The sequence below is a fragment of the Streptomyces sp. NPDC086989 genome (assembly GCF_044745505.1).
Taxonomy (GTDB): domain Bacteria; phylum Actinomycetota; class Actinomycetes; order Streptomycetales; family Streptomycetaceae; genus Streptomyces.
Genome location: NZ_JBIVAL010000015.1, coordinates 115,344 through 225,284, shown reverse-complemented (window position 1 = coordinate 225,284; position 109,941 = coordinate 115,344). Strand labels below are relative to the sequence as shown.

Sequence of the window (109,941 nt, the reverse complement as noted above, 5' to 3'; positions counted from 1 at the left end):
GCTCGGTGCCGGGGCGGAGGTTGTTGAAGAACGCTTCCCATTCGTCCGGGTCGGGCGTCGGGTCTGGTGTGCGGGGATGGGCCTGGTGGGCGGTGTCCATGGCGGCGGCGAAGGCGGGGTCGCGTTTACGGCGCTGGTAGACCACAGCGGTGGTGATCCCAACCTCGGCCGCGGCGGCGGTGACCGACAGGCCGGCTTCCAAGTGGTCAAGGAAAGTACGTCGGCGCTCAGGGGTGAAGCGGGGCGCCCGGGCAGGTGCGGGCGCCCGGGCTGCCCGGCCCCGAGCTCCTTAGACCTCCTAACGAAATAGACCTGAGGCTTGGCCGGAGCGAGTACAGCTCAGCGGGCTGTGGCAGTTCCCTCCGCACCACGACGAGCGGGCCCGATGTCAGTACCGTGTGGCAGTGTCGGCCCCGTGATCATCATCAGTCGGATCCATCAGGTGGCTCCCAATGTCGGCTAGCGATCAGACTGCTGAGGTGACTACGGAATCCAGCGGTGTCCCGGGCCCGAGAGAAGGTGACGAGGGGCAGGCACAGGTTCGGCTGCCTAGGGATTACATACTGTGGCCCGTCGGGATTCTGGGCTCGCTCGTGGGCAATGCGCTCTTCTACTTCGCTCTCGGCTGGGCGGCCAGTGCGTACGGCGGGAGTGTCGCGGGGCTGGTCCTAACCGCAATCACGCTGCCGCGTGTTCTGCTCCTCCTCGTCGGGGGTGCGGTCAGCGACCGTGTCAGCGCGCGCCGCGTGCTGATCACCGGCGACGCGGCGATGCTGGTGTTCTCGATGCACGAGGCAACTGGGCCTTGGGTACCAGTCGACGGGGCATGGATCCCGAGGCCGGTAGATAGAACGCGTCGACGACACCGACCGCGACGCCCGTAGCGATGAGCAACAAGGGCGGAGCCCAGGGAGTGGGCGACGGCCGCGAGAACGACGGCCCTCCTGCGCGACGGACGGTGCTACGAGCTCACACCACCGACAGCCCTCGCGGCTTGACAGACGGCATTAGGAATCCCTACGGAGCGATCATTCGCAATTCCTAACTGGCAGCCGAGTCGTCGTGGGGCATCGGGTGGCCAATCGGTGGTTGCCACAAGCGGCAGAACATTGAAAGCCACACCCGACGCCCCTGGGTGGGAGAACCATACGAAGGGCTCCCCCAGTCCCGCAGACAACGTAGGGAACATTGACGGCCGCCCGCGCCCTCGAGCGGGTCGAGGCTGTCACTGGAGCACGGAGGCCGCATCGTCGCTCTGGGCCTGATAGACGGACACGATGGAGGCGACGGTGTCGACTTCGAGTGTCCCGGTGATCCTCAGCCAGACCAGTTCGGGGAGGTCGTCGGAGCGGTCCAGCCGGCCGATGGCCTCGGCAGGCCAAGGCGACGGCAACGCCGGCAGGTGAATGAGGGAGATCCCGTCGATGAAGACGGGGGCCAGCCCGGGTTCCCACGGGAGGACCGAGTGGAGATTGGACAGCGAGATCACCACGTCCGGCTTGTGCGGCCCCTCGCGCAGCCACACGTCCAGCACGTTGTCCTTGCGGTTCTCGTTGGACTCGACCAACGAGATGCGGTCGATGAAGTAGTTGGTGCAGGACTGCAGCGTCAGCGCCGCGTTGGTGCACCGGTTCTTGAAGACATCGCTTGCCCTGTATTCGTCGGCCACAGCATGAGGCTACGGGGGGGCGGAACAACCCAGGCAAGAGTTTTTCAGGAACCCCGCGGGCGATGACGACCAAGCTTCGATGAGACAAACGCCGGTCAGTCGAACTTCGATGAGCTCAACGACACCACTCACTCCCTGAAGAACAACACCACACCCTGCGGCGCGTAAGGAGGCGCGGGAGACCAGACACGCCGCGCTCGGGTGCTGCCGGCAAGCTACGGGCGTCGGCGGCACTCTCCGGGGCGCCGCGCGCCCGCGGGAGCAGATCGGTCCGGGCCCGGGAGTCAGTTCTCCCGGGAGTGCTTGCCGGGCTCGATGATCTCGTCGAGGACGGCCCGGATGCTGTTGTAGATCCGCGATGCCGTGGCATCTGCAATCTGTTGGTCGTCGGATCCACCGGCCGTGCTGGCGGCATGCAGCCGTTCGTCCTCCGCAGCAGCCCAGTCCCGCGCTGCACGGATTCGCCTCAGCAGCTCATCTGCGTCGATCTCAGCCATGTGCGGGACTCTACCGAGCCTTCGCCGTCCCGAACAGGGTGCGTCCAACGACTTCGGGCCGCCAGGTGCGGACGGGGAAGCACGCCCGCCACGGGCGGGTCACCTGCGCGGCATGGCCGCTGAAGCGGCCCGATGACTGCCAGGAGCGGCGCCAGCCCCACCCAGACCGCGGTCCCCGCCGGGAGCTGACCGCCCGCACGCCCCGGAGGGTGCACGCCTCCGGCGCCGGAGGGCGAGGCCAGGGAACCGTTCCCCCCTCCCGCCGAGCCGGCGCCCACAGACAGGGGCCGTAACCCATGTGAAGAGTCGTTTCCCCGGTGAACTGCCGTGTGCAGTCGGGTGAACCCACCACCCGCGGGCTTCTGCCTGCCGCCCCCGAGCCGCTACACCGGCCCCGTGATGATCATGCTGATGCGAGCCGCGACCGCGGCCGCCGCAACCCTCGCCCTCACCCTGCCCGCCCCCGCCCTCGCCCACGCCGCCGACACCCCGGCCCGCCAGGTGCCCCAGACCCTGCCCCTGGGCCTGGCGGTCGACGCCCTCCCCCTCGCGGCCGAGGACCGCACCGGCTACCAGCGCACCAGCTTCAAGCACTGGAACGCCGGCGACATCCCCCCGACAGCTGCAACACCCGCAACGAAGCCTCCTCGCCGGGGCCATCGAAGCGCCCACCGTCGGAGCCCGCTGCGCCCTCACGGGCGGCACGTGGTGGTCCTACTACGACGACACCACCGTCACCGGCGCCTCCGGCCTCGACCACATGGTCCCCCGCGCCGAAGCCTGGGACAGCGGAGCCTCCGCCTGGACCCCGGCCCGCCGCGAGGCCTACGCCAACGACCAAGGCCAAGCCAGCAGCCTCATCGCCGTCACCGCCCGCTCGAACCGCTCCAATGCCGACCATGACCCCTCCCACCTGGCTCCCCCCGGCACCCGACGCCCTGTGCCGCTGCAGCGCCGAATGGACCGCCACCAACTCCGTTGGCAACTGACAGTCGACGAAGCGGAGAACGACGCGCTGCAGGCCATCGCGGACAAGTGCGGCGACACGGTGGTGACGTACACCCCGGCACCGTAGGCCGAGGGCGGCGGAGCTGTTTCAGAAGACGGCCCCGCACGGCGTATCGCCCACGGCTCACCGGGAGCGGGTCAGGACCGACTCCCCCACCAGGTGCGCCCAGGGGGTGACGTTCGCCCCGGGCGCGCGACTGGTGTGGACGTCCAGCGGCCTCCGACTCCGCCCGCGCCTGGCCCGGAGGAGTCGAAGGCCGCTTCGGATCCTGATCATGACCCACGACCACGCCGAGGACGCCGCACTGTGCGACGCCGCCTTGCGCACCCTGCAGGTCTCGGCACGATCGGACTGATCGGCTCGGCTGCCAAATGGGCGCGGTTCCGGCAACGCCGGTCCAGCGAGGGCGGCCACGACGCCGCCGCCATCGCTCGGATCAAGATCCCATCGCGATCACGGAGATCACTGGCAAGGAACCCGCCACGACCGCGGTGAGCGTCGCGGCCGACCTGCTCCGGACCTTCGAACAGGAAGAACGTGCTGAGTGAACGTCACCGCGCGACTGGGCGTACCGTGGGGGATCGGCTTCGAACAAAGGAACGCGAGTGCGGTACAAGGTGACGGTGGATGTCGCGGCAGCGCCGGAGCGGGTGTGGGAGGTGCTGGCCGACATCGAGGGCTGGCCTCGCTGGACGGTGTCGAAGACGAGCGTACGGCTGTTGTCCGGCGGCCCGGTGGCGGTCGGGAGCGAGGCGGAGGTCCGGCAGCTCAAGCTGGCGACCGAGGTGTGGCAGGTCACCGAGATGGAGGCCGGGCGCAGCTTCGAGTGGCGCTCCCAGAACCCGGTGTTCACCACGATCAGTACGCACCGGATCGAGCCGCTCGGCGCGGGCCGGTCCCGCGTCGTGCTCGGCCTGCAGCAGAAGGGTTTCATGGCGCCGCTGCTCGCGCTGGCGTACGGCAAGCTGACTCGCCGGTACGTCGACATGGAGGCGGCCGGGCTGAAGCGGTACTGCGAGGCGATGGGCGGCTGAGCGCACGGGGCCGGAGCCCCGCACCGCCCGGCTCAGGCGCGCCACTTGCGGAAGACGCACCGTACTGCGGTGCCGCGCCTGGGCATGCCGCGGCACCGGGGCACGGTCCGGAGGCGGCCCGGCCGCCTCGCCCCGTTGGCCGCTATCCGGGTGACGAGGCCGAAAGGCAGGCCGCGAACCCGCCCCGCTGCCGTGCTGGCCGATAAGGCGTACTCGTCCCGAGCGATCCGCGAGCACCTGCGCAAACGCCCGATCCGAGCCGTCATCCCGCAGCCGGCCGACCAGATCGCCAACCGCAGGCGACCCGGCAGCAAGGGCGGTCGGCCACCAGCCTTCGACAAGACCGCCTACAAGCAGCGGAACACCGTCGAACGCTGCATCAACAAGCTCAAGCAGTGGCGCGGCCTGGCCACCCGCTACGACAAGACCGCCACCGCCTACCAGGCGGCCCTTCACCTCGCGGCCATCCACATCTGGGCCGCGAGGTGATCGCTAAGAAACGGCCTAGGTGTGCGTCTGCCTCAGCTTGGTTACATCCGGGCCTGGGTCTTCTGCTTGAGGCGTTCGTAGGGTGTCTGGCCGTCGAGAGCGCCGTGTGGGCGGTGGTAGTTGTAGTAGTCCTCCCATTCTCGGAGCTTTTCGTTCAGGACGCCGGTGTCGTCCATGACGACACCGGCGAGCATGCGGTAGAACTCTTCCGCGTCGATGCGGTGTGAGCGTTCGACCTTGCCGTTGAGGTGCGGGGACGCCGGCTTGATGTAGGTGTGGGCGATGCGCTTGTCGAGTACATGCCAGTGGAAGGCGGACTGGAACTCCGCGCCGTTGTCCGTCTGGATGACTTCGACGCGGAACGGCAGCCGCTCGAGCACATAGTCGAGGAACTGGACGGCGGTCGGTGCGGCGCGCTGGAGCGAGCGTGTGTTGTCCCAGGACGTTGGTGACACGCGTGCCGGGTTCTCGAAATGGGTGAGGGCCTTCTGGCTCGGTGTGGATTGCGACATCTCCACCTGGCCGAGGAGGCCCTCGTGCCCCACCGTAAAGCCCCGCTGGCCGAGACCGGACAACTTCGCCTGGCCCGGTGCGTCGTGGACGACGGATGCCGATCCGAAGTGCGGCGGAGCGTTTCCAGGTCAGCCACACCATTGCCGCCCGCTACAGCCAACTCGGCTTCGCCGGAGTGAGTGACCGCACCGGTCGGTCCAACCGCCAACCCCTGCGTACGGCGACCGCGGTGTTCACCGCTGCCCCCCTCAGCTGTGCACCGTCCACGATCATTGGAGCGGCGACGTTGAGGGTGCAAGGTGAGGGGGCTCGGATGGTCTCGTCAGGCCTCTGCCGCATACCAGTCGGGAGGCAGGCTCAGCCCAGCGGGGAGCGGGCCCTCGTAAGTCGGAATCAGGCCCGTTGGCGGAGTGCCGCTCACCGTCGACAGGTCTACTGTGGCGCCGTCGAACCTCGCTCCGGAAAAGCTGATCGTGGCGCCGTCGAACCTGGAGCTGTGGAAGTCGACCGTGCCACCGGAGAATTTCGCGCTGTAGAAGTTGACGGCGCCGCCAGAGAACTTCGCGTCACGGAAGTTGACCGTGCCGCCGGATACTTCTGCGTCACTGAAGTCGACCGTGCTGCCTGAGAACTGCGAGTGGAAGTTGATCGTGCCACCGTTGATCTTGGAGCTGTGGAAGTTGACTGTGCCACCGGAGAACACCGCACCGAAGAAGTTGACCCTGCCGGCGGAGACGTTCGCACCGCGGAAGCTGACCACGCCGCTGGAGAGCGCCGCACCGCGGAAGTCGACCATGCTGCCGGAGATCTTGGCGTTGCGAAAGGTGATCTTGCCGCCGGAGATCTTGGCGCCACAGAAGTCGACCCGAGTACCGGAGAACACCGCGCCGTAGAAGTTGATCAGACCGTCGGAGATCTTGGCGTCACGGAAAGTGACCTTGCCGCCGGAGAACTCTGCGCCGCGGAAATTGACGGCGCCGCCGGAGAACACCGCGCCGAAGAAGTTGACGGTGCCGCCGGAGAACACCGCATGCGAGAAATCTCCCCCGTCGAAGGTGACGGTGGTGAAGTCGAACTGGTGGCCCTGCCACGAGTGAGGATCCTCAGGTGAGAGACGCAGGTGGTCCCGGATGAGGCGGATCACGGTGTGCCGGACTTCCCGCTGGGCCAGGTAGGCGTGCCGGGCATCTTCGTCGCCCACCGGCAGATCGGCCTCGGCGGTGTAGTGCAGACGCAGGTAGGCACACAGCACGTCGATGCACGTCTGGCGCAGGTCGCGGGTGGGAGCGTCGTCGGCGAGGCCGGCCAGGGCATACACCCCTCCGAGGCGCACAGCCTCGGAGCCGTCGCCGAGCTGGGAGACGGTGGCGGTGAAGCGCTCGGTATGCAGGCGAGTGGCCTCACGGAGGGCGCCGTCCTCATCGACGCGCTGACGCCGGTAGGCAACGACCAAGGCCACCAGGGCGCCTGCGCCGGCGACTACTCCGAAGGCCAGCTTCGCCAGGTCGAACAGCGTCCTGGAGCCGATGTGGTGCTCGGGCGTCAGCCCTTGGACACCGAGCAAGACCCACCCGGCGGTGAACACCGCGGCGGCTGAGGCAATCGCCGCGGCGAAGGCCAGGACCAGAACCCGGCGGACTGGCCACAGGCGCAGGCCACGCCGTTCAGGCTGGCGCCGGGGCAATGGTGATCTCACCCCTCCACAAGAACAGAACCGGGCTGCCTCCGATGGCGGCAACGCGCCGTCTGTCGCCGCAGGGTCCCGGAATGCCGCAATCTACTCCGTGTGAATGGGCGTCCCGGTGGGCCGTCGGCGCCGACGAACCAGCGCGCGCGGAGCAAGGACTCAGGCCCTCGAACCGGGCCCGTTGGCCGGAGGAACCCCTCACCACTCTCCACTGTGTTCCTGATGGCGTGAATGGGCTGCATCGTTGATCTCGTCACCGGCCACGCGGACGCTGCATCGGATCGTCGGCCCGCTCATGGTGACGAGGACGTGGCTCCCAGGCCCGTCATCCTGTCGGAGGCCGGGTGGCGGACCCTGGCCCTCCTTTTCGCATCACGTCGGACCAGCGGGCGGCGTCGGGGTGCGGGGCAATGGCGACAGGTCAGCCGTTCGCGGAGAGGCAGAGAGTGGCACTGACGGCCGGTCGACGGGCCGTCATGGAACCGGACCCGGTGCCGGCCTAGTTCGTTCTGCCGAGCGAGGTCGTCGCGGGAATCCGGGCCGCGCGGTCGAGCGGCTGGACGCATCGCTCCGACGGCTCGCCGTTCGAGCTGCGACTTTTCGGCGCCGGCTGGCCGGCACGGAGCGCCGGAGGGTCCAGGAAATGGTTTGCAGACCCGGTGGCTGTGTGTCACGGTTCGGCCTGGACCGGCAGTTGATCTTCGACGGCGGGTCGATGTCGACATGTCGGCGGCCTCTTGGGGATCCACCGGAGAGGTGACGAAACGATGGGAATCGGTGCCGTGGGAAACAGTTACGAGGATGAGTGTCGCCGGGCGTTGGCCGAGGAGCAGGCGAAGAGCCTTGCCGAGACCAACGACTGGGAACATGTGGACAGGGAGCGGGTCCATCAGGACTGGGACGTCCTGTACCGGGAGATCACGGTTTTTCTGGACGGCGGCTCCCTGCCCGGAGACCAGCAGATCCAGGAGCTCGTCCGCAGGCACTTCGACATCGTCAGCCGCTTCTACACCCCCTCCAGGGAGGCATACGTCGGCATGTCACTCTTCTACGCCGAGGACGAGGCCATGAGGGCGTTCCACGATTCCTACCACCCGGGGATGGTGGAGTTCCTGGGCGCCGCGATCAAGGTGTTCGCCGAGCAGGGGAGCGGGTTCGCCCCCAGCGCAAGGGCCGAGGCTTCGGCGTAGTCGGGCGACACGGTCCAGGACATGCTTGGGCGGGTGCGCCCGGACGGGGATCCGGGCGCACCCGCCGAGGGGTGGGGCGGGGTTCCGGCCCAGGGGCTGCGACAGCCCCTGATTTGTCCCTTGACCTGTGCGCGGGGTCGCAAAGTCGTGGAGCGGATGCTCTTTCGGCCGGCAGGTCGTCCGGGTCCGCGGGGGTGGTTTCGGTGCCCCGGCCGGGCAGACGGCCTTGGCGCGGAAGTGTCGAAAATCGCGGCGGACACGTGCCGGGCCAGCCTGTCTGCGGAGACGGCCTCTCCCATGGGCTATGCCGGTTGGCTGCCAGCGGCCGGGCCGGTCGCAACCGCGTGCCCATCACCCGCCCTGCGCCGGCCCCCGCCCTGGGGGCGTATCACCTCTGTCGGCGGCACCACTCGCCGGAACAACACCCACAACTCATCCGGCACGCCAGCCGGTGCTTGCTGCCCGGCGGTTTGAGCGCCGTGGCAGGGCCCTTGATTTCGGCCGGCCGCCCGAGCACGACCTGCGCGACATCATGGATGCGATCTTGTACGTGGACCGCACCGGCGTGCAGTGGCGCTACCTTCCACATGACTTCCCGCACGGGAACATGGTCTACGGGTACTTCGTCAAATGGGCGGACGAGGGTGTGTTCGCCCAGCTCAACGGTCTGTTCAGGCAGTTGCTTCGGGAGAAGGAGGGGGGCGGCACGGCGAGCCGTCGGCCTGTGTGATCGACGCGCAGAGCGTCAAGACCTCCACGAGTGTTCCCGCCGCCGGCCAGGGCATCGATGCCGGGAAGAAGATCGTGGGCAGGAAGCGGAGCATCGTCACCGACACGCTCGGACTCCTTCTCGCCGTTCTGGTCACCGCGGCCAGCGTGCAGGATTCCATCGCCGGTACCCGGCTCCTGGACCAGGTCGCCGCCGAGCACCCCGGCATCCGCAAGGTGGGGGTCGACGGCGGCTACCGCCAGCACCTCGTCGAGCACGCCGCGAGCCTGGGCATCGACATGGAAATCTCCGCCCGCAAGTCCGGGACCAGGGGCTTCACCCCGATCCCGAAGCGGTGGGCGGTCGAGCGGACCTACGGCTGGCTCATGCTCCACCGGCGCCTGGACCGCGACTACGAAACCCTGCCCATCCGCTCCGAAGCCCTGGTCAACCTCGCCATGACCGACCTCATGGCCCGCCGCCTCACCGGCGAGAGCACCATCTCCTGGCGCGACCCGAAGAAGACCGCCAAACACCCCATTCCGGGATGAAACATCGGACGAAAGCGACCTCTTACGACCTTGGGAGCGATATCAGCTCCCGGATCTGCCTGGCGGCCTGCGGCTCTCCACGATCACGACGCCGCTGAGGAGGAGTGACGCCGGTCAGGCGGATCCCGGTCGCCGCAGTCTTGACCGGCGCGTCTTGGTCAGGAAGTGGACCTCAGCGGCGGTGCCTGCCATGTCATCCCGGGCGGCTGGAGTAGCGGTGAGGGCTCGGGGCCGGGGTCATCGGTTTCGACGACTCCGGCGGCCGTGTGGTCGAAGTCGGCGGGCCAGCGGGTGTGCTCACTGGCCAGGGCACCGGTCAGGCGTGCTTCGACAAGGTTGGCGGTGCTGAGGTCGGTGCCGCGCAAGTCGGCCATCCGGAGGTCGGCGCGGTGGAAGACCGCGCCGTGGGCGTTGGCCTTACGCAGATTTGTCTCCCGCAGGTCGGTCTCGGTGAAGTCGGCGTCACGCAAGTCGGTTTCGACTAACTTTGCGCCCCGTAGGTCGGCCAGAATGCAGCGAGCCCGGCGGAGAGTCGCAGTCGTGAGGTCGGCGTGCCGCAGGTTGACCGAGACCAGAGACGCCTGGGTCAGATTGGCGTGGTACAAGCCCGCCGCCTCCATGCAGGTGCGGTCGAAGTTGACCTCGGGGAACCACAGTCCGTCGCAGTCGGCCCGGCGCAAGTCGGTGATGCTGAGATTGACCCAGGACTGCTCCCGGTGCTGGCACAACACGCCGAGCGCGGTCAACGCCACCTGGGCATCGGCGGCGCGGGTCTCCAGGGGTGCGATGTCGTTGATGGGCACGTCTGCCGCCGGTGAGTCCGGCCCGGCGGGTGGCCAGGGCAGGTGCGTACGCAGATACGCGGCCTGGATGGAGATGATGGCCTCCCGGTCGCGAGCGGACTGCTCAGCGATCCGCCACAGCGCATGCAACCCGCCGATGCGCACATCCGGCTTGTCGCTGCCGAGCTGATCGACGGCCCGGCTGAAGCGGTCGGTGACGTAACCCTCCTGGGTGGCGCGCAAACCGTCCTGACTCACCCGCAATTGCCGCCAGGTGGCGTACGCGCCGAAGAGCACGACCAGGCCGCCGACCACCTGCACAAGCGTCGTACGGACATCGTTCACCGCCTTCAGCCGATCCTGCACGGCGACGCTCGCCCCCGCGAGATCGTGGTCGACCACCACCCCCGGCAGTACGACGACCACCGTGCCCAGAATGACCAACCCCGCCCCGGCCAGCAGACCTGCGGCTACACGACGCCTGACCAGCCCGTCGTGCCATGGCCAGCGCCCGCGGTCTGGTTCCCCCATCTCCATGGGCATGGGAGCCTAGACGCCGCCCAGAAGACGCTCAAGAGTGCCGTGTCACTGGCCCGAAACATGAGAACGGCCCTACGGGTTGAGTGAGTTATGAGGCATACCTGGGCCCGCGCGACTCCTGTTCCCAGCCTGCTCTGTCCGGCATCTCGCGCGCCACTTCGGCGAGTTGTTCGAAGACTCGCGCCTCGGCGGCAGGCCGCGCGGGAGTCGGCGCTGCACGAGTGGCGTGGCGGAGACCGGAGGCGGGCGGCCGGCGCCGGGCCCAAGCAGTGCCCGGTCTTCGTCGACCGGCGCCGATCACGCTGGCCCACGTGCGGCTCGGGATCCCCCACGCCGCGCTGGCTGAACTGTACGGAGTGGACCGCTCCACCGTATCCGGAGCGATCCGCGAGGTCCGGCCGCTGCTGGCGACCCGCGGTTTCGCAGTCCCCGACCGGCCGGGGGTGCGGTTGCGGACACGGGAGGACCTGTTCGCCTACGCCGATGCGGAGCGCGTCGACCTGCGCATCGACGGCACCGAAGTGCAGGTCCGCCGCCCCCGCGCCCACCGGCCCCGCCGCAAGGCGTTCGTCTCCGGCAACCCCTGCCGAGCCTGCCGCAAACGACCGGTGAATGCGGTGGTGAACTCTTTCCGGTCCAGCCTCAAGAACCGGTGAGTTTCCGGCGCTCAGGGCTGTGACCTGCAAGGGGAGGTTTCGCCGCGGCGGTGGCGCGTCACCGGTGATTTCACCGCTCGAAGCGTTGCCGTCCTACCGGGACCTCCTCCACATCGAACGGGCAGCCGGCAACACCGCCGCCATCCGCAAGACCATCACGCGCCTACAACAGATGGCCCGCACCTTGTCCTCCTTGCCGAACAGCCCCAACTGCGACCGCAGCTCTCGCGAGCCCACCCAGGTCCTCGGTGGCTCTTCCCTGGCATGGTCCCGGGCAAGCCGATCTCGACGCACGGCATGACCCAGGAACTCAACCGGCACGGCATCCTGGTTCGCACCGCGCGCAACGGGGCGCTGGCCCGCCCTCGCTGCTGATCTCCCCAGCCCGATCCTCGCCGACGTGACCGGGATGCACCGCCACACCGCGCTCCGCTGGGTCGCCTATGCCAAACGCGACTGGGCCGAACACCTCGCCACCCGCGCCGAGGACATCACCAGCGGAAGATCGCAGCAATCATGAGATCGGCTTCGTGAGGATCCGGGGCGGAGGCGTTGGCGCCGGATCGGCGCTGGAGAATATGAACTGAATGAGCAGGTCAACGGGGGGCCAGGAGGCCGTCTACCAACGCTCGGAGCCCGTCCAGGTAGGTGTCCTCGGCGGTCAGCGGTGACCAGTGGTCCGCGACCTGTGCCAAGCGAGGTAGCTCGCCAGGGTCGAGATCGGCGAAGACCCGCTCCCGGTAGGTGGGACGGTCGTCGTCTGTGCGCCTGCGGGCCGCTGTCATCCGGACCACGATCTCTCCGGCGGTGTAGTACCAGATCGCGCGGTATCCGTGTACGGCCCGCTCGGGGGGCAGGCCGCATGCGACCAGGCCGTCGACGATCTGCTCGACGAACCAGAGAGCGGCTGTGGCCATCAGGTCGTCGGCGGTCAGCACCTCCACGATCCACGGACAGGCCGCGAGCGCCTCGTGGATCGTGGCAGCGGCGACGACGATCCGCTCGCGAGGCTGGGCGGGCAGTTCGGGTCGGTGCAGTGTCCGCGCGGCGTAGTCGTCCAGCAACAGGACGAGCAGTTCCTCCTTGTTGCGGACGTGGTGGTACAGCGCCATCGGCGTACTACCGATCTCCGTGGCCAGCCGCCGCATCGTCAGCCGGTCCACACCTTCCGCGTCCACGATCCGACGGGCCGTTCTGACGACCTCCTCACGGGAGATGCGGGGAGGTCGGCCGATGGTTTTGCGCGGTGCGGACGGTTGCGGCATGCCCTCATCATCCCTCAGGTGTCGACAACGTCGATCCCCTGACGCTACTTTCTATACATGTATAAAAACTTGCGAAGGCGGCCCGGAGTGGTGCTGGCAGCCGTGGCCGTCGCCCAGTTCGCCGTCGCCCTGGACTTATCCGTGGTCAACGTCGCCCTGCCCGCAATCCGCACCGCGCTGGGGTTCGCACCGCTCGACCTGTCGTGGGTCGTGCACGTCTACGCGCTTACACTCGGCGGATTCCTGCTGCTGGGAGGCCGCGCATGCGACCTCTACGGCCGACGACGGCTGTTCGTGCTCGGCTTGGCCGTCTTCGGGGTGTGCTCACTGGCGGGCGGGCTCGCCCAGGCCCCCTGGCAACTGATCGCCGCCCGCGCCGGCCAGGGCCTGGGAGCGGCCGCGGCCACCCCGGCCACGCTGGCGATGCTCACCACGACCTTCCCCGAGGGCCCGCAGCGCGTGCGCGCGCTCGGGGTGTGGAGCGGGGTGAACGCCGCAGGCGGAGCACTGGGCGTGCTCGCGGGTGGACTGCTGACCGAGTACGCAGGCTGACGCTGGGTGATGCTGATCAATCTGCCCATCGTCGCAGTGGCTCTCGCGCTGGTCCACGCAGGCATGCCCGCCGAAGCACGCCCCGCCCGACGCGAGAGGTTGGACGTGCTCGGTGCCGTCCTGGCCACCGGCGGAGTCGGGCTGCTGGTGACCGCTGTCGTGCGCACCGACGCCCAAGGATGGAACTCCCCGGCCACATGGACGATGCTCGTCGCCGCGGCCATGCTCCTGGCCACTTTCTTCGTCACCGAATCCCGGTCTTCCGCACCGCTGTTGCGCCTCGGCCTGCTGCGCAGCCGCTGGGTCGCCGGCGCCAACGTGCTGGTCTTCTTCTCCACAGCCGGGCAGTTCGCGGCGTTCTACTTCGTGTCCCTGTACATGCAACAGGTTCTGGGCATGGGGGCCGCAGCAACCGGTGCCGCGTTCCTGCCCTTCTCCGTAAGTCTGGTCGCGGGCACCCTCGTCGCGACCCGCGTCACCGCGGCACGCACCCCCCGTGCGGCCCTGGTGCCCGGCGCCCTGCTGGCCGCGGCGGGCCTGGCCTGGTTCGCCTTCATCAGCCCCGACGGCGGCTTCCTCACGGACGTGCTCGGCCCCTGCATCATCATTGGCATCGGCGTCGGACTGGTCATCGCCCCGATCGTCGCCGCCGCAACCACAGGCGTCGCCCCCCACGAGGCCGGCATGGCCTCCGGCCTGATGAACAGCTCCCGCCAACTCGGCGGCTCCATCGGCCTGGCCGCCCTGGCCACCATCGCCGCACACCGCACCGGCACGGCAACCGACCCCACCGCGATCAACGACGGCTACGCCCTAGGCCTTGCCATCGCCGCCACCCTTTTCGTTCTCGCGGCGGTCGTGGCGATCGGCGTGCTGCCCCGCCGCCAGGCCGAAATGCCCCGCAACCCACCACCACCGCAGAGAATCGACTGGAAGGAACGCCGTCATGACGACAACACCCCTCTCGCCCATCGACCTGTTCGCCTCAGCACTGCACATCCACCCCCACGGCGATGTCCGAGCCGCCCAACGGCAGATGGCGAACAGCAACTCCGGCGCCTGGCAGCTCGCGATGTTCCACGTGGAGACCGACGCCGACGTTCACGCCGACCACTGGGAGATGCACCCGCAGGCCGACGAGGCGGTGTGCTGCCTGACCGGCGGTGTCCGCCTCTACTTCCGTCCCGCCAGGCCCGACGACACCGAGGACATGGTGCAGTTGCAGCCCGGCACGGCTGTGATCGTCCCCCCTGGCCGCTGGCACCGCCTGGAGCTCGACGCCCCCAGCGACCTGATGTCGATCACCCTCCGCCACGGCACCCGCCTCGAAAAACGTACCGACACTCGCTGACAGCAGGTGGCCCGGTCAACCCTGCCGCCGGGCCACCCTGCGGCAACTGTTCCGGGGAAGGCCGTCGCCGCAGGATGCCTCCTCGTTGATTCGCCCTGGGATCCGTCCGACCCGGGTAGAGCCCAGGACCCTGGGCGTCACATCCTCAGTGTCACCCTTCGAGGCGAGCGATCTCAGGGAATAGTGCACAGTCGGAATAACATTCTCCCGCCAGTAGTCCTGAACCTGCGCGCCGGGTGCTGCCCCGAACCCGCCGCCGACGGTATCCCAGCCCGTCACCTGATCCGCTCGCGCCACTTCAAGAACGTCACTGACCCCGACGGTCACCACCTGTCTGCTGGCGAGGTCCGCCACCACTCCGGCCACCACAGCGGGGCGTTGAAGTCCGGCGGTCTGAATATTGGCCCGCCGCCCCGGTGGCCTGGTCGCACTCGCCATCCAGTACAGCCACACACGCACCGTCCTGGACGCCCGCGCCTCCAGCCGCTATGGCGCCCGCAGCCGCGGCGGCATCCACACCGTCCTCGACGTCGAAACCGCTCTGGCCGCCGCCGACACCGCCGCCCGCCTCCGAGACCGGCTCGCCGCCGGCGAACCCCTCTCAGGACCGGCCGCCCGCCGCGCCTTCACCGCCGCCGCCCAAGCCCCCACGCTTCGAGAGCCGCATTGTCCCGCGCACCTTCCTACACAAGGCCCGCGCTTGCCTCGCCCGCGACGGCATCGTGCTCTACGACAACCCCGAGGCCCTGTTGATCTGCGCCTTCAGACACGACGTGGCCATGTGCGAACCCGACCCCGGCGCCACCACACCCCGCCAGTACGACTGCCGCCCCGCCTGCGCGAACCGTCCGGACTGCTGACAGCCACGCCCTCCTGCTCCGCGAACGCGCCGGCGAACTCGAACAGCTCGCGGACCGCCTGCCCCCAACTCCTCGCCCGCCGCCTGCGGACCAACGCCGCCCGCCTAAGCGCCACTGCTGACACCCTGTACGCTCTCGCGCCCAACCCGCTGGTGCTGGCAGCGGTCGCAGCCGCGGAGTCGTTGGGGGCTCCGGTATATGCGGTGGCCATGACCACCCACCAGCTGGCCATCACCCCTGATGAGCTGCGGGGCCGGGCGACGAGCGCAGTCTCCACGCTCACCACGGGAGCCTTGTCGATCGGCACGCTTGCAGGCGGCGCGCTGATCAACACGCTGGGTGCCAAGCCGCTTGTCTGGCTCTGCGGAGTATGGCTGCTCATCCTGGCCCTCCTCACCACGGTCAACTGGGCTGTGCGGCAGGCGCCGCCAGCGGGTGCGCTTTCCCAGCAGTAGGCCAGCAGCACGGCCGAGACTGCCCACACGCCCGGCTGGTACCCGGGCTGCCCCCGGCGCCGGGGCGCCGGCCAGGGCGGGGTGGGCCGGAGGCCGCGGGGTCCGGCGGCCGCTTCGGTCGGACAGGTTCTGGCCGTGGCTGGCAGTCTTCATCCGCTCGGCTCACCTTGCGCCGCCCCCCGCCTGGTAGTCACCGGTGGTCCGCATGCGCTCTCGGCCGCGGTGGGCCGCATCGACAATGGCCTTGATGACCAGGCCGAAGACGATCAGGTCCATAAGCATCTGCGCCGTGACTGCCAGCTGGGCTGTCCCCGACTTGGCCGTGATGTCGCCGAACCCGACGGTGGTGAACACGGTCACAGCGAAGTAGAGCCCGGCGGTGTGTGACAGGTGCCTGCCGAAGCTGCCAGGAGACTGCGCGGCCATGGCGACGTAGCCGGCCGCGACCAGCAACAGGAAGAACGGAATGCTGACGGCCAGCGCCTCGACGGCCCGCAGCGCCGGGTACCGGGAGCGGAGGATGGAACGCACCTGGAGGGCAACCAAGACGATGAACCCCACGAGACCTGAGAGCAGGATGGCGACGGCAGTACCCTCCGAGGAGTGGTCCAGGGGCCCGACGTAGTACAAGGTCACCAGCGTGGCGACCGAAACCAGTACACGCAATGCGGTCCACACGAGCCGGGCGAACAGACGACGCCGTGCTCCCTGGTGGCCTTGGAGAACCCCGCCGGCGCCGCTAGTCACGATGCCCGCCCCCGCCCGAGGGATGCGGCTCGCAAGCACACGTCGAGGTCGTGCCGCATCATGGCGCTTGCCACGCTCAAGATGATCACCGGCCCGACCCCACAGGCGGACGGCGACAGGGACGACATCTGGCGAACGGGCCCAAACTCGTGGTCGGAGCCATAACCCTTCCAGAGGAGACAGCGTGGGAGACCAGCACCGCGTCGGTCCGGCGCACGCCGCTCGCGACGATTCGTGGGAGCACTCTGGCCGACCGAATCGTGCGACCAGCAGAACCGCATCGTGAACCAGCAGAAGCCGATGGACAAGCAGGCAGGACCGAGTCGACCCCGATGCCACGGCCGCTGACACCCGGGCGAGCTGAACATTCCCACGCGCCAGTCCGCCGTGGGCCGGACGACAGGGAGCAGCGCGACGTCCTCCGCGGCGACGGCAGCGAACCGGTGTCTGGCCGGGGAGAGCGTGGGGCCGCCGGCGGCAGTGGGCGCGGCGGGCAGCAGCAGCGATGACGCGAGCGCCAGGCAGGCGGCAGGGAGCACAGTGCGCGGTAAGCGGAGCCTCTTGGTGATCACGGCCCGAGTCCAGGAAATCCGCAGGTCGGTTGCAACAGGGGCGATCGGCCCTACGGCCCGACGGTCACCGGGCGTCCTACGGCTTCGGCGACGCGGGCGGCGCGGGCGACGCGGACGGCTCCGGGAGCGCATTGGGCTGGGCCTCTTTCGGGAGGGACCAGACGTGCTTCGGTGTCACGATCTTAGTGATCCTGTTGGCGATGAGGGAACTCAGGTTGCCGAACTTGCCGTCGACGTCGGAGTTCACGACGATCACCAGGGTGGCGCGGTCCTGCGGGAGGCGGACGGCGATGGTCTCGTAGCCGGGTAGCTCGCCGTTGTGGCCGACCCAGCCGGCGAAGTCGGCGATGCCGAGCCCGTAGCCGAGCCCGGGGTGCCCGGTGGGCAGCATGCGCAGCCGCTGGGCCTGGGTGGCGGGTTTCAGCAGTCGGTCGCCGTCCGGCAGCCGCCCGCTGACCACGGTCGGAACCCAGGTGTGCAGGTCCTCGATGGTGGAGATCATCGCACCGGCCGACCAGCCCCAGGACGGGTTCCAGCCGGAGGCGTCGACGGTCGCGCCGTCGGGGGTGAAGTTCGTGTAGCCGTGCACGTACGGGCCGGTGATCTCGGCGCCGGTCGGCAGCGAGGTCGCGCCCATGCCGACCGGTGCGAAGACGTGCTGCTGCAGGTAGGTGTGCAGGGGCTGTCCGCTGATCTTCTCGACGAGCAGGCCGAGCAGGACTGTGTTGGTGTTGGAATACTCCCAGCGTGCCCCCGGCGGGAACTTCGCCGGGTGCCGGAAGGCTATGTCCAGCAGCTGCCGCGGGGTCCAGGCCCGGTACGGGTCGGCCTTGAAGACGGCCAGCCAGCGCGGGTCCTCGGTGTAGTTGTAGAGGCCGCTGCGCATATCGGCGAGCTGCCGGACGGTGATGTGGTCGCCGCCGGGGACCCCGTCGAGGTACGTCGAGATCGGCGCATCGAGCCGTACCTTCCCGTCGTCGACGAGCTGGAGGACGCCGGTGACGGTGAATGTCTTGGTGACGCTGCCGATGCGGGTGTGCATGTCGGTCTTGATGGGGGTGCCGGTGGTCTTGTCGGAGGTGCCGAAGGCGCGTACGTAGTCGTCGTCGCCGTCGATCCACAGGCCGACGCCCACACCGGGGATGCCGGCCTCGCGCATGGCCGCGGTGATCTCGTGGTCGAGCTTCTCGGCGATCACGTCATCGATGCCGACCCGGCCCGGCGGGGCGGCGGCGGGGGCCTGGCCCGCGCACAACGCGGCCAGCAGGAGGGAGGCGGCGGCCACGATGGTGGGCGTTCGGTACCGGCCCATGCAGGATCACCTCTGATGCACGTCTTCGGCGGTCTCCCAATCCCCGAGCCGACCTTCCCATCGTAGAAAGCCGGATCCGGCACGGCGACCGGGGCCGCTGGGGCGGCCGGGCCGCGTCAGGCGCGGGGGGACGCAGAAGCAGCGCCGCGACCGACTCGACCCGGGCCAGCTCGCCGCCCTCGTCGCGGTGCCCTGCAGGCCTGCCGGCCAGGACAGCGTCACCCGTAGGCCGCCCGCCCCCGAACGGAACCGCTCGGCCGGTATGCCGGTATGCCGGTATGCCGGTATGCCGGTTGTACAAGGTATCCGCAGGGCGGGGGCCCAACGTCGGAGCGTCAGGCTTTCGGGGAAGGCCTCCGTCTGGAGGCGGCTGATCTCTTTGCCGAAGGTGTGCCCAATGCCGCGGTCGCGAAGCGATTACGGGTCAGCGAACGGTCGGTGCACCGCTAGCGCAAGGCCTGGCGCGACGGCAGCCGAAGAGCCTCCGTTCAAAAGGGGCCATGTGCCGACCGAGATCCGCCCCGGCAGTCCAGTTGGGGGTGGCTGGAAGGTGGGCGTCACGTATTGGTATTGAGGAAGCCATGGCCACAGTGCCCCACCAGCATGCCCGGGAGACGAGGGCGGTGACGCCTCCCCACACCAGAAGTCGGGGGCTCACCGGGTCGGCGGCGACTTCGAGGCGGCGGCCCAGGAGTCCGGCCTGGAGGCCGTTGACCGTCAGGATGGCCGCGAGTCCGAGCTTGATGGGTGTCAGGGATGACGTCACGTCGGGGTGGAGTCAGCCCGCTGACGACGAGACCGCCGAGGCCGGCCCAGATGGGCACGTTCAGACGAGACGTCGCCCCGAGGGCCTCGGTGATCGTGCACCGTCCGGTCGCCCAGAGCAGCCCGTAGTAGTCGGCGGACAGTACGGCCCCGAAGCCCAGCACGAGGGCGGCGAGGTGCGCAAAGAGCGCGGCCGTGCGCATCGTCGCACCAACAGCAGGTGAGGAGGCCTTCGCCGGCGGCTGCCTCCGCGTAGGTGTTGACGATTGACTCGATGTCTGCCGCCGCACCGTCGGTCACACGCCCGGATCCCGCCCCACCGCGTGACGCGAGTCCAGGACTCCTGTTCGTCGCGTGGACACCCCGAACAGCGGCGTCAGTTGGAGCGGGAGCCGGACAGGGAGTTGGGTCAACTCTCGACCAGCCGTGGACGAGAAGCCTCGCCCGTGGATTTCGCGTCGGTGTCGTCGGCAGTGTCGATGCCGACCTGGCCTCGGGGAAGCAGCCGGTCCAGCCACGTGGGCAGCCACCAGTTGGCCCGGCCGAGGAGTGTCATGGTCGCCGGTACCAGCACCATACGTACGACCGTGGCGTCGATGAAGATCGCGGTGGCCAGGCCGAGCCCGAACATTTTGGCGGAGGGGTCCTCGGCGACGGCGAAGGACAGGAAGACCGCCACCATGATGAGGGCGGCCGACGTGATGATCCGGGCGGTGCCGGAGATGCCCTCCACGATCGCCGTGCTGTTGTCGCCGGTGCGCACGTACTCCTCACGGACGCGTGCGAGGAGGAACACCTCGTAGTCCATCGAGAGGCCGAACAGGATGGCGAAGAGGAACATCGGGATGAACGACACGACCGGAACCGTCGCTTCCAGTCCGATGAGCGCGCCTCCCCAGCCCCACTGGAAGACCGCGACCATGATGCCGTAGGCCGCGCCGATGCTCAGCAGGTTCAGCAGCACCGCCTTGAGCGGTACGACGACCGAGCGGAAGACCGGCGTCAGGAGAAGGAACGAGAGCGCCAGCACGGCGGCGATGAACACCGGCAAGCGCTGGCTGGTGCGTTGGCCCACGTCGGACAGGCTCGCGGCGGCGCCGCCGACGTGGGCCCTGGCCGGGCCCTCCCCGATCGCCGTGGGCAGCACCTCGGTGCGCAGCCGGGCGATGGTGTCGGCCGTGGCCTTGTCCTGAGGGCTGGTGGTCGGGAACACCACGAGGGTCGCGATGCCGGTGGCCCGGTCGATGTGTGTCGGCGCGACGGATGCGATGCCCGGATCCGCCGCGACCGCGGTGACGAGACGGTCCACCACTCCCCGATCGCCGGAGGGGTCCGCGGCGATGACGAGGGGACCGTTGGTGCCCGGGCCTAACCCCTCGGCGACGAGGTCGTAGGCGCGGCGTTCAGTACGGCTCTGCGGCAGTGAGCCGTCGTCGGGCAGACCGACGCGCAGGCCGAGCACGGGCAGCGCCGCCGTCAGCAGCAGCCCCGCCGCGCCGACCGCGTACAGCACCGGGTGCCGGCTGACATGGCCGATCCAGCGCCCCCACCCAGCGGCGGAGGCGGCGCCCGCCGTCGTGTTCCGCCGTCGGTCGATTCGGCCCGACCGCCTGACCCGAAGAGCCCGGACGATCCGGCCGGCCTGGCCCAGCCGCGGGCCGGCCGCGCCGAGGAAGGCCGGCAGTAGCGTCACCGACGCGAGCACCATGGTCAGGACGACGATCGAGACTGCCAGGCCGCCCACCGTCATGAACGGCACGTTCGCGACCGCCATGCCGAGCATCGATACGACGACGGTGCCGCCGGCGAAGACCACGGGCCGCCCAGCCGTGGCCACCGCCCGTCCGGCCGCCTCGTGTGGATCGAGCCCGCGCGCGAGGTGCTCCCGGTGTCTGGCGAGCACGAACAGCGCGTAGTCGATGCCCACTCCGAGCCCGACCATGCTGCCCAGGACCGGTGCGAAGGTGGGGACGTCCGTCACCCCCGCCAGTACCGTCATCGTGGCGACGCCGACGGTCAGCCCGAAGACCGCCATGCCGATCGGGAGCGCGGCGGCGACGAGCGAACCGAACGCCAGGAACAGAATCGCGGCGGCGGCAAGGATCCCGATCAACTCGCTTGCGCCGCCGTCGGGGTCGGAGAAGGCGTAGAAGAGGCTCCCGCCCATCTCGATCCGCAGGGGCAGCTCGGCGCGCAGCCGGTCGCCGAGATCGACGAGGGCGTCGAGGTCCTCGGCCGACAGTCGGCTCTGGTCGGGGTACTGCACCCGGACTACTGCGATCCGTCCGTCGGCCGAGACGAGTCCGCCGCGCACGGCGGTGTCCCGGCCTGCGTCGAGTGCCCGCGCCGGGTCGCTCGTGCCGAGCACGCGCGGCAGCCGCTTCACCTCGGTCTGCAGCCGCGTGAGAGCGATGCGCGCACTGTCGCTGTCGCTGTCGCTGTCGAAGAAGGTCGCACCGCCGTCGCGGGGGGTGACGACGACCTGGGCGGTCATCCCCTCCTGACCCGTGCCGGCCCGCTCGATCAGTTCCGCGGCCCGTTGGGAGTCCAGTCCCGGGGCGGTCATCGAGTCCGCGGTCCGCCCGCCGAAGGCGAGGGCGGCGAGGACGGCAAGCATGGCGGCGAGCAGCCATGCCGCGATCACCCGCCAGGGATGGCGGGCGGCACTTGTGCCCAGGCGCAACAGGGCTTTCGAGAGCATCGGGTCCTCCAACCACCTCGGCGGCCGTCCTTGTACGGCCGCCAATGCCGAGGCTCGTCGCCACGGCGCTCTGCGGCATCGGCTCGCGGGCCGCGGATCCGTCGGCCTCAAGTCGGAGTGACGCCCCGTCCTTTCGGCCGATGCGCGGCACTGCCCGGCCCCTAGGCTGGGAACCGTGCTGCGAGACGACCTGCGAACCCTGTGGACCGAGCCCCGGCCGCCCGACACACCCGCCCGGGTGCGGAGGGACTGGGTGCTGCTCGCCGCGGGCCTGGGCGCCGTGGTGGCGGAGGCCACCTTGCGCGAGGACGTCGTGTGGCGGCCGGTGGCGGTTCTGTTCGCCGCATGGCTGTGCCTGCTGCCCCTGTGGCGCCGGACCCGCCCGCTGGCGATGGTCACGCTGGGGTTCGGCTCGGTGATCCTGCTCCAGATGGCTTCGCTCGTCGCCGCGCCGCGCGAGTCCGTCGGCCTGCACACCGACGCCGTCGTGCTCGTGCTGGTGTACGCGCTGCCCCGGTGGGGATCGGGACGGGAGATCGTACTGGGCAGCGCGGTGATCCTCGCGGCCTTCGCGTTGTGTGCCGTCACGGACGAGACCCCGGCCGTCGAACAGTCCGCGGGCCTTGTCTTCCTGCTGCTGCCCGGCTTGATCGGGGCTGTCGTGCGGTTCCGGGTGGCCGCTCGCGAGCGGGAGTGGGAGCAGGTACGCTCCCGCGAGCGTGAGCAGCTCGCCCGGGAACTTCACGACACGGTGGCCCACCACGTCTCGGCCATAGTGATCCGCGCCCAGGCGGGCCGGGTGCTCGCGGGCACCGAGCCGTCCGCCGCCGTCGAGGCGCTGGAGGAGGTCGAGGAGGAAGGGGCGCGCACGCTCGAGGAAATGCGAGCCATGGTCGCCGCGCTGCGCGACCGCGGGGTCGGCGCCGAGCTGGCGCCACCTGCCGGCGTGGCGGACCTGGAGCGCCTGGTGCGCGCGCCGGGTGGCCGTCTCAGGATCGACCTGGGGCTCGACGGCGAGCTGGACGCGCTGGCCCCGGCCGTGGACGCGGCCGTCTACCGCATCGTGCAGGAGTCGGTGACCAACGCGATGCGCCATGCGGTCAGTGCGACCGAGGTCGTCGTCCGGGTGACCGCGGAACGGCGTACGGTACGGGTGAGTGTGCGCGACAACGGTCAACGCACCGGTCGAGGTCGCGACGGATACGGACTTGCCGGACTGCGCGAGCGCGCGGCTCTGCTCGGCGGCACACTACGAGCCGGCCCAGGCGCCGACGAGGGCTGGCATGTCGAAGCCGAGCTGCCGAGAGCGAGGAGGGAGAGCGATGGCCATTCGCGTCCTCATCGCTGACGACCAGACCATCATCCGCACCGGGCTGCGCATCATGCTGAACGCCCAGCCCGGCATCGAGGTGGTCGGCGAGGCCGCCGACGGGCGGCAGGCGGTACGCCTAGCCCGCGAACTGCGCCCCGACGTCTGCCTGTTCGACATCCGTATGCCCGTACTCGACGGGCTCGGGGCCACCCGGCTGATCGCCGGCCCGGGCGTCGCCGACCCGCTGGCCGTGGTCGTCATCACCACGTTCGACCTCGACGAGTACGTCTACGGCGCACTGCGTGCCGGCGCCCGAGGATTCCTCCTCAAGGACACGGGACCGGACCTTCTGGCGCAGGCCGTACGGTCGGCGTCCGACGGTGAGGCGCTCATCGCGCCCAGCGTCACCGTCCGGCTGCTCCAGGCTTTCTCGGACCTGCCCGCCGGCAGGCCCGCGGCCCAGCCGCTCTCCCCCGTCACCGCCCGCGAGGAGCAGGTGCTCCTCGCCGTCGCTCGCGGTCTGACCAACACCGAGATCGCCGATGCGCTGCACATCAGCCTCAGCACGGTGAAGACACATCTGGCCAGCCTGATGGCGAAACTCGGCGCCCGCAATCGGGTCGAGATCGCGATGTGGGCCTACGAGACGCGCCGTATCCTCCCCGGAACCTGAGCCGGGGCGCCGGGCGCCGGGCCATGAGCCCCCGCCCGGACTACGCAGCGCGGCGGTCACGCGGCCGTCACCGGCCTCCGCTGCACCGAGATCGCGGGTCCAGCCGACCGGACTAACGGAATTGCGGCCGGCTCGCGGAACGACGAGGACCTTGCCCCGGATCCAGCCGGCCTGGCTGAGGCGGTGAACATCGACGAGTCGGCCCGTGGGCGTGCTGAGCCGATGCCGAGGGTGAGCACGCGGGCGTCACGAGTTCCACGAGCGCCCGCAGGTCCGCGACGTCGTTGCGGGCGACCATGTGCGTCGCGGCTCACCCCGGCGTCGCGGGGCGGCTCGACCGGGGTGGCGATCGACACGATCCGCCCGGCCGCACTAGGGGCACCAGGGCCCCGGCGTGCTTTCCGCTCGACCGCTCGGGGTCCCCCGTCAGCGCCTGGCCGCCGTCCACACTGCCGGTGGGCTCCTCCCCGCGGGCTGCTGCTGCGCCCACTCGGATGCGCTCATCGGTGCGCACTTCGAGCTCGTAGCGTGGTCCTCGCCGCCCCGCCGACCCGCGTAGTGGCGCGTGCCGCCGTGCTGCTCCGCCATGAGGTGCCCCAGGGAGTACGGAATCCCCAGCAGCCGCGCGGTGAGCATGGCCGGGTGGGTGACTGACCTCAAGGGCGAGGAACCACAGGCCGCTCGGTCCGCCGCGACGCCGTACGTAGGTGCGCAGGTTTGTCTCGGGGAAAGTCTCCCAGGGCATCGGCACTCCCAGGATCTGGGTGCGCGACCCTCTTCCTCGCCGACACCACCGGCGACGGCAACCCGGACATCGTCGGCTTCGGCGACGAGGGGGTCTGGGTGTCACACAGCCTCGGCGACGGCCGGTTCGAACAGGCACAGCTGGTATGCCGCGGGTTCGGGTACAACGACGACGCGGGCGCCTGGCGGGCCGACCGCCACCCCCGCTTCCTCGCCGACATCACCGGCGACGGGCGACTCGACATCGGGGGCTTCGGAGGCCACGGCGTCTACGTAGCCCGGAACCTCTACCGCCTCTTCAGGACCCGGTATCCCCACCGAGCCTCCACCGTCGCCTCACAGCGATATCAGATCGGCCCGTGCTCATGCAGGTTCCGCGGTGCGATGGTGGCAGGGTAACCGTCTTGGCCACTGCGGCGGCCTTAGATGATGGGACGGTATCCCTGGTCGTCTTCGCTCTGTCGGCACTAACGCACCGCCCGTTGGTGCTGCGTCGACCTCGCCCTGGTCAAGGACCCCGGGCCAGGAGCTTGCGGGACAGCTCGCCAACAGCAGGTGAGCCGGTTCCAGTTCGAGGCCGCTTCGAACGGGCGCCGGCCTGACGAGTTGGGCGAGCAGCGGGGGACGTCCGCCCCGTCGCCTACGGGATGAAAGCGGATGTGACGCTGCCGTCCCGGCTTCTGCCGGAACCGCTCGGAGCGGGCCTCAGCTGCGCGCAGGCCCGGGAAACCGCCCGCGCCGTCCTGGCCGGCCTTGATCTGCTTGCCGCGGGCGTGGACGGACGCGCTGACCGTGGTGACCGAGATGTTCTCCAACGCCAGCCGCCCGCCGGCGGCGCCACCGCCTTCCAGATCACCGCCCGGGCCGGCATCGTCACCGTCGAGGTCCGCGCCCGCTCCACCGCCCCGCCCCGGATCAAGCCCTGGGCCCCGGATGAACCCCGCGGCTTCGGCTGACAGCTGGTCAATCAGCTCGCCACCACCGCCGTCCGCATCCACCACGATGGCAGAACCGTTACGGCAACGCCCATCACCACCCAGACCGGCCGCCCCTGATCTCACCGGCGCTCAGCCGGTCTCCCACGGAACGCCACCTACCAGCCCCGCTCCGCGCGCCCGCGCCCACTGCTGCGCAGCGGGACCGACCGGTCCCGCGGCCGGGGCGGAGGGTCATCGGGTGTGGCGGTGCCGCCCGTGCTTCTGGTGTTCACTGGTCGTCAGCAGCACGAGGGCCAGTCCGAGAGGCAGCAGGAAAAGCAGTAACAGAGTCATGCAACGCGTGTGCCCACTCGGGAGCGGTCGACACGGGGTGAATCGGGTGCCTGATGGCATTCCCCGGGGCCCGGGACCACCATCCGTAGGCTCCTGAGACGCATGATCCTCGACAATGTGATGATCCTCGGTTTGCGGTCCGCTCTCCTCGCGTGCGAGTCCCCCTCGGCCTCCCCCTCCCGACGGGAGCGACGGGAGCCCGTCGTCCTGCGCAGCGCGCCGGACGCGGGGCCGGACGTGCGCCGCGTACGGCCTCGGGCCTCGCCGCCGCCCTCGCGCGGCTCGAACAGGGCGAGCGCCCCGGTCAGCTTCGAGCAGGCGGTGCAGCTGGGCTGGCAGCGGCCCCGCCAAAGCCAGCAGGCGCGTTTTGCGCAGGCGGATCAGGGTGTTCAGGAACGACACCGCCGACCACGAGATCGGGCTGCACACCTTCACCCACACCGATCTCGCCACTGCCACGCCCCGGCGCACCCGCCTGGAACCCGCCGCCAGCCGCGCCGTCCTCGTCGGGGCCACCGGCAGCACCACCACGCTCCTGCGCCCGCCCTACTCCTCCACACCGGACGCCGTCTCCAACCGGGACTGGCGTAGTCCTGCTGCACGACGGCAGCGGCGGCCGATCCCGCACCGTCGCGGCCCTGGGCGACTCATCGACACGCAGCCCGGGGCCGAGAGCGGCTGACAGCGGAACGAAGACGCATCTGGAGTGACTTTCTACTGGTGGGAATACTGACAGGGCGATCTGTGCCCCCTCAGCCCCAGCCCAGCCACCGCTCACGCCTATGAGGGTCAGCGAAACGATCCCTCATACACCCGAACGGACTCCCTCTCCCATCGAGGCGGCGGCGCCCGCGCGTGCGTGCTGCCACATCGCCAAGCGCAGCCTGTGTATGGCTGCTTCCGGGTGATCGCACCCGGAAGCCCGCGTGGCGCAGGTGCCGCCACGTGACCGTACGGGTCATGCTTCCGGTCCTGCATGCCGTCTGGCCATACGAAAATCACGTAGGGGAGCCCCGTGTCGACTGAAGAGAACAAGAGGTTGGTTCGCCGCTTCTACGCGGAGATCGACAAGGGCAACGTAGAGGCCATGGACGAACTCGTGGCCGAGGATTACCAGGACCACTCACCGCCTCCGTTTCCCGGGCTCGGATCCGGCCGCGAGGGGCTCAAGCAGGCGTTTCGTCTCTTCTGGGAGGCCACTCCGGGGAGCCATGAGATCGAAGACCAGATCGCGGAAGGCGACAAGGTCGTGACCCGGCTGACGGCCCGTGGGGTCCATGAGGGGGACCTTCCCGGTATTCCCGCCACAGGGAACCAGCTCACGATGACGGCGACGGTAATTCACCGTATCGAAAACGGCAGGCTGGCGGAGAAGTGGTCGGACAAGGATGTTCTCGGCTTTCTCCAGCAGCTCGGCGTCATTCCGGCGCACGGCGGTATGCCGGAATAGAACGGGGCGCCACCACGGAATTGCAGCCTCGGCACGCCACCCCGGGCAGGGGGGTGCCCAGGGACTGCGGGCCGATCCGTCCGGGACACGGGACATCGGCGTGGATGCGGGCCCGCACCACCGACTTTCCGGTTTCGCCGCGTACGCACTCGACATCCTCGCGTCGCAGGGATCGAGGTCATGGTCGCCCGCGAGCGCGCCGGCTCCGCGTGTCCCCCGCATCCGGGGCGCCCTCCCTGTCAAGGCACCCCGGACCCGCTCACAGCCCGTCGGTCCCCGCGTGCGAGCCGTGGGGCGCCATACCAGCGCTCCTCTCCCCACGGTCAGCCCGATCGACAACACTCCTCGCCCCGGCCGCGAGCCCGCGACTGGGCCGCCACCTCCTGGATGCCGACGAGGGCTTTGCTCGCGTGCTCTGTTCAACGGGGCGTGGGTGAACTCCACGTCGGTGCCCCAGCAGCCAGCCGCAGCATCCAGTAGCAGGTCCCGCTCCATCTCGTCGACCGCGAGGCCCTAGCGGAGTTTCGCCATTCGGCGCCTTACCGGTGCGGCGCGTGCGGCGTCGGGGGAAGCCGCTCCGACGGGTCTGGTGCGCCTTCGACGGGTTCTGCCGGCCCCCACCCGGCAGGCGGCGGCCAGGCTGCTGGCCGCCCGGGCCCGGGAGTCCGCCTTCGACCGGTTCGAACGTGCCGTCACCGCCATCGGCGGCGTCGGCTGGCCTTGGTCGTTCGCGCGTACGCCTCACGCCGCTGTGCGGTCCACGAACTGGCGCCCGAATCCCACGGATCGGCGAGCGGCACCATGTGGTCGATATCTCCGAGGCTGTGGAGTATCCGGAGATCGGGCCAACCCCCAGGACGCCGCGAACCGTACGCCGGTCCACGGGTGTCCGGGGCCCGCGACGGCCAAGTACTCGACGACCTGCCGGGAGGCATCCGCACGCAGCGGTACCGTGCGGCACCGACGTCAGAGTGTTGCGCGCCGAGGTCGAGCGCCCTGGCCACGGTCTCCAGCTGCTCCTCCAGGGAGGAGCTGGTCAGGTCGAAGTGCAGCCGGTTTTGTCCGGCCTTCTACGCCGGGGAGGGACGGAAGCTGAGGCGGTGGCCGGCGTCATTCCCGGACAGCAGGGCGACGCCGCGTCGGCGAACCTCGCCGTCTGGGCCGCGGGATGTGTATCCCCCTTGGAGGGGGCGGAGCACGCCGATCCAGCCTGATCCGTGAGAGAGGGCCGCGGAGTAGGCCGGGGGCTCACGAGCGGCGTTCAGCGGCACAGGGTGCGCAGGATGGTGAGGCAGTCCGCGGCCCGGCGCTGCGCGTCGGTGTCGGTGCTGGCCCAGGCGATCCGGGCATCCGGCCGGATGAGAACGGCGGTGACGTCCCGCCAGATGGCATGGGATGCCTCGGCGTTGACGGATACCGTCCGCTGCTCCAGGCCATCCGCGGGGCACGGTGTCCGCGTCCTGCCGAGGTCCAGCAGTAGTGGTCGGCCGTGGTGCATCAACGCGTGGACGGTGGGTACGCCGGCCGTGTCCAGGGAGAGGCCGGCCAGTCGGGTGCCGTTCAGCGGGTGCCCGCCGGGTGTGGTGCCGAAGGGGAGCGGGTCGTCGAATCCGGCGATCCGGCGGGCCCACTGACGGTTGGTCCGCGGTTCGGTGAGCGCGGCGGACCAGACCTCGCGCAGCGCGATCTGCTCCGGGCTCGCCGCCGAGAACAGGGCGAGCTGCGCGCGGGTGTTGTCGATGACGGCGCGGGCGGCCGGCCGGCGCTCCGTGTCATAGCTGTCGAGTAGTCCGTCGGGCGCCCGGCCCTGGAGGGTGGCGGCCAGCTTCCAGCCCAGATTGGTGGCGTCCTGGATGCCGAGGTTCATGCCCTGTCCACCGGCCGGGAAGAACATGTGCGCCGCGTCCCCGGCCACCAGCACCCGTCCGGCCCGGTACCGCGCGGCCTGGCGGGTGGCGTTGCCGTAGCGCGAGAGCCATCGGGGGTTGCGGATGCCCAGGTCCCGTCCCAGCAGCGCGCGGGTCTGCTCGCGCACCTCCTCCAGGGTCAGCGGATCCCCGGTGCCGTGGTGCATGGTGGCCGTGGAGAGGCCCGCCAGTCGGTGGACGCCGTCGCCGATCGGGGCCGCCAGGAGCGAACCGACCGGCCCTGTGGCGGCGAGCGGCGCGGTGGGCGGATCGTCGAGCTCGACGTCGGCGAGCCACCCGGTCAGGGTGGTGTCCTGACCGGGGAAGTCGATGCCGGCCGCTTGGCGCACCGCGCTGCGGGTGCCGTCGCAGCCCACCACCCAGCGGGCCCGCACGGTCCGGTGGGTGCCGCCGGCCCGGATCACCGCCTCGACGGCGTCCGGTCCCTGGGCGAGCGAGACGACCTCCTCCCCGCGCAGCACCCGGGCGCCCACGGCGACCGCGTGCTCCTCCAAGAGCTGTTCGGTGACGGACTGGCCGAGTGCCAGCATGAAGGGGTGCACCGCCCCGACTGCGGAGAAGTCCAGCCGGGTGGTCGCTGCGCCGAAGTGGCCTGTCGGCACTGGGGTGCCGCGTTCTATGAACCGTTCCGCGAGGCCGCGGGTGGCAAAGGTGTCCAGCGTGCCGGCTTGCATGCCGACCGCGCGCGACCGTCCGTCCGGTGCCGCCCGGCGTTCCACGACGGTCACCTCCACCCCGTACAGGCGCAACTCCGCGGCGAGCCAGAGCCCCACCGGGCCGGCCCCGGCGACGAGCACGTCGAGCACGACAACCACTTCCTCTCACTTTTCGGATGATGCGCCATGACGGTGGCGCGCCGATGCGCTGGGACCGGGGCGGCCTCGGGGCACCAGGTGGGCGATGTGGCTCAGCGGGCGCTGCCGAGGTTTCGGTCGGCGTCGGCGCCCTTGAGCATGAGGGTGGTCTCCTCGATGCGGCGGAAGCGTCCGTCGGGGGCGAACTCGCCGAAGAGGTAGACCTCCATGCGGACGGTGGAGCCGTCGGTCTTGATGATCTCCATCGTGTGGCGGTCGGCGTAGCGGTCGCCGGAGAAGAGCTCGTCGTGCACCTCGACCGAGCCGTCGGCGACGACCGTGCGCAGGTGGGCGATGTGGGCGAGGAACTCGGTGCGATTCGCCCAGCTTCCGTCGGTGCGCTGGCGGTAGTCGGGGGCGAAGTGCCGGTCGGCGGCCTCGTCGAGGTCCAGCCCGGGGGTGAGGAGCAGGTCGGTGAGGGCGGTGCGGGCGTCGGTGCGGTTCATGGGGATTCCTTCGGTTGGGTGCGGGGTGGCCCGCCGTGCATCGGTTGGAGATGCGTGCCTGAAGCACGCTTATTACCGTACAGGAAAAGCGTGCGCTGCGCACGCTAATCTGGAGGTGTGAGCAACTCGACGGGACATGGCATCGCCTATGCGCTGGGCCTGCTCCTGCAGCGGAGCACTCGCGCCCGCCTCTGGACCCAGCTGACCGAGGGGCTGAGGGGGGCAGTCGACGGCCTCACTTACCCGACCTTCTGCGGCCTGGCCGGACCGGGGCGCGCAGCGCCGCCGACCTGGGCCGTGAGATCGGACTGGACCGCACCACCGCGACTCGCCGCGCCGACCGGGCGACCACACGCCCCGGCGGGCGCAGCGCCCGAAGCAGATGAAGTGAAGACCCACCGCTGGGACTTCGCCTCCGCCCACGCCGAGACCTTCGGCGTCCAGCGGATAGGCCGGGTCCGTGGGGTCTCGCGGTCGGGCTTCTACCGGTGGATCGCCGGCGCCAATGCCCGCGCCGAGCGGCAGGCCGCCGGGGACGCCCTGGTCACGGAGATCCGCGAGGCCCACACCGAGCACAAGGGTGCCTACGGGGCCGCCGTATCCACGCCGAGCTGCGCGGTTTCGGGCACACGGTCAACCGCAAGCGCGTCGAGCGACTGATGGGCAAGCATCGGCTCGAGGGTCGGCTGCTCACGCAGCCCGTTGATCCCCGCGTGCGGGCCGTGGGGCGCTGCACCAGCGCTCGTCTCCCCGCGGTCGCCACTACACCCCTCGGCCCGGTCGCGAGCTTGGCGCGCAGACCCGCCGCGGGCTCGCGACCGGGGCCCCCACCTCCTAAATGATCACCCTGCCGTCGGCTGGCGACTCGGCCCGACGGCGACCCGGACTCCACTCGACACTGATCGAATGGCTGTCCTGATCCAAGTGGAAGCGGTGCTTGTGAGCACGCACGCCGCAGCCTTCTACTCGCGCTGCTTGCGAGCCTCATCCGGAAAGCGCCCTTCGGTGAGGGTGCGGTCCTGTGGAGGGCCGGGTTGCGGGGCGGGGTGGTGACCGGGGCCGCCGGTCAGGTCTGCCAAGGGCGTGGGTGAAAGGTCGGCGGGGTCCTCACCGGCCTCGAGGAGGGTGTCTGCCGTCCCCACGATCAAGGGATCCGGGCGGCCGACCGCCGCCTCATCCTTGCTGGCGTAGTCGATACGCCACAGCAGGCTGCGCATCGCCTCGAGACGGGCCCGCCTTTTGTCGTTGCTCTTCACCACGGTCCAGGGAGCCTGGACCGTGTCGGTGGCACGGAACATCTCCACTTTGGCCGCGGTGTAGGCATCCCACCGGTCCAGCGAGGCCAGGTCCGTGGGCGAGAGCTTCCACTGCCGCACCGGGTCGACCTGGCGAATCGCGAAGCGGGTGCGCTGCTCGGCGCGGGAGACGGAGAACCAGAACTTGACCAGCAAGATGCCGTCCTCGACGAGCATGGCCTCAAAGGTCGGACACTGGGCGAGGAACTGCTCGTACTGCGCGTCGGTGCAGAAGCCCATGACTTTCTCCACGCCGGCCCGGTTGTACCAGGAGCGGTCGAAGAAGACGATCTCCCCGGGGCCGGGGAGGTGAGCGATGTAGCGCTGGAAGTACCACTGCCCGGCCTCCCGCTCGCTCGGCTTGTCCAGGGCCACGATACGGGCTCCGCGGGGGTTGAGGCGTTCGGTGAAACGCTGGATGGTGCCGCCCTTGCCGGCCGCGTCCCGACCCTCGCAGATCACCACCACCCGCGCTCCGGTGCCCTTGACCCAGCGCTGCAACTTCAACAGCTCGATCTGCAGGATCCGCTTCGCCCGCTCGTACTCGGCCCTGCCGAGCTTGCGGTCGTAGGGATAGTTCTCCCGCCAGGTGCGAATCGGCTTGCCGGACCCGTCCAGCAGCACGGGCTGCTCCGGCCGACTTGCATCCACACTCAAGCCCGCGAGCAGCCCTTCCTCGGGCTCCGGCCCGTGCCGGCCCTTCACACTCACGCCCAGCGCATACCCCGCCCCCCGAGGCACTACCGTCACAGTGAGATTTCGACTCGACGCCAGGCAGAATGTTGGGGCGTCCCACGGGATTCGGCGTCCGTGTTTGCACGCGGTCGGCGAAGGGGCGGCGGCAGAGCCACGACGCCTCCCCCGCAGGCACCGTCCCAGCGACCGCACCACCGTCAACGGGGCGCACTTCTCCGCCGCCTCACAACTGGTCGAAGAGTGCTCTCCGCTTCCGGGTCGGCAGGGTGTCAGGCATGACGGCACGCTACAGGCACCTTCACCAGCCCACCATGCGACAGGCTGGAGTCGAGGGCGGGCGCCGAGTTCGCACCGACGGTGAGATCCTCGGCCGCGCTTCCAGCCCCGGCGATCGCCTCGAGAGTCTGCGCCGCGCAGGACTGGATTCCGACGATGTCAGAAGGTCCACGGACCGTTGTCACGGGACTCCGTCCGCGAGGAGCTGATCGAAGGCAACCGCCGGGCCCGGGCCGACCTCCGAGCAGGGTCCCCAACCATTGCCATGGCTGGCTCAGGCTATGGCTCAGTCGTGTCCGCCACAGGCCTGGCTGGGACTGGGCCCCGCCTGTGAGTCGACGATCCTGGCCTTGATGCGCGGATCGTCGGCGATCTCCGGCGGTAGAATCGTGCGGGAATCGAGCCTCACGGAGGCCAGCTGTGCCGCCGTCACGTGGGTGTTGTGACGGGAAGTCCAGCCGGAGGGCTTACCGTTGACGATCCGCTGGCCCGTGTGTAGATCCGCTCCCCGCAGGTCCGCACCCGTAAGGACGGCGCCGTCGAGGTCCACACCGCGCATGTCCGCGTTGCGCATGTTCGCGCCGAGCAACGAGGCCTTCGCGAGCGAAGCATCCACCAGGCTTGCCTCTTCCAACTGGGCGCCCTCCAAACGGGCATGGCCGAGATCGGCATCGTCCAACCAGTCCCAGCGCAGGTCGGCACCCTTCAGGGCCGCGCTGTCGAGGACCGCCCCGACCAGATAGGCGCAGCGAAAGTCCGAGCCTGGGAGGTTGGCTTTGCTTAGGTCCGCGCCGCTCAGGTTGGAGTTCGGCAGGCGAGCCTGGTCCACTGCGGTCAGATCCAGTTCGATGGTTGCGTTGCGGCTGGTGCTGCGTACAGCGACGTGGGGCAGGCGGGCTTCGCGCAGGTCCACCACTGCACTGCCGTCTTGCCTCGGGTTGCGCCGCGCCAGGACCTCGAAGGCGGCCTGCACGTCTGCTTCGGGGCGGCCTGAGTAACCGGCGCTCTCCGTCCCTGCCGGCCGCGAGTGAGTGCGGATATAGGCCGAGAGGACGTCCACGACGGATGCCTGATCGCGCGGGGAGTCCTTCATGATGCGCTGAAGGGCATAGACGCCTCCCAGCCGGACGTCTGCTGAGGGGTTGCCGAGGTTTCCGACGGCCGCTGTATAGCGGTCAGTGATCTGCCCTCCCCTGGTCGTGTCCGTTTCATTGCGGTTGATCCACACGCTGACGAGGACGGCAGCGAGGGCGGCGAGCGCCGTCACCGTTACCCCGATCGCGGCGCTGAGCAACTCGACACGACGCGTCCAGCTCAGGGTCGGCTCGCCGTCGGCCTCCACACGTCGCCGCTGAGCCGCGACACGGACCGCCGTCGGCCGTGCGGCGGTGGCCGATAGGCCACGCCTCCTGCTTCCTACGGAGAAGAAGCCGGTGACGCGCCCGTCTTCACCGACGTGATGGCGCGTCTGGGTGTTCCCCTCCCCCGTGGACAACCCCGCACCCCCCGACGTGGTCCTGGCCGACAAGGCGTACTCCTCCCGCGCCATCCGCCAGTACCTGCCCAAGCACGGCATCCGCACGGTCATCCCGGTTCCGGCCGAGCAGCGCGCTGACCGCCTGCGTCGAGGGAGCCGGGGAGGCTGGCCACCCGCCTTGGACCGCGAGGCGTACAAGCACCGCAACACCGTCGAGCGGTGCACCAACCGCTTGAAGCAGTGGCGTGGCATCGCCACGCGCTAGGAAAAGACGGCGACCATCTATCTGGCCGGACTCTACGTCGCCAGCATCTTTCTTCGGTCTGCCAGGCCAGCGACTCAGGAGCAGGAGCGAACCGCGTCGTCCCAGGCACCAGGGCTGCGGTAGTGGTTCTTGTGCCCCGCGGCGAGTACGTGGCGCAGTTCGGCAAGATGCTGGGTGTTCGTGGGGAGATCCAGCCGGTCGAGGAGGGCCAGTGCGGCAACCGGTTCCAGGTCGCCGTAGACGTCGTGGAAGCTCGCCCGAAGGCCACGGAAGACGGCTGGGTGCAGGGCGGGAAGCCGCAGGGCGGTGCGGTACGTCGGCTCCTTCACCGTCCAGCGCACCGGGCCCGAACACTCCAGAACACGACGGGTTCGGCGGAGCAGGACTTCCGACCGCTCGGCCACCACTCGGTCGACGTCGTTACCGAGGACCTCGGCGAAGGCCCTCGCGGAGGTGGTGTGGTCCTCGAACCAGTCCACCCACAGCGAGTAGGTGACGGCCTCGACGTCCCGGTCCGCCTCCAGCCGCCGACGGTACCCGTCCCATAGCACGTCAGACGGCAGGGGGCCCTCCGCACCCTCGTTCGCGAACCGGATCTCGCACGTGACCCAGTACTCATCGAGGAGGTCCAGTAGCCCGAAGGCCAACCGGACCTGGTCGGCTGCATCAAGATCTTCGGCGAACACATCGCCGGCCCAGGAATGCGCCACCTCGTTGGATGTGAGCAACACCTCCGGCTTCTCGTCGCTCACCCACCCGTCGCGCACCTGGCTGACGCCCTGATCAGCCAGCCAACGCCGCGCCGCCTCCGCGGCTTGCATCTCCATTCGGGAAGTATGGCAACCCTCGCAAGATCCGGACGAAACGGCCTCGTGCTGCCAGGTCGCCACCACGCCGTACAGGCCGAGGGCGATGACACCGGCGCCGACCCAGATCCATCCCTTGTGCTCGCAGATGCCCTGCCAGACCGGCCAGGCCCCGCCGATCTCGAAAAGGCGGCGCCGGCGAACAGAGCGACGGAACGAGCGACGCTCGTACCGGCCGAACCTACTGGCGGCCCACGCCAGTGATCTTCAGCGGGTCGGCGGACGCCTTGCAGCCGCATCCGCCCTCACCTGCGGACTTGGGCGCGCAAGAGCAGGACCGGCGGCGCTGGCCGAGCCACCAGGTCCCGGTGGCGAGCACGGCCAGGACGACGGCCAGGGCGGGTAGCCACCCCACCACCGCCCCGGCGCCGGCGCCGACGACCCCGGCTGTGATCAGGACGGGCAGCGCGCAGCACGCCACACAGGCCAGAGCGGCAAGTCCTCCGAGCACCTTCGGGGCGCGCTGGCGGCGGTCAACAGCAGGGTCCGGCATGACGCTCCTTGGCGAGGTCGGTGAAAGGGATCGGGCAGCACGTGCTGGACGCACACACGGTCAGGTCGTCGCAGCCGGCCTCGACAGCGGCGGCCAGGGCGGTGCGGATGGTGGTCAGATCGGCGATCTTCGCGTCCACCTCGGCGAGCTTGGCCGCCGCACGGTCCTGGAGACCGGCGACGGAACGGCCGTGGCGGTGGCGGCCGGCCTCCAGGAGCTCGGGGACCTCCTCCAGCGTGAAGCCGAGCCGCTGGGCGGCCTTGATCACCCGCAGCGCGGTCACCGCGTCCTCGCCGTAGAGGCGGTGGCCGCCGTTGCTGCGTTCCGGCTCGGCCAGCAGGCCGCGCCGCTCGTAGTAGCGCAGCGTCTGGACGTTCACCCCGGCCGCCTCGGCGACCTGCCCACTGCGCAGGCCCGCGCTCACCGCGCCTCCCCGGCGGCAGCGGTCCGGGCGGCGAGGGCGTCAAGGACCGGCTCGTGCGCCTGCTTAACGGAGATGTCCAGCCGGATCAGGTCCTGACCGGGGGTGGTGGTGAAGGTGAAGAAGGAGCAGCAGCCGCTCTCGCGCTCCACCAGGTAACGGGCCCGGTCCTCCACGCCTTCTCCGCCCGCCAGGTCAAGGCGCAGGTGGAGCGGCTGGGGCCTCGACAGCGAGGTCAGCCGCTCGGCGAACAGCGCGTCCCACTCGGCAACACGCAGAGGCCGCTCCTCGGCGGGCAGCGTGCAGGACTGCGGCACCCACTCAAGATCACTCATCGCGCTCACTCCCGTCATCAGTCCCCGGTGGCGGGACACCTCCGACGGTAAACCTGTACCTGGGTACCGGTTGCAACCCCGCTGAGCGCACGATTGGCCAACCGAAGTGCTCACTGGCCAAGGAGGACGCCCAGTCACACGGCCGAGACCGACGCGAGAGCGCTGGACCACCAGCGGCGCCCCCACAACTCCGGGGCCGCACCCGGAGTCTTCAATCCCAGGAGCTGGCGGACAACCCGCCCGAGACTGGACGGGACGGACTGCCTTCCGCCAGGGCCAACCAGCCCTCGATCCCACTCGGAAGCTGGGGTCACCGCACACGGCCGGAGCACTGTCATCACGGCCGGAGACCGCCCTGCCCCCAGCCACTGGCGGCGACGTCCGGTAATCCAGGCTGTCGGCACAGACCCTCAGGAAGCACGTTGACGCGCCCAGGCGGGCGGCGAGGGCGGCGGCGCCACGGCTGCGGGCGGCGGTGCGGCGCTGCAACGCCTCGAAGCTGAGGCGGGCCACCCCGGAATCCCAGACCAGCATTTCGCCGTCCAGAACCAAGCCGCCAGGGAGCTGCTAGGCGGCCACGACCCGATCCGCAAACCGCTCCTGGACCAGGGACCCGCGTCGGGTCTGGAGCAGCACCCGCCGGCCCGGTGCGGCCGTGGTGAACAGCAGAGCTCGGTGTCCGTCGAACTTCTGGCGCTCGCCGACCACGCCCGCCGCTGGGCCAGAACTGTCACAAGGATCAAGGGCGAGGCAGTCGAGGCCCTGGATCTCGGCGGCTTTGAGCCCGTGCCCGAAGTGCGGGGAGTGACCGGCAGGTGGCGGGGTGAGAACGCCCTCATCGCCGTGTACCGGGGTGAGGCCGTTGGCCTTGACGTCCCGCAATGCCTCGAAGCCCACATCTACGGGCGGCCTCGACGAGCGGGGCCTCCACGGCGGCTGACTCGTAGGGCTGGATCTGAGCACCTACTTGGCCAAAAGAGCCAACTATCGCGCTCCGTCACAGATTGTGACTGAGCGCCACAGATGTCTGGCCCGACCAACTTCGGTTTGCTCGGCGGTGCGCGCTAGGCATGGCGGGCTTGGCGGGCGTACTCCTGTATATCTCCCATTCCGCCGTACAGAACGTGGCCTCGTTGACGGCGGCGTCCCCAGCCCTCGTCGTGTTCCGGGCCAGCTGGAGTCCGTCCCAGACAGCCGCTGCGTTGGGGCAGAAGTGTAGGCCCAGATCGTGGTCCTCGGCATGTCGGATGATGGCAGCGTCGAGGGCGGAAGGGGACCCGCCGATGAGCGGGATGCCGGCGTGGATGACCTGGGGGCCGGTGCGGCCGTAGGAAGTCACGGCGCCCAGGCGTGGAACGCCGTGAGGATGCCGCCAGTAGTGGGCGCTCACCCCGGCCTTCTCGAACCGCTCCTCGCTGAGATGCCATTGGCCGGCCTTGGCGGACCGCCAGTGGGGGAAGTGCCCGAACCGGCCTGCCGGCCTCTCGCCGTCCAGGGCGGCCGCCACTTCGGGCGGGCTCATCCCGAACCGGAGTGGCCCGACCCGCTCCAGAGGGACCCATTCCCAGAGCGGGCGCTCGTGCTCGGGCACCGTCGGCCAGGCACCGGGGTTCTGTGCCTGCTCGCGGACGTCACGCCAGTGGATGACCGGTGCCGTCGCGTAGGGGTCGTGGGCCAGATCTGGCCCGACGAGCAAGGCAGAGGTGATCATCGTGTCCTTCTGCTCCAGCCAGCCCTCGGCAGACAGTCCCAGTTCCTGCCTCGTTCCCAGAGATACCCCCCACGCTGCGACCTCCGGGTCACCGCTCCAGTTCACCCGCACCGCGGCCTGCTGCGAGCGGGCGAGCTCGTGGATCTCAGCACGGAGCTCGGAGGGGACCCGGCCGATCAACTCGACCTCACCGACCCTGACCAGGGGGCCTTCCAGGGCATTGACCGCCACGGCGACGAGGTTTATCCCCCGGTCGTAGATGCAGGTCAGACCCGTCTTCTGATAGTCCTGCCAGTACATTCCGTCGGCTGCGACCTGCCCGTTGCCAGCCAGCGGTCCGCCCAGGGCGGCCTTCACCTCCTCGGAGCCCATCCCGAACTGCAGCGGACCCACCCCCACCAGCGGATCCAGCACCCAACGCTTCCTGTCTTCCAGCTTCGTACGCAACCCGTCCACCTCGGCCCCTCCCTCAAGCGGGCACACCACCCGCCGATCATGAACCGAGCCTAAGAGGTCCTGACAAAGGCGTTGGACGTGGCGGTGGGTGATGAGGCATGTGGCAAGGCCGAGGAAGGCCTGGTGGATGTCGTCGCGTCGTTCCCATCGGATGCGGAGCCGGCGGAAGCCTTGGAGCCAGGCGATGGTCCGCTCCACGACACCACCGGTAGACGCCGAGGCCGGAGCTGTGCGGGGCGCCGCGGCGGGTGATCACGGGTTTGACTCCCGTCGCCCAGACCAGGCGGCGGTACTTGTCGTGGTCGTAGCCGCGGTCGGCCAGGAGCGTGTCGGGCCGCCTGCGGGGTCGGCCGACGAGGCCGGCGACCGGCGGGATCTTGTTCGGCAACGGCATCAGCTGGGTGACGTCGTTGCGGTTCCCGCCGGTGAGGGAGACGGCCAGGGGGATGCCCTGGCCGTCGACGATCAGATGGTGCTTGCTGCCCGGACCTGCACGGTCGACCGGGCTGGGACCGCTTTGGGGCCCCGTCGAGCGGCCCTGACGTGGGAGGAGTCGATCACCGCCCGCGACCAGTCCAGCTTCTTCGCGACCCGCAGCTTCTTCAGCAGTACCAGGTGCAGTTGGTCCACACGCCGGCCTCGTTCCACGCGGCCAGGCGCCGCCAGCAGGTCATCCCGGATCCAAAGCCCAGCTCCTGCGGCAGGTACTCCCGCTGGATCCCGGTGTGCAGGACGAACAGGATCCCGCACAGGGCCTGCCGGTCCGGCACCCGAGGGCGTCCCTCCACCTGCTTCGGCGCCCGCTGAGGCAGCAACGGCTCGATGGGCTGCCACAGTTCGTCCGACACGATCCACGGCCCGGAGGCAATCGTCCAGGAACCACCGGAGGGGCTGATCTCCACCGTGGACCGTGCCAGGAACCATTGGTGCCGTACGGGCGTCTCTGCCGCCGCAAGTGGAGAGCACCGTCCGGCACCAACGACCTGGGGGGGCACCCGCGATGGCCCGAAAGACCCGAGGAACCTGGAAGACCTGGAGATCCTGGAGAGCGGTGACCACCGCTCTCGTCATCCTGATCTGCCTGACCGCCGCCGGGGCGTCACCCGCCACCGCGGACCCGGGCGGACCGTTCGCGCCCAACGTGGACCAGCACTGCGCCATGCAGAACAGTGGCAGCGGTCCCATGACGACCGCAATACCCGTCGACCGGATCACCCTCAACCTCGAGACCGTCGGTTACCCCCCGACCGACTCCACCATCACCGCCTCCTACACCATCAGCGGCAGCACGAGGACCGGCACCGCCAACGGCACGTTCGACACCGCCAGGAAGAACGCCACGTTCAACTTCTCGGTGCCCAAACCGCCGCCGGGCGCGACACTCACCGTCACCTACCAGGTGTGGGTGCACGGCGTCTACTACAGCAACTTCGTGAGCGCTCCGCTGGCGCCCTGCACCTGGGACAACCCCAGCTACGTCGACGCCTCGACGTGGAACGCCTACGTGACCGTGACCGGCGTCTCCCAGCGCTGCGAGACCGTCGACTTCGGCGTCGGCGGTAGGCACGCCTACATCCGCGAGGACATCGTGACGGTGAACGTCGCGCACGGTCCGTCCTACGGGCCCTCGCCGTACGCGGGCCGGTCGGTCTGGGCCGACTACTGGATCGTCGGTCAGAAGGCCTACACCTCGGGAGCGTCCGGCGTCTTCGACACCGACGGCAAGGCCACGCTGTCGTTCGTGATCCTCACTCCGACCACCGGCGCCGAACTCGACGTGCTGGCAAACGGCCAGTCGGGCTCGCGCACCTTCCCCGGCCACTCCTGGGCCACCATCACCTGCTGACCCGGCACCGACACGTCCGACGGCCTGGCCGGTGAAGAGTTCAACTTCCTCGCGCGCGCCGGGCCCGTGGAGGGCAGGCACGCCCGTGACCGTGCCGCCGCCGGGGCAGGCCAGCTCGATCGACTCCCAGTCGGCCAGTCCCCTGGCCCCGCCCCGAGGCGCTTCCCGCCCCGGGGCGTGGTTGCGGGCAAGGACTGGCGAAGCTCATGGGACACACGACGGTCATCGCGGTACACCCCGAAGGCCTTGACCAGCTCGACGCCCTCGTGAGCGCACACCAGACCGCCAAGTTCCGCTGGCAGGCTGCCGCCGAGCAGCAGGCCAGTGTCCTCGACCTGCGGGGCCGCGGCACTCCGTCAGGCTCGGGCCCTGATCCGCGCCGAGCGCGAGCGGCTACGGGAGGCCGGCACGCACCGGGTGACCCGCTGGCGGACCCTGGCCCCCGTACTCCGCACCGAGCTTGAGGAACACGGGCTGCTGCGGGAGTGGGAGCCGCTACCCGACGGCGCGCGGCAGGCCGGGCCGAACCTCGGCGGGACCGGACTGTACTCGGGCGCCGGGCTCACCGGGCGGCTGTGCGTCACCCTCCCCGACGAGCTGGCCGTACCGCTGCTGCGCGGGGTGTACTGGACCAACCTCCCCCACATCCAGGCCGTCGAAGAATGGGGCGGCCGATGGGGAACGGACGCAACCCGCGAGAACCCGCCGCCCGGGGCGCTCCCTCAGGCCGCAGTGGCGATTTCCCGGGCCGGCTGCGTCTGCTCGTAGGCGTGGCCGACCCGCAGGAGCGTGGGCTCGCCGAGGGGACGGCCGAGCAGCTGCATGCCGATCGGCATGCCGGCCGAGTCGTGGCCGACCGGAACGGTGAGGGCGGGCACTCCGGTGATGTTGGCGGGGGCGCAGAGGCGCACGTAGGCGTCGGAGACGCCCTCGACGGTGCCGTCGGGCCAGGTGACCGTCGCCTCGTCGGCGCCGACTGCGGGCATCGGGACGCTCGGGGCGGCGATCACATCGACCTGATCCAGCATCCGTGCCCACTCGGCGCGCATGAGCGTGCGGGCACGTTGCGCGCGCACGTAGTCCCCGGCGCTCATCAACTCGCTTGCCTCCAGGAGGATGCGGACGTCCTCCTGGTACAGATCGGGGACCGTGCGCAGGCTGCCCTCGTGGTAGGCCCCGGCCTCCGGCACCATCAGGCCCCACTGGGTGGCCTGGATGTAGCGGGTCATCGGGATGTCGACCTCGACGAGCCGTGCGCCCAGGGTTTCCAGCTGCCCGATGGCGTACCGGACGGCGGCCTCCACCTGCGGGTGGACGTGGTCGAAGTAGTAGGTGCGCGGCACGCCGATGCGCAGCCCCGTCAGGTCGGTGCCGGCACCGGGCCGGTAGTCCGTGGCGGGCACGGACAGGGAGGCGGGGTCGCGCGGGTCATGTCCGGCCAGTGCGGTCAGGACCAGGGCGGCGTCCTCGACGGTGCGGGTGATCGGGCCGACGTGGTCCAGCGACCAGGACAGGGAGGTGACGCCGTGGCGGGGGACGAGACCGTAGGTCGGCTTGAGACCGACGACCCCGTTGAGTGCGGCGGGCACCCGGATCGACCCGCCTGTGTCGGTGCCCAGGGCGAAGGTCGCGGTGCCCGATGCGACGGCGACCGCGGAGCCGCCGCTGGAACCACCGGCGACCCTGCCGCGGTCCCAGGCGTTGCGGGTCTGCGGGGTGGTCAGGCCGAACGCGAACTCGTGGGTGTGGGTCTTGCCGAGCAGGACCGCGCCGGCCTCGCTCAGACGCGCGGCGACCGTGCTGTCCGCCGTCGCGCGATGGTCGGCGCGCACCCGGGAGCTGGCCGTGGTGGCCATCCCGCCGACGTCGATCAGGTCCTTGAGTCCCATCGGGATGCCGTGCAGCGGTCCCCGGTAACGGCCGTGCGCCGCTTCGTCTTCGGCCTCGCTCGCCGCCCGGCGTGCCTGCTCCGCGATGACCGTGACGTAGGCGCCGAGGTGCGGTTCCGCTTTCTCGATGCGATCGAGGACGGAGTCGACCAGTTCGACGGGGGACAGTCGCCGGGCACGGATCGCGTCCGCGGCGGCGGCGAGGGACAGCTCATACGGTTGCATCGTGCGGCTCCTGTCCGGCGCGGTAGGCGGCGGCGGGCGGGACGTCCGCGAAGTCCAGCTCGCGCAGGACGGCGACGACGCCGTGGATGTGGTTGGCGACCGCGGCGACCGCGGCGTGGCGTTCGGCAGGCAGCACAAGTCCGGCGCGGGCGGCCCAGCGGGCGGCCTCGGGCGGTGTGAGTTCGACGGTGGACATGGGTGTTCTCCTTTTCGGTCGAGGTGGGAGCGGCGGGGTAATCGTGGCCATAAAGGCAAATTGTTTGCTTTAGGCGGCTGCAGGCGCGGCAGCTGCTCGGGGGCCCGCGCGGCGCGGCGGGCGGACCGGCCGCGTGATCAGGCCGCGGTGGCCGGGATCTGGCGGCCGTGCTCGGCGAGCAGCCGGTAGTGGCCGTTCTCCCGGCTGACGGTTCCGGCGGTCGGCTGCGGGAAGTGGGTGCCCAGCAGCAGGGCGTCGGTGTCCGCCAGGGCCTCGAGCAGCCGGGCGCGGGTGCGGATCGCTTGGGCCGGGTCGGTGTCGACGCAGCTGTGCACGTGGGGGTGGGACAGCTGCACGGGGTGGTGGATGCTGTCGCCGGTGATCAGCGCCTGGCGCTCGCCGCCGCGCAGCTCCACGGCGACCTGCCCCGGGGTGTGGCCCGGCGCCGGGACTAGGAAGACGCCGGGCGCCACCTCGTGCCCCTGCTCGGGCACGTCCACGAGGTCGTACTGCCCGGCGTCGCGGACGGGGTGGACGGAGTCACGGAACATCTGGCTGCGCGCCTCGTCCAGGTCGGTGGCGGCCCAGTGGTCCCATTCGGTGCGGCTGGTGAGGTAGCGGGCGTTGGGGAAGGTGGGGACCCAGTCCACACCGGCGAGGCGGGTGTTCCAGCCGACGTGGTCGGTGTGCAGGTGGGTGGTGATCACCAGGTCCACGGACTCGGGCGGGAAGCCGGCCGCCGTCAGGCGCTCCAGGAAGTCGGTGTCGAGACCGTTCCATGCCGGGTTGGCGCGGGTCTTGGCGTTGCCGATGCCGGTGTCCACGACGATCCGCAGCCCGCCGGCCTCCACCGCGAAGCTGTGGCTCGCCAGCCGCGGGACGTCGGCGTCGGCGAAGTCGGGGCGCAGCCACGGCGCCTGGTCCAGCACCTCCTTGGTGGCGTCCGGCAGCAACCAGGGTCCGGTCTCCCGCGGCAGTTCGATCTCGTCGACGCGGCGTACGGCGATGTCGCCGAGGCTCCATCCGGTGCTGGTGAGGGGGATGGCCTGACGGGGCGTGGTGGTGCTCATCGGTGGGTCCCTTCGGGTTGGGCGGGCGGGGCGGGAAGGTCGGGCCGGGTCAGGCGGTGCGGGGCCGGCGCACGGCGCGGATGAGGCCGAGCAGGGTCAGCAGGATGACGGTCGCGGCGTAGAGCGAGACGGCGGTCTGCAGGCCGTAGAGGTTGGTCAGCAGGCCGGCGAGGACGGCGGGGATGCTCATGGCCAGGTAGCTGAGGACGTAGTAGGCGGCGAGCGTGCCGGCGCGTTCGCCCGGGGCGGCCGGGGGCAGCAGCAGGCGCAGGGCGCCTTGGGTGACGGCGCCGAAGCCCGCGCCGGCCAGGGCGGTGCCGACGAACAGCGCGAGCAGGCTGTGCAGTTGCGGGCCGCTCAGGGTCAGCAGGGATCCCGGGATCAGGAGCGCGGTGCCGACGAGGCTCACGGTGCGGGCGGGCAGCGCCCGGGCGGCGTAGCCGGCCAGTCCGGCTGCGGCCGTCAGGGTGAAGAAGACCAGGCCGCCGGTGGCGCGGGCGGCGTGCGGGGCGATGAGCCGGGCGAGTGAGGGGCCGAGGGAGGAGTAGAAGCCGCCCAGGGCCCAGGCGGCGACGATGCCGGGCGCGGCGAGCTCCATGGCCGGCCGGGAGGCGGGGGCGATGGTGATCGTGGGGCGCAGTGAGTGCCAGGCGCCGGGGCGGGGGCGGGCGGTCTCGGGGGTGAGCAGGACCGCGGCGGCCTGCGCGGTGAAGAGCACGAGCAGTAGCAGGTAGACGGTGCGGGTGGGGGCGGGGGCGTACTGGAGGAGGGCGGTGGCGGCCAGCACGCCGAACGCCATGCCGGCCACGGGGGTGATGCCGTTGGCGGCCGTCGCCCGGCCCGGGCGCTCGGGGTCCTCGAAGTCGAGCAGGGCGGCTCCGGCGGCGCTGGTGGCCACCCCGGTGGCCAGGCCCTGCAGGATCCGGGCGGCGACCAGCGCCGGCACCCCCTGGGCGGTGGCGAAGAGGACCATCGCGAGGGCCTCGGCCAGCAGCGCCCCGGCGAGGACCGGGCGTCGGCCCAGGTGGTCAGAGAGCGTGCCCGCGGTCAGCAGTGCTAACAGCAGGGCGAGCGCGTAGGCGCTGAACACGACGGTGAGCGCCATGGCCGAGAAGTGCCAGGCGGCCTGGTAGAGCGCGTAGAGCGGGGTCGGTGCGCTGGAGGCGGCCAGCAGGGCGATCAGGACCGAGGCGTGCAGCGGGAACGCGCCGCGGTGGCTCAGCACGGGCAGGCGGCGGGGACGGGAGGGCCGGGCGGTGACGCTGGTCATGGAAGCACCTCTGAGCCTTAAGGCGAATGCTTTGCGTTAAGGACTCTAGGCCAGCGTCACCCTGAAACGCAAATACTTAGCTTTTAGCGGCCGCGGGAGGGGATGCGCTGCGACCGAGCGCCATCCCCACCAGGTGATCGGTGTAGGCCGCAGACAGGTCCGACGGGCGGAACAGGATCCGATACATCAGGGGGGCGACGACGACGTCCAACAGGGTTTCCACGTCGGGCACGGCCTCCCCGCGCCCGGCCGCGCGCACCCCGACGGCCTTCAACTGCTCGGCGGCGTAGTCGGAGCAGCGAGCCGAGTTGCCCTGCTCGGGGTCGCCCAGCAGGGCGTCACGGATGTACGTTCGGCCCGCCGTCGAGGACATCTCCTCGGCGAACTGCACCGCCCACGCCTCCAGGTCCGCCCGCAGGCTGCCGTGGTCCGCCGGCGGGGCGTCGGGGCGCAGCCGCTCGACGGCCACGTCGGACAGCAGTTCCCGCAGATCCCCCCAGCGTCGGTAGACGGTGGACGGTGTGACTCCCGCGCGGGCGGCGATCAGCGGCACGGTGAGCGCGTCCCGCCCCAGTTCCGCCTCGAGATCGCGGACGGCCTGGTGCACGGACTGCTGGACGCGGGCGCTGCGCCCGCCGGGGCGTGTGGTCGCTCGGGAACTCATACACACAGCTTAATGCGAAGAAGTTGCGTCTGGCTGGAGGTCGACCTGGCCGGACCGTCTGCTTGATCATCCGGGTTCCCCAGGTGGAGGAACGGCGGCAGGACGCTCCCGGCTCACGGGGCAGGCTCACGGGCGAATGGCGTCGTGCCGCTGCGCTGAAGTCGATGTTTGCGTGTCTGCGCCTCGGTCGATCAGGGCGGCGAGGGCGTCGAGGACACGTTGCAGGCCGAAGGAGTAGGCGTGGGCGGGATCGTAGGCACTGTTTTGTGCGGCGCCTGCGGCTGCGCCGACGCGGACGGCAGTCGGGTAGGCCTTCTCGTCGAGGACCCGGGCGAGGAGCGGGGCGTTCAGCTCCCACCACTGCTGGTCGTTCAGGGCGCTGTCTTGCTGGGCGGCGCGGGCATCGGTGGCGGCGCGGGCGCATGCCTGCACGAAGGTGAGCAGGTGGGTCAGGCAGTCGTCCATCTCGACATCGCTGAGGCCGAGGCCGTCGAGTGCGGACAGTTCGTGCTCGTACTTTGACATCTGCCCCGGTCCCAGTGGAGGCCTGACGGTGCAGACGGCCGCGGCCCATGGGTGGCGTTCGAAGAGGGCTTTGTTCTCCTCGGCGATGGCGGTGACGCGTTGGCGCCACGGCTGTCCGGCGGTGTCGGTGCGGTGCATGCGGGCGTAGGCGGAGTCGAGCATGAGGTCGAGGAGCTCTGCCTTGCCGGGGACGTAGGTGTAGAGCGTCATCGGCACCACGCCGAGTTCCTTGGCCACTCGGCGCATGGTCACCGCGTCCAGGCCCTCAGCGTCGGCGATGGCGGTGGCAGCCTCGACCACCGCGTCGATGTTCAGTCCCCGTCGCGGTCCTCGGCGGCTCTCGGAGGAGGAGCCACGCCACAGGAGTTGCAGGGTGCGGGTCGGGTCACCTGAGCTGGTTCGTTCTGCCGGCATGGGGACCATCCTTGCGCACACCCATTCTGTACGCTGTACATTATACGTCGTACAGAGATGGTGTTCAGTGCGAATCTCAGGAAGAGCTCTCATGAAGATCACCGCTAGTGCCGTATCACTCAACGTCGACGACGTACCCGCATCCAGCGCCTTCCTCGTTGAGCACTTCGGGTTCCGCGAGGAGATGGCCGCCGACGGCTTCGCGTCCCTGACGCACGACGACGCCGGCATGAACGTCATCTTTTTGCGGCGAGGGCTTGAAAGCCTTCCGGCAGACCAGCGCGACGAGCACGCCGCAGGCCTGATCCTCGCCTTCGTCGTCGAGGACCTCGAAGGCGAGCTGGCGCGCCTGCGCGCCGAAGGCGTCACGATCACGATGCCGCTGACCGCCGAGGAGTGGGGCGAGCGAGCCTTTCAGGTCCGCGACCCCAATGGCGTCATCGTCCAACTGGTCGACTGGAACGCACCCACCAGCCACTGAAAGGCCCGGACAGAGGAGACGCTGTGCGGCGAACCGTGAACACGCAGCGTTCCACCTCGGGCATCGATCTCGTGCACCGGAATCCTGGCCTGCCCGGTGTCGAGCCCGGACCTATGCCGACGCCCTGCGCCCGGGACGGACGGACCGCCCCGCCCAGCCAGCCGCCGACGGCTGGGGCCCGGCTTCAAGCCTGTCGGTGAGCTGCTCCGGCATAGGTCCTCTCACTGGCAGGGCGAAAGCCATCAAGGTCGGCACCAAGGCCTTCAAGATCTACAAGGAGGTCAAGGCCTACGCCGCCGTCCACGCCGGCGAACGCGGCGCAGCACAAGCCGCCGAATCCCTCAGCAAGGCCAAGAAGGCCTTCCAAGAAGGCCTTCAAGGAAGCCAAGGACGCCGAGGCCAAGGCAGCCCAGTCAGCTGAACGAAAAGCCGCAACAGAAACCGCAAGCGATACCGCCAGCACCGAAAGCGAAGCCGCCAAGGGGACGACCAACGCCGACGTCAAGGGCGGCGGGGCAGACGCCAAGACCGAACCGAACTCGTGCAACAGCCTCCCGGCCGGCGTCCGTGTGCCGATGGCCGACGGCACGTCGAAGCCCGTCGAGGACGGCCACGGAGATGCCGAGCGTCGCCTCGCCTTCTCCGCCGGCCGCCTCGCGACAAGCCCCGACACCGAAGACCCCTTATACGCCGACGAACTGCGCCTGACCCTCGGCCTGACCTCCCGAACCCAGCGGCCGGCCGTGCGCGCGAACACCCCACCGCCGTGAACGGCATCCAGATTGTCGGAGCGCAGTAGCGCAGTAAAGCCTCGGTGGCGGCGACGCGGCTCTGCTGGTGCCCGTCCCCGTCCAGTGCGTGGCACTCCGTCAACGCCAAAGGCGACGTCTGGATCGCCTACGCAAAATTCCAGACTGCTGACCAGCAGACACAGCCTCTTCGCCCCCCGCGCGACGGCGCCTCCGGCGCGACCGCAACGTCACCGCCAAGAAGGGCGCCTGGGACAGGGCGTCCGCTGCCTCCCTGGTGAAGATCGGCAGCGCGCCGGCCACCACACCGGTGACGGCCAGGCTCTCATCGTCCGCAAATAGCGCCCAGCCGGCCAGGTCGTGAAGCTCCACGTTCTTCACGATCCACCGCCGCAGGGTTGAACGTGTTCAGTTCACCTGTACGCTTGAGCCTTGGCGCAGGAGCTGCGCCATTGGCGAAACCGCTCCATGGTCAACGCCCTGATCCACGGCTGCTGTTATCTGATGCCGGCCACGGCCTTCAAGGGGTTTCATGCCCGTCCAAGTTCCGCCGCCCGGCCCGCCGCCACCGCCCGGATACGTCATCCCCCTGCCGCCACCTCCGCGGAAGGAGATCGGGGCGGTGAAGCTGATCGGCGGTTCCTGCCTCGTCTTCGCCGCTGTCACGGCGCTGCTCCTGTGGATTGCTCTGCTGCTGTTGTTCTCCTGAGCTTGTCCTACCTTCCAAGCGTGAGTCTGAGACGGTCATTCGTAGGTTCGTCGGGCCAAGGGTCGGGGTATGGCTACGAGCTTGTCTCCGTCAGGGCGATGCAGCTCAAGCCCGCGAATCGGCGGCCCTTCTCCTCTCCAACCTCGACGAGCTGCTGGCCCGCTCCACGGAAGCGCTGAGGGCGCACGACATACCCACCCCTTCTACCAGGACCTCTGACCGCCCAGGGGCAGCCCGGCGCGCCTGCAGCACGTGCGGAAAGGCGCACCGTTTCACCAAGGGATCACGTCACCATGAAGGCGGAGATGCTCCAGCTGCGGCCCCGGTCGTCGAGAGCGGTCGCACGACGTCAGCGCCCGGGATTTCCCAGCGTCTGGTGAGCCGTTGCGAAGCGGTGCTCGGTCGGCTTCAGCACGTCGTAGAGGTAGCTGAAATACTCCGTTTCCGCCGTTCCCGTAAGGACCGCCAGCAGGAAGGCGAGGCAACCCATGTCGTGGGGTTCCCACAGGGGGCCGCGCCCCTCGTTGTAGAGCACGGCCCACTCGTCGGGGTGCTGACCGGGCCGCACCAGCCAGTACAGGAACGCCCCCGTGCCCTCCTCGAACGCCCACGGTATGACCCGCGCCCCAGCCTCCAGCAGGCCGGCGGGCTTCGCCTCGAACTCCCACAGGTCGGCCAGGATCTCGTCCCGTTCCGCCCTCTGCGCGTGCAGGTCACAGTCACGGTGGGCGGAGCCGGGGACGAGCAACCAGATCGTCTCGTCGAAGAGGCCGTCACCGTACGTCTCGACGAGCTGCTTGTAGTCGGCGGGCAGAGCCGTACCCAGGGCCCGCTCTGCCTGCGCCCAGTCCACCGCGGGCGGCGGTTCGACGGGCGGCGGGCAGAGGCGGACGAGGGCATCGAGGGCATCGAGGGCATCGAGGGCGATCATGAAACGGACGCTACTGGAATCCCAGCCGGTGCCCCCGGGCGGGTCGGCCGGCAGGCGAAGAGCCGCCCAGACACCCCGACTCAGCACGCCCTTGAGACGCTCGCGCCGGCCATCCATCACCCACAGGGGACAAGTAGCGCACTCACTCACATTGGGTGGGGCCGAGCGCCGTAGATGGCCCGTACGGCCAAGTACCGCGCTCAGTTCTCGGGCTGTCCCGGGTGGACCAGCGGCGGCAGGAGATCCCGTTTGTTCGTCGGGTCGGTGATCCTTTGAGGATGCGTGCCGCCCGCCTGATCCGTATGGCTCTCCTGATCCAATCGAACCCCGGCCTGACCGCGGCTGCCCTCGCTCGTGAGCTGGAGATCTCCGAGCGGACCGTGATCCGCGACGCCCAGGCGTTGCAGGAGGCCGGCGTCCCCGTCCGATCGGAGCGGGGCCGGGTAGGCGGGTACTTCCTCGCCGCGGGATACCGGACCCGGCTCACCACGCTCCATCGGAACGAGGCGGAGACGCTCTTCCTGTTCGGTCTACCCTCGGCGTTGCAGGATCTGGGGCTGTCGGACGCGGCGGAAACAGCCCGGCTGAAGCTGACCGCGACCCTGCTCCCGTCGGTACGCCAGGCCGCCGAGTCCTCGGTGCGCCGCTTCCACCTCGACGCCCCGGCCTGGTTTCGCGAACCCGCCGCCCCTGAACTGCTGCCGGAGCTGGCCCGCGCGGTGTGGGCGGACCGGGCCGTCCGACTGTCTTACGCGCGGCCCGGCCGAGCCGACGCCCGGTCCTCTCCCGTGGCGCGGGTGGTGGAGCCGTACGGGCTCGTGCTGAAGGCCGGCACCTGGTACGTCGTGGCCCGCGTCCCCGGTGGGCGGGAGGATCACGACGGCGGCTGGCGTACCTACCGCGTCGACCGGATCACCGCCCTCGAACCCGCACCCGGCGCGGAGGAGCCGTTCGTGCGCGACCCGTCCTTCGAGCTGGCCGCGCACTGGGAGGCCCGCTCGGCCGCCTTCGCCCGCACCCTGCTGTGCACCACCGTCACGATTCGGCTGACCGGCCGGGGGCTACGGCGGCTGCCCGCAGTCGTGGACGGGGCTGCCGTCGTGGACGCGCTCGCCTCCGCGAGCGCCCCGGACGCCGCTGGCCTGGTCACCCTCGACCTGCCGACGGAGTCCGAGGAGGTCGCCTTCGACCAGCTGGCCCGGCTCGGCGCGGACGCCGAGGTGCTGGCCCCGGCTTGCCTGCGCGCCCGCTTCCGTGAGCGCGCCGCAGCCCTGGCCGCTCTCTACCAGGCCGGCCCTCAGGAGAGGGAACCTGAGGAAGCCGAGGCTCAGCGGTAGTCCTCGGGGGATCCTTCCTTGCCGCCGTAGATGACGTCCTCGAAGTAGGCCCAGGCGTCGGGCTGGCTGCCGTCCACGTCCGTCACCCCGTACACCCTGGCGAGTTCCCCGCTGGAGGTGGACTTGCCGTTCCACCGCTTCGCGCGGTCCGGGTCGGCGGCCAGCGCCGCGACCGTGCGGGCCAGGTAGCGCGGGGACTCCGCGATCGCGAACGCCGGCTCCTGGGCGATCGCTTCACGCCAGTTCTCCTCACTCACACCGAAGTGGGAAAGCATCTGTTCCGAGCGCAGGAAGCCCGGGGAGACCGCGACCGCCGTGCCCCCGTACTCCGCCAGCTCCTGCCCCAGCCCGAACGCGAGGCGGATCGGGGCGTTCTTCGCCAGGTCGTAGTAAATGTTCTCCCGGTAGCGGCGGTTGGAGTGCGCGGTGCCGTCGGTCACCTCCACATGCAGCGGCGCGTCGGAGCGGATCAGCAGCGGAAGCAGCAGTGCCGCCGTGATCACGTGCGAGCGCGCGCCGAGCTCCAGGATCCGCAGACCGTCAGCGAGTGGTGTCTCCCAGCTCTTTTTCCCGAACACCGAGGTGGCCAGCAGGTGCTCGCCGCCCCACAGGTCGTTGACGAGGATGTCGAGCCGCCCGTGCTCCCGGTCGATCCGCTCGACCAGGGCGCGCACCTGGTCCTCGTCGAGATGGTCGGTGGGAACCGCGATCCCGGCGCCGCCCGCCGCGGTGACGAGTTCGGCGCTCTCCTCGATGGTCTCGGTGGTCCGGCCGACCTCGCTAGCCCGGGCCCGGGTGGTACGGCCGGTGACATACACGGTTGCCCCGGCCCGGCCCAGCTCCACGGCCTGAGCCCGGCCCGCCCCGCGGGTGGCACCCGCCACGAGCGCGACCCGCCCCGCGAGCAGACCCGCTGGGCTGGCCTGCACGGTGTTCTGAGTGTTCTGGGTGGTGATGTCTTCGTTGTTCATGTCATCCATCGTTCATGCCAAAACTGACAGAACACGTCACCCTTTTCCGGGATCCCGCGCAGCACCCCGACCACAGCGCAAACACCGCTCCGATGTTCAGTTCTGAGGGCTCGGCTTCGGCGCACTTCGGGAGCTCAGCCGCGCCGACCGGCTGTTCACGAACAGTGGCTATTGGAGCGAGGTGCGGGGCGTGGGAAGCGGGACGGGGATCAGCTGCCATCCCTGGTCCGGACCGCCGTCGGGGTCGTCCTGCATTCCCGTGCGGTCGCGGGCGGTGAGGGGGGGAATGGGCGGAGTCACAGCACTACTGGGTATTCGTTGCGGCGATCGACATGGACAGGCCGTCGGTGAGCCATCGGTGCGCCACGGTCATGTTCAGGACGCGCCCGCCCGTGGCGGTGCCGACCAGAGCCCAGTACCGCTCCAGTCGGGGGTCGAAGCCGGATGACCGTGACACCAGTCCGTGGAGGTGTGCGCGGAAGGCGGGGGTATCCGACTCCCGTCGGGCTCGCGCGTGGGCGGATACGAATGCGTCCACCGCGTCGCCGGCACCGGGCGGCAGGCCGTGGGCCAGAGCGTCGGCCGTCAGCGTGGCGGCTTCGTCGATCTCCGCGTAGAAGGCCGGGCCGTCCCTCACCTCTTCCTCGTGATCCTGGGTCCAGCGGGTGAAACCGGGCGTGGAAATGAGCAGATGCAGCTCGGCGTAGGCCAGGGCCGAGGCGGGGACAGGGGCCTGCGGTGGGGCGGGGGCCAGCATGGCGACCATGATGTCGAGTCGAGGCTTGGGCATGGCCGCGGACAGCTCGCGGTACCAGTGATCAGTGAGCGTGCAGTGCGCCTCCGGCAGCCGTTGCACGCGGGAGAGTATCTCCAGGCGCCGGAGCCGTTCCTCGCCCGGGCAGTCGTCCAGTGCCTTGAGCGTGGCCTCGCGCCACCGTAGTTCGGACAGTCGCTCCTGCACCGCTTCGAGTTCGGTTGCCACCAGTTCGCCGAGTGTGCACTCCCCCGTGACCACCTGGGTGATCGTTGCGATCGGGGTGTCCAACGCCCGCAGTCGTCTGATGAGCCGGATCCGCTCCCACGCCTCGGGGCCGTAGCGCCGATGACCGCCGGTGCTGCGAGCGGCCACCGGCAGCAGACCGCTGTCGGAGTAGTAGCGGAGCGTTTTGACGGGAAGGCCCGTTGCGGCCGCGAGTTCACCGATGCTCCACGTGTCTTGCGTCACAGTCCCTTGAACCTCCAGTGCGCGGGAGGTTCTAGCGTATTGATCGCCGGCGGGTCGGTCCGCACCTTTCTCGCAGCTCAGATCTTGTGCCGTCTTGCCTGGACCGGTGTGGCCACGCCACGGCGTCCCGTGGCTTCCCGTCCCGTTCCGCCCCCGACCAAGAACGGTGGTACTTATGCCCCCGACCATGTCAGCACCGCGTCCGTACCGAAAGGCCGGACTCCGCGTGGCGCTCCTCCCCCTGCTGTGCGCGGTGGCGCTGGTGTCGGCCACCGCCGCACCCGCGGCCGGCGCAGGCCCCGGGTCCCCTGATTCCCAGAGGCAGGACCGTACGGTCGTACGGACGGAGCAGGGCCTGGTACGGGGTGTGGCCCACGGCTCGTACACCACCTTCGACGGCATTCCATACGCCGCGCCCCCGACCGGACCGCTGCGCTGGCGTGCCCCCGTGCCCGCCCCTGCGTGGCAGGGTGTCCGGGACGCGACGAGGCCGGCTGAACGGTGTGTGCAGATGCCGCCACCGGGTGCGGGCAGGGTCACCGGCTCGGAGGACTGCCTCTACCTCGACGTCACGGTGCCGGCGGCCGAGCCGGCAGCGAGGAAGCGGCCCGTGATGGTGTGGATGCACGGCGGTGCGTTCCTGGGCGGTTCCGGCAGTGACTACAGCGCCGAACGTCTCGCGGTGCAAGGTGACGCCATCGTCGTCACGGTCAATTACCGGTTGGGGATCTTCGGTTACTTCGGCCACTCCGGGTTGGGCGCCGCCCCGCCGTTCGGCTTGGCGGACCAGCAGGCCGCCCTGCGCTGGGTGCGGGCGAACGCCGGGCGTTTCGGCGGCGATCCGCGCAGTGTCACGCTGTTCGGTGAGTCCGCAGGCGCCCTCAGCATCTGTGCCCACCTCACCTCGCCGACAGCCGCCGGACTCTTCCAGCGGGCCGTCCTCCAGAGCGGTTCCTGCCTCACCTCCTTCCCGCGCGGCGCGCTCGCCCCCGGAACACCGGCGTACGAGCCGTTCGCCTCACAGGCGGATGTGCAGGCGGCCGGTGCGGAAGCCGCCCGGCAACTGGGCTGTACCGAGGGCGGCAGCGACGAGGTTCTGGCGTGCCTGCGCGGGCGGAGCACGGATCGTCTCGCCACCGCACAGCTGATGCAGTCCTTCAACCGGCCCGCCTTCGGCAACGGGCTGCTGCCCGTGGCACCTGCCCAGGCGTTGGCGTCGGGACGCTTCCACCGCCTGCCGGTCATCCTGGGCACCAACCACGACGAGATGCGGATGTTCGTCGGCCTGTCGCTCGCCGCGTTCCCGATCCACACCGAGGACGACTACCGAGCCCGCTTGACGGAGGCCTTCGGGGCCGCCGCCCCGGCCGTCGAGGCACGGTATCCGGCAGCACACCATCCCTCACCCGCGCTGGCTTGGGCGGCGGTGCTGACCGATCGGTCCTTCACGTGCACCACGCTGGCAGCCGGCCGGGCCATCGCGGGGCACGCCCCCGGCCTCCCCCTCTACGGCTACGAGTTCAACGATCCGCACGCTCCCGTCCTCGCCGGCCTGCCGGCGAACCCGGACTTCCCCTACGGCGCGGCGCACGGCTTCGAGATGCCGTTCCTGTTTGCCCCGTTCCCCACCGAACGACCGCTGAACGAACTCGAGCGCGCCCTGTCGGACCGGATGGTCGGCTACTGGACGAACTTCGCCCGCACCGGAAACCCGAACACCACCGACGCCCCGCTCTGGCCCGCCCTCCGCGCTTCCTCACCTCACGCGCCGTCGGTGCAGTCACTAGCTCCGGAACCGGGCGGGATCCACCCTGTCGACGTGTATTCCGCACACCAATGCTCGTTCTGGGACCGCCTGTCCCAGTGAGGGCGTCGCCCGCCTGCACCGCCTCATCCAGGGCGCCGACGGCGCAGGTGGCGGAGGTCGGCGAGGCCGAAGGGCTTGCGTGTGCTCGCCTCGGTCGCCGATGCCACCAGCAGGGCTTCGATCGCTTTCTCCTCCAGCGACGCCTCACCGGTCACGCGGCGCAGGCACAGCGAGAGGATGCCCAGGGTTCGTAGCTGCGCCAGCCACTCGGGGCAGTCCGGCGGGAGCAGGGAGACGAGTTCCGTCTGGATCTCGACCACCCGCCGAAGGACGGTGTTGTCGTGCAGTTCCTGGACGCCGCCGTAGAGCGCCTCGGCCACCTGCTGGCGGAGCCTTATCTGCCAGCCCAGCGAGATGTGGGGGAAGGACGGGGCGGCCAGTACCTCCTCGGCGGCTGCCGACAGGACGGCGAGCCGCTCCCCCGTGGGGTTCCGCGTGAACGCCTCCTTCGCCTTCTCCATCCGTGCCACGACGGGGTCGAGGTCCGCTTCGGCGCGGCGACGGGTGGGTTCGCGCGCGGCGGCGGGCGGATCGGGCCGCAGGGTGTCCGGCCACGGCTTGGCCTCGAAGTTGTGCAGGACCCGCATGACGTCCCGGACCATCGCGTGCGAGGTGTAGAAGTCCTCGGGGGCGGTCACCAGGCGGAAGCGGACCTCGTCGCGCTGTTTCAGCAGTGCCCGTGCGGCACGTTCGGCGGTCACGCGGGCCGTGGGGACGATGAGGACGGGTGAGGAACTCTCGGGCCGCAGCAGGAGGTACGCCACGTCGTCGAGGTCGGAGTACGCCACCATCATCGTCACCGGGCCGCGTTCCGCGTCGAGGCCGAGCACCGGCAGCTCGACGAGCAGGGCACGGTGCGGGGTCCGGTGCTGGAGGAGGACGACCCGCCGCCGGGCGGCGAGCCGGTGGTCGCCCGTCAGCACTCCGGCGAGGTCGCCACCGCCGTCACGCACGCACAGGGTGGTGCCCTGGTCGAGTTCGCCGAGCCATTCCCGGAACCAGAACGGTGACAGGTGGCAGGCCCGCTGTTCCTGCCAGGGCGAGGTGAACCACAGGGCCGTGTCTCCCGTCTGCAGCCACATCGGTTCCGCGCCGACCGGCTCCATCCCGGGGACGGGGACGGGCAGTGCGTTGTGCAGCACGTCGACCAGGGGGTAGCCGTGGAGTTCGTCGGTCGGGGGGTTGAAGTCCATCCGACCACGGGTGGCCGTGGTCGGGGTAAGAACGACCGACAGCAGGGCCGGGTGGAGGCCGGGCATGTTGAGCACCGGCATGGCCCACAGGCCGGCGAGTGTGTCCCGGTCGTGCTGCGGCAGGGTGGTTTCGCAGAGCAGGGGCCCGATCACGTTCTCCACGAGCCCCTCCACCCACGCGGGGGTCGCGACGTCGGCGGGGAGGCTGCCGTACTCGAGGGGTTCTCCGTCGAGGCGTACGTGGGAGAGCAGGCCGGCGGTCTCCTCGGGGCTTGCGTCCGCCGCCTGGCGCAGGTCCTCGTCGGGCAGTTGCCCCAGGGCGCGGCACAGGGCCGGGAAGCGACGGTCCGGCCGGTTGCGTGGGACGCGAAGCCAACGCTCGGCCCGTTTCGGCCGGTGGAGTCTCTGCGGCTGCCACGCTTCCAGGATGGGGACGGCGAGTGCGAGCTTGCCCAGGGTGAGGGCGAGCTTTTCCCGGGATGCAGGGGGCAGGTCGCGGGTGCGCAACCATTCCAGGGCGTCGGCGGCATCGAGGTAGGGCTGGGGATGCCGGGCCCGGTAGGCCGCCATGGCGGCGGGCTCGACGGCGAGGCCGGGCAGGAACGTCGCCACTGCTTCGTGGGTGAACCGGGACGCCTGGATCGTGGCAGCGAGCAGCCGGGCGCACCGGTCGCGGAGGGGTCCGGGCTCGTAGGGTTCCATGGCGGACGGGCTCAGGACGAGCTGCGTCCAGCCCAGTGGGGTGGTCCTGAGCAGGACGTCGTGCACGGACTCGTGCGCCAGGATGTCGGTGAGCGAATCGCCCTTGATGATGCGGTCGATGCTGACAAGGATGCGGCCGCCCCGGCAGAGCCCGGCCCAGTCGCGGCTGAAGTCCAGCAGGCGGGTGGCGGAGTCGGTGCGGATGCTGGGGTCGGAGGGGACGTGGGAGGGGCGGGTCATCGCGGGCCTTTCAGCGTGCGTCGTCCTCGCCGGGTGCGGCGGGCGGCCGGGCCGGCTCGTGCTCGCGTTCGTGCTCGTGCTCGCGTTCGTGCTCGTACGGGAAGGAGGTGAGCGGTACCCCCTGTGCCCAGAACCGGGTGACCAGGCCGTTCAGGACCCTTTCGGCGTCGGAGTCCGGGGGCAGGGGCAGGTGCAGGGCGGTCAGGAGGTCGAAGCGGTGCAGGTCGAAGGCGGCCGAGAGGGTCTCGGCGTAGCCGAGTGCCGCCGCCACGGCTGCGCGGTAGGCCACCCAGGCCACCAGGAGGAAGACGGCCGGGCTCGCCTGCCACCAGCCGTTTCCGCCGAGGACGAGGGGGACGCTGAGCAGACCGGTGGCGCCCGCGGTCGCGCTCATACGGCAGGCCAGGTCGAGCTGGTCGCGCCGGTCGTCGACGACGGCCCGGAGCCCGTCGCCGAGCAGCGGGTAGAGCCGGGGCCACCACACCACGGCGTCCGCCCCGTACGCGGCGCCCGCCGTCGCCTCCCCGGCCCGCAGGGTGTTGCCGAGCGCCGTGGGCAGCAGGGGCACCTGGGGCGGCGGGAAGGTCCGCGCCAGCTGCCAGGCGGCCTCCAGGATCCGCTGCCGTTCGGCGTCGGTGAGCTGGGAGGTGGGGACCACGGCCGAGCGGGCCAGGCGGTCCCGGGCCCATGTCTGGATCTTCACCGCGCACCAGGCGGCGGGGCGGGCCAGGCGCGGCCAGTACCCCTCCAGCAGCCGGACGAGCGGCCCCTGGAGGGGATGGAGGAGGACGGCGACGAGCAGTGCGCCCAGGGCCAGGCCGACGAGCGCCACGCCCGACAGGCCGTGCAGGCGCGTCAGCGCCCGGGACACATCGATGGCGCCCCCGGGCCCGCGGGCGGCGAGGAGCAGTCCGAGGTAGGACAGGGCCGCGTAGGTGGGCAGGTAGCCGACGAGCGCGAACCGCGAGGCGGCCAGCTGGGTCACGCCCGTCGCGAGCGGGGCGGGCATGCTCACCGCCCGGCTGTCTCGTAGGGTTCCAGCGGCGCGTGGTGGGCCGGGCAGGCCGGCAGGACGGCCGGGTAGCGGGCCATCAGCACGGTCGTGTCCCCGTGCGGGCAGCGGAACCCCAGCAGCGCCCAGGACACGGGCAGTCCGGGGAGGGTGGCACCGTCGCCGGTGCCGAGGGCGAAGCCGCCTTGGGTCTCGTCGCGGTCCGCGCCGCTGTTGCCGTCGTCGTCCCTCCCACCGCCGGCCTCCAGCCGCACGTCCTCGTCCCCGCGGGCGTCCACCCACCGGAACGACTCGCCGCCGAGCGCGATCAGCACTGCCCGCACCCCGGTCGGCGCCGTACGCAGGAGCTGGCGTGCGATATCGGCGTCGCCCTCCCCGAGTTCACCGGGAAATCCGCCCCGGCGCACCCACACCATCACGTCGTCGGCCTGCTCCCCACGGACGGTCCTCATGCGGGTCCCCTCCCCCTCGGCCGCTCGCGGCCGGTACGAAGACCACATGATGCAGGGGCGGTTCGGCCCCTGTCCGGCTGTTGACGGCACTGCTGCGGATCCGGCGCAGGGTGGTGACAGGACAGCGACCACTCACCCGCACAGAGGCACGCGGCTCGACCAGGTGTACAGGAGGCTGCGCGCGGCCGGTAATGAGGATCTGAGACCGTGCATTTCCCGGGCAGCCCGTCGCCCCAGCTGATTGTGGCGATGCGCCCGTTGGCCGAATCGTCCAACGGAGCACCGGCTATTGCGGTGACAGCGAAGGTTCAACGGGTTCGCTGGCCGCTGCGACCACTGGACTGGTTGGATTACGGCCGACAGTGAGGTGGTCGGTCCGGGGGTGCAAGGTTTCCCCGCGATCCTGCGTCGGGAGGGCACATGCAGCGCGGCGAGGTCTGGTTGGCGGACTTTGACGAGGGGCGGCCGGTAGTGCTGCTGTCAGGAGACGAAGGGTCCGGGTTCCGGGCGATGCAGGTCGTCGCTCCTGCAGGGACCGAGATAAGCGGTGTGGCCGTCGAGGTGGCAGTGGGGGCGCCCGAGGGGCTGCATCTCGAGGGCGTCCTTCGAGTGGCGCTGCCACGTCCCGGTCTTGTCCCGTGCACTTGGCTGGTCTCGCTGGCCCAGGAAGACCTGACCGAGCGGGTGGGAGTCTTGTCGTCAGCAAAGCTCGGCGAGATCGATGATGCCCTCCGTGCCGGCGGACTCGAGCAGGCGGCGTACCAAGCTGCTTGATCAGGCAACGAGCGGGGGCCAGCCTCCCCAGCGAAGGCCTCTCGCTGCGGATGCGGGCGCGTTCCTTGCACTGGGCGGCCAGGTCGGCCGCCTGCTCGCCCTGCCGTGCACCGGCTACCCGGACTACCGAGACGAGTGGCGATCCGACCCGGTTTGTTGCACCAGTTGCAAAAGTGGCGCCTGTGCCGCTTTCTGGCCTCACCGGCGTGCCTGGCACCGAAGCCCCGCCCAGCGGGGGGCGGTTCGTATGTCACAGGTCAGTCACTCTGCACCTGCACCCGGCCCTTGGGCGGCCACCATGCCCTGATGCGCACACACCACACCATCACCCTGCTCACCGCCGCCAGCTTCCTCGCCCTCACCGCCTGCAACCCGCAGGCCACCGACACGAATCCCGGCACACCACGCACCAGCGCGACCGCCCCCACCAAGGCCGCACCCTCGAAGGGCCCGGCCAAGACCGCCACCCTGCCCAACCTCGTCGGCAAGGGCCTCCAGACCGCCCAAGACGAAGCCCAAGCCGCCGGCTTCTACACCCTGAAGTCGCACGACGCCCTCGGCCGCGACCGGCTCCAAGCTCTCGACCGGAACTGGAAGGTCTGCTCCCAGACCCCGGCTGGCGGCAGCAGCCTCGACACAGCCACCACCATCGACTTCGGCGCGGTCAAACTGGAAGAGGCCTGCGCCGCCACCGACGCCCCCGCGCCGAAGCCCGCCGGCGACACCATGCCGAACTTCGTCGGCCAGGGCATGAAGGCCGTGCGCAGCGCGCTCCCGTCCAACGCGTCCATCACCGTGAAGGACGCGGTGCAGAGCCGCATGGTCCTCCAGGAGTCGAACTGGAAGGTGTGCAGCCAAAACCCGGCCGCTGGCACCGCACTCGCCGGCCAGCCCGTGTCCTTCACCGTCGCCAAGACCGACGAGACCTGCCCCTGAATCAGACGTGGGTCCTACCGCCGACGCGGGGGCACTCAGGCCCACCGTCTTCGGAGCCGGAGCAGCTGCCGGGGCTGCCGGGGCAGGTTGCCGGGGTGGGGGTCACGGTCGGGGAATCCAGCGGTCCGGGAGGACAGGAGAGAGGCTGCGGGCACTGCGGCGCCGGCTCCACCGCCCAGTGACTTCCGGGTCACGAATGCGGCCGCGCTCAAAGTCCGCGCCCGAAGGACCCGGCGAAGGGTCACCACTGCCACGCGGCCAGCTCGGTGATGCTCGCGTCGCGTTCTGCCGCGCGGGCGCAGGCTACTCGCCTCCGGCAGAGGACACTGGACCCATGAGCGAGCACCGCTTCACCCTGGACAACACCGGCGTCACCATCGCCCCGGCAGCTGACCGCCCACCCCACTACCTGCACAACCTCCGATACAAAAAGCCGACGGAGGCGACCCAGACCAGCGCCGAGGGGCACACCCTGCGCGCTCGGTCCGACCTCACGGTGGTCACCTGTGCCTGCGGCCTCAGGACCCCGGCGCTCCCGAACGACGACGCGCGACTCGCTTACGAGGAGCACCGCAACGAGATCCGTGACGAAGTGGCCTCAGCACCGGCTCAGCGGCCACTCGCGCCGCCGACCGAGGCCTGCGGCCCCCGTGATGTTATTCGCGGTCCGGCAACGGGACCGCTGGCCTCCGGGCCCGGTACGACTGTGTCCCCTCTGTCGAATGGATGACCTGGGGGGTGTCGCCGGGCCCGCCAGGTGCCGTCGGAGACACTGATGAGAGACCCGGCCACCGTCCGCGGCCTGGTGCAATGCCGGGCAGCTCGCGGGCGGCAGGTCTGCAGAACGTGGATGCGCGGCTCAAGGCCGAGTGGCGAACACGCCCCCAAAGGCGGACCGGTAGCTCAAACTCGCCGTGTTCCTCTCCGCCTTGCCTGCATGAACGCCGACCTGGCCCCCCATACGACCGGCAACGAGCACGAGGCAAAACACACATCCAGGCACTCCTGCGACTCGCCCGCCAACGCATCAGCGTCCTCTTCGCCATGCTCCGCGACGGTACCTTCTACGCATCCAGAATCCCCACTGCCACCCTCACCGCACGACCACCACAAACAGCCTCATACCCGGTACCGCGTCCTTGACGAAAGACGATAGAGACACCCCCCAGCTTCATCGCTTCCATCCCGGCCGCCCGGCGGCCTGCGCCCGCTGCGTGACCCGGACGCGGGCGGGCTCGGACTCGACGAGGGAGACGAGGAGTAGGGGGCGCGGGCTAACCGGTGATGGCTGGTCCGGACGGGATCGGGTTCTGCTGTGATTGGGCGACGGGGAACATCACGCCGGTGAGGTCTTCGGAGACGGCCCACAGCCGTCGCTGGACGGCTGTCTCGTACGACTGCGCGCTGGAGGTGGCCAGCTGAGGGTGACCCTTGACGAGTCCGTGCCCCACAGGTGCGGCACCTGGGCTGCGAGGTCGTTCCCGGCCTGCTGTGGTGATCGTGTCTGACCGCGGACCTGGTTCACGCTCAGTGGCGGTGCCTGACCGGCTCTCCGAGCAGCTCCGTCAGCTCCCCCTCGACGGCGGCGAGCAGTGTCGCGCCCCAGACGGTCAGTGTCTGTTCCCAGGGGTGTCCGAAGGTGCCCAGGCGCAGGTCATCGGTGAGGTGGAGGTAGTAGTCGCCATTGGGGTACGTGCCCTCGCCGGGCCGGGGCGGCCGTCCGGGGAGGTCGGTGCGGCGGGGGTCGTAGCGGTAGCCGTTGTGCTGCCAGTCCAGCCAGTACACGAACTCCCCAGGTTGGGTGGCGGCGAGGAGTCCTCGGCGCACGATCGCGTCGAGTTCCGCGGGGAGGTCCGGGACGAGGCGGTGGTGGGAATGCAGGTTCCAGACGGCTGAAGGGGAGGGATCTGTGATCGCGGGCCGGTATGTGGTGCTCGGCTTGAAGTCGAAGTCCGCGTAGAAGCGGTCCCACAGCGGGCCGTCTTCGTGGAGCCAGTCGAGGAATTGTGCGGGACGGGTCGTCTCGGGGGCGTCCGGCGGGCTCCAATGGTAGGAGCGGACGGTGGCGGCCTCGCTGAACCCGGCCTCCAGGAGCCGCGCGCGCAGAAGCCCGTCGGCCTCCGCGAGGAGGGCTGTGCCCCGCCAACGCCTGCGCCATCCGTCGGTGCAGGCCTTGACGAAATCCGCGTCGTCGCGGGTCAGACCGCCCACGACGGCGAAGGGGGAGCCTTCTTCGGCGTGCATCCAGGCGACGGCGACGACGAGGCCGTCCTCCAGCAGGACCTCGATGAACACGTCACCGTCATCCGAGGCGCCGTCCGCGATCATCTCCGCGTAGGGCATCGCGTGGGGTCCCGGGGACCCGACGGCGACCTGCCGTGCCCGCTCGGCCTGATCCCGCACGCCGTACAGGTTGTGCACCCCCTGCCGGGGCAGCTCCGCCGGACGGTCGGCCACCTCAACGGGCGGGGTGCCGCGGTCCTCGTCGCGCAGGGGGCCAGCGATCAGCACAGAACGCTCCCAGCCCGCGGTGAATCCAGCAGCCGTCAGCGCCGGCTCCAGCTCCGGCGAGTCGTGCCCGTACACCTTCCACTCCACCGGCTCACCGCGTTCGGCGAACGCCTCCTGCTGGACGCGCACCAGCACGGCGATGTCCGTCCCGGACACGAGGGGGGCGTGCTCGACGGCGCCATGAGTCCCGTAGTGCCGGCGCACGACCGGCCCGTCGGCGTCGACCACCACGCCGACCGGATGCCACGCAGGTACCTGGCCCCGCAGCCTGTTCCACTCCGCCCACCGCTCGCACAAATCCATGATCGGAGCTTAGGCGGGCTGAATGACACTCCGGCGACCGGGCTCTGGACGGCTGTACCGGGGCCCGTCTCCACCATCCAAGCACCCATTGACATTCAGAGCAGTCACCAGGCTAAAGCCGGTCTCTGCACGGCCGGACTCTGGCCGCCGCTGCCGTCTGGGTGCGCCAAGGCCGTGTCGCTGCCGTAGCGCCAGCGCCCGACGACGTGCTGGCTGAACACGGTGTCTGCGAGGCCGGCTTGCTCCCCCCTCCCCCCGATGATGCGGTCCAGCTCGCATTCTGTACCTACTAGTATGTACACTGCCTTCATGAGCACTCAGGACCGACTGATCGAGTCCGCCCGCGAACTGCTCTGGGAGCGCGGTTACGTGGGCACCAGCCCCAAGGCGATCCTGGAGCGCGCGGGCGCGGGCCAGGGCAGCATGTACCACCACTTCCAGGGCAAGCCGGATCTCGCGCTGGCCGCGATCCGCCGCACCGCCGAGGAGCTGCGCGCCGCCGCGCAGAGCGCGCTGGAGGGGCCCGGGACGCCGTACGAGCGGATCCGGGCCTATCTGGAGCGGGAACGCGACGTGTTGCGCGGCTGCCCCGTGGGCCGCCTGACGATGGACCCGGACGTGGTAGCGAACGAAGATCTGCGGGCCCCGGTGGACGAGACGATCGGCTGGCTGCGTGAGGAGCTCGCCCGCATCGTCGAAGAGGGCCAGGAGCAGGGCCAGTTCGACCGGTCCCTCGACGCGCGGGAGATCGCCGCGACGGTCCTCGCCACGGTGCAGGGGGGCTACGTCCTGGCCCGCGCATCGGGCTCGCCCGCGGCCTTCGACTCAGGGGTACGCGGTCTGCTCTCCCTTCTTCGACCCGCATCCTGAGGAGTTCCCGTATGCACATCACGACAAAGCGACCCGACACCCTGCAGGGTCCGGCGGAGCACTTCACGGGCACGGTGTGGCTGGACGAGATAGCCGCCCCCGAGTCACCGTCCCGGTTGCGCATGTTCAGCGTGCACTTCGCCCCCGGCGCGCACACCGCCTGGCACCGCCATCCGCGCGGCCAGGTCCTGCACGTCCTGGAGGGCGAGGGACTGGTCCAGCGCGAGGGCGGTGACGTCACGGCGATCCGGACGGGCGACACCGTGTGGATCGAGCCCGGCGAGCGGCACTGGCACGGCGCCGCCCCCGGCACCTTCATGACGCATCTCGCCGTCGTGGAAGCGGCTGAGGACGGCTCGACCGTCGAGTGGCACGAACACGTGGGCAACTACCCCGCCTGAGGAAGGAGCTCACGATGCACGCCATGCAGTACGAGATGACCCTGCCCGCCGACTACGACATGGACATCATCCGCGACCGCGTTTCCCGCCTCGGCCACGCCCTCGACGACTGGGACGGCCTCGGCTTCAAGACGTATCTGATGCGCGAGCGAGGGGTTCACGGTTCGCCGGTCAACCAGTACGCGCCGTTCTACCTCTGGAACACCATGGAGGGGATGAACACCTTCCTGTGGGGAGGCGCCTTCCAGGGTCCCGTCAACGACTTCGGCCGGCCCGACGTGCGGCAGTGGACGGGGCTGGCCTACGAGGAGGGCTCCGCGGCCCGCTCCCCCGCCGTCGCCGCGGTACGCCGGCGACAGCGGGTCCCGGACGCGGTGCCGCTGTCGGAGTTCATGGAGGAAGCAGTGCGCGAAGCGGGGCGGCTGGCGGCGCAGGACGGCGCCGTACTCGCTGCGGCCGCCGTCGACTCGCACCGCTGGGAGCTGGTCCACTTCTCGCTCTGGGACCACCACACGCCCCAGGCCTCGGGCGAGGTCTTCGAGGTGCTGCACGTGTCGGCGCCCGGGAGGCACGAACTGCCGCGCGGACGGCAGTGGTGAGCTCCGTCCGCACGGTCCTCGGAGACGTGCGCCCCGAGGACCTCGGCGTGTGCGACGCCCACGACCACCTCTTCATCCGCAGCCCGAAGCTCCCGGGCCAGGAGCTGGACGACGTCCCGGCCGCGCGCTCCGAACTGGCCGCGTTCCGCGCCGCGGGCGGTGCGAGCGTCGTCCAGTGGACGCCGTACGGCATGGGACGACGGACCGCGGACCTGCCGCCGCTGTCCCGCGCGGCCGGGGTGCACGTGGTGTGCGCGACCGGGCTGCACCAAGCCGCCCACTACGACCCGGAGTTCCTGGGCGCGCTGCGCGGCAGGCTCGCCGACCTCTTCGTCACCGAACTGACCACAGGCATCGGCGCATCGGGCGTCCGCGCCGGGCTCATCAAGGTCGCGGGCGGCTTCCACGCCCTCGACGCGCACGCACGCTGGACGATGGCCGCCGCGGCCGAGGCCCACCACGAGACCGGCGCGCCCATAGCCGTCCACCTGGAGCACGGTACGGGCGCACTCGACGTAATCGACCTGCTGTGTGACGAGCTGGAGGTCCCACCGCACCGGGTACTCCTCGGGCACCTCAACCGCTCCCCCGACGGCGTGGTGCAGCGCCAGGCCGCGGAGGCGGGCTGCTACCTGGCGTTCGACGGGCCCTCACTCGCGCATCACGCCACCGACTGGCGGATGCCCGACGCGGTGAAGGCGCTGGCCGACGCGGGCTTCGGGCATCGGCTGCTGCTCGGCGGGGACACCGTCGTCTCCGGGGCCCGGTCGGTCGACGGCGGCCCTGGGATGCCGTACCTGCTGCGCCGGCTGCGACCACGGCTGGTGGCCACCCTCGGTGCGGAGCTGGTGGACGACATCCTCACGCGGAACCCCGGGCGGGCCTTCGCCGTCGACTGGACCTGAGCCGACCGGTCCGGCTCGACCCGAGGGGCGAAGGCCTACGCTGGTCACCGGTCCGTGACGGGAAGGGGAGCGGGATACGCGGGATACCGCCGCGCTGCGCTGTCGACGCGTAACAGAGGGACGGTATGGCCGACAGGGGGGCGTCGGCCCGCGCGTCACGCGCTGCTCGGTATCCCTGCGTTCGCGAGGATGTCGCGTGCGGGCAGCACCGTGCTCTGGGCGGCGGTGAGGCCGGAGGCTGCCAGATGGGCGTCCACGATCCGAAGGCCGGCCGCATATCCGGCGAAGTCCGGCAGTCCGACAGGCTGGTGCCCCATATGCCGTGCGGTGGCATCGCCGTACACGTACGGGGGCAGATTCTGCATCCCGGCCACATCGATCCCGGCCGCGACCTTCTCGCAGACGTCGTTCAGTTCCGGGCCGGACAGCGCCGTGGTCCATGGGCCCATGGCCGGCTCGCCCGCCAGTTCCCGTACGAACGCCTCGGCCAGCCCCTCGGCCACGACCTGTTCGCCGACCGTGACCGTCATCGGGTCCCAGACCACGTTGGCGTAGCGCACGTTGTGGTGGAGCTCGTGCGCGGCGGCGTAGCCGATCTTCGCCAGGCTGGTCGTGGTGGGCCACATCGTCAGCTGGATCGCCCCGGGGATACCGCCCATGCCGAGATAGCCGGCGTTGCGGACCGTCAGCAGGTCGTCATCGGGATCGCCGAGTACCAGCACGACATGCACGGTCTCGGCGGTCTTGGCTCCGGGCACCGCGCCGCTCAGCCGCTCCCATGCCGCGGCAAGGCAGTCCTCGATCCGGTGCCACACCCCCGCGTCGCGCATCTGATGCAGGGCCGTCAGGTAGCGCGGGTCCTCACGGTCGATCCGGAAGCCGCTGCCCATCGTGTGCATCTGGACCACGTCCACGCCCACCGCGGACATCACGCTGTGCAGAGGGCTGAGCATTTCCCGTAGGGCGTCGGACCGCTCCTCCAGCGGCCGCCGCAGGAGATCGAGCATGGAGGAAGCCGTGTCATGAACAATGATCTTCATGACCTGGGACCGTAGGGCCTCACGCTACGGGAGGGGCAAGTCAGAAGGTCCTGGGCCCTCGTTCCTGCCGGTGCCCACGCTGCCCCGTCCAGCCACAGCGAGCGGTGGCGGGTCGTGGGCGGACAAGCTCCGCACGCATGGCTGAAATTTCTTGCAGAAAATTGCAAGCCGGGCGGAGGACCCGCAAGATACGGGGCATGACGAACCTCAGGACACGCCTGGCGCGCCACGCCGTTCTCACCCTCCTCCTGGCCACCGTCTGGCTCCCCGCCGCTTTACCCGCCGTCGCCGCGTCAGGACCGCAGGCACCGGCTTGCGCCGACTATCACGAGAGTTGGCGCTACACCGACGTCCACAACGGTTGCGGCGACGCCGTGGCTCTCACCGTCACCTATGTCAACGGACAGGAAGCCCCGTGCCGCCTGATCGACCCCGGCGGCTGGGCGACGTTCGCCGGCTACGGAACCAACGGCAACCACGTCACAGGACTGCAGACATGCGAACCTGCGCCCGCCACAGCCCTCGGGCCCGCCTCGCTTGCCGACCATCCGGCCAGGCCATAGCCGTCCGCCGCCGGAGCACGGGCACGACAGGCTCCGCCCACGCTCCTGGCCCGCGTGCGGCACAGACGGGGTCACGGTCGAGCAGGAACGGGCCGTTCGGTGGTGCCCGGACTGGTCGATCGACTGGCAGCCATTACGCAGGCGTGCAGGCGCTGGTGACTGCGGGCCGGGCCGCTGGGGACGAGATCGTGCCCGCGGCGACCTGGCACCGAGCGGATGTCGGGCGGTGGCTGGATCGGCAGCGCAGGATGGGCCGACCTGAACGCGGCGCAGTGGAAGCGGCTGGGTGTTCTCGGGGCGAGCGCGTGAGCCGGCCGCCGCGGCGTCGGCGGGCGGCGGCCGGCGGGCGCCGGGCAGCGGCGTGGGAGCACGATCCCGCCGCACCGCGCGCGTATCTCCAGATGCCCGGCAAACCCGACCGCCTCCGGGTGAAGCGGGACAGCCTTGCCTGGTGCGACATGCCGGCGGACGACGGCCTTGGTGCGGTCGTAGACGATCCACATGGGCACCCCTCTGATATGCGGGTCTCGCTGCAACGCTGAGAAACCGGTTGGGGCTCACTGTGGGGTGGGACAGGATGTCGGGCGTGATCCTGAAGTATCCCTGTGTGTGCTGCGGCCGTCTGACAATGGGCGAGCCGCCCGGCTCGTATGAGATCTGCCCGGTGTGCTTCTGGGAGGACGACGCCCTGCAGCTGCGCTGGCCCGACTGGGCAGTGGGCGCCAATCGGACCTCGCTGGTCAAGGCGCAACAGAACTACCAGGCATTCGGGGCCTGTGATGAGCGGTCCGTGGAGCATGTCCGCCCGCCGGGGGACGACGAGCCGCAGGATCGGAGTTGGCGGCCTATCGATCCCGAGCGCGACCACTTCGAGCCCCAGGGCGTTCAGCTGGCCGTGTGGCCAGTCGATCAGACGGTCCTTTACTGGTGGCGCTATCGGAACACGGGTTTCTGGCGTCCCGCGGTCGGATGACTGTCATCCGGCCCGTTCGTCGAATCGGGCCAGGAGGCCGTCGAAGTCTCCTCGCGGGCGACCTGGCCCTTGGCCGCCACGTCGTCCCGCCGACGTTCGAGGGTCGGGCGGAACTCGATTGTGGTGACGAAGAACGTGCACGACTCACAGATCAACTCGAAGTGGCAGTCCGTCTCGACCGGGCGAGCGCAGTAGCCGTTGCCGGGCATCTGGCGGTGCATTTCCCGGCGGAGCTCTCCCCTCTCCGGACCCTCGGCTTCGGCCGGCGGTCGGCGTGGAGCGTCGTAGAGGGCCTCGACCTTCTCCGAGTCGGCGAAGTACTCGTCCGCGACAGTGCGGTCGGCGATCCACGCGAACACGCGTCATGGACAACGACCGGTGACCGAGAGCAGTGCGGCGATGGCCTCGAGGGACATGTCCTGGTTGATCGCCCGGGTGGCCAAAGCGGCAGCCAGCAACTTCGCGGCTGCGGCGTCGTCGAGGAATCGGGGCAGTGGTTCGTCCGCGATCAGGAAGTCGCTGTCCTCGTCCAGGCAGCGGAAGAAGCCGCGCAGCAATAGCGTCGATCAGCGGCGCGACGTCGTCCACCATCCGTCCACGAGCGTTCCCGCCCGATGCCCGACGAGGCGGAGAGACCGGGCCTGTCCCTCGGACGTGGCCGAGCACGTTCACCACGCGTACGCCCACACGCCATCTAGGCACCGGAGTCCGGGCGGCCGGCATGGGCGAACTGGTCGACGATGGCGGCGCAGAAGGCCGGCAGGTCCGCGGGCGACCGGCTCGAGGTGAACTGGCCGTCGATGACGACCTCCTCGTCGACGACCTCGGCTCCTGCATTACGCAGATCCGTGCGGATGCTCGGCCACGAGGTGAATCGGCGTCCGCGCACGACATCGGCCTCCACCAGCGTCCACGGGCCGTGGCAGATCGCGGCCACGGGCTTCCCCGAGTCCACGAAGGCCTTGACGAAGCCGACGGCGTCCTTGTTGACACGGAGCTGGTCGGGGTTCATGGTGCCGCCGGGCAGCAGCAGGGCGTCGTAGTCGTCTGTGGAGGCGTCCGAGACGAGCCGGTCGACGGGGAGGGTCCCTGCCGAGTCCAGGTCCCCCTGGCGGGCCTGGATGTCGCCGGGACGGATGGAGAGGACCTCTGTCTCCGCCCCGGCGCCGAGCAGGGCGCCACGCGGCTGCTCGAGCTCGACCCGCTCGACGCCGTCGGCCGCCAGGATCGCGACCTTCCGACCGCGGAGTTCATGTGCCATCGTACTCATCCCTTCAGTGAAAGCTGATGAGGGCTGCCGCCCGGACCCAGCGTGGACGTGACGCGCGCCATGGGCTTGAAGTGGCTTGCAGTGTCACAACCAGCGAATTCATGGCTTGAGTTCACGAGCGAATGCAGATCCGGCTTGCCGACTAGCGCGCGTCCAGGGGGTCCGCCGTCCGCCCTACCGGGCCGGACGCCGTTCGCCGGCCCGGTAGGCCGGACGCCGTTCGCCGGCCGGATATGTCCTTGCGGGCGGCCGAGCAGGCGGACGGCGACCCCGGGGCTCTTACCGCTTGCGGCCGTTGCCGTGTCCGTCGGGATGCAGGACGACCTTGGTCCAGCCTTCGTCACGGGCGTCGAAGTGCTCGTAGGCGGTGGGGGCCTCGTCCAGGCTGAGCTCGTGGGAGACGACGAAACTCGGCTTCGCCTTCCCGCCGGCGATCAGGTCCCGCAGCGCCCGGTTGTACCTCTTGACCGGCGCCTGCCCGGTCCCCATGCGCTGGCCCTTGAACCACATCAGCCCGAAGTCGATCGGAACCTTGCCCTGCGCTTCGAGCTCCCCCTGAGCCTCTGCGCCGCCCGGATCCTGGGGCAGGAAGACGCCCACCACGCCGATGTCGCCCGTGAACCTGACCGAGTCGATCAGGCCGTTGAGCGTGAGGCTGGCGTCCTCGTGTCCCTGGGGGTCGTGCGCCTGGTAGCCGACGCACTCGCAGCCGTTGTCGGCGCCCAGACCGAGGGTGGCTTCCTTGACGACCTCCGCCGGGTTCTGTTCGGCGGTGTTGATCGGGATCGCCCCGAGTTCCTCCGCCTTGCGCAGCCGGTCGGGCTGGTGGTCGGCCGTCCAGACGCGGCCGGCGCCCTTGAGGAGGGCAGAGTAGGTCGCCATCAGTCCGACGGGACCGGCCCCGAAGACGATGGTCTGGTCACCGGGCTTGACGTGGGCCATCTCGGTGGCGTGATACCCGGTGGGGAAGATGTCGGCGAGCATCACGTAGTCGGTCTGCCGCTCGGCGGCGTCCTCACCCAGACGCAACGCGTTGAAGTCGCCGTAGGGCACGCGCAGCAGCTCCGCCTGGCCGCCCTGGTAGGGACCCATGTCGGCGAATCCGTAGGCGGCTCCCGCGAGGGCGGTTTCCGGCTGCATGGTCAGGCAGTAGTTGGTCAGACCCTGCTCGCACTGCTTGCAGAAGCCGCAGGCGATGTTGAAGGGCAGGACCACGTACTCGCCGACCTGGACCTTGCGGACGGCCGAGCCGACCTCCACCACCTGGCCCATGTTCTCGTGTCCCAGGGTGCGGCCGGACTCGAACGAGGTGCGGCCCTCGTACATGTGCAGGTCCGAACCGCAGATGTTGGTGGTGGTGATCTTGACGATGATGTCGCAGGGATGTTCGATCTTCGCGTCTGGTACGTCCTTCACTGTGACCGTTCGCGGTCCTTCATATACGGCTGCTTTCATGATGGCTTCCCTCGGTGTCACGGCATGACCGCGGCACGGCGATGATGAGACGGCGCAAAAAGCCTGACTCTCGGAAGTCGCTCGCTACGACGGGTTCCGTGGCTCCGGGCACACGTCTGCGGGTCCGTCCACCCGGATCCGGTGGAACGGTGGTGCCGCCGTCGGCCCGCCAGGCGGAGCTTCGGGCTCCGGCGGCGCACCGTGCGGCTACCCGTCGTCCTCCGACACGAAACAACCACGCACCGATCAACCAGGTCATTCAAGCGAAACTTCCTGGTCAACGGGCGTGGGCCGATCTGAATGACCGCCTGTGCAGCCCCTACCACCGGCACGCCGGCCGGCGGCCGGCGGCCGGCGCGGGGGATCACGCGGCGGACCGCTCAGCTGGTGAGACCGGGGCGCAGCCTTTGATGGCGAGGCGGCGCCCGCGAGCGCAGCCGCGGGCACAGCCCCCGCAGGGTTCACCCAGATGCCATGGCCTTCGCCCCATCTGGCGCCGACGAGGGCCCCGCCGCCGGGGCCGTTCAGATCTGCACGCGTCTGTCGGGTCCATTCGAGTCGAACCAGCGATCCGGACGCTCGTGTGAGCGAGGCCAGGTAACGGCGCCTGTCGCGCGGTTCCCGGCGCGATCAGGTAATCAGGAACGGTGAACAAGGACGCGACCGACCCCTTCGTGCACGTCCGGGGCGCCAGTGAGAACAACCTGCGGAACATCGACCTCGACGTTCCGCGGGACGCGATGGTCGCCTTCACCGGCGTCTCCGGTTCGGGCAAGTCCTCGCTCGCGTTCGGCACGCTCTACGCGGAGGCCCAGCGGCGCTATTTCGAGTCCGTGGCACCGTACGCCCGAAGGCTGTTGCAACAAGTCGGCGCACCGCACGTGCAGGAAATCACCGGACTGCCACCGGCTGTGGCCCTGCAGCAGCGGCGCGGGGCGCCCAGCTCGCGCTCGACGGTGGGCACCCTCACCACGCTGTCCAATCTGCTGCGCATGCTGTACTCCCGCGCCGGCACCTATCCGCCCCGGGCCGCACGGCTGGAAGCCGAGTCGTTCTCGCCCAACACCGTGGCCGGCGCCTGCCCGGAGTGCCACGGACTGGGGGTCGTGCACGACGTCGCCGAGGACCTGCTCGTACCGGATCCCTCGCTGAGCATCCGCGAGGGGGCTATCGCCGCGTGGCCGGGCGCCTGGCAGGGCGCCAACCTCCGCAGTGTCGTCAGCGGCCTGGGAATCGACATCGACCGACCGTGGCGCAGGCTCAAGAAGCGGGACCGGAACTGGCTGCTGTACACGGACGAGCAGCCCTCCGTGTACATCGAGCCGGAGGAGGACCGCATCGACTACGGCTACCAGGGCAAGTTCTGGAGCGCCCGCAAGCACGTCATGCACGTCCTCGCCGACTCCAAGAGCGAGAAGATGCGCGAACGGGCGCTCCGGTTCGTCAGGAGTGTGCCCTGCCCCGAGTGTCACGGCAGCGGACTGCGGCCCGAGGCGCTCGCCGTGACCTTCGCCGGACGTTCCATCGCCGAGATCAACGCGATGCCGCTCACCGAGGTCGTGGCCCTGCTGCGGCCCGTCGCGAGGCGGTCCGAGGCCGACGCCACCACGTCGACGGCGCGATCCGGTGAGACGACCGAGGTCGCGGTACGGATCTGCGGCGATCTGGTCGCGCGGGTCGAGGTACTGCTCGACCTGGGCCTGGGATATCTCAGCCTCGGGCGCCGCTCGACGACCCTGTCGCCCGGCGAGGCGCAGCGCCTGCGGATCGCCACCCAGCTGCGCTCGGGGCTGTTCGGCGTCGTCTACGTCCTGGACGAGCCCTCCGCGGGCCTGCACCCGGCTGACGCGGAGCCGCTGCTGGAGGTGCTGGAGCGCCTCAAGGCGGCGGGCAACTCGCTGTTCGTCGTCGAGCACGACATGGACGTCGTACGGCGGGCAGACTGGGTGGTCGACATCGGCCCCGGCGCGGGCGAGGGCGGCGGCCGCGTGCTGTACAGCGGCCCGGTCGCCGGTCTGGAGCGGGTGGCGGAGTCGGCCACGAGCCAGTACCTGTTCGGGCGCGTCCAGCCGCTCGGTCACCGCCCGCGCACCCCGCATGGCTGGCTGCACCTGAGCGGCGTCTCCCGCCACAATCTGCGCGACGTGTCCGTCGACGTACCGCTCTGCGTACTGACGGCGGTGACGGGCGTGTCCGGTTCCGGAAAGTCGACACTGGTGACGCAGGTGCTCGCCGAGGTCGTCCGCGGCCACCTCGGACTCGTACCCGAGGAGCCCGATGAGGCGCAGCTGGTCGTTGACGTCCAGGACACGTCGGGGGTCGAGTCGTTCGACCGGCTGGTCCGGGTCGACCAACGGCCCATTGGCAGAACGCCACGTTCCAACCTGGCCACGTACACGGGGATGTTCGACGCGGTGCGCAAGCTGTACGCGGCGACGGACGAGGCCAGGGCGCGCGGCTACTCGGCCGGGCGGTTCTCCTTCAACGTGCCCGAAGGACGGTGCGAGACCTGCCAGGGCGAAGGATTCGTCGCGGTGGAACTGCTCTTCCTGCCCGGCACCTACGCACCGTGCCCGACCTGCCAGGGTGCCCGGTACAACGCCGAAACGCTGGAAGTCACCTACCGCGGCAAGAACATCGCGGACGTGCTGGGGTTGTCCGTCGACGCCGGCGCCGAGTTCCTGTCCGCCGTCCCGGCCGCCTCCCGCAGTCTGGAGACGTTGCGCGAGGTGGGACTGGGGTACCTGCGGCTGGGACAGCCCGCGACGGAACTCAGCGGCGGTGAGGCGCAACGCATCAAACTGGCCACTGAACTGCAGCGAGCCCGCCGCGGCCACGCGCTCTACCTGCTCGACGAGCCGACGGCGGGGCTGCACCCCTCGGACGTCGCGCTGCTGCTGCGGCAGCTGCACCGGCTCGTCGACGCCGGCAACACGGTCGTCCTCGTCGAGCACGACCTGGACACGATCACCACCGCCGACTGGGTCATCGACCTCGGGCCGGGCGGCGGCGACGCGGGCGGGCGGGTGGTCGCGGCGGGCCCGCCGGCCAAGGTGGCGAGAGCCCGCCGCAGCGCTACCGCGCCCTACCTCGCGGCCCGGCTCGCGCGCTCCTGACGACGGCGCGAGGGGATGAGCACCGGTCAGCCGGGTTCGGGGCGCGGGGTCGCGCGCGTCGCCATGCTGCGTTCCAGCTTGTGGCGGACATCGTTCGCGCGACGTGATGGGCGTGAGTTCGAGTGTGACTGCCCGGCCGGGTGATCTTTCGGCGGTCTGGGTATCAAGCCAAGGGTGATCGGCGAGCGAGGAGGCGGACTTCGCATGGGGGCAGCGGAGGAGCAGGACCATCAGGACGGCGAAGGCTGGCTGACGAAGGCCGAAGTCCGGGAGATGTGGCCGCAGATCAGGCCGATCAGCATCACGGCCGTGGCGCGGGCCAACAGCGTACGCACCTCGACTGTGCGCTCCCCGGACCCGACCGGCGAGCCGGCCTACCACGCGGCCGACGTACGCCACGTGGCCGCGCGGATCGCCCGGGGTGAGGCCGATGTCGCGCCCTGGCAGCGCGCCGACTCCGACGCTGCACGCGACGACGCCGCACCCGGCCCACCGGTTCGGCATTCCGCCGGTTGGGGGCCCGAGAACGTGCCAGGGCTGATCCTGCTGGCAATCATCGTGGGACTGATGCTCTGGGGCCTGACCTCTCCCGACAACCACGGCACAGTAACGGGCTTCGTGCGCTGAGTGCGCTTGCCCTCTGGTCGTCCACCTCGAGGCCACTGATCCGAAGTGAGCTCGATGAGGATGTGCTCGCCTGTGTCGCGTCGTGACAGGTTCCCAGTAGACGCCGGCCCGGCCCCCCTCGCGCTGTGGCCAGTGACCGAGACGGGGCGGGCGGCCTCGCCGGGTGTCTCCGTCGGCTGCCGGAGTCTGGACCAGGTCGTGCAGTTCGCCGGGAGACATGCCGGTCAGCGAGGGGTCGGTCAGCAGGGCCGGTGCGAGACGACAAGCCCTGCGCGGCGACCGAAGGCGGGAGGCCGCCCCCGGCAAGTGCCGAGCCGCAGGCGGTTCGCGGGTCAGTGGTGCGGCGAACGCATCACCTGCCGCATCCGGTCCTCGCCGGCCCGGATCCGGGGGCGTCGGTGTGCGGCTCGGCTCCGGACGCCCGTGAGCGCGGCAGCGAGGCGGGCCGTCAGCAAGCTCATGAGGGCTGCTCCTTCTGCGCCGCGGGCTTCGCCAGGGCACGGAAGCGGTCCCACTGCACCGTAGGCCGGGACAACCCCCGGCGCTCCAGGTAGCGGTCGGTGGAGCGCTTCGTGTGCCGCAGGACGCGGAACGCGTCCATCGGCCGCCCCGACCTCATCGGTTCGACCACGGCCGACGGGACCAGCAACCAGCCCTCGTCGGTGCGCCTCAGGTCCCCGCGGAGGGAGGCGTTGTACATGTGGTTGAGCCGCTCGTCGTGCCGGTGCACGAGCAGCGAGGCAGGCCCGCGTTCCACCGCGCAGTCGGGCGGCACGTCCACCAGGTAGCCCGCCGGGGTGGGTCGCGGCCGGGTCCGGGCGAGCAACGGCGCCCCGGTGGCGTCCCGCGCGGCCAGCACGGCCGTGGGGAAGCGGCTCAGCTGCGCGGCGCCGCACAGCGCCTCGGTCCCTGTGACGGCTGCCGGTGCGCCCGGTTCAGACAGCGCGGCCAGGGGCGGCCGTACGGTCATTTGCTCGGGCTCGATGGTGATGAGGAGCCGTAGGTAGTACCACTGCATCAGTGGCCGCATGGGCAGCGAGAGGTACGAACGGCTGTGCGGCTGTCGCTCGAAGAGCATCCGCCAGTACTCCTCCGCTCCTTCCGGGCCGGTCATGATCTCGTCCGGGCACTGGGCCCGCCCTCCCACGTAGACCTGCGGGGCGGCATCGAGGCCGCTGCCCGTCGGGTCCGAGAAGAGCAGGGCGACCCTCCCGTCCCGGCGCACGTTCAGCGCCTTCTGCGCGAAGGCCAGGGAGGTGGTCACCAGGAGGGTCCCGTCCGGGCGCCGGGCCACCGCCGTGGGCCAGGCCAGCGGGGTTCCCTTCTTGCCGAGGGTGACGAACTCGCAGGTCCGGTAGGCGTCCAGGGCCGCGGGGGCGGAGTCGAGTACGGTCATCGCGCCGCGCCACCGTCGAGCTCGAAGAAGGTGGCCCTCAGGGCCCGGCCGGAAAAGGCGTACTGCCTGCGTCCGACCGCCGTGTACGCGGCCGGATGCGCACCGACACGTGCGGCGCGGGCGTTCGCACCCTGCGGAGCGGTCCGGACCAGCCGCGACAGCAACGCCGACTCGCGGCGGAAGGCGCGGTGGAGCAAGACCATCTCGCGGATGTGGGGTCGTTGGGAGGTGGTGCTGGGGGACACTCTCGGTCGCTCCATGGATCACATACGGGGCAATGGACGTACCGAAACTGCCCGCCGCCACTTGGTGTTGGCTTGGCGAACACATGGGCCGTCTCTACGTACCGTGCCGCAACCGCCTCCGACCTGGGCGTTCAGCCTTCGTTGACGACTCGTTCCCGCCACCTCCGGTAGATTTCCGGACGTGTTGCGCATACGAGTGCTGGGCTCCTTGGAGGCCGAGACGAGAGGAACGCCGATCCCCCTGGGAGCGCCGCGGCAGAGGGCCGTGCTCGCCTGCCTGCTTGCGGCCCGGGGGGCGGTGGTGTCCGTCGACCGGCTTGCCGACGACTTGTGGCGCGGCACCCCGCCGGCCAAGGCCACCGTGTCACTGCATGCCTACGTGTCCAACCTGCGCCGTGTGCTCGAACCCGATCGGCCGCCGCGCACGCCTGCGACGGTCCTGGTCACCTCCGCTCCGGGGTACGCCCTGCTCCTCCCCCAGGACGCTGTGGACGCCTGGCGGTTCGAGGACCGGCTGGACCGGGCGCAGCGCGCCCCGGCCGCGCAGGCACGGGAACTGCTGGCCGAGGCGCTGGCCTGGTGGCGGGGCCCGGCCTTCCAGGAGTTCTCCGACGAGACGTGGGCCCGGCCCGAAGCCGCCCGGCTGGCCGCGCTGCGGGCGGACGCCCGCGAGCTGGCCCTCGCCGCGGACCTGCGCACCGGACACACCGTCAGGGCAGCGTCGGCCGCCGCGTCCCTGGTGGGCGAGTACCCGCTGCGGGAGGAGGGCTGGCGGCTGCTCGCACTCGCCCACTGGGCGTGCGGGCGGCGCGCCGACGCCCTGGCCGCGCTGCGCCGGGCCCGGGCGGTGCTGCGCGAGGAGCTGGGCTGCGATCCCTCCCCCGCCCTGGTCGAGCTGGAGCACGCCCTACTCGACCAGCGGCTGGACGTGCTGCGCACGCACGTGCCGGAGCAACGGCCCGGCACCGCCGAACCGGAGCCGCGTACGGAGATCGACCGGCCCGCCCACGGCAACGCCCGGAGCTCCGGCCCCCTGCCCGTCGGCCGACCGCCCCTCTTCCTCGGCCGGCACGAGGAACTCCGCGCCGCCGACACCGCGGCACGACAGGCCCGTACCGCCGGCGGACTACTGCTGGTCACCGGCGAAGCGGGAGCCGGCAAGTCCGCCTTCCTCGACCGGTTCGCGCACCGGCTGCGCCGCGAGGGCTGGACCGTGGTGACCGGCCGCTGCCCCGGGCAGGAGGGGGCTCCGCCTGCCTGGGCGTGGGTGGAGGCACTCGGTGCGCTCGCCCGGGAGGTGCCCCCCGCGCACGCGGCGGACCTGGCCGTACTCCTGCACGAGCCGGAAGGGACGGCCGCCGCCACGCGCGACGAGGCGGCAGCCGACCGCTTCCGTACGCACCGCGCCTTCGCAGCGTGGCTCACCGCCGCCTCCGCCGGGCGGCCCCTCGCGGTGCTGCTCGACGACCTGCACCGCGCCGACGGGGAAACGCTGGCCCTGCTCGAAGCAGCCGCCGCGGTCACCGGCGTCCCCTTGCTCACCACTGCCTGCTACCGGCCCGCCGAGGCGACGGACCGGCTGGGCAAGACCCTCGCGCAGCTCGCCCCGCGCCTCCCGCACCGGATCGCGCTCGGCGGACTCTCGGCGCGCGACGTCGCGACCGTCGTCGGCGCCGTCTGCCGCGAGCCGGTCGACCGGGCGACCGTGGCCACGATCACGGCACGGACCGGAGGCAATCCGTTCTACGTCTGGGAGAGCGCGCGCCTGCTCGACAGCGAAGGGGCGCTGGTGGCCCTCTCCGAGGTCCCCCAGGGCGTCCGGGACGTCCTGCGCAGGCGCCTGGCCCTGCTGCCCGACGCCGCGCTGGCGGCCGTGCGTCTCGCCGCCGCCGTAGGGGTGGAGGCGGACGTCGCCCTGCTGGTCGAGGCGTCCGACGCGGACGAGGAGACCGTACTCGAAGGACTCGACGCCGCACTCGCCGCGGACCTGCTGACCGAGGCGGGACCCGGCCGGGTCGGCTTCGTGCACGCGTTGGTCCGCGACACCGTCTACGCCGACCTGTCCGGCGTACGGCGATCCCGGCTTCACGACCGCATCGCCCGGACGCTGCACCGGCAGCGACCCGACGACCTGGCCGCGCTCGCCCACCACTTCGCCCGATCCGGCAGCGCCGTGAACGCGCCGCTGGCCGTCGAATACGCCCTGCGCGCCGCCGAGCTGGCGGAGCGCCGGTACGCGCACGACGTCGCGGTCGGGCTGATCGCACAGGCGCTGGACGTGCACGGCGCGGCCACCGCCGACCCGTACGCGGACCCCGACGCCACCCTCGCCCTCCTGATGCGCCTGCTCGGGGCGCAGCTGCGCGCCGGCGCCACGGCAGCGGCCCGGCGCACCCGGCAGCGGGCCGTGGACCTCGCGGTACGGGCCCATCGGGACGACCTGGTGGCGGCGGTCTACGGGGCCTGGACAGAGCCCTCACCCTGGCGCAGCCGCCTGGAGGGGTTCTTCGACCGGACCGCGCTGGCCCGTCTCGAACGGCTCGCCCGCGACCACTCCCTGGACGGGGCGACACGGGCCCGCGTGCTCCAGGTCCTCGCCGACGCCGTGGCCGGCGAGGACGCCGCGCGTGCCGGCGACGCCGCCGACGCACAGCTGGCCGTGGCCCGCTCCGTCGGCGGACCACGGCTGCTCGCCTCGGCCCTGATGACCTCGGCGAAGCTGCTGCCCTACGAGCTGCAGGGCGCCACCCGGCCGCCGCTCGTCGCCGAACTGCGCGGGCTCGCCGCGGAGCACGACCTGCCCGCCCACCGCTGGGTGTGCGAGCACCTCGATGCCGTGACGGCGGCCGTCCGCAACGAGCCCGCAGCCGTCCACAAGCACACGACCGCGGGCTTGGATCTCGCGCACCGCTACGGGATGCTGTGGGCCCACGGCATCAACGTCACGACCCTGGCCATGCTCGCCGCCATCGCGGGCCGGTTCCGGGAGGCGGAGGAACGGTACGCCCAGGCGGAGGAGCTGTTCCAGCGGGTCGGGGCGCACCACGCGACCGGCCCGCGCACGCTCGGCCTGTGGACCATCCGCTTCACTCAAGGGCGGACCGCCGACATCGCGCGCAGCGTCCGCGAGGTGCACGAGGCCGTGGGTGCCCCCGTAGCCGTGGCGCACGCTCTCGTGCTGGCCCGCCAGGGCCGGCTGGACGAGGCACGCGACGTAAGCTTCCCCCCGCAACCGGTGACGGACCACCTCTACGGCATGGAGCTCGACTACCGCAGCGAACTCGCCGTCCTGCACGCCGACACCGACGCCGCGGCCCTGCTGGTCGAGCATCTGCGGCCGGTCCGGGACCAGTTCGGCGGCGCGGCGAACGCCGCCTACGCCACCCGCCCGCTCGCCCATCCCCTGGCCGACCTGCACCGCCTCCTCGGCGAAGACGGAGCCGCGGCCGCTGCCTACGCGCTGGCCGAACGTGTCGCCCTGGCCTGGAACGCCCCCCACCACGCCCACGCCGCACGCCGCGCAGCGGCGGACATGGCGGCCGACCGTGATCGGCGCCGGACGTTCGCCCTGTGACGTAGCGCTTCTGTTCGTAGACCGTCTTCCCCAGCCACGAACCGTTCGGGCAGGTCACGCCACCTGAACGCCGGTCCGCACCGGGTGCAGAAGCCCGTCAATCCCCTGCCGGTGATCCCGCCACCTGCCACAACGCCTGTTGCTGACCGGCAGGAACGGCCACAACAGTTCCCACTCGGCATCACTCAAATCACGCCGCCCCATGTACACATCAACGACCTTGACGCAAAGCAGTCACATGATCGGCCGGACAAGTCCTGGCGGGAGCCGCGCGCGCTCGCCCGGTTCGCAGTGGCCTGGGCGGTGAACCAGCCGCAGCCTCAGGCCGCCCGCGGAGGCCTCAGACGAAGAAGGTGCTCCCCGCTGGAGGTCACGTCGTCCGGCCGCGGCTAGGCGACGAGTTCCATCAGGGCCTGCTTCCCCAGCAGGCGACGGCGCGGCCAGGGCCCTGTTGCGGATCGGCCACGCGAATGGGCCCAAGGCGGGAAGCACGCTCCCTGAGCCTCAGGTCGTCTCTCAGCGCTTTCAAGAGGACCAGCGCTGCCTCGGCATCGCTTCACGGAACCCGTGCGCCGATGCGCCGTGTCGTGATCCGCTCGTAGGCGTCGGCCCACCGTCGTGTCACGCTCGAGCCGGGCATGGCAACCGGGCACGCCCGGGGGCTCGTGGTTCTCCTTCCGCGCTATAGGGCTCAGGTCATGCCCTCACCCTTCGCTACTGAATGGCTGGTTCATCGGTGATGATCAATGCATGAACCTCACCAGTCGGCGTAGCGTGCTGACATCTGCGGCTGCCACGATCGCCGCCCTGCCCCTACTCAATGACCTGGCCGGGAACGGCACTGCGGCTGTGGCCGCGGAGGGCCCGACCATCCCGCCCCGGGAGCCCCTCCACTCGAACACAGATCTTTACAGCAGCACTGACTTCAAGGAGGGTACTGACTGGGTACGCCGATTCCGGTGCGGCGGTCAGCCAGAGCTCGGTGACAATCAAAGATCATCCAGCATGGCCGTCCGCAGCACGGCGGTCCTGGCCCCTCACGGCGGCGCCATTGAGGCAGGGACGAGCGAACTGTGTCTGGCCATCGCCGGCTACTCCCACAAGGAGGGCCCGGCCGCTGCCATGCCATCCGCCGTGCCCGGACTCGTCCAGCGGGACTACTGGATGTTCGAGGCGCTCGTCAACAACGACGCGCTCCACATCACCTCGACGCTTTGTGACGACCCTGCGGCCTTGGCCGTCTGCACGAACAACCTGTACGCCGTCTCCCTCCACGGCTTCAGCCCCAAGAAGGGCCCGAAGAACCAGATCCTCATCGGCGGCCGCGACCGGCGGTTGATGGAAAACCTGGCCTGGGCGTTCGACAAGCATGGCCTCAAGCCCCTCAGCGGCAACGACGATCTGTCCGTCACGGTGACCCTGGCAGCGGCTGACTCCGAGCTCAATGGCGATGACGTCCGCAACTTCGTGAACCGCACCCGTACGGGTGCCGGCGCCCAGCTTGAAATTTCCACCGAACTCCGGCGCACTATGTTCGGCACCTTCGACGGCGCGGAAAACCGAAGGGCCACCGCTGGCACCGGTTTCTGGAACGGCTTCACCAACGCCGTCCGCGAGGCCATCGACGTCCACGAACTCGGCCTGGCGAAGCCCGCTCCCTCCACCAGCGTCTGACGCCCGCAGGAGCACGCGGCCCGGTGCTACTGCCCCCGGAAAACCGGGCACCGGGCCTCACCTACGCACGCCATATCGGCGCAGGCTGCCACCGACCCCAACCGCCAGCCGCCTGCCCCGTGCTCCCCCTGGGGAGTTGCTCGGCGGCCGCCACCTGGTCCGGCCACCGGTCCCGGACCAACGCCCCGCGCCGGGTCTGCACCACCACCGTGCCGCCCGGGCCGACCGTTCGGCCGGTGCCGCGCCGGGCGCCGGGCGCCGGGCCGAACGGCTCCCGATACCCACCGCCTGCCCGTCGCCGGCGACCGGCAGCGGTTGTCGGCTGCGTTTCGCCCCGCCGCCGTCCCCGCCCGACGACGTGATCGCCAGCCGGCGCTCGGTGCCCGAAAAAGATTTTCGCGGCCCGGGGCAACCTTTCCGGGGGCGGTGACAACTGGGTGGTGTCCGGACAGGCGGTCCGGTCAGAGGCAACGGCTGAAAGAGAGCATCGACATGTTCCCTCGCCCATCCACGTCGTCGGAGGCGTCGCCCGGCGGCCGCGGCCGCCGCGGTCGCGCGTCGTCCCGCTCGGCCGCTCCGGGGCGGCGGCCGACGCATCGTGGTCGTCGGTTGTATCAGCGTCGGAGTTTCTGGGCGGCCGTCAGCCTGGCGGTCGTAGGCGGCTCCGTGGTCGTGGTCAACACGGCCTCGGCGGGAACCGTGGACACGAACGCCTGGTACATGCTGGTCAACCGCGACACCGGCAAAGCACTGGACGACCTCGGCTACGCCACGAACGACGGTGCTCCGCTGGTGCAGTGGCGCCGCACCGGCGCGGCGAACCAGCAGTGGAAGTTCATCGACGCAGGTGACGGGAACTACCGGTTGCAGAACCGGCACTCCGGCAAGGTGCTGGACGACTACAACTGGTCGAAGACCGAGGGCTCCGAGCTGGTGCAGTGGAGCGACCTGAACGGCGCCAACCAGCAGTTCCACATGGAGAAGTCGCCGGACGGCTACGTGCGTCTGATCAACCGCTTCAGTGGCAAGGCCGTTGAGGTCCCGGGCGGCACCAAGGCCGACGGGGCCCACATCGCCCAGTACCACGACTGGAACGGCCCCCAGCAGCAGTGGCAGCTCGTCCCGGCCGGTAGCGCCAGCGGCGCCGGGAACACAGGGAGCTCGGGCAGCAGCGCCACGCCCACCACCCCTGCCACGCCCGGCGGCAGTCGGCCGGCGAGCCAGGCTCCGAGCGGTACCCACCCGACGTCGACGCCGCCGACGCCTACCGCCGGCGGCAGCGGCACCTCGACGAAGAGTTTCATGGGCAGCAACACGGTGCTCATCGGCGGCTCGATGAACGACGCCTCGGCGAGCGCCGCGCCGTTCGACGTGCAGTACGCCTATGTGCACAGCCAGCCCGCACCCTCGTCGGACTACTACACGGCGGCTCGCTGCCAGGACGCGTGGACGGGCTGGTGGGGCTGCTGGAACGGCAGCACCACGGCACCCGGCACGTACGTGACCTGGCGGGACGCCAAGGCGGCCCAGCAGACCTACCAGGGCAAGCCGCGCCCGCAGAAGTTCCTCTGGACCTGGTACTCGCTGCGCGACCTCGGCGACGCGGCGGGCCAGGGCGACGGTCCGGGCGAGGTTCAAGCCATCAACAGGGCCGACCTGCTCACCCGCTACATGAACGACTACCGCTTCTTCCTCCAGAAGATCGGCACCTCGCACGACATGATCGACATCGAGCCCGACTTCTGGGGCTACGTCCGGTCGCTCGGCAACCCGCACCAGGTCACCGCGCAGGTCACGGCCGCGAATCCGACGGACTGCGGATCGCAGGAGAACAGCGCTGCGGGCCTGGCCCAGTGCCTGATATCGATGGCGCACAAGTACGCGCCGAACACGGGCGCCGGGTTCCACCTCACCTGCTGGGACTGGCAGAACAACACGCAGGCCTGCGTCAAGGACTACGCGGACCTCGGGGCGAAGAACGCCGACTTCCTGGCCACCGACGTGGTGGACCGCGACGCGGGCTGGTACGCCCTGCCGGCGAACGGTGGCCGTGACACCTTCTGGAACGACCAGAAGGCCGCCGCCCAACTGGCGTTCTACAAGACGATGGCCGAGTCGGTGGGCAAGCCGGTGGTCCTGTGGCAGATCCCCCTGGGCAACATGGCGCAGAACAACACCCGCAACCACTACAAGGACGACAAGGTCGACTGGCTCCTGTCGCACATGGACCAGGTGGCGAACGCGCACATCGCCGGTCTGCTGTTCGGTGCCGGGCAGCAGGAGCAGACCGCGGTCGAGTCCGACGGCGGGAACCTGATCAACAAGACGATCGCGTACCGCAACTCGGGCGGCACGCCGCTCAAGTAGCCACACGCAGCCGGTCGGCCCACCCTTCGACGGGGCCGCGTTCATCCCCCGTCGTCCCGCCGAGCACTTCTCGGCCGGTGCCGACCGGCTGCCGCTAGCCGTAGCGCGCCGGCCGGGGCGCCGGCAATCTCAGTTCATGGCGCGAAAGCGGGAATGGACGCACAAGAAGCAAGCCCCAGGCCTGTGGCCCGGGGCTCTACCTATCCTTTGGGCCTTCGGCCACACTCTCCGATCAGCCGGGGTGCGACGGTGCCGCACGTTCCGGCGCTGACAGAAGCGACACCTCGTCACATAACGCCTTCTCGTAGCGGCACTCCACCCGTGGATCGCAGCGCCCGCATCGCGCGACAGAGGGTCGATGCGAGACAGCTCGCCGATCCTCCGCAGTCGATCTCGGTATGCCAGCCTTCGCTGACGTCGCCAACCACGCCACCACTACGTGGACGTATCGGGATCGTCCCTGAAATCCATGGTCGCCACGAAGCTGAATTGCCTACGCTCCAACCCATGCGAACCGTCTTCGTGAAGATCGACTCACTAAGCAAAAGTGAGGAGCCCCGTCAGTCGCCGGGGCTCCCTTGATGCGGCGGGCAGACTCACCCGCTGGGCTCTCGCCCCTCAGTCAGGGTGATTCCCGCAGATACAGGGCTCCGCAGCTGTGACAGATCGGCATCCCCGCATTCCCCCAGTCGTCAACGGATCGCAACGCAGCTTCCGGGCTCAACTCTCGACCGCACATGCCCGTCGCCTCTTCCTCGCGCACGACGTGCCAAGTCTTGACCTCCCCATCTTCAGGCTCGGCGCCGTCAACGTATTCCGCTCGAAGTTCGTGCTCCATGCGAGCCTTCCAATCGCCAGTCATCCGGTGGACGGACCTGCCTCTGGTCAACGAGGCAAGAGCACAGACTTTAGGGACGGCGGGCCCCTGCGGAGGGACGCAAGCGCATATGCCGCCCGTTAGGGGCAGACTCTGGCCAGTTCGCGACTGGCGGGCGCACCGCATCAACCGCGGGAGCCCGACAGGAACCTGAACGGCCCTCTTGATTGGTGCAGAGAAGCCACACCCCGACGTGGAAGTGCGGGGTGGGCGTGTCGCCTACGTGCCCACGGGCAAGGCCGGGCGGCGGGCGAAGTACGGGAGCGGAGCGTGGGCACGAGCCCCGTGCGTTGCAGCGCGGGCAGGCCGAGGGCCTCGTGCAGCAGGTCGAGGCAGGTCCGCCGGATGGCGTGGGTCGGCTCCGAGGTGGGCGGGTACCCCCCACCGAGCTGCCGGCTCCGCAGCGCCCCGGCCTCCGCGAGACGTACGTACGGGCCGAGCACCGCTTCCTCCGGGAGCCGCTGCAGACTCCCCCGAGCGCCGACCGGCAGCGGGTTGCGGTCCAGCGTCTGCTTCAGCTCCCCGCGGACCATGGCAGGCTGCCGCCGGCGGCCGTCGCCGGCATCGAGGTCCTCGAGGAGCCCGTCGAGCGCGACGAGGGAGGGAAGGAGCGGCACGCGCCGATTGCCGGGTACCGCCCTGCGCCCCGCCGGACATCAAGCGCTTCCGGCTCCGAGGTAAGGGGTTTCTCCACTTTCTGCCCGCTCCACGCACCTGCGCGCGCGAGGGGTTTCTCGACCTACTGGACCCCTACGCGTCCGCGCGCGAAAGGTGCCCCTTTCAGCAGGGGTCAGCGAATCGGTCGGAAGTAGTGGTGGCTGGGGTCGTTCCAGGAAAACCCTGGCTTCACCAGACCAAATTGTGCTGCCAGGGAAGTCACTGGTGGGCCAGAGGTGGACCGCGTGGTTCGTCTTGTTGGTTCCCCTGATGGCTCCCGCACTGCTGGCGTTGTAGCAGCGCCCGACTTCCGGATCAAATTCGATCGGGCGCAGCCCACCCCCATCGCAGTACTCGAAGTAGCAGGAGCCTCCCCCGGGCGGAGGGCAAGCGGGTTCCATAACGCGCCTGCGCCCGGCAGCCCACGCCCAGGCCGTTCGTCGCGAGGGCAAGGATTCCCGCGAGCGCAAGGCGCTTGGCGGTGTGCCGCGGTGTGTTCATGACCATGTCCGGTAAACGAGGGCCAGCGGATCAGTCGAGGACCGACCGGCTGATGGTGGTCTCACGCCCCAACAGCAGGACACGGCGTGCCTGCGAGGGCGCATGGGATCCGACGCACACAATGCCGGTAAATGCCCGATTCATGCGAACAATCCATGCCGAGTTCATGACACAGGAGTGCGTGCAAATGGATCTGGAGCTCACCGACAAAGTCGCCGTCGTCACCGGTGCCAGCAAAGGCATCGGCTTGGCCATCACCGAGGCGTTCCTGCGTGAGGGCGCGCGTGTAGTCGCCGGCAGCCGTTCCGAGACCCGTGAGCTGACCGCGTTGCGTGAGACATATGACGTGGCCTTCGCAGCCGGCGATCTGGCTACCAGCGAAGGAGTGGAGGCACTGATCCAGGCGGCGATGGAACATCATGGCAGGATCGACATCCTGGTCAACAACGTCGGAGCCACCAAGCCCCGCACCGATTTCCTCGCCATCGACGACGCACAGTGGCAGCGGGGCTTCGACCTGAACTTCTTCAGCGCCGTCCGCGCCAGCCGCGCCGCGCTGCCGCACCTGCTTGCGGACGGCGGAGGCGCTATCGTCAACATCAGTTCCCTCAACGCCCGGATGCCCTTCCCCACGGTGGTGGACTACTCGGCGGCCAAGGCCGCGCTGACCAGCCTTACCAAAGCGCTGTCGGAGGAGTTTGCGCCGCGCGGCGTCCGGGTGAACGCCATCGCTCCGGGACCGGTCCGCACCCCGTTCTGGACCGCCCCCGGCGGCTTCGCCGAGGCGGTGGCGGCCAGCGCAGGGACCACTGCCCAGGAGGCCGTGGACGTGGTGGTGCCCCAGCAGACGGGCATCACCACAGGACGCTTCACCGAACCTCAAGAGGTCGCCGACCTCGCGCTCTTCCTGGCCTCACCCCGCGCCGCGAACATCACAGGCGCCGAATTCCTCATCGACGGCGGCCAGACCAAGACGACCTGAGCCCTGGCGCGACGGTGCCGCAAGGGAATCCTGCAAGGGGCTTCATGGCACAACCACTCGGGCGGCTCGGATCGACTTCAGCGCGGCCAGGCCCCAGCAGATGCCCCTTTCGGCCCGGCGAACCTGTGGGGCCACAGCACTAGGGATCCCGTCGCCTCAGCTCGGCCTGCGTGCAGGGTGATGTGGTCCTTTACGAAGCGCCAGTTCGGTTCGCCCTATCCCCTTCCGTACGAGGCCGCTCAAGGACCTTGCTCTTGAAGGCCATCGCGTTGACGTCGTCGTAAAGTGCAAAGTACCGGCTTCATGGCAGAGCCCGACCAGGCCAAACGCCACCCCGTGCCAGTACAGCCAAGCCAGACACCGCCCTCCTGGCAGTGGAGCACCACGCCCGCGTGCGCTCAACCAGCGGAAAGCCGGAGACCTGTCCCGCCATCACTGCCACCCGCCCGCCACTGTTGGCAGACACATTCCTCGCCCGGGCGGACGTAGGGCACCCCGTGCCGGACCACCCCGCCCGCCGTCCTCTCCGGTGCCTCGCAGCATGGCCGGCCGCCAGCGTCACCCGCAGGCCGCCCGCCCCTGAGCGGAACCCGTCGATGATGCGGACCTCCCCCAGCACGCCAGCGACGCCGGCCCGGCGCCGTGAGCCGGCTCACCGACGCCTCGGTCTCCCCCGCCGTAAGGGTGGCCAGTTCCTCGGCATGCTCATCGGTGAACAGCCGGACAACTGGTCCTCGTCGGCGACACCGTCGGCCTTCTCGGCCAGGGCCAGATGGGGGTCGCAAGCCGGAACCGGGACGTACGCCGGATGCACCGGCTCGGGTTCTCCCCACAGGTTCCTTCGGTTCGTCAGGGTGAGGGTGGGTCGTCGAGGGCGAGGCCGGTTCCGGCTATGAAGCCGTTGAGGTCTGGAATCGGTGTTGGAGTCGCTTGATGAGGTTGCGGAGGAGGGTCTCCAGGCCGTCGAGGGGCGACGACGGCGAGGTTGGCCAGGCTGCGTTTGACGTGGGCCACACACCTTCGACCGGGTTCAGGTCGGGCGAGTAGGTCGGCAGAAGGAACACCGTCAGCCAGTCCCGGTCGTCGATCATCTGGCGCATTTTGCGGGAAACGTGGGTGTTCGGCCGGTCCCAGACCGACACGAGCGGCGCCTTGACGAGCTGGTGGACGCCGTTGGGCAAGGCGATGAAATCGCTTTCGCCCATGCTGCGGCGCTTGCCCCAGCCCGCCGGATGGGCGAGGAGACGATAGGACAGGCGGGTGCGGGAGCCGGGCCGCAATGCATCAATCCGGCCACCGACAGCTGCCCCGAGCGGCGCCCGCTCACCGTTACGACCGGGGTGTGTCTGCTTCGTCCCCAGCTTCGTCCTCGGGGCGGTCTGCGGCTGCCAGTAAGGAACGAGCTCACCCAGGCAGAGGGGCAGACCACCAGCGGCGTCACCACGAACCTCATGACTGTCAGTTGGCGACCACCACGGTGAAGCTCTGGGAACCGTCCGCTTCGTACCGGAGCGAGTCGGGGTCGCCGCCGACATGGTCCAGCAGGCTCCGGGCCATGCTGGTGCTGACGCGCCGAGGTTCCTGCGTATCGCCGGCCGGGGGCGCGGTGGGCGCCGTGGGGTCGTAGCGGGGGAGGGCCACGTCCTCGTTGACCGTGGAGGAGAAGGCCGCCGCCTTCGCGGCTACGACCACGCGCACGCGCTTCGGAACGCCCCAGCCCGAGGGCTCGTCGATTAGGGTGAGCCGGACGTTCCCGAGCCCGTCGTCCATGCCCCACGGGAGCGTCCACTCCAGTATTCCGTCCATCGCTGCCGGAATGATGTTGCGCGCGCGCTGATCCTCGATGAGCGGAGGGAAGATCGCGAGCAGGGCCTTCAGGTGCATTAGTACGTTGTTGGTCCAGACGTCGAGAGTCATCGGTCCCCCTTCAAAGGTGCCGTCATCGAATCCGATCCCTGCCCCGAGAGGAATAGTCCGCCTGGGTGGCTCTCCATGACCAAGCTCCCGAGCCTCTGCTCGAACAACTCAGCCGCTTGTAGCCGTACGGTCTCCCGGCACTGCCGTCCCGTGGCGGTCAGGCCGCCCCCGTCCGCATACCTCACGCACCACGGAATAGAGCCCACCCCAAACCCATCGTGGAGCGGGTCGTTGACATGGAACGTCTCGTTCGCGGATCCGGTCCTGCCGGAGTGTCGGCATCGTGAGTCCGGTGGGCCGGAAGACGGCGGCGAAAGTGGTGCCGATGGGCGAGCACGGTGAGACGAGGAGCTGCGGGGCGAGCGGCTCGCGGCCATGCAGACCGCCCTTCCGGAGACCATGGCTACCCACGGCCTGAAGACCACGATCACTTCCGCCACCGCACCATCGAGGCACAGGCCTTCGCGGAAGGCCCGCCACGGGTCGCGGCCCGCCTGCACGCCGTCGACCCGGTCCGGCACCCGGGGCCCCTGGGTCTCCCGATCGCACGAAGGACCGGAACCAACCCGCCAACGAGGTAAGGAGCACGATAGGTGGCCCTTGAACACGCTAGTGCCGCATCAGCGAACCTTCGCCCCGCCGGAGCGAGCGTTCGGTTCGGTTGCTGGTCCGGTGTGCAACTGAGCGGTCACTGGCCGCGTGTCCTTCCGGGCCCAAAACCGTGTGCGAGCCGCCCGAAGGGGCCTTTACCCTCCGGGCATGGATCTTCGCGAAGAACTTCCCAGCGACAGGCAGGCCGTGCGGGATGTTCACCTGCAGGCGTTCGGTAACCATGGCCTGGTCGTCGCCGACCTGGTCGATACCCTGCGGGACACGATCACACCCCAGGACGGTCTCTCGCTGGTCGCCGAGCACGAGGGGCAGGTCGTCGGGCATGTCATGTTCACCCGCAGTCTTCTCGATGCGCCTCGTCGGCTGGTTGACGTGCAAGTCCTCAGTCCTTTGGCCGTGATGCCTCAGCTCCATAAGCGGGGTATCGGCTCGGCCCTGGTTCGACACGGCCTGGGGGTCCTCGCCGAGCGAGCTGTTCCGCTCGTCTTCCTGGAGGGTGATCCGGGCTATTACTCGCGCTTCGGCTTCGTGCCCGGTGGTGGCCTGGGCTTCCGAAAGCCGTCCCTGCGCATCCCGGACGGCGCCTTTCAGGTCATCAGGTTCCCGGAGCATGAGCCATGGATGACGGGGACGCTGGTCTATGCGGAGCCGTTCTGGCGGCATGACGCAGTCGGCTTGCGTGACCCCAACGCCTAGTGATGCGAGCGCCGGTACCCCTGCTTGTGACATGACGCGCCGTTTGGATGCTGGTCCGGGTGGGGTGGTGTCGCCAGGCTGTGCGGGTGGCAGAACGAGTACGCGCCCGCGAGATCGAGGACAACGAGGGCAGGCACCTGCTGCGGATCACCGCAAGGTACTGGGTCGGTGGTGATCTGGAGGCGGGCGCAGGTGGTGCTGCTGTCCGCGCGGGGCAGGCCGGTGGCGAAGATCGCCCAGGTGACGTTCGCCAGCGCGGACCAAGTGCGGGATGTGATCCACGATGTGGTCGGGCGTCACCGAACTCCTGAAGGCCGGGACCATCAAGCGCAACCCTGAGTAACAGAGCATCACATTGAGCTGAGCCCAGTGGTAACACCGCCGACGGCAGGGCACCCACGACAGGGAACAGGCCGGAGCTGGTCTGTACACGGAAGGCAGGTAACGGAGACTTCCGCCCCCTGCCGATGGCCTCGCACGGCACCTGCAGCACCCCAGTGCGGTGGCGACCTCGGCGGCGCCGGGGTAGAACTCGCACACGGGTCTTCGAACGCCGCGTCACCGGAACCGCGAGCACCGGCACCGGCACCGGCACCGGCACCGGCCTCGCCATCGTCCGCTGGGTGGCCGAACTCCACGGCGGCACCGCCCGACTCTCCCCCGCCCCCGGCGGCGGCCTGCTCGCCGAACTCCTGCTCGGCGGCGCGACACGATGAGCCCGCCGATCACGCTCTCGGACGCTCCCGCGGCGCCTGAGCACCAAGGTCCACCTGACCGCGGACGGCGAAGCGGGGGTAAGGCTCAGCCGTGTGCTGAACCGCCGTGCACGGCGGTGACCAGCCAGGAGTTGCTGCGCAGCCACAGCCCGCTGTCCGTCTCGTGGCGCTGCAGGGCAGCCGTCAGCGCCTGGCGCGCGGCGTCCTGCTCGGGTGGGGTCACCTGGTCGAGGAGGTGACGTCCGGGACCGGAGTCCAGGAGGAACGCCGCGGCGTCCGCCGCGTCGGCGCCCCACTTCCCCGCCGCTTCGATGCGCTGCACGTTCACCTCCTCGAACCCGCCCGCGGCGAGCAGGCCGTGGATCCGGCCGGGATCAGTGAGCGAGAACATGCCGGGGCCGTCGGCCTTCCCGAAGCCGCCGATCGGGAGGATGTGCTTGAGCGAGGCCAGTGCTGCGAGCCATTCGTTGGCCTCGGCCTCGGCCGCGCAGATGAAGGCCAGCCGGCCGCCGGGGCGCAGGGCGCGGTGGAGGTTGGCGAACGCGGCGACCGGGTCGGTGAAGAAGGTCATGCCGTACCGGCTGATGACCGCATCGAACGACCCGGCGTCCAAGGGCTGGACCTGGGCGTCTCCCTGCACGAAGGCCGCGTTCGCGATTCCTTCGCGTGCGGCGCTCTCCCGGGCCTTGTCCAGCATCGGCTCCGAGAGGTCCAGGCCGAGCACCCGGCCGCGTGTGGCGCGCCGGGCGGCGAGGCGGGTGGTGCGGCCGGCTCCGCAGCCGACGTCCAGGACGGTGTCGGTCTCGGAGATGGCCGCGGCGTCCAGCAGGGGCTGGTTGAAGCCGTCGTTGACGGCGTCCCAGCGCTCCTGACTGCGGGCCCACTGGGCGCCCTCGTATCCGTTCCACGCCTCGGCCTGCACGGTGTTGGCGAACTGCTCCATGACTGAACTCCCTCCCGCCGGGGCGCGACAGGGCGCCCCGACCCTAGTATGGGCAAGTGCCCAAACAGTATGGGCGAACGCCCATACTTGCAACGGGCCAAGAGAAAGGGGCTGTTGTGTCACCTCGTGGAGTGGCGATTCCGGACCTGCGGGAGCGGCTGTTCGCGGCCGCGGAAAGGGTGGTGGCCCGAGACGGGGCCGCCTCTCTGACCAGCCGCGCGGTCACCGCGGAGGCGGACTGCGCCAAGGGCGTGTTGCACACGCACTTCGCCGGTCTGGACGAGTTCGTCGCCGAACTCGTCCTGGACCGCTTCGCCCGCAGCGCCCGCCAGGCCCAGGCGCTGGAGGCCAAGGTGGGCCATGGCACGGTAGCGGAGAACCTCCAGGAGGTCGTCGGGGCGCTGCTGGACTCCCTGCCCCCGGCGGTGGTGGGCCTGGCGATGACCCGCCCCGCGGCCGCGTCACACACCCGCGAGGGCTTCCAGTCCGGCGCGCCCGCCTTCGATGCGATCCAGCAGGCCGTCACCGCCTACCTTCAGGCGGAACAGTACGCTGGCCGCATCCCCGCCGACAGCGACGCCGCCACCATCGCGCTCGCGCTCGTCGGCACGACCCACCACCTGCTGATGACCCACAGCCCCGGACAGGCCACGGACACCGCGGCGACCACGCAGCGGCTGCTGGCCGTGCTCCTTGGCCGCTGAGGCCCCGCACTTCTGTGGGGGGTCAGCGAGCGTAGCGGGCTGCCAAGGTGTTTACGGTCGCGGCGATGCGGTCGCGGAGTTCGTCCGGTGCCACCACCTCGATGTCCGTGCCCAGCCGCAGGAACTCCCCGTAGGCGTGGTCGATCGACTCGATCGGCACCCAGGCCTGCGTCCACCCCTCGCTCGCAGGCGGCACGCCGAGACGGCGGGCGCCTTCCGGGGTGAGCCGTACCAGGGCCTTCCCGGTGTGCAGCCGGGCCCTGAAGTCAGCCAGGTAGCCCTCCCAGTAGGCGGCCAGGTCGAAGCCGTCCGGGGCGGTGAACTCCTCCAGCGGTCGGATGCCGAGGATCTGGTCGATCCGGTAGGTGCGGATCCCGGAGGGCCCGCCCGCGACCAGGTACCAGCGGCCCGCCTTCAGTACGAGCCCGTACGGCTCGACCCGGCGCTCGATCTCCTCCGGCGCCCGCCAGCGCCGGTACCGCAGCACCATTGCCCGCCGCTCCCACACCGCGGCGGCGGCCGGGGCCAGATAGGGCGTGTGGTCGGCGTCGTTGTACCAGCCGGGTGCGTCGAGCAGGAAGCGTTTACGGATACGTTCGGCGTGCTCGCGCAGCTCCGCCGGAAGCGCGGCATGCAACTTGAGTTGCGCGGTGGCGAGCGCCTCCCCGAGTCCCAGGTCGGCTGCGGCACCGGGGAGCGCGGCGAGGAACGCGGCCTGCGCCTCGTCCGCGGTGAGTCCGGTGAGCCGGGTCCGGTATCCGCCGACCAGCCGGTAGCCGCCCGCGTGTCCGGCGGCGCCGTACAGCGGGATGCCGGCGGCGCCGAGCGCCTCGACGTCCCGGTAGACCGTACGGACGGAGACCTCCAGTTCCTCGGCCAGTTCCCGGGCGGTCATCCGGCCCCGGTTCTGGAGCAGGAGGAGCAGAGTGACCAGCCGACTCGCGCGCATGCCGCCCAGTATCCACATCCACTGACAGCAGATGTCAGGGGACCGTCCCTAACCTGCGACGCATGAACGACTTCGACTTCCTGCACGGCTCCTGGGACGTGGCCAATCGCCGTCTCACCGCACCGCTGGCACCGGGCACCGGAGCCTGGGTGGAGTTTCCGGGCCATGCCGTGATCCGGCCGCTGTTCGGGGGCGCCGGCAACATCGACGAGATCACCTTTCCCACCCTCGGCCGCCAGGGAGTGACCCTGCGGCTGCTCGACCGCCAGACGGGACGCTGGTCGATCCACTGGTCCGACAGTCGGACGGGCCGGCTGGACCCGCCCGTGATCGGTGGCTTCACCGGGGAACGCGGTGACTTCTACGGTGACGACACCCACGACGGGCGCCCGATCCGAGTGCACTTCACCTGGCACCGCCTCGGTCCGGACCACGCCCGCTGGGAGCAGGAGTTCTCCGCCGACGACGGCCGCACCTGGGAGCACAACTGGACCATGGACTTCACCCGAACCGGGCGGGCCGGCGCATGAGCATCGTCGAACTGCGGCAGTACACCCTGCGTCCCGGAGCCCGGGAAACGCTGATCGAGCTGTTCGAGCGCGAGTTCGTGACCGGCCAGCAGGCGGTCGGCATCACCGTCGGCGGACGGTTCCGCGACCTGGACGACCCGAACCGCTTCGTCTGGCTGCGCTCCTTCCCCGACATGGCGCACCGTCGGCGCTCGCTGGAGGCCTTCTACACCGGACCGGTCTGGCGGGAGCACCGCGAGGCGGCCAACGCCACCATGACCGACAGCGACGACGTCCTGCTGCTGCGCGGACCCGGCTACACGCCCGCGCCCAGTGCTCGCGAGGTGCTCGCGACCGTCTGTCATCCGTCCGCGGCGACCGCCTTCGACGGGTACGCCGCCCGGCACTTGAACCCGGGCCACGCACTGCACCGCACCGAGCACGCCCAGAACGACTACCCGCGCCTGCCGGTCCGCACCGGGGAGGACGTCAGGGTCTGGTTCGGCCCGGCGCACCCACCGCCCTGGCCGAGCCGCAGGCTTCGGCTCGAACCGGTGACGACCTGAGTCCTGTCCGGCGGATCCGGTACGGCTCCAACCGCACTTCGGCGGAGGGCCGGCGCACCTCGTAGTGGAAGCATCCGTATGCCACTGCCCTGCCGTGTACGAGCATGACGTCCGGGTCGTTGAACGCATCGTCGAAGGCCGCATCGAAGCCGGTCGTGGCGTCGGCCGGAATCTCCAGCAGGCGACCATCCGCGATACGGCCCCGGGCGTCATGGCGGCGCACGGTACACAGCGCTCCCTGCCGAGCGAAGGGGTGGTCCTCTCCCGAGGTGTACCCACCGCAGCCATCGGCTTGGATGAGGACGGGACCCCGTTCGTCGTACGCGCCCGGACCGGCACCCGTCGCGGCGGCCCAACGACGCAACGGGGGCCCGGCGCATTCGAACGACATGGCCCTTGAAGGAGCGTGCGAGGGCTCACCGGCCGACGCCCAGCTGTCACGTGGTCCCGGAGAAGAACGCCTACGACGCCGTAGCTGACGACCAGACCATCTCGCCAGAGGACGAGGACATACTGGACACGGCGTTCGGATTGACCGCGACCTCGCGCCTGAGCTGTCGGGTGCCGTGACAGACAAGCTGCAGGGACTGCATCCCGAGAGCGGTCCTGCGTGCCGGGCGCGAGGGGCCGCGGCGGCACGGGGACGGCCATGCGCCCGTGCGCGGCCGCCCTCGTTGCGCCTCCGGCCTCGGGTCCTGCCCGAAGCCGAACCTGGGCGAGGCAGACAGCCCTCTGATGAACGCACACAGGGGGTGTGGCGCGCAATGCGCTGCACCCCTGCATGTGTCCCGACTGATCGTCGGCGACCGTCGTCACCAAGTTGGATCCGGTCCAGTACACAACGTGGATGGCCAGGCACCGTGACCGGGTCGGTCTGCAGGAAACGACCGGTGCTCGGGTCGTAGAGGCGCACGCCCCTGAGAGTGAGGCCGGTCAGCGTCTCGTCGGAGCGCTGCTCACCACCCAGCCAGCTGTAGCGGGCCGCCGCCTGTCCGGTACGGGCATTGCCGTACTCGTCGGAGTCCAGCGCGGTGTCGGTCGGCAGGGCCAGAGCCACGTCGCCGTGCAGGTTCACCCGTTGCAAGATCCTGCCGCCGGCCTTCGCAGTGGTGGCGGCCAGGTTGCCGTCGATGCCTCGGATAGCTGGCGCCGGGTTCCGGCGGTCTGCTGCTGAGCCAGGTCGTTGGAGTAGCAGGCCAGGGTGGCCTCGGATCTACTCGCGGCGGTCGTCCGGATCCTGACCCAGGACGGGACGGTGGTCGGGGCGGGCTTCCTGGTCGCCGAGACCGTGGTGGCCACGTGTGCGCACGTCGTCGAGGCGGCCCGGAGCGGCCCGGGCGGTGCGGTACTGCTGGCCCTCCCGTGCGTCAAAGGCACAGAACGCGTGCACGGAACCGTGTCGGCCGAGCTGTGGCGCGGAGCCGAGCGCGAGGACGTGGCGTTTATCCGACCTGTGCACCCACCGGGGCTGGTGGCATCTCGGCGAACTGCAGCACCGTCTCCAGCGCGAGCCGGCCTGGTGGCCCGTCAGGTTGGCCCCCTGGCTTCGAACGCCTCGGCCAACTCGGCGTCCGCGAACAACTCGCCCGGCTCGTCACGGACCGGCATCGCCAACGGGTACGGGCCCCGTGCCGCCACCCGGTCGGCTCAGGCACCTTCAGCCCGGCCCCGGCCGCATCGACATTTCGCACCCCTCACTCAGCCCGCGGATGGATCCAGGCGGCAAGCCGCTCGTGCTCGTCAGCAGCCTGCGCGAATCCCGCCTGGAAGGCAGGAGCCCATGCCGCGAGATCGCTCGGGTCGGTACCGAAGGCACGAACCGAGGTCTCGTCCGGAGCAACGGTGAGCACGGACTGCGTGCCCAGTGCGAAAAGCGCCTGCTGGTGCGGCTCTCGCGGGTGCTGATGCGCCAGTGGTTCGACAACGAGGACCCTCTGGGCTCCGCGGGCCAGGTCGGCGTTGGTGCCCTCGCGCAGTGCGCCATCCATGTAGTGCCGGTCACCGACCTCGATCGGTGAGGCCGTGCCGGGGAAGGCGCTGCTCGCTGCAACGGCGTGAACCAGCGGCACGCCGCTGTCGCGGTCCCAGACCACGGGCCTGCCGCTCGCCACGTCCACGGCCGTTATCAGAAGATGACGTTCTGGCCAGACCTCGGTACCGATCAGCTCACGACGAACAGCGAGCAGCGCCTGCTGCGCGCGCGGGTCGGCCGTCTCCAGAGCGATCCGTCCCACGCGGCGCCGGACCTCGTCCGGCGTCAGGCCCGGCGTTCCGAGCACGGCGAACACCTCGCCCGTCCGTCCCGGGTCGGGCCCGGCGGATCGGGGGCGAGCACCGGTCAGTGGGCTGGCGAGGCGGCCTAGGCCATCCTCGGCGCCGAGCGCTGCCGCCACGATCGCACCTGCCGAGGTGCCGACGATCGTGTCTGCCTCGCTCAGATCCACACCCTTGTGACGCAGACCGTGGGCCAGCCCGGCCATCCAGGCCGTGCCCGCGGGGCCGCCCGGGCCTAGCACGAGCGCGCGGCCGATCGAGTACCCGGTTTCTTCCTGTTCGGCGACGTTCGGCACGCGTATCACGCCGCCACGATCGGAGTAAGGAACACCCAGACGTGGCCGAACGGGTCGCGTAGCATCGACTGACGCGCACCGTAGGGCATGTCAGTCGGCGCCGTGAGCAGCTCGGCGCCCCTGTTCACAGCCGTCGTGGTCAGGCCGTCCACGTCCGGCACGTACACGTGCAACGCAACCGACGCTCCCGCCCGGTCCGGAATCGAGAACGGGACGTCGACGTCACCGAGCATGAGTGTGGAACCCTGGACAGCGACCTCGGCATGCACGATCCGCCCGGCGTCGCCTTCTAGCCGGAAGAGCTCGACGGCGCCGAACGCCTGCGCATAGAACTCGATCGCCGCGGCGGCGCCGTCGACCATGATGTGCGGGATCACCGCATTGCGGTAGTGATCGGGAATTTCGATCCGGGCTGCGTACTCGGTCACTGCGAACCTTCCTGAAGGTCACCGCCGGTCGGTCCCGCGGCCCTGGAAGGAACTTAGAAACTCAAGTTTGGTTGAGGTCAAGCAGGCGATCTGAACATGCCCGCTTGCAGGCCACTGTAATGGAGGCCCCTCATGACCTCCGACAGCGGAAACTTGACCCTTTGCCGTCCGGCCGTTGTCAGTGCCCGCTGGCAGGATCACCGGCATGACACCCTTGCTTCTCACCGACATCGAACGAGCCGTTCGCAGCAACTGGAGTGCCGAGACGTGCACCCCTGAGTTCCGATCACGCTGGACCGAGGACAACCCGGCCCGGGACCAGTGCGGGGTGACCGCCATGGTGCTCAATGACCTGCTGGGAGGCGAGCTGATCCGGGGAGAGGTCCACGTCAACGGAGAGCGCGTGGACTACCACTGGTGGAACCGCCTGGGCATGGGCATGGGCATTGAGATCGACCTCACCCGCGAACAATTTGGGCCGGACGAGTCCGTCACCGGGGGCATCGTCATTCCCCGCCCGCCCGTAACCGAGTGGGGCAGGCTCCGTGCGGAGTACGAGCTTCTCCGTGACCGTGTCATGGAGAAGCTCCCCCAGGGACTGTAAATCGTTCGGCTCTGGCGCGTAGTCGGTTTTGACGTCGAGCCCGGAGGCGCTTCTGCGGCTTCTTCGTGGCTCCGGAGAGGTAGCGGTCCACCGTCTTGCGGGAGACGCCGGGGCGCTCGGCCAAGGAGCCGCCCTCCCGCGTGCGAGGCTCTACAACCGGGAGCGCACCCGCTGCTTCATCACCCGCACCGCCGAGGATCTCCTGGCCGCCGCCCTGACCGCCGGCAAACCGACTGCGCTGGTCAGTCCTGCGAGACCGCTTGGAGCAGGTCGCCGACCTTGGCGTCCGGAAGTGCACGGGCGACGTCGGCCAGCGCGACGATGCCGACGAGTGTGTGTCCGTCGATGACGGGCAGCCGGCGGACCTGGTGCTCGCGCATGGTGCGCAGGATCTCCTCGGCATCGTCGTCAGCGCCGATGGTCACCGCCTCGCCCTGGGCCAGGTCGCCTGCCTTGACCGAGGCGGGGTCCTTGCCCACGCCCAGGACCTTCACCACGATGTCCCGGTCGGTGAGCATGCCCTTGAGCTTCTCGTCCGTGCCGCAGATCGGCAGTGCGCCGACCCCCAGCTGGGTCATCTTCTTCGCTGCTTCGAGCACCGTCTCCTGGGCGCCGATGCACGTCGCGTCCGCCGTCATGATCTCGCGGGCCTTCGTCACTGCCGTACTCCTTCGTCCTCGTCCGCAGGGATGCGGGCCATGCCCGCTCACGCGGACCGGCCACGGGACCTATAGGTGCCCCCTGTCCGAGCCGGGTAACGGCAACGGCTCCACAACCACCCCAGGCCACGGTCTGTCCCCCGTACTTCGGCGAGCCGCGCACCGCCCCCGGAAGGGCCGGGCCAAGATGGAGGATCGCAGGCGCCGCCGCTGCGTGCGGGCGGCGGGAGGCAGTACGCCGCACCTTGGTGCAGGTGGCCAGGCAATGGCCACGTCCGCCACGTCCCCCTCCAGCCGCTGCCGGTGCGCGCCAGGGCGATGCGCATGCTCAGAGGACAGCGCGGCGCGGCTTAGTACCAGGAAGCGTCCGAGGCTGAGCGGATCTTTGTTGAACTCGGCGCTGAGGGAGCGTCCGCGAGGCCCGGTAGCGGCGAAGCGGGCGAAGGCCCCGGTGGCGCCGGTGAAGATGATGAGTGTGCCGGTGGCCTCAATCGCCTGGATGAGCCGCCACCCGATCACGTCCCGCACCGTGGAATCGGACAGCAGTTCCCCTGGCAGTGACGTGTGGCCCGGCTACCGTCCCACGGTCGTCATGGTCGCCGGACGATGGGCGGCGCATGAAATCGGCATGTTGAAGCATGCGGGTGAGATGGAATGCGTGATGTATGAGGAGCACTCGGGCCGGTCGGAGACCGTGGAGTGCGGCCTGGAGGACGAAGCCTGCCAGCTGGTGCTGAAGCGGCTGCGCGACCTTGGTGAGGGTGAGTTCGGCTGGGTGCGCCTGGTGGACCCGGCCGAAGCCGAACTGGTGCAGCTGGCGCAGGGGCTGGGCCTGCACCCCCTCGCGGTCGAGGATGCCGTCCAGGCGCGGCAGCGGCCCAAGCACGAGCGCTTCGGCGACGTGTTGGCCGTCGCGCTCAAGACCCTCTGGTACGTCGATGCGGACAGAGCGGTGGAGACCGGGGAGTTGATGCTCTTCGTCGGCCCCCGGTACGTGCTCACCGTCCGGCACGGTGCTGTCGACCCGGCCGCTGAAGCCGCACGACGGCTCGAAGCCGCCCCCGGCATGCTGCGCTTCGGCCCGCTGTCCGTTCTGCACGCCGTCCTCGACGTGGTCGTGGACGCCTACAGTGACGCCGCGGACAACGTGCGGGCCGCGCTCTCCGCTCTGGAGGACTGCGTCTTCTCCACCTCCCGCGTCGACCACACCGGGCAGATCTACTCCCTCAAGCGGGAGGTGCGGGAGTTCCGTGACGCGGTACAGCCCCTTGTTCCCGTCCTGCAGTCGCTCCTGACCGGGCCCGGCCAGAACGGCCAGGCCTTTCCGCCGAAGGTCCTGCCTTACTTCCGCGACGTGGCGGATCATCTGAACCGTACCGACACCGAGGTCCGGTCCCTGGACGAGCTGCTGAACTCGGTTCTGGACGCCCAGCAGGCGCGGGTGGGCACCTGGCAGAACGATGACATGCGCCGCATCTCGGCCTGGGCGGCGATCTTCGCGATCCCCACCATGGTCGCCGGCGTCTACGGGATGAACTTCGAGCACATGCCCGAGCTGAGCTGGAGTTACGGCTACCCGCTCGCCCTCTGCCTCATGGCACTGGCGTCCGGGCTCCTGTACCGCGCCTTCCGCCGCAACGGCTGGCTCTAGCCGAACGGCTTGCGCGGGCGGCACGTGCCGGTGCGGCTGCTGCCTCGCTGCAACTCACGCGTCGGGGTGGCCTCGGATACGGCACGGCATGAGAACCGGGGACCGGGGCAGGAGCGGGAGATGGCCGACCTGTCGCACGTCCTCGAAGCAGCCAAGCGCCGCCCGCACCTCAGTGTGCAGGCGCTTGCGGACAGCACCGGAATCCGCACGCCAGGCATCAGGGTGTTCGTCCAGGACGGCACCACAGGCCCCATACACCCCACCGCGCAGGAGCTGCGGGAACGCGCCCGCGCCCTGGACCTCCCCGTGAGCGATGTCCTTCCCCACGCCGCCCTCGTCGGCGTGCCCAGCGCGTGATGCCCGACCCGGCGGCACCGACCACCGCCCTCCTCGTGCTCGCCCTGCCCGGAGGACTACTTGCCGGCGTTCTTGCGCTCGGCCGTTATGAGGAACTCCTCCTCGCCCCGCGGACCGCTGCGCAGCACCGCCGGGCCCGCGCCCGCCACGCCCGTCGCCCCACCGCATCGACGACCGGAGGCAGGGCACCCGGAATGAGAGCGGAACGGCCACCGGAGGCCGCCCCGCGCCCGCACCCCGGTGCCAGGGATCTGTAAAGGAGACAGGTGAAAGGCTTCCGCAGCTTCATCCTTCGCGGCAACGTCGTCGATCTCGCCGTCGGTATCGTCATCGGCGCCGCTTTCACTGCCGTGGTGAACGGCTTCGTCGGTGCGTTCCTGACTCCGCTGGTCGGGCTGGCCACAGGAGCGGCCGGAGACATGAGCCGCAAAGCGTTCACGGTCGGCGCTACCCAGTTCCCGTACGGAGCGTTCATCAACGCGGCGATCAGCTTCCTGCTGCTGGCGACCGCCCTGTACGTCCTGGTGGTCTTGCCGATCAACAAGCTCCACGAGCGCCTCGCACCGCACCAGGACGTTCAGGCACCCAAGCGCGACTGCCCTGAATGCCTCAGCCCCGTACCCGCCCAGGCCCGACGCTGCGCGTACTGCACCGTCCCGCTGCCCGACGTGGCCGCCCAGGCCGGAGCCGAGACACAGCGTGTCGGCTGACACCGAGAAGATGCTGGGCGCGATCGCGACCGGCCCCGGGGCGGGGAGTGGAGAAGACAGTGGCCGACAGGCACCGATCGGCTCGAGGTAGTCGTCTGTCTCGCGCAGGGAACACGCAGGGCTATGCGGTCATCTCCGACCCTGGCCGGGGCGGTGGCGTCGGAGCCGGATCGTGAAGGGGAGCGCGACCAAGGCGGCGATCCCCAGTCCGCCGGCCGTGAAGACGGTCGGGTTGACCCAGCCCGGCACTTGCTCGTCCCCGTTCCTCCCGTCCCGGCCGTCGGAGCAGACGATCGACACCGGGAACACCGACCTCGTCACCAGGTGCCGCCGAGGGGCTGCCAGGTCGAGCCCGATCCCGTTGCACTGCGCATCGGGGTCAGGGATGTTGAAGCCGGTCGTGAACCCCCAGCCGAAGGCCAGGGCCGCAACACCGGCCCCGGCCAGCGCCAGCTGGAAGCAGAAGACCGGCCTCAGCAGCGGGCGCAACGAGCGCCGGCGCACGGCGACGCCCGCGCGGACGAGCACCGCGCCGGTCATGGCCGCCGCGAGCAGGGGAACACCGATCACCACCAGAATAACGATCATGAAAGCTGCGACGCGAGCGGCCGCCCGACGGTTGCGCAGGTGCTCGGGACCCTGTCCGCCGTCCCCATGCCAGTCGAAGTCGTCACATCCGCATCCGGCCAGCACGACGAGCAACCCGGCAAACGTTCCCGGTCACAGCACTAGCACTAGCCATGCGCCGTCTCGGCTACGTCCACCACTTCGGACCCGTCGCGGCGCAACCGTTCGGACCCCCAGTCGCCGAGCGGCCCGAGCGCTTGGTTGAGCGTGTGCCCGTGCACGGTCAGCGAGTACTCCACCCGCGGCGGCACCTCGGCGTAGACCTTCCGGCGCACCAGTCCGTCTTCCTCCATCTCCCGCAGGTGCTGGGTGAGCATCTTCTCGCTCACTCCCGGCAGACCCCGCCGCAGCTCGGCGAAGCGGCGTACGCGGTGGGCGTGGAGTTCCCAGAGGATCAGCCCCTTCCACTTGCCGCTCACCACGTCGAGCGCAGCGTCGATGCCGCAGATGTAGGGACCGCGTCTCGGCGCCTTGGCCATCACTGAACCCCTTACTGAAAGGTAAGTACCGCAGAAAATAGTGGGTACTTCCCAGAGTAGTGGCGCTCTCCGAGCATGGAGGAGTGAACGAACAACAGCAGCACAGCACCCGCCGGAACAGCGCTGTCACCGTGATCGGGCTCGGCCCGATGGGCCAGGCGATGACCCGCACCCTCCTCAGTGCCGGGCACCCGGTCACCGTCTGGAACCGCACCGCAAGCCGGGCCGTCGGTGTCGTATCCGAGGGAGCGACGCCGGCAGCGACACCCACCGAGGCGCTCCAGGCGAGCGACCTCGTCATCCTCAGCCTCACCGACTACCAGGTCATGTACGACATCCTTGACGGTGCCACCGCATCGCTCGCCGGCAGGACGCTGGTCAACCTGAGCTCCGACACCCCCGACCGCACACGCGAGGCGGCCGCTTGGGCAGCGGGCCACGGCGCCGCGTTCCTCGCCGGAGGTGTCATGGTCCCCGCGCCGATGGTCGGCACGGAGGCAGCCCACGTCTACTACAGCGGGCCCGACCAGGTGATGGAGCGGCACCGGGCAGCATTGACGCACCTCGGAACACCAAAGCATCTGGGCGAGGACCCGGGCCTCGCCCAGATGATGTACCAGGCCCAGCTCACGGTGTTCCTCACCACCCTGTCGGCATTGATGCACGCCACCGCAATGCTTGGTACGGCAGGGATGAAGGCCAAGGACGTGCTGCCGGAGCTGCTCGCCTCCGCCGATTCGATCGGAGACATCCTGAGGGCTGGTGAGGAGAACCCCGGTGCCGCGCTCGATGCAGGAGAGCATCCCGGCGACCTCAGCACCGTCACGATGATGGGAGCGACGTCCGACCACATCGTCGAGACCAGTGCGTCGATCGGCCTCGACCTCGCGCTTCCCCTGGCCGTGCAGGCCCACTACCGGCGCGCGATTGCGGACGGGCACGGCAGCGACAACTGGACGCGCATCATCGACAGCATCCGACGACCACGCTGACGATGTCTCTTTATGTCCAACCGGTCCTGCCCGGAGCGGACGAAACCGGTCCGGCGCCGGGCAGGATCGGCAAGCGGCGCCTTCAGCCGGAGTCCGGCCCCTGTCTGCGCCGGGTCACCAGGACAACCGCGGGTCCTGTACGTGCTCCGGCGAGTGCCGGTCCTCTCCCCTGCCCAGACCGGTCCGGACCAGGAAGCCAGGGTCCACGTCCCACAGCGGCGCTGCGGTGTGAACTCGCTGGGTGCCCGGGATGTCCACCTCGACGAGGACTCCGTCGCGGAACATCCACAGACCGAACAGGTCGTCGTCCTGGTCGTGGAGCATGACCTGCACGCAGGCGGGCTCGTTCCACGGCAGGGACTCCAGGTCCTTGAGCACCCCACGGCGCCGATGCGACTTCTCGAACTCGATGTGCCAGCCTCCTACGAGCCAGGGGATCTGTACGAAGCAGCCCTGCCAGGTGCGGGCCTCGTCCGGTCGCGTCAGCGGCTCCATCACCTCGTCCTCATACCGCGCCAACACGATGACCTGCGCCGTTCTGCTCATGCCCACATGACACACAGCGCCGGGCACCGAGGGCAAACGGTTTGGGACCGGGAGCCGTCGAGCCTCCTTCGTCACGCGGCGTAGTGCTCTTCGACGCGATCCTCAGGCGCTGACCGGGCCAGTCAATGTCGGCCCTGCGGACGCCCAGCAGCTCGGTGGCGCGCGCTCCTGAGCTGACATGGCACGACAGCAGGGCCCTGCCGTAATCGCTTCCCATCGCCGCAAACAGCTCGTCCCGCGCCGCGTCGGACGATGACCGCGGCGCCGGGCGGGAGGACGGCTGGCGCAGTCGGCAGCGGTGCGCTGGACAGCGAGACTGGACAGCGAGAACGGACGCTTTGCCGAACTGGGGTGCGCCAAGCCCTTCCTGACCTTAGGAACCGCCACCAAGGACGTCTCCTGGACCAGGGGTAACATCCTCGGCACGAACATATCCGGTGCGGGAGGGGGCGGGCGATGACGGGATGGCTGTCGTTCCGGGGCGCCGCCGCGGCGGCGCTGCTGACCGTAGCGACGGTGTCGTCCTGCACGGCGGGCGGGAGTGACGAGGCCGGCACGTGCAAGGTACGGCACGAGCTCGACCAGATCACCTCACGGTTCCCGTCGTTCAAGCAGCTTGAATCCACGTCGTGGTGCGGAATCGACCCGGACAAGCCGTCCCGGTCGCTGCCCTCGCAGAACAACATCCGCCTCGTGGGCGTGCTCAATGCGGTGGATGACCAGGCTGTGCTGAAGGACCTGGAGAACCCCGCTCTGGAGTTCAAGCCCGGCGCGCCCAAGAACGTGCCGCCGGAGATCATGAAGCTCCTGCCGGAGGGGGCCGAGTGGATGATGAGAGACCGAGTCAACAAGGACATCACCGAGAGTCTCTACTTCGGGTCCTTCTACTACGACAAGCGGAGCGGACAGGCCCTCTTCGACTGCTCGAACCCGTTCCGTAAGGACGGTCCGGCACCCGTTGTGACCAGCAACTGAACCACGGAGCCGGATAGCGGTCGGGGAGCCCCGGCCGCCGATTCGCCGGTGAGGCAGGCGTGGCCCAGGCATCGGTCCGGATGCGAACCGTACGGCGCGATCTCGACGCGGTACTGGCGTACGTACCGTTCCAGCGTCGCGGAGTCGTCCGCTGCGTGGTCCGCGCCGAGCCCGCCTTCGCGTCCTGCCTCACACAGCCGCTCCAAGACGCGCGGGGCGTACGAGTTTCGGCCGGAAGCCGTAAAGGTGGCGCGTGCAGGGGCTCGGCCAATCGCACGTGCCGGGTTGGCGGAATCCGCCCTCGAACCGCTCCCGCCACACGGTCACGCATCACGCCGCAGGAGGCCCGCCGCCCCGCCGTACTCGCCTCGCCCCTCCCCACACCCCCGTCATGACCGAAAGCCCCCGTCAAACGCCATGCCGCCGCCACACTTGCGGGTGAATCGCCCTTCGGTGAAGTTGACGCTCTTGGCGCGGTGCCACCGCCGCGCGACAACAAAACGGTGACCGCACGTAACGGACGACACCCTCCGCCTCCACCACCCTCATGTGACCCTCGGCGCGCACGATCGGGGCGGAGCTGTTCTGCTGGACTTCGGGGGGTGCCGAGTCGTGTCTGAGAGAGGGTCGGATGGGTACGTATCGAGTCGCGCAGGTCACCTCCCCCGACGGACGGTTCGAGATCGTCGAACGCGAGGTGCCGCAGCCGGCGCCCGGCCACGTGCGCATCGCCGTCGACGCCTGCGGGATCTGCCACAGCGACGCCGTCTTCGTGGGCGCCAAGGTTCCGGGCGTGCGGTTCCCGCTGGTCCCCGGCCATGAGGTCGCCGGCCGGATCGAAGCCTTGGGCGACGGGGTACAGGACCGGGGCTGGCAGGTCGGCGACAGGGTCGCCGTCGGCTGGTTCGGCGGGAGCTGCGGCCACTGCACGCCCTGCAGGCAGGGCGACTTCATCGTCTGCGAGAACCTCAAGGTCCCGGGCTGGGCATACGACGGGGGGTTCGCGGAGGCGGTGATCGCGCCGTCCGACGCCCTCGCCCGGATCCCCGACGCGCTGGCCGCTAGCGATGCGGCACCCATGGCCTGCGCGGGAGTGACCACCTACAACGGGCTGCGGCGCAGTTCCGCGCGGCCGGGTGACCTGGTCGCCGTACTCGGCATCGGCGGCCTCGGCCATCTCGCCGTGCAGTATGCGGTGGCGATGGGCTTCGAGACCGTGGCCATCGCCCGTGGGGCCGACAAGAGGGAATTCGCCGAGCAGCTCGGCGCACACCACTACGTGGACAGCACGGTGGGTACGAGCGTTGCGGACGCACTGCAGTCCCTCGGGGGCGCCAAGGTCGTGCTGGCCACGGCAGCCAACTCCGGTGCCATCACCGCGACCGTGGACGGCCTGGCGCACCGCGGTGAGTTGGTGGTGATCGGCGCGGCCCCCGAGCCGCTGGAAATCAGTCCGATGCAGCTGCTCATGAGCGGACGCGTCGTGCGCGGCCACCCGTCCGGCACCTCGCAGGACGTCGAGGACACCATGGTTTTTAGCGCGCTGCACGGAATCCGCCCGATCGTCGAGGCGGTACCACTGAGCCGGACCGACGAGGCGTACCAAAAGATGCTCTCGGGTGCCGCGCGCTTCCGGATGGTCCTCACCGGCTGACCCGGGGGTTGCCGCCCCGTGGGACGCGGGAGGATCACCCCCACGCCGCGAAGGTCAGATGACTGACAGCGCCGCTTCCTGCACAGATTCCGTGGCCAGCCAGTCGGCCACCCGCTCAGCCAAACTTTCCACCAGCAGGTCGAGGTCGGCGGTCCACGCGTACACCCCATGGTGTCTTCGTAAGCCTCAAGTAGGCCGACCGAAGAGGCTGGCCGTCGTCGACCACGGCCAGCCCTTCCGGATCGCCGGGCCACTGCCCGGTTCCGCACCTTCCATGGACCTCCGCAAACGGCTCCAGGACGGTTGCCGCCACTGCCTCGACCACCCGCAGGACCCCTCCTGCTGAGACGCACCGTCAGGGATCTGGTGGGCGGCGGCAGGTCGAGGCGTTGCGCGACTGGGCTACTTCACGTAGATCTCGTCGAGGGTGTCGATGACCCCTTCCGCGTTCAGGTGGTAGCGGAAGGGGAGGCCCTTGTCCGGGTGGGTGTCCAGCCAGGAGGTCAGCTCGCTGGTGGAGATGGGCTTGCCCATCACTTCCGAGGGGAGGATCGGCGCCGTCGCGGTGATCTTGGCCTTCTCCGAGATCGGGATGTACGTCCACGCGCCCGACGGTTCGAAGCGCCCGGGGCAGCCGTACGTGCCGTGCTGGACGATGAGGTTGGTCATACCGCCCTCGGGCGTGTAGCGGTGCACGGCGATCGTGTCGGGCGAGACCGGCATCCTGTGGTCGGCGCCGCAGGCCGGCGCGGAGGGCGGGGCCGGGGCCGGGGGATTCTTCCCCCCGGGGGTGGCGGTCGCCGAGGGCTTGGGCGCCGCGCCGGTCTTCGAGGGGGCCGGCACGGCGGTCGTGGCGGTGGGCGCCGCCGGTGCGGCCGCACTGGGCTTCGCGTCCGGTGCGGCGGCCTGGTCGTCACCGTTCTGACAGGCGCTCAGCGCCAGCATCCCGCACACCGCGAGAACGGCCATGGCCGCCCGCCCCCGTACCGCTCTCATGGCCTTCTCCTTCTGCGAGTTCCGCCGTCGCGCAGACCGTAGCCCCGGGGATCCGGCCGGGGCGATGGCCGGATGTCATTCGTCACCGGGCCGGGATCGGCTTGTTGCGGAGTACAGACTTCCGGCCTCGTGCACCGCGGATGTCCGTGCCGGCCACCGGGCCGGGAAGTCGTCGTCGGCGGCGCCAGTTCACGACCCCAGCCCGGCCTGCCCTGGCTGTCCGCGCCACCTCCGCCAGGCACACCCTGTCGCTGCCGGGGGCGAGCGGGATGGAGGCCGGCGCGCGGGGAGCGCCAGCCCGCCGTGGTGGTGCGCGCCGCCCGCCAGTCCACGAAGGGCCCGGACCACCTGCAGGAGCGCGACGTCCTGAGCGTCGTACAGGAGGACCGTGGTCACCCCGACGTGGTGCTTGTCGGCAGCGGCGCCCCAGAGCCTGCGTCAGCTTCTCCGCCGCCACTCCGGCACCGAGCGGGCCCCGCAGCGCCGCACGCCCCTGATCCGGGTCGGCGGCTTCCACCAGCGCCGCGACCACAACCCCGGTTGGCGGCCTGATGGGCTTTCTCCCGGGCACCTGGGCAGCAGCCACGGCCAGGAGCGCGAGGCGAACGATCCGCCCCTCCCTTTCCACTCTCTGCGAACCGCCCAGCGAAGACAAGACTGCAATTTTTGCCGTCAAACCGGGAAACTCGTTCCCGAGCGGAGGGCTGCACCGCGGCACCGCTCTCCAACAGGAGGACACTCATGTCAGACGTCTGGGATCCACATGGCAGCCTGCAGCGCGCGTTGTGGATCGGCGGCGCACAGTGGTCCGGCAAGACCACCGTTGCCGAACTCATCGCCAGAAAATACGGATTGACGGTGTACCACTACGACTATCACGACGCCCGCGGACACCAGGATCGCCGGATCGCACGTCGTGTCGCCCTGGGTGAGCCCGTGGAAGATCCCACCCCCGACCGCGTCTGGTTGGACCAGGGCCCGGAGGAGATGGCCGCCGAGACACTGGCCGGCTTCCCGGTCCGCTTCGAGTGGGCCTTGGACGACTTGCGCGCACTGTTCACCGGCCGGCCGGCGATCGCTGAGGGATGGGGGCTGCGACCGGAGCTGGTTGCGCCGCTGCTCGACTCACTCCGGCGCATGGTCGTCCTCGTCCCCACCGAGGACTTCCGTCAGCACCAACTCCGGACCCTCCCGCGCGCGGGAACTCTCAACGTCCCTGTCACTGACCCGGCCCGATCTCAGGCCAACCGTATCGCCCGTGACCGGCTGGTCGCCGAGGACGCAGCACAGAACGCCCGCCGCCTCGGCATCCGCGTCATCGAAGTCGACGGGACACTCGACGCGGTGTCTGTGGCGGCAGAAGTCGCTGAGCATTTCGCCCCTTACCTTGGCACGGCGACGGCTGCGTGATCGCTCGACCCCAACAGGTGTGTGCGCTCAGTACAGGGATCGAGGACGAGGTCGCCGCCTCGTCGCTGCGGAGCCGGGCGTAGCGGGCGGGCGGGGCCGCCGGGCCGTGGCGGTGTGCGCGATTGCCGTTGCCGTTGCCGTTGCCGTTCACCGGTCAGGGAGGCGGCCTTCGCGTCCGGCGCCCAGCCCTACGGTCCGTCAGTACGTCAGGT

At 70.2% G+C, this 109,941-nt stretch carries 107 protein-coding genes and 13 pseudogenes (2 of these 120 running past the window's edge); 59 read left to right on the top strand and 61 right to left on the bottom strand.

The annotated features are described in order from the left end of the window. From ACIPK4_RS31645 to ACIPK4_RS31635, 3 genes are all read right to left on the bottom strand, one after another. Window positions 1-202, bottom strand: the 5' portion of a protein-coding gene (locus ACIPK4_RS31645; RefSeq protein ID WP_402319037.1) for a hypothetical protein. Its footprint begins 110 nt before the window's first position; the window shows 202 of its 312 coding nt (coding positions 1-202); the start codon lies at window positions 200-202; the stop codon falls past the left edge of the window. Between the two features lie 1,023 nt (window positions 203-1,225). After that, window positions 1,226-1,669, bottom strand: coding sequence for a hypothetical protein (locus ACIPK4_RS31640; RefSeq protein WP_402319034.1), 444 nt, complete (start codon window positions 1,667-1,669; stop codon window positions 1,226-1,228). A gap of 284 nt (window positions 1,670-1,953) precedes the next feature. Continuing rightward, window positions 1,954-2,166, bottom strand: coding sequence for a 3-deoxy-D-manno-octulosonic acid transferase (locus ACIPK4_RS31635; RefSeq protein WP_402319031.1), 213 nt, complete (start codon window positions 2,164-2,166; stop codon window positions 1,954-1,956). A gap of 760 nt (window positions 2,167-2,926) precedes the next feature. Here ACIPK4_RS31635 and ACIPK4_RS31630 point away from each other — a divergent pair. The 4 genes and pseudogenes from ACIPK4_RS31630 to ACIPK4_RS31615 all read left to right on the top strand — a co-directional run. Then, window positions 2,927-3,241, top strand: coding sequence for a hypothetical protein (locus ACIPK4_RS31630; RefSeq protein ID WP_402319029.1), 315 nt, complete (start codon window positions 2,927-2,929; stop codon window positions 3,239-3,241). Window positions 3,242-3,440: 199 nt separating this feature from the next. Next, window positions 3,441-3,723, top strand: a pseudogene (locus ACIPK4_RS31625) (XdhC family protein); the annotation flags it as partial. Between the two features lie 57 nt (window positions 3,724-3,780). Further along, the gene (locus ACIPK4_RS31620) at window positions 3,781-4,209 is read left to right on the top strand and encodes an SRPBCC family protein (protein WP_402319027.1); all 429 of its coding nucleotides are present in this window, start codon (window positions 3,781-3,783) and stop codon (window positions 4,207-4,209) included. Between the two features lie 147 nt (window positions 4,210-4,356). Beyond that, window positions 4,357-4,698 (top strand): annotated as a pseudogene (locus tag ACIPK4_RS31615) (transposase); the annotation flags it as partial. Between the two features lie 41 nt (window positions 4,699-4,739). Here the strand turns inward: ACIPK4_RS31615 and ACIPK4_RS31610 are convergent. Then, a complete protein-coding gene (locus ACIPK4_RS31610; protein WP_402319024.1) occupies window positions 4,740-5,210 on the bottom strand; it encodes an integrase core domain-containing protein in 471 nt (156 codons plus the stop codon). Between the two features lie 24 nt (window positions 5,211-5,234). Between ACIPK4_RS31610 and ACIPK4_RS31605 the strand changes: the two are divergent. After that, a pseudogene (locus ACIPK4_RS31605) lies at window positions 5,235-5,437 on the top strand (IS481 family transposase); the annotation flags it as partial. A gap of 96 nt (window positions 5,438-5,533) precedes the next feature. On the opposite strand, the gene ACIPK4_RS31600 reads toward ACIPK4_RS31605, so the two are convergent. Beyond that, complete coding sequence (locus tag ACIPK4_RS31600; protein ID WP_402319021.1) at window positions 5,534-6,907, bottom strand: pentapeptide repeat-containing protein; 1,374 nt, start codon at window positions 6,905-6,907, stop codon at window positions 5,534-5,536. 758 nt (window positions 6,908-7,665) lie between these two features. Between ACIPK4_RS31600 and ACIPK4_RS31595 the strand changes: the two genes are divergently transcribed. Further along, window positions 7,666-8,088 (top strand): TipAS antibiotic-recognition domain-containing protein, encoded by a 423-nt coding sequence (locus ACIPK4_RS31595; protein WP_402319018.1) that lies wholly within the window; start codon window positions 7,666-7,668, stop codon window positions 8,086-8,088. Window positions 8,089-8,234: 146 nt separating this feature from the next. Here the strand turns inward: ACIPK4_RS31595 and ACIPK4_RS31590 are convergent. Further along, a pseudogene (locus ACIPK4_RS31590) lies at window positions 8,235-8,434 on the bottom strand (transposase); the annotation flags it as partial. A 48-nt stretch (window positions 8,435-8,482) separates the two neighbouring features. Between ACIPK4_RS31590 and ACIPK4_RS31585 the strand changes: the two are divergent. Further along, window positions 8,483-9,348: pseudogene (locus ACIPK4_RS31585) on the top strand (IS5 family transposase). 158 nt (window positions 9,349-9,506) lie between these two features. Here ACIPK4_RS31585 and ACIPK4_RS31580 read toward each other — a convergent pair. After that, the gene (locus ACIPK4_RS31580) at window positions 9,507-10,667 is read right to left on the bottom strand and encodes a pentapeptide repeat-containing protein (protein WP_402319062.1); all 1,161 of its coding nucleotides are present in this window, start codon (window positions 10,665-10,667) and stop codon (window positions 9,507-9,509) included. Window positions 10,668-10,981: 314 nt separating this feature from the next. On the opposite strand from ACIPK4_RS31580, the gene ACIPK4_RS31575 reads away from it, so the two are divergent. Continuing rightward, window positions 10,982-11,326 carry a transposase family protein gene (locus tag ACIPK4_RS31575; protein WP_402319016.1) on the top strand — a complete coding sequence of 115 codons (345 nt, stop codon included), beginning with the start codon at window positions 10,982-10,984 and terminating at the stop codon, window positions 11,324-11,326. 596 nt (window positions 11,327-11,922) lie between these two features. Here ACIPK4_RS31575 and ACIPK4_RS31570 read toward each other — a convergent pair. Next, complete coding sequence (locus tag ACIPK4_RS31570; protein ID WP_402319013.1) at window positions 11,923-12,591, bottom strand: TetR/AcrR family transcriptional regulator; 669 nt, start codon at window positions 12,589-12,591, stop codon at window positions 11,923-11,925. 57 nt (window positions 12,592-12,648) lie between these two features. Here ACIPK4_RS31570 and ACIPK4_RS31565 point away from each other — a divergent pair, with 57 nt between their 5' ends. The 4 genes and pseudogenes from ACIPK4_RS31565 (at window position 12,649) to ACIPK4_RS31550 (ending at window position 15,809) form a co-directional block, all read left to right on the top strand. Next, complete coding sequence (locus ACIPK4_RS31565) at window positions 12,649-13,143, top strand: MFS transporter (protein ID WP_402319011.1); 495 nt, start codon at window positions 12,649-12,651, stop codon at window positions 13,141-13,143. 9 nt (window positions 13,144-13,152) lie between these two features. Then, window positions 13,153-13,818: pseudogene (locus ACIPK4_RS31560) on the top strand (MFS transporter); the annotation flags it as partial. Between the two features lie 271 nt (window positions 13,819-14,089). Next, window positions 14,090-14,494, top strand: coding sequence for a cupin (locus ACIPK4_RS31555; protein WP_402319008.1), 405 nt, complete (start codon window positions 14,090-14,092; stop codon window positions 14,492-14,494). Window positions 14,495-15,563: 1,069 nt separating this feature from the next. Next, entirely contained in the window at window positions 15,564-15,809 is a 246-nt protein-coding gene (locus tag ACIPK4_RS31550; protein WP_402319007.1) for a hypothetical protein, read from the top strand. Between the two features lie 162 nt (window positions 15,810-15,971). On the opposite strand, the gene ACIPK4_RS31545 is transcribed toward ACIPK4_RS31550, so the two are convergent. Both ACIPK4_RS31545 and ACIPK4_RS31540 read right to left on the bottom strand, forming a co-directional pair. Next, window positions 15,972-16,556 carry a potassium channel family protein gene (locus ACIPK4_RS31545; RefSeq protein ID WP_402319004.1) on the bottom strand — a complete coding sequence of 195 codons (585 nt, stop codon included), beginning with the start codon at window positions 16,554-16,556 and terminating at the stop codon, window positions 15,972-15,974. Between the two features lie 648 nt (window positions 16,557-17,204). Beyond that, window positions 17,205-18,440, bottom strand: coding sequence for a serine hydrolase domain-containing protein (locus ACIPK4_RS31540; RefSeq protein WP_402319002.1), 1,236 nt, complete (start codon window positions 18,438-18,440; stop codon window positions 17,205-17,207). Window positions 18,441-18,710: 270 nt separating this feature from the next. Here ACIPK4_RS31540 and ACIPK4_RS31535 point away from each other — a divergent pair, with 270 nt between their 5' ends. Then, window positions 18,711-18,890 (top strand): helix-turn-helix domain-containing protein, encoded by a 180-nt coding sequence (locus ACIPK4_RS31535; protein WP_402318999.1) that lies wholly within the window; start codon window positions 18,711-18,713, stop codon window positions 18,888-18,890. Window positions 18,891-19,614: 724 nt separating this feature from the next. On the opposite strand, the gene ACIPK4_RS31530 is transcribed toward ACIPK4_RS31535, so the two are convergent. Then, complete coding sequence (locus ACIPK4_RS31530; RefSeq protein WP_402318998.1) at window positions 19,615-21,906, bottom strand: MMPL family transporter; 2,292 nt, start codon at window positions 21,904-21,906, stop codon at window positions 19,615-19,617. Window positions 21,907-22,081: 175 nt separating this feature from the next. On the opposite strand from ACIPK4_RS31530, the gene ACIPK4_RS31525 reads away from it, so the two are divergent. After that, window positions 22,082-23,254, top strand: a complete 1,173-nt coding sequence (locus ACIPK4_RS31525) for a sensor histidine kinase (protein WP_402318996.1) — start codon at window positions 22,082-22,084, stop codon at window positions 23,252-23,254. Continuing rightward, window positions 23,229-23,891, top strand: coding sequence for a response regulator (locus ACIPK4_RS31520; protein ID WP_402318993.1), 663 nt, complete (start codon window positions 23,229-23,231; stop codon window positions 23,889-23,891). The genes ACIPK4_RS31525 and ACIPK4_RS31520 overlap by 26 nt, the downstream gene beginning before the upstream one ends. Before the next feature lie 310 nt (window positions 23,892-24,201). Here the strand turns inward: ACIPK4_RS31520 and ACIPK4_RS31515 are convergent, their stop codons facing one another. Next, on the bottom strand, window positions 24,202-24,636 hold the full coding sequence (locus ACIPK4_RS31515) for a DUF2071 domain-containing protein (protein WP_402318991.1): 435 nt from the start codon (window positions 24,634-24,636) through the stop codon (window positions 24,202-24,204). A gap of 35 nt (window positions 24,637-24,671) precedes the next feature. On the opposite strand from ACIPK4_RS31515, the pseudogene ACIPK4_RS31510 reads away from it, so the two are divergent. The 4 genes and pseudogenes from ACIPK4_RS31510 to ACIPK4_RS31495 all read left to right on the top strand — a co-directional run. Then, window positions 24,672-24,944 (top strand): annotated as a pseudogene (locus ACIPK4_RS31510) (FG-GAP repeat domain-containing protein); the annotation flags it as partial. A 350-nt stretch (window positions 24,945-25,294) separates the two neighbouring features. Then, window positions 25,295-25,591: a hypothetical protein gene (locus tag ACIPK4_RS31505; protein WP_402318988.1), complete on the top strand. Its 297-nt coding sequence runs from the start codon at window positions 25,295-25,297 to the stop codon at window positions 25,589-25,591. Between the two features lie 700 nt (window positions 25,592-26,291). Then, window positions 26,292-26,588: a polysaccharide deacetylase family protein gene (locus ACIPK4_RS31500; protein WP_402318985.1), complete on the top strand. Its 297-nt coding sequence runs from the start codon at window positions 26,292-26,294 to the stop codon at window positions 26,586-26,588. Window positions 26,589-26,921: 333 nt separating this feature from the next. Next, on the top strand, window positions 26,922-27,356 hold the full coding sequence (locus ACIPK4_RS31495; RefSeq protein WP_402318983.1) for an ester cyclase: 435 nt from the start codon (window positions 26,922-26,924) through the stop codon (window positions 27,354-27,356). 1,261 nt (window positions 27,357-28,617) lie between these two features. Here ACIPK4_RS31495 and ACIPK4_RS31490 read toward each other — a convergent pair. Next, the gene (locus ACIPK4_RS31490; RefSeq protein ID WP_402318980.1) at window positions 28,618-30,090 is read right to left on the bottom strand and encodes an FAD-dependent monooxygenase; all 1,473 of its coding nucleotides are present in this window, start codon (window positions 30,088-30,090) and stop codon (window positions 28,618-28,620) included. 101 nt (window positions 30,091-30,191) lie between these two features. After that, the gene (locus ACIPK4_RS31485) at window positions 30,192-30,584 is read right to left on the bottom strand and encodes a nuclear transport factor 2 family protein (protein WP_402318977.1); all 393 of its coding nucleotides are present in this window, start codon (window positions 30,582-30,584) and stop codon (window positions 30,192-30,194) included. A 387-nt stretch (window positions 30,585-30,971) separates the two neighbouring features. On the opposite strand from ACIPK4_RS31485, the gene ACIPK4_RS31480 reads away from it, so the two are divergent. Continuing rightward, on the top strand, window positions 30,972-31,244 hold the full coding sequence (locus ACIPK4_RS31480; RefSeq protein WP_402319066.1) for a hypothetical protein: 273 nt from the start codon (window positions 30,972-30,974) through the stop codon (window positions 31,242-31,244). Continuing rightward, window positions 31,184-31,426, top strand: a complete 243-nt coding sequence (locus ACIPK4_RS31475) for an IS3 family transposase (RefSeq protein WP_402319060.1) — start codon at window positions 31,184-31,186, stop codon at window positions 31,424-31,426. The genes ACIPK4_RS31480 and ACIPK4_RS31475 overlap by 61 nt, the downstream gene beginning before the upstream one ends. Before the next feature lie 120 nt (window positions 31,427-31,546). On the opposite strand, the gene ppk2 is transcribed toward ACIPK4_RS31475, so the two are convergent. Further along, entirely contained in the window at window positions 31,547-32,596 is a 1,050-nt protein-coding gene (gene ppk2, locus ACIPK4_RS31470) for a polyphosphate kinase 2 (RefSeq protein WP_402319058.1), read from the bottom strand. 541 nt (window positions 32,597-33,137) lie between these two features. Continuing rightward, window positions 33,138-34,193 (bottom strand): pentapeptide repeat-containing protein, encoded by a 1,056-nt coding sequence (locus ACIPK4_RS31465; protein ID WP_402318975.1) that lies wholly within the window; start codon window positions 34,191-34,193, stop codon window positions 33,138-33,140. A gap of 130 nt (window positions 34,194-34,323) precedes the next feature. On the opposite strand from ACIPK4_RS31465, the gene ACIPK4_RS31460 reads away from it, so the two are divergent. Then, window positions 34,324-34,593, top strand: coding sequence for a transposase (locus ACIPK4_RS31460; RefSeq protein WP_402318972.1), 270 nt, complete (start codon window positions 34,324-34,326; stop codon window positions 34,591-34,593). Between the two features lie 74 nt (window positions 34,594-34,667). On the opposite strand, the gene ACIPK4_RS31455 is transcribed toward ACIPK4_RS31460, so the two are convergent. From ACIPK4_RS31455 to ACIPK4_RS31425, 7 genes and pseudogenes are all read right to left on the bottom strand, one after another. After that, window positions 34,668-35,420: a hypothetical protein gene (locus ACIPK4_RS31455; protein WP_402319055.1), complete on the bottom strand. Its 753-nt coding sequence runs from the start codon at window positions 35,418-35,420 to the stop codon at window positions 34,668-34,670. Window positions 35,421-35,462: 42 nt separating this feature from the next. Beyond that, a pseudogene (locus ACIPK4_RS31450) lies at window positions 35,463-35,605 on the bottom strand (hypothetical protein); the annotation flags it as partial. A gap of 35 nt (window positions 35,606-35,640) precedes the next feature. Then, complete coding sequence (locus ACIPK4_RS31445) at window positions 35,641-35,952, bottom strand: hypothetical protein (protein WP_402318969.1); 312 nt, start codon at window positions 35,950-35,952, stop codon at window positions 35,641-35,643. Continuing rightward, the gene (locus ACIPK4_RS31440) at window positions 35,933-36,376 is read right to left on the bottom strand and encodes a MerR family transcriptional regulator (RefSeq protein ID WP_402318966.1); all 444 of its coding nucleotides are present in this window, start codon (window positions 36,374-36,376) and stop codon (window positions 35,933-35,935) included. Before ACIPK4_RS31440 ends, ACIPK4_RS31445 begins: the two co-directional genes overlap by 20 nt. Next, a complete protein-coding gene (locus tag ACIPK4_RS31435) occupies window positions 36,373-36,708 on the bottom strand; it encodes a hypothetical protein (protein ID WP_402318963.1) in 336 nt (111 codons plus the stop codon). Before ACIPK4_RS31435 ends, ACIPK4_RS31440 begins: the two co-directional genes overlap by 4 nt. A gap of 567 nt (window positions 36,709-37,275) precedes the next feature. Further along, complete coding sequence (locus ACIPK4_RS31430) at window positions 37,276-37,605, bottom strand: hypothetical protein (RefSeq protein ID WP_402318960.1); 330 nt, start codon at window positions 37,603-37,605, stop codon at window positions 37,276-37,278. A 1,342-nt stretch (window positions 37,606-38,947) separates the two neighbouring features. Then, window positions 38,948-39,744: pseudogene (locus tag ACIPK4_RS31425) on the bottom strand (IS5 family transposase); the annotation flags it as partial. Window positions 39,745-39,926: 182 nt separating this feature from the next. On the opposite strand from ACIPK4_RS31425, the gene ACIPK4_RS31420 reads away from it, so the two are divergent. Together ACIPK4_RS31420 and ACIPK4_RS31415 are read left to right on the top strand one after the other, a co-directional pair. Further along, window positions 39,927-40,721 carry a hypothetical protein gene (locus ACIPK4_RS31420; RefSeq protein WP_402318957.1) on the top strand — a complete coding sequence of 265 codons (795 nt, stop codon included), beginning with the start codon at window positions 39,927-39,929 and terminating at the stop codon, window positions 40,719-40,721. 324 nt (window positions 40,722-41,045) lie between these two features. Then, complete coding sequence (locus tag ACIPK4_RS31415) at window positions 41,046-41,489, top strand: hypothetical protein (protein ID WP_402318954.1); 444 nt, start codon at window positions 41,046-41,048, stop codon at window positions 41,487-41,489. On the opposite strand, the gene ACIPK4_RS31410 is transcribed toward ACIPK4_RS31415, so the two are convergent. The 6 genes from ACIPK4_RS31410 to ACIPK4_RS31385 form a co-directional block, all read right to left on the bottom strand. Next, window positions 41,444-42,835 carry an amidase gene (locus ACIPK4_RS31410; RefSeq protein WP_402318951.1) on the bottom strand — a complete coding sequence of 464 codons (1,392 nt, stop codon included), beginning with the start codon at window positions 42,833-42,835 and terminating at the stop codon, window positions 41,444-41,446. The two genes, ACIPK4_RS31415 and ACIPK4_RS31410, sit on opposite strands and share 46 nt — an antisense overlap. Continuing rightward, the gene (locus tag ACIPK4_RS31405; RefSeq protein ID WP_402318949.1) at window positions 42,822-43,031 is read right to left on the bottom strand and encodes a hypothetical protein; all 210 of its coding nucleotides are present in this window, start codon (window positions 43,029-43,031) and stop codon (window positions 42,822-42,824) included. The genes ACIPK4_RS31410 and ACIPK4_RS31405 overlap by 14 nt, the downstream gene beginning before the upstream one ends. A 137-nt stretch (window positions 43,032-43,168) precedes the next feature. Further along, the gene (locus ACIPK4_RS31400) at window positions 43,169-44,101 is read right to left on the bottom strand and encodes an MBL fold metallo-hydrolase (protein ID WP_402318946.1); all 933 of its coding nucleotides are present in this window, start codon (window positions 44,099-44,101) and stop codon (window positions 43,169-43,171) included. 49 nt (window positions 44,102-44,150) lie between these two features. Continuing rightward, complete coding sequence (locus ACIPK4_RS31395) at window positions 44,151-45,371, bottom strand: MFS transporter (RefSeq protein WP_402318943.1); 1,221 nt, start codon at window positions 45,369-45,371, stop codon at window positions 44,151-44,153. A gap of 76 nt (window positions 45,372-45,447) precedes the next feature. Next, window positions 45,448-46,035 carry a TetR/AcrR family transcriptional regulator gene (locus ACIPK4_RS31390; RefSeq protein WP_402318941.1) on the bottom strand — a complete coding sequence of 196 codons (588 nt, stop codon included), beginning with the start codon at window positions 46,033-46,035 and terminating at the stop codon, window positions 45,448-45,450. Between the two features lie 126 nt (window positions 46,036-46,161). Further along, window positions 46,162-46,974: a TetR/AcrR family transcriptional regulator gene (locus ACIPK4_RS31385; protein ID WP_402318940.1), complete on the bottom strand. Its 813-nt coding sequence runs from the start codon at window positions 46,972-46,974 to the stop codon at window positions 46,162-46,164. Window positions 46,975-47,065: 91 nt separating this feature from the next. On the opposite strand from ACIPK4_RS31385, the gene ACIPK4_RS31380 reads away from it, so the two are divergent. The 3 genes from ACIPK4_RS31380 to ACIPK4_RS31370 all read left to right on the top strand — a co-directional run bounded on the left by ACIPK4_RS31380 (window position 47,066) and on the right by ACIPK4_RS31370 (window position 48,913). Then, window positions 47,066-47,455 (top strand): VOC family protein, encoded by a 390-nt coding sequence (locus tag ACIPK4_RS31380; RefSeq protein ID WP_402318938.1) that lies wholly within the window; start codon window positions 47,066-47,068, stop codon window positions 47,453-47,455. 575 nt (window positions 47,456-48,030) lie between these two features. Then, a complete protein-coding gene (locus ACIPK4_RS31375) occupies window positions 48,031-48,225 on the top strand; it encodes a hypothetical protein (RefSeq protein WP_402318935.1) in 195 nt (64 codons plus the stop codon). Window positions 48,226-48,736: 511 nt separating this feature from the next. Continuing rightward, window positions 48,737-48,913, top strand: a complete 177-nt coding sequence (locus tag ACIPK4_RS31370; RefSeq protein ID WP_402318932.1) for a hypothetical protein — start codon at window positions 48,737-48,739, stop codon at window positions 48,911-48,913. A 349-nt stretch (window positions 48,914-49,262) separates the two neighbouring features. Here the strand turns inward: ACIPK4_RS31370 and ACIPK4_RS31365 are convergent, their stop codons facing one another. After that, window positions 49,263-49,844 (bottom strand): hypothetical protein, encoded by a 582-nt coding sequence (locus ACIPK4_RS31365; RefSeq protein ID WP_402318929.1) that lies wholly within the window; start codon window positions 49,842-49,844, stop codon window positions 49,263-49,265. A 278-nt stretch (window positions 49,845-50,122) separates the two neighbouring features. On the opposite strand from ACIPK4_RS31365, the gene ACIPK4_RS31360 reads away from it, so the two are divergent. After that, window positions 50,123-51,181: a helix-turn-helix transcriptional regulator gene (locus ACIPK4_RS31360; protein ID WP_402318927.1), complete on the top strand. Its 1,059-nt coding sequence runs from the start codon at window positions 50,123-50,125 to the stop codon at window positions 51,179-51,181. On the opposite strand, the gene ACIPK4_RS31355 is transcribed toward ACIPK4_RS31360, so the two are convergent. Continuing rightward, a complete protein-coding gene (locus ACIPK4_RS31355) occupies window positions 51,172-52,152 on the bottom strand; it encodes an SDR family oxidoreductase (protein WP_402318924.1) in 981 nt (326 codons plus the stop codon). The two genes, ACIPK4_RS31360 and ACIPK4_RS31355, sit on opposite strands and share 10 nt — an antisense overlap. A gap of 304 nt (window positions 52,153-52,456) precedes the next feature. After that, window positions 52,457-53,377 carry a MerR family transcriptional regulator gene (locus ACIPK4_RS31350; RefSeq protein ID WP_402318921.1) on the bottom strand — a complete coding sequence of 307 codons (921 nt, stop codon included), beginning with the start codon at window positions 53,375-53,377 and terminating at the stop codon, window positions 52,457-52,459. A gap of 187 nt (window positions 53,378-53,564) precedes the next feature. Between ACIPK4_RS31350 and ACIPK4_RS31345 the strand changes: the two genes are divergently transcribed. After that, window positions 53,565-55,244, top strand: a complete 1,680-nt coding sequence (locus ACIPK4_RS31345; protein ID WP_402318918.1) for a carboxylesterase/lipase family protein — start codon at window positions 53,565-53,567, stop codon at window positions 55,242-55,244. A 23-nt stretch (window positions 55,245-55,267) separates the two neighbouring features. On the opposite strand, the gene ACIPK4_RS31340 is transcribed toward ACIPK4_RS31345, so the two are convergent. From ACIPK4_RS31340 to ACIPK4_RS31330, 3 genes are read right to left on the bottom strand one after another with little or no spacing between them, the layout of a single operon-like run. Further along, window positions 55,268-57,379, bottom strand: coding sequence for a hypothetical protein (locus ACIPK4_RS31340; RefSeq protein ID WP_402318916.1), 2,112 nt, complete (start codon window positions 57,377-57,379; stop codon window positions 55,268-55,270). 10 nt (window positions 57,380-57,389) lie between these two features. Next, a complete protein-coding gene (locus tag ACIPK4_RS31335; protein WP_402318913.1) occupies window positions 57,390-58,394 on the bottom strand; it encodes a hypothetical protein in 1,005 nt (334 codons plus the stop codon). Continuing rightward, on the bottom strand, window positions 58,391-58,843 hold the full coding sequence (locus ACIPK4_RS31330; protein WP_402318911.1) for a hypothetical protein: 453 nt from the start codon (window positions 58,841-58,843) through the stop codon (window positions 58,391-58,393). Before ACIPK4_RS31330 ends, ACIPK4_RS31335 begins: the two co-directional genes overlap by 4 nt. 420 nt (window positions 58,844-59,263) lie before the next feature. Here ACIPK4_RS31330 and ACIPK4_RS31325 point away from each other — a divergent pair, with 420 nt between their 5' ends. The 4 genes and pseudogenes from ACIPK4_RS31325 to ACIPK4_RS31310 all read left to right on the top strand — a co-directional run. Beyond that, window positions 59,264-59,617: a type II toxin-antitoxin system PemK/MazF family toxin gene (locus ACIPK4_RS31325; protein ID WP_402318908.1), complete on the top strand. Its 354-nt coding sequence runs from the start codon at window positions 59,264-59,266 to the stop codon at window positions 59,615-59,617. A 306-nt stretch (window positions 59,618-59,923) separates the two neighbouring features. Further along, window positions 59,924-60,553: a PASTA domain-containing protein gene (locus ACIPK4_RS31320; protein ID WP_402318905.1), complete on the top strand. Its 630-nt coding sequence runs from the start codon at window positions 59,924-59,926 to the stop codon at window positions 60,551-60,553. Between the two features lie 334 nt (window positions 60,554-60,887). After that, window positions 60,888-61,283 carry a hypothetical protein gene (locus ACIPK4_RS31315; protein WP_402318903.1) on the top strand — a complete coding sequence of 132 codons (396 nt, stop codon included), beginning with the start codon at window positions 60,888-60,890 and terminating at the stop codon, window positions 61,281-61,283. Between the two features lie 126 nt (window positions 61,284-61,409). Then, a pseudogene (locus tag ACIPK4_RS31310) lies at window positions 61,410-61,696 on the top strand (hypothetical protein); the annotation flags it as partial. Between the two features lie 131 nt (window positions 61,697-61,827). Here ACIPK4_RS31310 and ACIPK4_RS31305 read toward each other — a convergent pair. Next, window positions 61,828-62,004 (bottom strand): hypothetical protein, encoded by a 177-nt coding sequence (locus tag ACIPK4_RS31305; RefSeq protein WP_402318900.1) that lies wholly within the window; start codon window positions 62,002-62,004, stop codon window positions 61,828-61,830. A gap of 76 nt (window positions 62,005-62,080) precedes the next feature. Continuing rightward, window positions 62,081-63,367: a DUF2716 domain-containing protein gene (locus tag ACIPK4_RS31300; protein ID WP_402318898.1), complete on the bottom strand. Its 1,287-nt coding sequence runs from the start codon at window positions 63,365-63,367 to the stop codon at window positions 62,081-62,083. A 309-nt stretch (window positions 63,368-63,676) separates the two neighbouring features. Here ACIPK4_RS31300 and ACIPK4_RS31295 point away from each other — a divergent pair, with 309 nt between their 5' ends. From ACIPK4_RS31295 to ACIPK4_RS31280, 4 genes are read left to right on the top strand one after another with little or no spacing between them, the layout of a single operon-like run. After that, the gene (locus tag ACIPK4_RS31295) at window positions 63,677-64,237 is read left to right on the top strand and encodes a TetR/AcrR family transcriptional regulator (protein WP_402318895.1); all 561 of its coding nucleotides are present in this window, start codon (window positions 63,677-63,679) and stop codon (window positions 64,235-64,237) included. A gap of 11 nt (window positions 64,238-64,248) precedes the next feature. Then, the gene (locus ACIPK4_RS31290; RefSeq protein WP_402318893.1) at window positions 64,249-64,638 is read left to right on the top strand and encodes a cupin domain-containing protein; all 390 of its coding nucleotides are present in this window, start codon (window positions 64,249-64,251) and stop codon (window positions 64,636-64,638) included. Window positions 64,639-64,652: 14 nt separating this feature from the next. Further along, window positions 64,653-65,237, top strand: coding sequence for a DUF4865 family protein (locus ACIPK4_RS31285; RefSeq protein WP_402318891.1), 585 nt, complete (start codon window positions 64,653-64,655; stop codon window positions 65,235-65,237). Continuing rightward, window positions 65,231-66,142 carry a phosphotriesterase gene (locus ACIPK4_RS31280; protein ID WP_402318888.1) on the top strand — a complete coding sequence of 304 codons (912 nt, stop codon included), beginning with the start codon at window positions 65,231-65,233 and terminating at the stop codon, window positions 66,140-66,142. The genes ACIPK4_RS31285 and ACIPK4_RS31280 overlap by 7 nt, the downstream gene beginning before the upstream one ends. Window positions 66,143-66,297: 155 nt before the next feature. On the opposite strand, the gene ACIPK4_RS31275 is transcribed toward ACIPK4_RS31280, so the two are convergent. Then, complete coding sequence (locus ACIPK4_RS31275) at window positions 66,298-67,182, bottom strand: DUF2268 domain-containing protein (protein WP_402318885.1); 885 nt, start codon at window positions 67,180-67,182, stop codon at window positions 66,298-66,300. Between the two features lie 197 nt (window positions 67,183-67,379). Here ACIPK4_RS31275 and ACIPK4_RS31270 point away from each other — a divergent pair, with 197 nt between their 5' ends. Beyond that, window positions 67,380-67,745 carry an alpha-amylase gene (locus ACIPK4_RS31270; protein WP_402318883.1) on the top strand — a complete coding sequence of 122 codons (366 nt, stop codon included), beginning with the start codon at window positions 67,380-67,382 and terminating at the stop codon, window positions 67,743-67,745. Between the two features lie 395 nt (window positions 67,746-68,140). On the opposite strand, the pseudogene ACIPK4_RS31265 reads toward ACIPK4_RS31270, so the two are convergent. Further along, window positions 68,141-68,266: pseudogene (locus ACIPK4_RS31265) on the bottom strand (integrase core domain protein); the annotation flags it as partial. A 56-nt stretch (window positions 68,267-68,322) separates the two neighbouring features. On the opposite strand from ACIPK4_RS31265, the gene ACIPK4_RS31260 reads away from it, so the two are divergent. After that, a complete protein-coding gene (locus ACIPK4_RS31260) occupies window positions 68,323-68,718 on the top strand; it encodes a CPCC family cysteine-rich protein (RefSeq protein WP_402318881.1) in 396 nt (131 codons plus the stop codon). On the opposite strand, the gene ACIPK4_RS31255 is transcribed toward ACIPK4_RS31260, so the two are convergent. The 4 genes from ACIPK4_RS31255 to ACIPK4_RS31240 form a co-directional block, all read right to left on the bottom strand. After that, window positions 68,679-69,077 carry a hypothetical protein gene (locus ACIPK4_RS31255; RefSeq protein WP_402318879.1) on the bottom strand — a complete coding sequence of 133 codons (399 nt, stop codon included), beginning with the start codon at window positions 69,075-69,077 and terminating at the stop codon, window positions 68,679-68,681. The two genes, ACIPK4_RS31260 and ACIPK4_RS31255, sit on opposite strands and share 40 nt — an antisense overlap. A gap of 3 nt (window positions 69,078-69,080) precedes the next feature. Continuing rightward, window positions 69,081-69,275, bottom strand: a complete 195-nt coding sequence (locus ACIPK4_RS31250) for a hypothetical protein (protein WP_402318876.1) — start codon at window positions 69,273-69,275, stop codon at window positions 69,081-69,083. A 137-nt stretch (window positions 69,276-69,412) separates the two neighbouring features. Further along, window positions 69,413-69,979 carry a type 1 glutamine amidotransferase domain-containing protein gene (locus tag ACIPK4_RS31245; protein ID WP_402318873.1) on the bottom strand — a complete coding sequence of 189 codons (567 nt, stop codon included), beginning with the start codon at window positions 69,977-69,979 and terminating at the stop codon, window positions 69,413-69,415. Between the two features lie 288 nt (window positions 69,980-70,267). Next, on the bottom strand, window positions 70,268-71,443 hold the full coding sequence (locus ACIPK4_RS31240) for a glutathione-independent formaldehyde dehydrogenase (protein WP_402318870.1): 1,176 nt from the start codon (window positions 71,441-71,443) through the stop codon (window positions 70,268-70,270). Window positions 71,444-72,090: 647 nt separating this feature from the next. Here ACIPK4_RS31240 and uvrA point away from each other — a divergent pair. Together uvrA and ACIPK4_RS31230 are read left to right on the top strand one after the other, a co-directional pair. Continuing rightward, window positions 72,091-74,559: an excinuclease ABC subunit UvrA gene (uvrA, locus tag ACIPK4_RS31235; protein WP_402318869.1), complete on the top strand. Its 2,469-nt coding sequence runs from the start codon at window positions 72,091-72,093 to the stop codon at window positions 74,557-74,559. A gap of 204 nt (window positions 74,560-74,763) precedes the next feature. After that, window positions 74,764-75,186, top strand: coding sequence for a hypothetical protein (locus tag ACIPK4_RS31230; protein WP_402318866.1), 423 nt, complete (start codon window positions 74,764-74,766; stop codon window positions 75,184-75,186). A 332-nt stretch (window positions 75,187-75,518) separates the two neighbouring features. Here ACIPK4_RS31230 and ACIPK4_RS31225 read toward each other — a convergent pair whose 3' ends face one another. The 3 genes from ACIPK4_RS31225 to ACIPK4_RS31215 are packed head-to-tail and all read right to left on the bottom strand — an operon-like array spanning window position 75,519 to window position 76,827. Beyond that, window positions 75,519-75,647, bottom strand: coding sequence for a hypothetical protein (locus ACIPK4_RS31225; RefSeq protein WP_402318863.1), 129 nt, complete (start codon window positions 75,645-75,647; stop codon window positions 75,519-75,521). Next, on the bottom strand, window positions 75,644-76,582 hold the full coding sequence (locus ACIPK4_RS31220; protein WP_402318861.1) for a pyridoxamine 5'-phosphate oxidase family protein: 939 nt from the start codon (window positions 76,580-76,582) through the stop codon (window positions 75,644-75,646). The genes ACIPK4_RS31225 and ACIPK4_RS31220 overlap by 4 nt, the downstream gene beginning before the upstream one ends. Continuing rightward, complete coding sequence (locus tag ACIPK4_RS31215) at window positions 76,579-76,827, bottom strand: hypothetical protein (RefSeq protein ID WP_402318859.1); 249 nt, start codon at window positions 76,825-76,827, stop codon at window positions 76,579-76,581. The genes ACIPK4_RS31220 and ACIPK4_RS31215 overlap by 4 nt, the downstream gene beginning before the upstream one ends. 181 nt (window positions 76,828-77,008) lie before the next feature. Between ACIPK4_RS31215 and ACIPK4_RS31210 the strand changes: the two genes are divergently transcribed. The 3 genes from ACIPK4_RS31210 to ACIPK4_RS31200 all read left to right on the top strand — a co-directional run bounded on the left by ACIPK4_RS31210 (window position 77,009) and on the right by ACIPK4_RS31200 (window position 84,442). Continuing rightward, entirely contained in the window at window positions 77,009-80,401 is a 3,393-nt protein-coding gene (locus ACIPK4_RS31210; protein ID WP_402318856.1) for a BTAD domain-containing putative transcriptional regulator, read from the top strand. A 1,005-nt stretch (window positions 80,402-81,406) separates the two neighbouring features. Next, window positions 81,407-82,075, top strand: a complete 669-nt coding sequence (locus tag ACIPK4_RS31205) for a poly-gamma-glutamate hydrolase family protein (RefSeq protein ID WP_402318853.1) — start codon at window positions 81,407-81,409, stop codon at window positions 82,073-82,075. A 609-nt stretch (window positions 82,076-82,684) separates the two neighbouring features. Next, window positions 82,685-84,442, top strand: coding sequence for an RICIN domain-containing protein (locus tag ACIPK4_RS31200; RefSeq protein WP_402318851.1), 1,758 nt, complete (start codon window positions 82,685-82,687; stop codon window positions 84,440-84,442). Between the two features lie 622 nt (window positions 84,443-85,064). On the opposite strand, the gene ACIPK4_RS31195 is transcribed toward ACIPK4_RS31200, so the two are convergent. Continuing rightward, on the bottom strand, window positions 85,065-85,280 hold the full coding sequence (locus ACIPK4_RS31195; protein ID WP_402318848.1) for a hypothetical protein: 216 nt from the start codon (window positions 85,278-85,280) through the stop codon (window positions 85,065-85,067). Window positions 85,281-86,664: 1,384 nt separating this feature from the next. Between ACIPK4_RS31195 and ACIPK4_RS31190 the strand changes: the two genes are divergently transcribed. After that, on the top strand, window positions 86,665-87,459 hold the full coding sequence (locus ACIPK4_RS31190) for an oxidoreductase (RefSeq protein WP_402318846.1): 795 nt from the start codon (window positions 86,665-86,667) through the stop codon (window positions 87,457-87,459). A gap of 890 nt (window positions 87,460-88,349) precedes the next feature. On the opposite strand, the gene ACIPK4_RS31185 is transcribed toward ACIPK4_RS31190, so the two are convergent. Together ACIPK4_RS31185 and ACIPK4_RS31180 are read right to left on the bottom strand one after the other, a co-directional pair. After that, window positions 88,350-88,739 (bottom strand): transposase, encoded by a 390-nt coding sequence (locus ACIPK4_RS31185; RefSeq protein ID WP_402318843.1) that lies wholly within the window; start codon window positions 88,737-88,739, stop codon window positions 88,350-88,352. 178 nt (window positions 88,740-88,917) lie between these two features. Next, window positions 88,918-89,376, bottom strand: a complete 459-nt coding sequence (locus tag ACIPK4_RS31180; protein WP_402318841.1) for a hypothetical protein — start codon at window positions 89,374-89,376, stop codon at window positions 88,918-88,920. A gap of 759 nt (window positions 89,377-90,135) precedes the next feature. On the opposite strand from ACIPK4_RS31180, the gene ACIPK4_RS31175 reads away from it, so the two are divergent. The 3 genes and pseudogenes from ACIPK4_RS31175 (at window position 90,136) to ACIPK4_RS31165 (ending at window position 91,400) form a co-directional block, all read left to right on the top strand. Continuing rightward, the gene (locus tag ACIPK4_RS31175; RefSeq protein WP_402318838.1) at window positions 90,136-90,684 is read left to right on the top strand and encodes a GNAT family N-acetyltransferase; all 549 of its coding nucleotides are present in this window, start codon (window positions 90,136-90,138) and stop codon (window positions 90,682-90,684) included. Between the two features lie 86 nt (window positions 90,685-90,770). After that, a pseudogene (locus ACIPK4_RS31170) lies at window positions 90,771-90,969 on the top strand (IS630 family transposase); the annotation flags it as partial. Window positions 90,970-91,151: 182 nt separating this feature from the next. Further along, complete coding sequence (locus ACIPK4_RS31165) at window positions 91,152-91,400, top strand: ATP-binding protein (protein ID WP_402318835.1); 249 nt, start codon at window positions 91,152-91,154, stop codon at window positions 91,398-91,400. Window positions 91,401-91,485: 85 nt separating this feature from the next. Here the strand turns inward: ACIPK4_RS31165 and ACIPK4_RS31160 are convergent, their stop codons facing one another. Further along, a complete protein-coding gene (locus ACIPK4_RS31160; protein ID WP_402318832.1) occupies window positions 91,486-92,343 on the bottom strand; it encodes a class I SAM-dependent methyltransferase in 858 nt (285 codons plus the stop codon). Between the two features lie 116 nt (window positions 92,344-92,459). Here ACIPK4_RS31160 and ACIPK4_RS31155 point away from each other — a divergent pair, with 116 nt between their 5' ends. Next, window positions 92,460-93,047, top strand: coding sequence for a TetR/AcrR family transcriptional regulator (locus ACIPK4_RS31155; protein WP_402318830.1), 588 nt, complete (start codon window positions 92,460-92,462; stop codon window positions 93,045-93,047). A gap of 22 nt (window positions 93,048-93,069) precedes the next feature. Here the strand turns inward: ACIPK4_RS31155 and ACIPK4_RS31150 are convergent, their stop codons facing one another. Beyond that, window positions 93,070-93,996 (bottom strand): helix-turn-helix transcriptional regulator, encoded by a 927-nt coding sequence (locus tag ACIPK4_RS31150; RefSeq protein ID WP_402318827.1) that lies wholly within the window; start codon window positions 93,994-93,996, stop codon window positions 93,070-93,072. Between the two features lie 62 nt (window positions 93,997-94,058). On the opposite strand from ACIPK4_RS31150, the gene ACIPK4_RS31145 reads away from it, so the two are divergent. Beyond that, window positions 94,059-94,526 (top strand): hypothetical protein, encoded by a 468-nt coding sequence (locus tag ACIPK4_RS31145; protein ID WP_402318824.1) that lies wholly within the window; start codon window positions 94,059-94,061, stop codon window positions 94,524-94,526. Beyond that, window positions 94,523-95,071, top strand: coding sequence for an NIPSNAP family protein (locus tag ACIPK4_RS31140; RefSeq protein WP_402318821.1), 549 nt, complete (start codon window positions 94,523-94,525; stop codon window positions 95,069-95,071). Before ACIPK4_RS31145 ends, ACIPK4_RS31140 begins: the two co-directional genes overlap by 4 nt. A gap of 46 nt (window positions 95,072-95,117) precedes the next feature. On the opposite strand, the pseudogene ACIPK4_RS31135 reads toward ACIPK4_RS31140, so the two are convergent. The 4 genes and pseudogenes from ACIPK4_RS31135 to ACIPK4_RS31120 form a co-directional block, all read right to left on the bottom strand. Further along, window positions 95,118-95,438: pseudogene (locus tag ACIPK4_RS31135) on the bottom strand (DUF1203 domain-containing protein); the annotation flags it as partial. Window positions 95,439-96,284: 846 nt separating this feature from the next. After that, window positions 96,285-96,530: a hypothetical protein gene (locus tag ACIPK4_RS31130; protein ID WP_402318818.1), complete on the bottom strand. Its 246-nt coding sequence runs from the start codon at window positions 96,528-96,530 to the stop codon at window positions 96,285-96,287. Window positions 96,531-96,765: 235 nt separating this feature from the next. Beyond that, window positions 96,766-97,650 (bottom strand): patatin-like phospholipase family protein, encoded by an 885-nt coding sequence (locus ACIPK4_RS31125; RefSeq protein WP_402318815.1) that lies wholly within the window; start codon window positions 97,648-97,650, stop codon window positions 96,766-96,768. Beyond that, window positions 97,647-98,069: a VOC family protein gene (locus ACIPK4_RS31120; protein ID WP_402318812.1), complete on the bottom strand. Its 423-nt coding sequence runs from the start codon at window positions 98,067-98,069 to the stop codon at window positions 97,647-97,649. The genes ACIPK4_RS31125 and ACIPK4_RS31120 overlap by 4 nt, the downstream gene beginning before the upstream one ends. 205 nt (window positions 98,070-98,274) lie before the next feature. Here ACIPK4_RS31120 and ACIPK4_RS31115 point away from each other — a divergent pair, with 205 nt between their 5' ends. Then, window positions 98,275-98,673: a hypothetical protein gene (locus tag ACIPK4_RS31115; protein ID WP_402318809.1), complete on the top strand. Its 399-nt coding sequence runs from the start codon at window positions 98,275-98,277 to the stop codon at window positions 98,671-98,673. Window positions 98,674-98,915: 242 nt separating this feature from the next. On the opposite strand, the gene ACIPK4_RS31110 is transcribed toward ACIPK4_RS31115, so the two are convergent. Then, entirely contained in the window at window positions 98,916-99,332 is a 417-nt protein-coding gene (locus ACIPK4_RS31110) for a CBS domain-containing protein (RefSeq protein ID WP_402318807.1), read from the bottom strand. A 661-nt stretch (window positions 99,333-99,993) separates the two neighbouring features. Between ACIPK4_RS31110 and ACIPK4_RS31105 the strand changes: the two genes are divergently transcribed. The 3 genes from ACIPK4_RS31105 to mscL all read left to right on the top strand — a co-directional run bounded on the left by ACIPK4_RS31105 (window position 99,994) and on the right by mscL (window position 102,050). Further along, window positions 99,994-100,983 carry a magnesium and cobalt transport protein CorA gene (locus ACIPK4_RS31105; RefSeq protein WP_402318804.1) on the top strand — a complete coding sequence of 330 codons (990 nt, stop codon included), beginning with the start codon at window positions 99,994-99,996 and terminating at the stop codon, window positions 100,981-100,983. 120 nt (window positions 100,984-101,103) lie between these two features. After that, window positions 101,104-101,340: an XRE family transcriptional regulator gene (locus tag ACIPK4_RS31100; RefSeq protein ID WP_402318801.1), complete on the top strand. Its 237-nt coding sequence runs from the start codon at window positions 101,104-101,106 to the stop codon at window positions 101,338-101,340. 266 nt (window positions 101,341-101,606) lie between these two features. Next, a complete protein-coding gene (gene mscL, locus ACIPK4_RS31095; protein WP_402318798.1) occupies window positions 101,607-102,050 on the top strand; it encodes a large conductance mechanosensitive channel protein MscL in 444 nt (147 codons plus the stop codon). Between the two features lie 129 nt (window positions 102,051-102,179). Here mscL and ACIPK4_RS31090 read toward each other — a convergent pair whose 3' ends face one another. Together ACIPK4_RS31090 and ACIPK4_RS31085 are read right to left on the bottom strand one after the other, a co-directional pair. Then, window positions 102,180-102,638, bottom strand: a complete 459-nt coding sequence (locus ACIPK4_RS31090; RefSeq protein WP_402318795.1) for a hypothetical protein — start codon at window positions 102,636-102,638, stop codon at window positions 102,180-102,182. A gap of 146 nt (window positions 102,639-102,784) precedes the next feature. Then, window positions 102,785-103,156: a winged helix-turn-helix transcriptional regulator gene (locus ACIPK4_RS31085; RefSeq protein WP_402318793.1), complete on the bottom strand. Its 372-nt coding sequence runs from the start codon at window positions 103,154-103,156 to the stop codon at window positions 102,785-102,787. A gap of 83 nt (window positions 103,157-103,239) precedes the next feature. On the opposite strand from ACIPK4_RS31085, the gene ACIPK4_RS31080 reads away from it, so the two are divergent. After that, the gene (locus ACIPK4_RS31080; RefSeq protein ID WP_402318791.1) at window positions 103,240-104,148 is read left to right on the top strand and encodes an NAD(P)-dependent oxidoreductase; all 909 of its coding nucleotides are present in this window, start codon (window positions 103,240-103,242) and stop codon (window positions 104,146-104,148) included. A gap of 114 nt (window positions 104,149-104,262) precedes the next feature. Here the strand turns inward: ACIPK4_RS31080 and ACIPK4_RS31075 are convergent, their stop codons facing one another. Beyond that, entirely contained in the window at window positions 104,263-104,694 is a 432-nt protein-coding gene (locus ACIPK4_RS31075; RefSeq protein WP_402318788.1) for a hypothetical protein, read from the bottom strand. 456 nt (window positions 104,695-105,150) lie between these two features. Here ACIPK4_RS31075 and ACIPK4_RS31070 point away from each other — a divergent pair, with 456 nt between their 5' ends. Together ACIPK4_RS31070 and ACIPK4_RS31065 are read left to right on the top strand one after the other, a co-directional pair. Next, the gene (locus ACIPK4_RS31070) at window positions 105,151-105,669 is read left to right on the top strand and encodes a hypothetical protein (RefSeq protein WP_402318785.1); all 519 of its coding nucleotides are present in this window, start codon (window positions 105,151-105,153) and stop codon (window positions 105,667-105,669) included. A 631-nt stretch (window positions 105,670-106,300) separates the two neighbouring features. Further along, entirely contained in the window at window positions 106,301-107,323 is a 1,023-nt protein-coding gene (locus tag ACIPK4_RS31065; protein WP_402318783.1) for an alcohol dehydrogenase, read from the top strand. Between the two features lie 402 nt (window positions 107,324-107,725). Here ACIPK4_RS31065 and ACIPK4_RS31060 read toward each other — a convergent pair whose 3' ends face one another. After that, window positions 107,726-108,319, bottom strand: coding sequence for a hypothetical protein (locus ACIPK4_RS31060; protein WP_402318780.1), 594 nt, complete (start codon window positions 108,317-108,319; stop codon window positions 107,726-107,728). A gap of 741 nt (window positions 108,320-109,060) precedes the next feature. Here ACIPK4_RS31060 and ACIPK4_RS31055 point away from each other — a divergent pair. Next, the gene (locus ACIPK4_RS31055) at window positions 109,061-109,729 is read left to right on the top strand and encodes a hypothetical protein (RefSeq protein WP_402318777.1); all 669 of its coding nucleotides are present in this window, start codon (window positions 109,061-109,063) and stop codon (window positions 109,727-109,729) included. A gap of 206 nt (window positions 109,730-109,935) precedes the next feature. Here the strand turns inward: ACIPK4_RS31055 and ACIPK4_RS31050 are convergent, their stop codons facing one another. Then, on the bottom strand, window positions 109,936-109,941 hold the end of the coding sequence (locus ACIPK4_RS31050; protein ID WP_402318774.1) for a DUF4288 domain-containing protein. Its footprint extends 321 nt past the window's final position; 6 of the gene's 327 nt are visible here — the last part of the coding sequence; its start codon lies off the right edge, out of view; the stop codon is at window positions 109,936-109,938.

Excerpts from the sequence above, each read along its gene's own strand:
- ACIPK4_RS31635 (WP_402319031.1), bottom strand. The coding sequence starts at position 2,166 with ATGGCTGAGATCGACGCAGATGAGCTGCTGAGGCGAATCCGTGCAGCG.
- ACIPK4_RS31630 (WP_402319029.1), top strand. The coding sequence starts at position 2,927 with ATGGTCCCCCGCGCCGAAGCCTGGGACAGCGGAGCCTCCGCCTGGACC.
- ACIPK4_RS31610 (WP_402319024.1), bottom strand. The coding sequence starts at position 5,210 with ATGTCGCAATCCACACCGAGCCAGAAGGCCCTCACCCATTTCGAGAAC.
- ACIPK4_RS31595 (WP_402319018.1), top strand. The coding sequence starts at position 7,666 with ATGGGAATCGGTGCCGTGGGAAACAGTTACGAGGATGAGTGTCGCCGG.
- ACIPK4_RS31580 (WP_402319062.1), bottom strand. The coding sequence starts at position 10,667 with ATGGAGATGGGGGAACCAGACCGCGGGCGCTGGCCATGGCACGACGGG.
- ACIPK4_RS31570 (WP_402319013.1), bottom strand. The coding sequence starts at position 12,591 with ATGCCGCAACCGTCCGCACCGCGCAAAACCATCGGCCGACCTCCCCGC.
- ACIPK4_RS31565 (WP_402319011.1), top strand. The coding sequence starts at position 12,649 with ATGTATAAAAACTTGCGAAGGCGGCCCGGAGTGGTGCTGGCAGCCGTG.
- ACIPK4_RS31555 (WP_402319008.1), top strand. The coding sequence starts at position 14,090 with ATGACGACAACACCCCTCTCGCCCATCGACCTGTTCGCCTCAGCACTG.
- ACIPK4_RS31550 (WP_402319007.1), top strand. The coding sequence starts at position 15,564 with ATGACCACCCACCAGCTGGCCATCACCCCTGATGAGCTGCGGGGCCGG.
- ACIPK4_RS31540 (WP_402319002.1), bottom strand. The coding sequence starts at position 18,440 with ATGGGCCGGTACCGAACGCCCACCATCGTGGCCGCCGCCTCCCTCCTG.
- ACIPK4_RS31535 (WP_402318999.1), top strand. The coding sequence starts at position 18,711 with ATGCCGGTATGCCGGTATGCCGGTTGTACAAGGTATCCGCAGGGCGGG.
- ACIPK4_RS31530 (WP_402318998.1), bottom strand. The coding sequence starts at position 21,906 with ATGCTCTCGAAAGCCCTGTTGCGCCTGGGCACAAGTGCCGCCCGCCAT.
- ACIPK4_RS31520 (WP_402318993.1), top strand. The coding sequence starts at position 23,229 with ATGGCCATTCGCGTCCTCATCGCTGACGACCAGACCATCATCCGCACC.
- ACIPK4_RS31515 (WP_402318991.1), bottom strand. The coding sequence starts at position 24,636 with ATGCCCTGGGAGACTTTCCCCGAGACAAACCTGCGCACCTACGTACGG.
- ACIPK4_RS31485 (WP_402318977.1), bottom strand. The coding sequence starts at position 30,584 with ATGAACCGCACCGACGCCCGCACCGCCCTCACCGACCTGCTCCTCACC.
- ACIPK4_RS31455 (WP_402319055.1), bottom strand. The coding sequence starts at position 35,420 with ATGGAGATGCAAGCCGCGGAGGCGGCGCGGCGTTGGCTGGCTGATCAG.
- ACIPK4_RS31445 (WP_402318969.1), bottom strand. The coding sequence starts at position 35,952 with ATGCCGGACCCTGCTGTTGACCGCCGCCAGCGCGCCCCGAAGGTGCTC.
- ACIPK4_RS31435 (WP_402318963.1), bottom strand. The coding sequence starts at position 36,708 with ATGAGTGATCTTGAGTGGGTGCCGCAGTCCTGCACGCTGCCCGCCGAG.
- ACIPK4_RS31410 (WP_402318951.1), bottom strand. The coding sequence starts at position 42,835 with ATGCAACCGTATGAGCTGTCCCTCGCCGCCGCCGCGGACGCGATCCGT.
- ACIPK4_RS31405 (WP_402318949.1), bottom strand. The coding sequence starts at position 43,031 with ATGTCCACCGTCGAACTCACACCGCCCGAGGCCGCCCGCTGGGCCGCC.
- ACIPK4_RS31400 (WP_402318946.1), bottom strand. The coding sequence starts at position 44,101 with ATGAGCACCACCACGCCCCGTCAGGCCATCCCCCTCACCAGCACCGGA.
- ACIPK4_RS31395 (WP_402318943.1), bottom strand. The coding sequence starts at position 45,371 with ATGACCAGCGTCACCGCCCGGCCCTCCCGTCCCCGCCGCCTGCCCGTG.
- ACIPK4_RS31390 (WP_402318941.1), bottom strand. The coding sequence starts at position 46,035 with ATGAGTTCCCGAGCGACCACACGCCCCGGCGGGCGCAGCGCCCGCGTC.
- ACIPK4_RS31385 (WP_402318940.1), bottom strand. The coding sequence starts at position 46,974 with ATGCCGGCAGAACGAACCAGCTCAGGTGACCCGACCCGCACCCTGCAA.
- ACIPK4_RS31380 (WP_402318938.1), top strand. The coding sequence starts at position 47,066 with ATGAAGATCACCGCTAGTGCCGTATCACTCAACGTCGACGACGTACCC.
- ACIPK4_RS31375 (WP_402318935.1), top strand. The coding sequence starts at position 48,031 with ATGGCCGACGGCACGTCGAAGCCCGTCGAGGACGGCCACGGAGATGCC.
- ACIPK4_RS31370 (WP_402318932.1), top strand. The coding sequence starts at position 48,737 with ATGCCCGTCCAAGTTCCGCCGCCCGGCCCGCCGCCACCGCCCGGATAC.
- ACIPK4_RS31365 (WP_402318929.1), bottom strand. The coding sequence starts at position 49,844 with ATGATCGCCCTCGATGCCCTCGATGCCCTCGATGCCCTCGTCCGCCTC.
- ACIPK4_RS31360 (WP_402318927.1), top strand. The coding sequence starts at position 50,123 with ATGCGTGCCGCCCGCCTGATCCGTATGGCTCTCCTGATCCAATCGAAC.
- ACIPK4_RS31355 (WP_402318924.1), bottom strand. The coding sequence starts at position 52,152 with ATGAACAACGAAGACATCACCACCCAGAACACTCAGAACACCGTGCAG.
- ACIPK4_RS31345 (WP_402318918.1), top strand. The coding sequence starts at position 53,565 with ATGTCAGCACCGCGTCCGTACCGAAAGGCCGGACTCCGCGTGGCGCTC.
- ACIPK4_RS31340 (WP_402318916.1), bottom strand. The coding sequence starts at position 57,379 with ATGACCCGCCCCTCCCACGTCCCCTCCGACCCCAGCATCCGCACCGAC.
- ACIPK4_RS31330 (WP_402318911.1), bottom strand. The coding sequence starts at position 58,843 with ATGAGGACCGTCCGTGGGGAGCAGGCCGACGACGTGATGGTGTGGGTG.
- ACIPK4_RS31325 (WP_402318908.1), top strand. The coding sequence starts at position 59,264 with ATGCAGCGCGGCGAGGTCTGGTTGGCGGACTTTGACGAGGGGCGGCCG.
- ACIPK4_RS31320 (WP_402318905.1), top strand. The coding sequence starts at position 59,924 with ATGCGCACACACCACACCATCACCCTGCTCACCGCCGCCAGCTTCCTC.
- ACIPK4_RS31315 (WP_402318903.1), top strand. The coding sequence starts at position 60,888 with ATGAGCGAGCACCGCTTCACCCTGGACAACACCGGCGTCACCATCGCC.
- ACIPK4_RS31300 (WP_402318898.1), bottom strand. The coding sequence starts at position 63,367 with ATGGATTTGTGCGAGCGGTGGGCGGAGTGGAACAGGCTGCGGGGCCAG.
- ACIPK4_RS31295 (WP_402318895.1), top strand. The coding sequence starts at position 63,677 with ATGAGCACTCAGGACCGACTGATCGAGTCCGCCCGCGAACTGCTCTGG.
- ACIPK4_RS31290 (WP_402318893.1), top strand. The coding sequence starts at position 64,249 with ATGCACATCACGACAAAGCGACCCGACACCCTGCAGGGTCCGGCGGAG.
- ACIPK4_RS31285 (WP_402318891.1), top strand. The coding sequence starts at position 64,653 with ATGCACGCCATGCAGTACGAGATGACCCTGCCCGCCGACTACGACATG.
- ACIPK4_RS31275 (WP_402318885.1), bottom strand. The coding sequence starts at position 67,182 with ATGAAGATCATTGTTCATGACACGGCTTCCTCCATGCTCGATCTCCTG.
- ACIPK4_RS31270 (WP_402318883.1), top strand. The coding sequence starts at position 67,380 with ATGACGAACCTCAGGACACGCCTGGCGCGCCACGCCGTTCTCACCCTC.
- ACIPK4_RS31260 (WP_402318881.1), top strand. The coding sequence starts at position 68,323 with ATGTCGGGCGTGATCCTGAAGTATCCCTGTGTGTGCTGCGGCCGTCTG.
- ACIPK4_RS31245 (WP_402318873.1), bottom strand. The coding sequence starts at position 69,979 with ATGGCACATGAACTCCGCGGTCGGAAGGTCGCGATCCTGGCGGCCGAC.
- ACIPK4_RS31240 (WP_402318870.1), bottom strand. The coding sequence starts at position 71,443 with ATGAAAGCAGCCGTATATGAAGGACCGCGAACGGTCACAGTGAAGGAC.
- ACIPK4_RS31230 (WP_402318866.1), top strand. The coding sequence starts at position 74,764 with ATGGGGGCAGCGGAGGAGCAGGACCATCAGGACGGCGAAGGCTGGCTG.
- ACIPK4_RS31225 (WP_402318863.1), bottom strand. The coding sequence starts at position 75,647 with ATGAGCTTGCTGACGGCCCGCCTCGCTGCCGCGCTCACGGGCGTCCGG.
- ACIPK4_RS31220 (WP_402318861.1), bottom strand. The coding sequence starts at position 76,582 with ATGACCGTACTCGACTCCGCCCCCGCGGCCCTGGACGCCTACCGGACC.
- ACIPK4_RS31205 (WP_402318853.1), top strand. The coding sequence starts at position 81,407 with ATGGCCGTCCGCAGCACGGCGGTCCTGGCCCCTCACGGCGGCGCCATT.
- ACIPK4_RS31195 (WP_402318848.1), bottom strand. The coding sequence starts at position 85,280 with ATGGAGCACGAACTTCGAGCGGAATACGTTGACGGCGCCGAGCCTGAA.
- ACIPK4_RS31190 (WP_402318846.1), top strand. The coding sequence starts at position 86,665 with ATGGATCTGGAGCTCACCGACAAAGTCGCCGTCGTCACCGGTGCCAGC.
- ACIPK4_RS31180 (WP_402318841.1), bottom strand. The coding sequence starts at position 89,376 with ATGACTCTCGACGTCTGGACCAACAACGTACTAATGCACCTGAAGGCC.
- ACIPK4_RS31175 (WP_402318838.1), top strand. The coding sequence starts at position 90,136 with ATGGATCTTCGCGAAGAACTTCCCAGCGACAGGCAGGCCGTGCGGGAT.
- ACIPK4_RS31165 (WP_402318835.1), top strand. The coding sequence starts at position 91,152 with ATGGCCTCGCACGGCACCTGCAGCACCCCAGTGCGGTGGCGACCTCGG.
- ACIPK4_RS31160 (WP_402318832.1), bottom strand. The coding sequence starts at position 92,343 with ATGGAGCAGTTCGCCAACACCGTGCAGGCCGAGGCGTGGAACGGATAC.
- ACIPK4_RS31150 (WP_402318827.1), bottom strand. The coding sequence starts at position 93,996 with ATGCGCGCGAGTCGGCTGGTCACTCTGCTCCTCCTGCTCCAGAACCGG.
- ACIPK4_RS31145 (WP_402318824.1), top strand. The coding sequence starts at position 94,059 with ATGAACGACTTCGACTTCCTGCACGGCTCCTGGGACGTGGCCAATCGC.
- ACIPK4_RS31140 (WP_402318821.1), top strand. The coding sequence starts at position 94,523 with ATGAGCATCGTCGAACTGCGGCAGTACACCCTGCGTCCCGGAGCCCGG.
- ACIPK4_RS31115 (WP_402318809.1), top strand. The coding sequence starts at position 98,275 with ATGACACCCTTGCTTCTCACCGACATCGAACGAGCCGTTCGCAGCAAC.
- ACIPK4_RS31105 (WP_402318804.1), top strand. The coding sequence starts at position 99,994 with ATGTATGAGGAGCACTCGGGCCGGTCGGAGACCGTGGAGTGCGGCCTG.
- ACIPK4_RS31100 (WP_402318801.1), top strand. The coding sequence starts at position 101,104 with ATGGCCGACCTGTCGCACGTCCTCGAAGCAGCCAAGCGCCGCCCGCAC.
- ACIPK4_RS31090 (WP_402318795.1), bottom strand. The coding sequence starts at position 102,638 with ATGATCGTTATTCTGGTGGTGATCGGTGTTCCCCTGCTCGCGGCGGCC.
- ACIPK4_RS31085 (WP_402318793.1), bottom strand. The coding sequence starts at position 103,156 with ATGGCCAAGGCGCCGAGACGCGGTCCCTACATCTGCGGCATCGACGCT.
- ACIPK4_RS31075 (WP_402318788.1), bottom strand. The coding sequence starts at position 104,694 with ATGAGCAGAACGGCGCAGGTCATCGTGTTGGCGCGGTATGAGGACGAG.
- ACIPK4_RS31070 (WP_402318785.1), top strand. The coding sequence starts at position 105,151 with ATGACGGGATGGCTGTCGTTCCGGGGCGCCGCCGCGGCGGCGCTGCTG.
- ACIPK4_RS31065 (WP_402318783.1), top strand. The coding sequence starts at position 106,301 with ATGGGTACGTATCGAGTCGCGCAGGTCACCTCCCCCGACGGACGGTTC.
- ACIPK4_RS31060 (WP_402318780.1), bottom strand. The coding sequence starts at position 108,319 with ATGAGAGCGGTACGGGGGCGGGCGGCCATGGCCGTTCTCGCGGTGTGC.
- ACIPK4_RS31055 (WP_402318777.1), top strand. The coding sequence starts at position 109,061 with ATGTCAGACGTCTGGGATCCACATGGCAGCCTGCAGCGCGCGTTGTGG.